At 59.4% G+C, this 115343-nt stretch carries 93 protein-coding genes, 1 tRNA gene and 1 pseudogene (1 of these 95 running past the window's edge); 54 read left to right on the plus strand and 41 right to left on the minus strand.

Annotated features, from left to right (window positions below; translation table 11 throughout):
• Positions 1 to 520: 520 nt before the first annotated feature.
• Together hutC and F3H58_RS18205 are read right to left on the minus strand one after the other, a co-directional pair.
• A complete protein-coding gene (gene hutC / locus F3H58_RS18200) occupies positions 521 to 1246 on the minus strand; it encodes a histidine utilization transcriptional repressor HutC (RefSeq protein ID WP_149743181.1) in 726 nt (241 codons plus the stop codon).
• A gap of 51 nt (positions 1247 to 1297) precedes the next feature.
• The gene (locus F3H58_RS18205) at positions 1298 to 2644 is read right to left on the minus strand and encodes a formimidoylglutamate deiminase (RefSeq protein WP_149743182.1); all 1347 of its coding nucleotides are present in this window, start codon (positions 2642 to 2644) and stop codon (positions 1298 to 1300) included.
• 114 nt (positions 2645 to 2758) lie between these two features.
• Between F3H58_RS18205 and hutI the strand changes: the two genes are divergently transcribed.
• The 5 genes from hutI (at position 2759) to F3H58_RS18230 (ending at position 8677) form a co-directional block, all read left to right on the plus strand.
• Entirely contained in the window at positions 2759 to 4018 is a 1260-nt protein-coding gene (gene hutI, locus F3H58_RS18210) for an imidazolonepropionase (protein ID WP_149743183.1), read from the plus strand.
• Positions 4015 to 5559, plus strand: coding sequence for a histidine ammonia-lyase (gene hutH, locus F3H58_RS18215; RefSeq protein WP_149743184.1), 1545 nt, complete (start codon positions 4015 to 4017; stop codon positions 5557 to 5559). The genes hutI and hutH overlap by 4 nt, the downstream gene beginning before the upstream one ends.
• Before the next feature lies 1 nt (position 5560).
• Positions 5561 to 6361, plus strand: a complete 801-nt coding sequence (gene hutG, locus F3H58_RS18220) for an N-formylglutamate deformylase (protein WP_149743185.1) — start codon at positions 5561 to 5563, stop codon at positions 6359 to 6361.
• An 11-nt stretch (positions 6362 to 6372) separates the two neighbouring features.
• Positions 6373 to 8046 carry a urocanate hydratase gene (gene hutU, locus F3H58_RS18225; RefSeq protein ID WP_020809629.1) on the plus strand — a complete coding sequence of 558 codons (1674 nt, stop codon included), beginning with the start codon at positions 6373 to 6375 and terminating at the stop codon, positions 8044 to 8046.
• 61 nt (positions 8047 to 8107) lie between these two features.
• Positions 8108 to 8677, plus strand: coding sequence for a HutD/Ves family protein (locus F3H58_RS18230; RefSeq protein ID WP_149743186.1), 570 nt, complete (start codon positions 8108 to 8110; stop codon positions 8675 to 8677).
• 58 nt (positions 8678 to 8735) lie between these two features.
• On the opposite strand, the gene F3H58_RS18235 is transcribed toward F3H58_RS18230, so the two are convergent.
• From F3H58_RS18235 to F3H58_RS18250, 4 genes are all read right to left on the minus strand, one after another.
• Entirely contained in the window at positions 8736 to 10214 is a 1479-nt protein-coding gene (locus F3H58_RS18235) for a M81 family metallopeptidase (protein ID WP_149743187.1), read from the minus strand.
• 70 nt (positions 10215 to 10284) lie between these two features.
• Positions 10285 to 11373, minus strand: a complete 1089-nt coding sequence (locus F3H58_RS18240; protein ID WP_149743324.1) for a D-TA family PLP-dependent enzyme — start codon at positions 11371 to 11373, stop codon at positions 10285 to 10287.
• A 31-nt stretch (positions 11374 to 11404) separates the two neighbouring features.
• Positions 11405 to 11800 carry a RidA family protein gene (locus tag F3H58_RS18245; protein ID WP_059758295.1) on the minus strand — a complete coding sequence of 132 codons (396 nt, stop codon included), beginning with the start codon at positions 11798 to 11800 and terminating at the stop codon, positions 11405 to 11407.
• Positions 11801 to 12179: 379 nt separating this feature from the next.
• Positions 12180 to 13565, minus strand: coding sequence for an FAD/NAD(P)-binding protein (locus tag F3H58_RS18250; protein ID WP_149743188.1), 1386 nt, complete (start codon positions 13563 to 13565; stop codon positions 12180 to 12182).
• 434 nt (positions 13566 to 13999) lie between these two features.
• Between F3H58_RS18250 and repA the strand changes: the two genes are divergently transcribed.
• The 6 genes from repA (at position 14000) to F3H58_RS18280 (ending at position 19960) form a co-directional block, all read left to right on the plus strand.
• Positions 14000 to 15214, plus strand: coding sequence for a plasmid partitioning protein RepA (gene repA / locus F3H58_RS18255; RefSeq protein ID WP_149743189.1), 1215 nt, complete (start codon positions 14000 to 14002; stop codon positions 15212 to 15214).
• Positions 15211 to 16224, plus strand: a complete 1014-nt coding sequence (repB, locus tag F3H58_RS18260) for a plasmid partitioning protein RepB (protein WP_142845590.1) — start codon at positions 15211 to 15213, stop codon at positions 16222 to 16224. The genes repA and repB overlap by 4 nt, the downstream gene beginning before the upstream one ends.
• Before the next feature lie 185 nt (positions 16225 to 16409).
• Positions 16410 to 17687 (plus strand): plasmid replication protein RepC, encoded by a 1278-nt coding sequence (repC, locus tag F3H58_RS18265; RefSeq protein ID WP_149743190.1) that lies wholly within the window; start codon positions 16410 to 16412, stop codon positions 17685 to 17687.
• A 461-nt stretch (positions 17688 to 18148) separates the two neighbouring features.
• Positions 18149 to 18361: a hypothetical protein gene (locus F3H58_RS18270; RefSeq protein ID WP_149743191.1), complete on the plus strand. Its 213-nt coding sequence runs from the start codon at positions 18149 to 18151 to the stop codon at positions 18359 to 18361.
• 68 nt (positions 18362 to 18429) lie between these two features.
• Positions 18430 to 18714, plus strand: a complete 285-nt coding sequence (locus F3H58_RS18275; RefSeq protein WP_149743192.1) for a hypothetical protein — start codon at positions 18430 to 18432, stop codon at positions 18712 to 18714.
• 46 nt (positions 18715 to 18760) lie between these two features.
• Positions 18761 to 19960: a low temperature requirement protein A gene (locus tag F3H58_RS18280; protein ID WP_149743193.1), complete on the plus strand. Its 1200-nt coding sequence runs from the start codon at positions 18761 to 18763 to the stop codon at positions 19958 to 19960.
• A gap of 7 nt (positions 19961 to 19967) precedes the next feature.
• On the opposite strand, the gene F3H58_RS18285 is transcribed toward F3H58_RS18280, so the two are convergent.
• Positions 19968 to 21437, minus strand: coding sequence for a glycosyl transferase family protein (locus F3H58_RS18285; RefSeq protein WP_149743194.1), 1470 nt, complete (start codon positions 21435 to 21437; stop codon positions 19968 to 19970).
• 147 nt (positions 21438 to 21584) lie between these two features.
• On the opposite strand from F3H58_RS18285, the gene F3H58_RS18290 reads away from it, so the two are divergent.
• On the plus strand, positions 21585 to 23693 hold the full coding sequence (locus tag F3H58_RS18290) for a TonB-dependent receptor plug domain-containing protein (protein WP_149743195.1): 2109 nt from the start codon (positions 21585 to 21587) through the stop codon (positions 23691 to 23693).
• A gap of 160 nt (positions 23694 to 23853) precedes the next feature.
• Complete coding sequence (soxR, locus tag F3H58_RS18295; protein ID WP_003519761.1) at positions 23854 to 24309, plus strand: redox-sensitive transcriptional activator SoxR; 456 nt, start codon at positions 23854 to 23856, stop codon at positions 24307 to 24309.
• A gap of 30 nt (positions 24310 to 24339) precedes the next feature.
• Here soxR and amyA read toward each other — a convergent pair whose 3' ends face one another.
• The 6 genes from amyA to F3H58_RS18325 form a co-directional block, all read right to left on the minus strand.
• Positions 24340 to 25827, minus strand: a complete 1488-nt coding sequence (gene amyA / locus F3H58_RS18300) for an alpha-amylase (protein WP_149743196.1) — start codon at positions 25825 to 25827, stop codon at positions 24340 to 24342.
• A 111-nt stretch (positions 25828 to 25938) separates the two neighbouring features.
• Positions 25939 to 27672 (minus strand): acetyl/propionyl/methylcrotonyl-CoA carboxylase subunit alpha, encoded by a 1734-nt coding sequence (locus tag F3H58_RS18305; protein WP_149743197.1) that lies wholly within the window; start codon positions 27670 to 27672, stop codon positions 25939 to 25941.
• Positions 27669 to 29285 carry a 5-oxoprolinase subunit B/C family protein gene (locus tag F3H58_RS18310; RefSeq protein WP_149743325.1) on the minus strand — a complete coding sequence of 539 codons (1617 nt, stop codon included), beginning with the start codon at positions 29283 to 29285 and terminating at the stop codon, positions 27669 to 27671. Before F3H58_RS18310 ends, F3H58_RS18305 begins: the two co-directional genes overlap by 4 nt.
• Positions 29286 to 29292: 7 nt before the next feature.
• Entirely contained in the window at positions 29293 to 30102 is an 810-nt protein-coding gene (locus tag F3H58_RS18315; protein WP_112766851.1) for a putative hydro-lyase, read from the minus strand.
• An 11-nt stretch (positions 30103 to 30113) separates the two neighbouring features.
• Positions 30114 to 30881: a LamB/YcsF family protein gene (locus tag F3H58_RS18320; protein WP_149743198.1), complete on the minus strand. Its 768-nt coding sequence runs from the start codon at positions 30879 to 30881 to the stop codon at positions 30114 to 30116.
• Positions 30882 to 30960: 79 nt separating this feature from the next.
• A complete protein-coding gene (locus F3H58_RS18325) occupies positions 30961 to 32202 on the minus strand; it encodes an NRAMP family divalent metal transporter (protein ID WP_149743199.1) in 1242 nt (413 codons plus the stop codon).
• Positions 32203 to 32468: 266 nt separating this feature from the next.
• On the opposite strand from F3H58_RS18325, the gene F3H58_RS18330 reads away from it, so the two are divergent.
• The 19 genes from F3H58_RS18330 (at position 32469) to glpK (ending at position 55911) form a co-directional block, all read left to right on the plus strand.
• Positions 32469 to 33134, plus strand: a complete 666-nt coding sequence (locus tag F3H58_RS18330) for a GntR family transcriptional regulator (RefSeq protein ID WP_065656665.1) — start codon at positions 32469 to 32471, stop codon at positions 33132 to 33134.
• Between the two features lie 101 nt (positions 33135 to 33235).
• On the plus strand, positions 33236 to 33823 hold the full coding sequence (locus F3H58_RS18335) for an ANTAR domain-containing response regulator (RefSeq protein ID WP_003519752.1): 588 nt from the start codon (positions 33236 to 33238) through the stop codon (positions 33821 to 33823).
• A gap of 34 nt (positions 33824 to 33857) precedes the next feature.
• Positions 33858 to 35144 (plus strand): CmpA/NrtA family ABC transporter substrate-binding protein, encoded by a 1287-nt coding sequence (locus F3H58_RS18340; RefSeq protein WP_149743200.1) that lies wholly within the window; start codon positions 33858 to 33860, stop codon positions 35142 to 35144.
• 380 nt (positions 35145 to 35524) lie between these two features.
• The gene (locus F3H58_RS18345) at positions 35525 to 36817 is read left to right on the plus strand and encodes a CmpA/NrtA family ABC transporter substrate-binding protein (RefSeq protein WP_149743201.1); all 1293 of its coding nucleotides are present in this window, start codon (positions 35525 to 35527) and stop codon (positions 36815 to 36817) included.
• A gap of 115 nt (positions 36818 to 36932) precedes the next feature.
• Positions 36933 to 37826 carry a nitrate ABC transporter permease gene (gene ntrB, locus F3H58_RS18350; protein WP_149743202.1) on the plus strand — a complete coding sequence of 298 codons (894 nt, stop codon included), beginning with the start codon at positions 36933 to 36935 and terminating at the stop codon, positions 37824 to 37826.
• A gap of 13 nt (positions 37827 to 37839) precedes the next feature.
• Positions 37840 to 38637, plus strand: coding sequence for an ABC transporter ATP-binding protein (locus F3H58_RS18355; protein WP_035263479.1), 798 nt, complete (start codon positions 37840 to 37842; stop codon positions 38635 to 38637).
• Between the two features lie 5 nt (positions 38638 to 38642).
• Positions 38643 to 41090, plus strand: coding sequence for a nitrite reductase large subunit NirB (gene nirB, locus F3H58_RS18360; protein ID WP_149743203.1), 2448 nt, complete (start codon positions 38643 to 38645; stop codon positions 41088 to 41090).
• 5 nt (positions 41091 to 41095) lie between these two features.
• Positions 41096 to 41431 (plus strand): nitrite reductase small subunit NirD, encoded by a 336-nt coding sequence (gene nirD, locus F3H58_RS18365; RefSeq protein WP_149743204.1) that lies wholly within the window; start codon positions 41096 to 41098, stop codon positions 41429 to 41431.
• Positions 41432 to 41639: 208 nt separating this feature from the next.
• A complete protein-coding gene (locus F3H58_RS18375; RefSeq protein ID WP_149743206.1) occupies positions 41640 to 44288 on the plus strand; it encodes a nitrate reductase in 2649 nt (882 codons plus the stop codon).
• Positions 44260 to 45720: a siroheme synthase CysG gene (gene cysG / locus F3H58_RS18380; RefSeq protein WP_188128980.1), complete on the plus strand. Its 1461-nt coding sequence runs from the start codon at positions 44260 to 44262 to the stop codon at positions 45718 to 45720. The genes F3H58_RS18375 and cysG overlap by 29 nt, the downstream gene beginning before the upstream one ends.
• A 140-nt stretch (positions 45721 to 45860) precedes the next feature.
• Entirely contained in the window at positions 45861 to 46634 is a 774-nt protein-coding gene (locus F3H58_RS18385) for a DeoR/GlpR family DNA-binding transcription regulator (RefSeq protein WP_020812079.1), read from the plus strand.
• 108 nt (positions 46635 to 46742) lie between these two features.
• A complete protein-coding gene (locus F3H58_RS18390) occupies positions 46743 to 48266 on the plus strand; it encodes a glycerol-3-phosphate dehydrogenase (protein ID WP_149743208.1) in 1524 nt (507 codons plus the stop codon).
• A gap of 36 nt (positions 48267 to 48302) precedes the next feature.
• Positions 48303 to 49373, plus strand: coding sequence for an ABC transporter ATP-binding protein (locus tag F3H58_RS18395; RefSeq protein ID WP_080819687.1), 1071 nt, complete (start codon positions 48303 to 48305; stop codon positions 49371 to 49373).
• Between the two features lie 12 nt (positions 49374 to 49385).
• Positions 49386 to 50456: an ABC transporter ATP-binding protein gene (locus F3H58_RS18400; RefSeq protein ID WP_059758107.1), complete on the plus strand. Its 1071-nt coding sequence runs from the start codon at positions 49386 to 49388 to the stop codon at positions 50454 to 50456.
• Between the two features lie 2 nt (positions 50457 to 50458).
• Positions 50459 to 51325 carry a carbohydrate ABC transporter permease gene (locus F3H58_RS18405; RefSeq protein WP_035225162.1) on the plus strand — a complete coding sequence of 289 codons (867 nt, stop codon included), beginning with the start codon at positions 50459 to 50461 and terminating at the stop codon, positions 51323 to 51325.
• A gap of 3 nt (positions 51326 to 51328) precedes the next feature.
• On the plus strand, positions 51329 to 52249 hold the full coding sequence (locus tag F3H58_RS18410) for a carbohydrate ABC transporter permease (protein WP_149743209.1): 921 nt from the start codon (positions 51329 to 51331) through the stop codon (positions 52247 to 52249).
• Between the two features lie 2 nt (positions 52250 to 52251).
• Positions 52252 to 52545: a DUF2160 domain-containing protein gene (locus F3H58_RS18415; protein ID WP_149743210.1), complete on the plus strand. Its 294-nt coding sequence runs from the start codon at positions 52252 to 52254 to the stop codon at positions 52543 to 52545.
• Positions 52546 to 52620: 75 nt separating this feature from the next.
• Positions 52621 to 54342 (plus strand): ABC transporter substrate-binding protein, encoded by a 1722-nt coding sequence (locus tag F3H58_RS18420; RefSeq protein WP_003519735.1) that lies wholly within the window; start codon positions 52621 to 52623, stop codon positions 54340 to 54342.
• Between the two features lie 69 nt (positions 54343 to 54411).
• A complete protein-coding gene (gene glpK, locus F3H58_RS18425; RefSeq protein ID WP_149743326.1) occupies positions 54412 to 55911 on the plus strand; it encodes a glycerol kinase GlpK in 1500 nt (499 codons plus the stop codon).
• A 5-nt stretch (positions 55912 to 55916) separates the two neighbouring features.
• On the opposite strand, the gene F3H58_RS18430 is transcribed toward glpK, so the two are convergent.
• Positions 55917 to 56777 carry a LysR family transcriptional regulator gene (locus tag F3H58_RS18430; protein ID WP_149743211.1) on the minus strand — a complete coding sequence of 287 codons (861 nt, stop codon included), beginning with the start codon at positions 56775 to 56777 and terminating at the stop codon, positions 55917 to 55919.
• Positions 56778 to 56875: 98 nt separating this feature from the next.
• Here F3H58_RS18430 and F3H58_RS18435 point away from each other — a divergent pair, with 98 nt between their 5' ends.
• Positions 56876 to 57895: a bile acid:sodium symporter family protein gene (locus F3H58_RS18435; RefSeq protein ID WP_149743212.1), complete on the plus strand. Its 1020-nt coding sequence runs from the start codon at positions 56876 to 56878 to the stop codon at positions 57893 to 57895.
• 67 nt (positions 57896 to 57962) lie between these two features.
• Here the strand turns inward: F3H58_RS18435 and hspL are convergent, their stop codons facing one another.
• Complete coding sequence (gene hspL, locus F3H58_RS18440; protein ID WP_149743213.1) at positions 57963 to 58445, minus strand: heat shock protein HspL; 483 nt, start codon at positions 58443 to 58445, stop codon at positions 57963 to 57965.
• A 379-nt stretch (positions 58446 to 58824) separates the two neighbouring features.
• Between hspL and F3H58_RS18445 the strand changes: the two genes are divergently transcribed.
• Positions 58825 to 59766: an alpha/beta fold hydrolase gene (locus F3H58_RS18445; RefSeq protein ID WP_149743214.1), complete on the plus strand. Its 942-nt coding sequence runs from the start codon at positions 58825 to 58827 to the stop codon at positions 59764 to 59766.
• Positions 59767 to 59787: 21 nt separating this feature from the next.
• Here the strand turns inward: F3H58_RS18445 and hisN are convergent, their stop codons facing one another.
• Positions 59788 to 60564: a histidinol-phosphatase gene (hisN, locus tag F3H58_RS18450; RefSeq protein WP_149743215.1), complete on the minus strand. Its 777-nt coding sequence runs from the start codon at positions 60562 to 60564 to the stop codon at positions 59788 to 59790.
• A 320-nt stretch (positions 60565 to 60884) separates the two neighbouring features.
• Positions 60885 to 61769 (minus strand): N-formylglutamate amidohydrolase, encoded by an 885-nt coding sequence (locus tag F3H58_RS18455; RefSeq protein WP_003519728.1) that lies wholly within the window; start codon positions 61767 to 61769, stop codon positions 60885 to 60887.
• Between the two features lie 182 nt (positions 61770 to 61951).
• On the opposite strand from F3H58_RS18455, the gene cpdR reads away from it, so the two are divergent.
• The 7 genes from cpdR to F3H58_RS18490 all read left to right on the plus strand — a co-directional run bounded on the left by cpdR (position 61952) and on the right by F3H58_RS18490 (position 68579).
• Positions 61952 to 62314 carry a cell cycle two-component system response regulator CpdR gene (gene cpdR, locus F3H58_RS18460; RefSeq protein ID WP_003497910.1) on the plus strand — a complete coding sequence of 121 codons (363 nt, stop codon included), beginning with the start codon at positions 61952 to 61954 and terminating at the stop codon, positions 62312 to 62314.
• Between the two features lie 81 nt (positions 62315 to 62395).
• A tRNA-Val gene (locus F3H58_RS18465) sits at positions 62396 to 62470 on the plus strand.
• Positions 62471 to 62800: 330 nt separating this feature from the next.
• On the plus strand, positions 62801 to 64396 hold the full coding sequence (locus F3H58_RS18470) for a peptide ABC transporter substrate-binding protein (protein WP_149743216.1): 1596 nt from the start codon (positions 62801 to 62803) through the stop codon (positions 64394 to 64396).
• A gap of 54 nt (positions 64397 to 64450) precedes the next feature.
• Positions 64451 to 65374, plus strand: coding sequence for an oligopeptide ABC transporter permease OppB (gene oppB, locus F3H58_RS18475; protein ID WP_149743217.1), 924 nt, complete (start codon positions 64451 to 64453; stop codon positions 65372 to 65374).
• Complete coding sequence (locus tag F3H58_RS18480; RefSeq protein ID WP_149743218.1) at positions 65367 to 66497, plus strand: ABC transporter permease; 1131 nt, start codon at positions 65367 to 65369, stop codon at positions 66495 to 66497. Before oppB ends, F3H58_RS18480 begins: the two co-directional genes overlap by 8 nt.
• 1 nt (position 66498) lies before the next feature.
• The gene (locus tag F3H58_RS18485) at positions 66499 to 68109 is read left to right on the plus strand and encodes an ABC transporter ATP-binding protein (protein ID WP_188128981.1); all 1611 of its coding nucleotides are present in this window, start codon (positions 66499 to 66501) and stop codon (positions 68107 to 68109) included.
• 194 nt (positions 68110 to 68303) lie between these two features.
• On the plus strand, positions 68304 to 68579 hold the full coding sequence (locus tag F3H58_RS18490; protein ID WP_286169768.1) for a LysR substrate-binding domain-containing protein: 276 nt from the start codon (positions 68304 to 68306) through the stop codon (positions 68577 to 68579).
• 119 nt (positions 68580 to 68698) lie between these two features.
• Here the strand turns inward: F3H58_RS18490 and F3H58_RS27275 are convergent, their stop codons facing one another.
• From F3H58_RS27275 to F3H58_RS18525, 7 genes are all read right to left on the minus strand, one after another.
• On the minus strand, positions 68699 to 70201 hold the full coding sequence (locus F3H58_RS27275; RefSeq protein WP_188128982.1) for a SecDF P1 head subdomain-containing protein: 1503 nt from the start codon (positions 70199 to 70201) through the stop codon (positions 68699 to 68701).
• A 168-nt stretch (positions 70202 to 70369) separates the two neighbouring features.
• The gene (locus F3H58_RS18500; protein WP_149743219.1) at positions 70370 to 71413 is read right to left on the minus strand and encodes an ABC transporter ATP-binding protein; all 1044 of its coding nucleotides are present in this window, start codon (positions 71411 to 71413) and stop codon (positions 70370 to 70372) included.
• Between the two features lie 15 nt (positions 71414 to 71428).
• Positions 71429 to 72271 carry a carbohydrate ABC transporter permease gene (locus tag F3H58_RS18505; RefSeq protein ID WP_149743220.1) on the minus strand — a complete coding sequence of 281 codons (843 nt, stop codon included), beginning with the start codon at positions 72269 to 72271 and terminating at the stop codon, positions 71429 to 71431.
• Positions 72261 to 73187: a carbohydrate ABC transporter permease gene (locus F3H58_RS18510; RefSeq protein ID WP_149743221.1), complete on the minus strand. Its 927-nt coding sequence runs from the start codon at positions 73185 to 73187 to the stop codon at positions 72261 to 72263. Before F3H58_RS18510 ends, F3H58_RS18505 begins: the two co-directional genes overlap by 11 nt.
• A 48-nt stretch (positions 73188 to 73235) precedes the next feature.
• The gene (locus F3H58_RS18515) at positions 73236 to 74495 is read right to left on the minus strand and encodes an ABC transporter substrate-binding protein (RefSeq protein ID WP_149743222.1); all 1260 of its coding nucleotides are present in this window, start codon (positions 74493 to 74495) and stop codon (positions 73236 to 73238) included.
• A 29-nt stretch (positions 74496 to 74524) separates the two neighbouring features.
• Positions 74525 to 76135, minus strand: a complete 1611-nt coding sequence (locus F3H58_RS18520; RefSeq protein WP_149743223.1) for an FAD-dependent oxidoreductase — start codon at positions 76133 to 76135, stop codon at positions 74525 to 74527.
• A 28-nt stretch (positions 76136 to 76163) separates the two neighbouring features.
• Positions 76164 to 77195: a LacI family DNA-binding transcriptional regulator gene (locus F3H58_RS18525; protein WP_149743224.1), complete on the minus strand. Its 1032-nt coding sequence runs from the start codon at positions 77193 to 77195 to the stop codon at positions 76164 to 76166.
• Between the two features lie 550 nt (positions 77196 to 77745).
• Between F3H58_RS18525 and F3H58_RS18530 the strand changes: the two genes are divergently transcribed.
• From F3H58_RS18530 to F3H58_RS18575, 10 genes and pseudogenes are all read left to right on the plus strand, one after another.
• The gene (locus F3H58_RS18530; protein WP_149743328.1) at positions 77746 to 77982 is read left to right on the plus strand and encodes an acyl carrier protein; all 237 of its coding nucleotides are present in this window, start codon (positions 77746 to 77748) and stop codon (positions 77980 to 77982) included.
• 286 nt (positions 77983 to 78268) lie between these two features.
• Positions 78269 to 79282: a substrate-binding domain-containing protein gene (locus F3H58_RS18535; RefSeq protein ID WP_149743225.1), complete on the plus strand. Its 1014-nt coding sequence runs from the start codon at positions 78269 to 78271 to the stop codon at positions 79280 to 79282.
• Between the two features lie 70 nt (positions 79283 to 79352).
• Positions 79353 to 80876 (plus strand): sugar ABC transporter ATP-binding protein, encoded by a 1524-nt coding sequence (locus F3H58_RS18540; protein WP_149743226.1) that lies wholly within the window; start codon positions 79353 to 79355, stop codon positions 80874 to 80876.
• Positions 80877 to 80888: 12 nt separating this feature from the next.
• Positions 80889 to 81890, plus strand: coding sequence for an ABC transporter permease (locus F3H58_RS18545; protein ID WP_149743227.1), 1002 nt, complete (start codon positions 80889 to 80891; stop codon positions 81888 to 81890).
• A 41-nt stretch (positions 81891 to 81931) separates the two neighbouring features.
• Positions 81932 to 82906: a sugar-binding transcriptional regulator gene (locus tag F3H58_RS18550; protein WP_059757988.1), complete on the plus strand. Its 975-nt coding sequence runs from the start codon at positions 81932 to 81934 to the stop codon at positions 82904 to 82906.
• Complete coding sequence (locus F3H58_RS18555; RefSeq protein WP_149743228.1) at positions 82903 to 83901, plus strand: aldo/keto reductase; 999 nt, start codon at positions 82903 to 82905, stop codon at positions 83899 to 83901. Before F3H58_RS18550 ends, F3H58_RS18555 begins: the two co-directional genes overlap by 4 nt.
• 120 nt (positions 83902 to 84021) lie before the next feature.
• Positions 84022 to 85746, plus strand: a complete 1725-nt coding sequence (locus F3H58_RS18560; RefSeq protein WP_149743229.1) for a glycerol-3-phosphate dehydrogenase/oxidase — start codon at positions 84022 to 84024, stop codon at positions 85744 to 85746.
• A gap of 2 nt (positions 85747 to 85748) precedes the next feature.
• Positions 85749 to 86591 carry a class I fructose-bisphosphate aldolase gene (locus F3H58_RS18565; RefSeq protein WP_149743329.1) on the plus strand — a complete coding sequence of 281 codons (843 nt, stop codon included), beginning with the start codon at positions 85749 to 85751 and terminating at the stop codon, positions 86589 to 86591.
• Positions 86584 to 88083, plus strand: a complete 1500-nt coding sequence (locus F3H58_RS18570; RefSeq protein WP_188128983.1) for an FGGY-family carbohydrate kinase — start codon at positions 86584 to 86586, stop codon at positions 88081 to 88083. The genes F3H58_RS18565 and F3H58_RS18570 overlap by 8 nt, the downstream gene beginning before the upstream one ends.
• 262 nt (positions 88084 to 88345) lie before the next feature.
• A pseudogene (locus F3H58_RS18575) lies at positions 88346 to 88708 on the plus strand (alcohol dehydrogenase catalytic domain-containing protein); the annotation flags it as partial.
• 143 nt (positions 88709 to 88851) lie between these two features.
• Here F3H58_RS18575 and F3H58_RS18580 read toward each other — a convergent pair.
• Entirely contained in the window at positions 88852 to 89793 is a 942-nt protein-coding gene (locus F3H58_RS18580) for a helix-turn-helix domain-containing GNAT family N-acetyltransferase (protein ID WP_149743230.1), read from the minus strand.
• Between the two features lie 234 nt (positions 89794 to 90027).
• Between F3H58_RS18580 and F3H58_RS18585 the strand changes: the two genes are divergently transcribed.
• Positions 90028 to 90372, plus strand: a complete 345-nt coding sequence (locus F3H58_RS18585; protein WP_149743231.1) for a hypothetical protein — start codon at positions 90028 to 90030, stop codon at positions 90370 to 90372.
• 40 nt (positions 90373 to 90412) lie between these two features.
• Here F3H58_RS18585 and F3H58_RS18590 read toward each other — a convergent pair whose 3' ends face one another.
• The 9 genes from F3H58_RS18590 to F3H58_RS18630 all read right to left on the minus strand — a co-directional run bounded on the left by F3H58_RS18590 (position 90413) and on the right by F3H58_RS18630 (position 101340).
• Complete coding sequence (locus F3H58_RS18590; RefSeq protein WP_149743232.1) at positions 90413 to 91558, minus strand: alpha-hydroxy acid oxidase; 1146 nt, start codon at positions 91556 to 91558, stop codon at positions 90413 to 90415.
• A 50-nt stretch (positions 91559 to 91608) separates the two neighbouring features.
• A complete protein-coding gene (locus F3H58_RS18595) occupies positions 91609 to 93276 on the minus strand; it encodes an acyltransferase (protein WP_149743233.1) in 1668 nt (555 codons plus the stop codon).
• A gap of 5 nt (positions 93277 to 93281) precedes the next feature.
• On the minus strand, positions 93282 to 95147 hold the full coding sequence (locus F3H58_RS18600; RefSeq protein WP_149743234.1) for a DUF2264 domain-containing protein: 1866 nt from the start codon (positions 95145 to 95147) through the stop codon (positions 93282 to 93284).
• A 70-nt stretch (positions 95148 to 95217) separates the two neighbouring features.
• Positions 95218 to 96498, minus strand: a complete 1281-nt coding sequence (locus F3H58_RS18605) for an ABC transporter substrate-binding protein (RefSeq protein ID WP_003519651.1) — start codon at positions 96496 to 96498, stop codon at positions 95218 to 95220.
• Positions 96499 to 96546: 48 nt separating this feature from the next.
• Entirely contained in the window at positions 96547 to 97251 is a 705-nt protein-coding gene (locus F3H58_RS18610) for a DUF624 domain-containing protein (RefSeq protein WP_149743235.1), read from the minus strand.
• A gap of 19 nt (positions 97252 to 97270) precedes the next feature.
• On the minus strand, positions 97271 to 98380 hold the full coding sequence (locus tag F3H58_RS18615; protein ID WP_149743237.1) for an ABC transporter ATP-binding protein: 1110 nt from the start codon (positions 98378 to 98380) through the stop codon (positions 97271 to 97273).
• Between the two features lie 13 nt (positions 98381 to 98393).
• Positions 98394 to 99566: a glycoside hydrolase family 88 protein gene (locus F3H58_RS18620; protein WP_149743238.1), complete on the minus strand. Its 1173-nt coding sequence runs from the start codon at positions 99564 to 99566 to the stop codon at positions 98394 to 98396.
• Positions 99567 to 99570: 4 nt separating this feature from the next.
• Positions 99571 to 100407: a carbohydrate ABC transporter permease gene (locus F3H58_RS18625; RefSeq protein ID WP_080854175.1), complete on the minus strand. Its 837-nt coding sequence runs from the start codon at positions 100405 to 100407 to the stop codon at positions 99571 to 99573.
• 3 nt (positions 100408 to 100410) lie between these two features.
• Positions 100411 to 101340: a carbohydrate ABC transporter permease gene (locus F3H58_RS18630; RefSeq protein ID WP_425292531.1), complete on the minus strand. Its 930-nt coding sequence runs from the start codon at positions 101338 to 101340 to the stop codon at positions 100411 to 100413.
• 247 nt (positions 101341 to 101587) lie between these two features.
• Here F3H58_RS18630 and F3H58_RS18635 point away from each other — a divergent pair, with 247 nt between their 5' ends.
• Both F3H58_RS18635 and F3H58_RS18640 read left to right on the plus strand, forming a co-directional pair.
• The gene (locus F3H58_RS18635) at positions 101588 to 103375 is read left to right on the plus strand and encodes a heparinase II/III domain-containing protein (RefSeq protein WP_149743239.1); all 1788 of its coding nucleotides are present in this window, start codon (positions 101588 to 101590) and stop codon (positions 103373 to 103375) included.
• Positions 103376 to 103385: 10 nt separating this feature from the next.
• Positions 103386 to 104183: a carbohydrate-binding protein gene (locus F3H58_RS18640; RefSeq protein ID WP_149743240.1), complete on the plus strand. Its 798-nt coding sequence runs from the start codon at positions 103386 to 103388 to the stop codon at positions 104181 to 104183.
• A gap of 55 nt (positions 104184 to 104238) precedes the next feature.
• Here the strand turns inward: F3H58_RS18640 and F3H58_RS18645 are convergent, their stop codons facing one another.
• The 7 genes from F3H58_RS18645 to F3H58_RS18675 form a co-directional block, all read right to left on the minus strand.
• Entirely contained in the window at positions 104239 to 104991 is a 753-nt protein-coding gene (locus F3H58_RS18645; RefSeq protein ID WP_149743242.1) for a FadR/GntR family transcriptional regulator, read from the minus strand.
• A gap of 136 nt (positions 104992 to 105127) precedes the next feature.
• Positions 105128 to 106138 (minus strand): 2-hydroxyacid dehydrogenase, encoded by a 1011-nt coding sequence (locus tag F3H58_RS18650; RefSeq protein ID WP_149743243.1) that lies wholly within the window; start codon positions 106136 to 106138, stop codon positions 105128 to 105130.
• A 60-nt stretch (positions 106139 to 106198) separates the two neighbouring features.
• A complete protein-coding gene (locus tag F3H58_RS18655) occupies positions 106199 to 107821 on the minus strand; it encodes an ABC-F family ATP-binding cassette domain-containing protein (protein ID WP_078052130.1) in 1623 nt (540 codons plus the stop codon).
• A 110-nt stretch (positions 107822 to 107931) separates the two neighbouring features.
• On the minus strand, positions 107932 to 109170 hold the full coding sequence (locus F3H58_RS18660; RefSeq protein ID WP_149743244.1) for a vWA domain-containing protein: 1239 nt from the start codon (positions 109168 to 109170) through the stop codon (positions 107932 to 107934).
• Positions 109171 to 109337: 167 nt separating this feature from the next.
• A complete protein-coding gene (locus F3H58_RS18665) occupies positions 109338 to 110216 on the minus strand; it encodes a transglutaminase family protein (RefSeq protein ID WP_059757870.1) in 879 nt (292 codons plus the stop codon).
• A gap of 4 nt (positions 110217 to 110220) precedes the next feature.
• Positions 110221 to 112626: a circularly permuted type 2 ATP-grasp protein gene (locus F3H58_RS18670; RefSeq protein ID WP_149743245.1), complete on the minus strand. Its 2406-nt coding sequence runs from the start codon at positions 112624 to 112626 to the stop codon at positions 110221 to 110223.
• Between the two features lies 1 nt (position 112627).
• Positions 112628 to 115343, minus strand: partial view of a transglutaminase family protein gene (locus F3H58_RS18675; RefSeq protein ID WP_149743246.1) — the 3' portion only. Its footprint extends 611 nt past the window's final position; the window shows 2716 of its 3327 coding nt (coding positions 612–3327); its start codon lies beyond the right edge, outside the window — the gene reads right to left on this strand; it ends in the stop codon at positions 112628 to 112630.

Genomic DNA, 115343 nt, shown 5'->3' on the forward strand with positions numbered 1-115343 from the left:
GAACTCACACCCATCATTCCGCGCATCACTGCGCTCATAATGAGGTGTATTCTCTTATCCAAACGTGACCGTCAAAGTCTATTCCTGAGATCCAAATTACCTTCAGACCCCGCAAGCTTCGCCGCCCACGTTTCTCTTTCTTCTCATATTCAATTGTCAAATAACAGACCGCCCAAAGCAGTCACAAAATCAATCGCCCCAAAGCCATAAGCCCCGAAACCCAACAAGCAATCCGCTCATCAACTTGATTTCTTCAGAACGAAAGTCGCCGTCGCCAGCAGCGCCGCCGCCCTCGTTCAGTGAGCGGACTTATAAATCTACCCAGCCAAACAAGTCAACACAGCAATATCAAAAAAAACAAGAAATGTGATATGTACCTGATTGTAAAAGGGAATTTGAAAATTATCGTATAAATTAACGACTTTTAACGGTTTTCCCGTCGGTGCCCGCCAAGCTTGATGGGACTTCCCCTATATAGGGTCTCCATATCGCAATAACAGGGGCGAAGGCCTTGCGGATGTCAGTCGGAAGACGGGCTGAAGCGGGCGACCAGCGCATGCGCATTGCCGGGATAGGTGAAGCGTACATAGGTGACAGCGCCCGAATTGCTCCAGGTACGGCGCTCCACGACAAGACACGCCTGCCTGTCGGAAACGCCGAGCAAGCGCGCGATCTCCTTCGACGGTGTTTCGGCGCTGATCCGGTGTTCGGCAGTGCTCCAGGGAACATGGCCGAGCAGCCAGGGGCCGGGTGCAATTTCGGTAAAGTCGGTTTCAGCCGCTTCCGGCACGGCCGTCAGATTGATGAGGCGCTGTTCGACACAGAATTCGCGCGCACCGGCGAAATGGATGCAGAGAATGTCGAGCAAGGGTGTCCCGACGGACACATCGAGCCGCTCACGATCCGCGCTTTTCGCGCTGCGCCTTTCGCGCTTCAGGATTTTGAAGCCATAGTCGAGGCCAAGGGATTCGACTTCGGCCCCGATATCGTGAATTTGGAGAACGGCGGACTGGATCTGCGGCTGGCGAACGAAACTGCCGGATTTCTTGCGGCGTTCGATCAAACCGGCCTTGGCCAGCTGGCCCATGACCTTGTTCACGGTCATGCGCGAACAGTGATATTGATCGGCAAGGTCGACCTCGAAAGGCAACCGGTGGCCCGGCGGCCATTCTCCCGAAACGATCCGGCTCTCGATCTCAGTGAGGATACGCTGGTGCAGGGTCTGCCCGGCTGATGCTTTCGTCACGTCCGCAATGCCTTTCCCCGCTGGCTTTTTCCTGTTTCCGCCGAGCCCATATCAGCTATCGAGAAGTTCAGCCATGACCTTGTTGAAACGATCGGATATTTCGCGGCGGTGGATATGCCGGCCGGCCTGCACGCGCTTTTTGCCGCGCACCCAAACAGAATCGACAGAAACGCCGCCCGCGAATATCCACTGATCGAGAATCTGGGATATCGGAAGATAAGGAACGGCCGAAACATCAAGAGAGACGAAATCGGCGCTTTTTCCGTTTTCCAGACCGTTTCGCGACACCAGAGCCCTGCCGCCGCCTTCGAGCGCCTGCCGGAAGAGTTTTTCGCCCGTGGAATGACCGGCATCGGCGATGACATTGCGTGCCCGATGCGAGAAGCGTTGCGAATATTCAAGCGTTCGCAATTCTTCCGGCACGGAAATCAGAATGTTGGAATCGGATCCGACGCCATAATGGCCGTTTTCAGCGAGAAACGCCGGAGCCGGGAAGATGCCGTCGCCGAGATTGGCTTCGGTGATCGGGCAGAGGCCGGCAACAGCACCGCTTTTTGCCATGCCTCGCGTTTCGGTTTCCGTCATATGTGTCGCATGGATAAGGCACCAACGGCCATCGACCGGCGCGTTTTCAAGCAGCCATTCCACCGGCCTCGCCCCGGAAAAGGCGAGCGAATCTTCCACTTCTTTCGTCTGTTCCGCCACATGAATATGGATCGGCCCGCCTTTTGCCAGCGGCTCGATGGCTGCCAGCTCGTCGCCGGCCACTGCACGCAGGCTGTGCGGCGCGATCCCGAGCGTGGCGCCCGGCAGCCTGTCCACCACGGCCTGCGCACCCTGCATCAGCTTTCCGTAACTGTCGAGCGAATGGATGAAACGCTTCTGCCCGTCGATTGGCGCCTGGCCGCCGAAACCGGAATGGGCATAAAAGACCGGCAGCAATGTGAGGCCAATGCCCGTCTGCGAGGCGGCCGCGCCGATACGTTCGGCCATTTCGGCGATATTGCCGTAATGCGAGCCATCCCTGTCATTATGCAGATAGTGAAATTCTCCAACCCGCCCGAAACCGGCCTCTAGCATTTCCATATAAAGCTGGGCGGCAACCGCCTCGACATGGTCAGGCGTCATGGAGAGTGCGAATTTATACATGACGGTGCGCCAGCTCCAGAAACTGTCATCGCCGGGACCACGGATTTCGGCAAGCCCGGCCATGGCGCGCTGAAAGGCGTGGCTGTGAAGATTGGGCATGGCCGGGACAATGACGGCATGGCGCTCATCCTGCGGCTGCGGGGAAACACCGGTTTCCACGGATAAAATAGCACCTTCGTCGCAGACGATGCGAACATCCTTCGCCCATCCATCCACCAGAAGCGCTGCGCCCGCGTGAATTGCCGTCATGCCACCCTCTCCTTTGGTTCTGTCCGGCAAGGCCATTTCAAACACGAAATTGCAACTTGCCAAGCCGATTATTATGTATATACATTTAACTCACAAAGGAAAGGCGAAAAGCAAATGCCAGGGAACAAATCTGCAAACGGAACGGCGACGGGGAACGCCACGGCTTTGTGGCGCAACGCCCGGCTGGCAACCTTTAATCCCGCCATGGAAGGCATCGGCGCCGTCGAAAACGCTGTCATTGCCGTGCGTAACGGCCGCATCGCCTTTGCCGGCCCTGAGAGCGATCTGCCCGCCGATCTGGCAACGGCCGATGAGACCAACGATTGCGGCGGCCGCTGGATCACCCCTGCCCTGATCGACTGCCACACCCATCTTGTCTTCGGCGGCAACCGCGCCATGGAATTCGAGATGCGGCTGAATGGGGCGACCTATGAAGAGATCGCCAAAGCGGGCGGCGGCATTGTTTCTTCGGTGCGCGACACGCGCGCGCTTTCGGAAGATGCTCTGGTGACGCAGGCTTTGCCGCGTCTCGACACGCTTCTTTCCGAAGGCGTTTCCACTGTCGAAATCAAATCCGGTTACGGTCTCGACATTGAAACCGAGCTGAAAATGCTGCGCGTCGCCCGCAGGCTCGAGACATTGCGGCCGGTGCGCATCGTCACCAGCTATCTCGCCGCACATGCGACACCTGCAGACTATAAGGGGCGCAACGCCGATTATATCGGCGATGTCGTTCTGCCTGGGCTGGAAAAAGCCCATGCGGAAGGGCTGGCGGATGCGGTTGACGGTTTTTGCGAAGGCATCGCCTTTTCCGTCGAGGAGATCGACCGGGTTTTCAAGGCTGCAAAACAATATGGTTTTCCGGTCAAACTTCATGCCGAGCAGCTTTCCAACCTTGGCGGTTCCGCGCTTGCGGCATCCTATAACGCCCTTTCGGCCGATCACCTCGAATATCTTGATGAGGCCGGTGCTAAGGCGCTGGCGAAAGCGGGAACCGTGGCCGTGCTTCTTCCCGGCGCTTTCTACGCGCTCAGGGAAAAACAATTGCCGCCGGTACAGGCCCTGCGCGATGCCGGAGCCGACATTGCGCTGGCAACGGACTGCAACCCCGGCACTTCGCCCCTCACCTCCCTGCTGCTGACCATGAATATGGGCGCAACGCTTTTCCGCATGACCGTGGAAGAGTGTCTGACGGCGACGACACGCAACGCGGCAAAGGCGCTCGGCCTGCTTACGGAAACCGGCACGCTGGAGGCCGGAAAATCCGCTGATTTCGCCATCTGGGATATCGAACGTCCGGCAGAACTCGTCTACCGCATCGGTTTCAATCCGCTCCACGCCCGCATTTTCAAGGGACAGAAGGTTTGCCCATGACCATGAAGACCATCACGCTTCACCCCGGCAATGTGACCTTAGCCGATCTCGCCGCGATATACTGGGAGAACGGCAGCGCCAAACTCGACCGCAGCTTTGATAAAGGCATTGAAAAGGCGGCGGCCCGCATCGCGGAGATCGCTGCCGGCAATGCGCCGGTCTATGGCATCAATACCGGTTTCGGCAAACTCGCTTCCATCAAGATCGATGCGGCCGATGTGGCGACGCTGCAGCGCAATCTCATCCTGTCGCATTGCTGCGGGGTCGGCGCGCCGCTTCCTGAAAATGTCGTGCGGCTGATCATGGCGCTGAAGCTGGTTTCGCTCGGTCGCGGCGCATCCGGCGTGCGGCTGCAACTTGTGCGGCTGATCGAAGCCATGCTGGAGAAGGGCGTCATCCCCGTCATTCCCGAAAAGGGTTCGGTTGGGGCTTCCGGCGATCTCGCGCCGCTTGCCCATATGGCGGCGGTGATGATGGGCGAAGGCGAAGCCATTTATGCGGGCACGCTTCTGCCGGCCGGCGAAGCGCTTGCGAAAGCCGGACTGACCCCGGTGGTGCTTGCCGCCAAGGAAGGGCTGGCGCTGATCAACGGCACGCAGACTTCGACGGCGCTGGCGCTCGCCGGTCTTTTCCGAGCCCATCGCGCGGCACAGGCGGCGCTGATTACCGGTGCGCTTTCCACAGATGCCGCCATGGGGTCTTCCGCGCCTTTCCATCCCGATATTCACAGCCTGCGGGGTCATAAGGGCCAGATCGACGCGGGAGCTGCGCTTCGTAATCTGCTGGAAGGTTCGGAAATCCGCGTCAGCCATATCGAGGGTGACGAGCGGGTGCAGGATCCCTATTGCATTCGTTGCCAGCCGCAGGTGGATGGCGCCTGCCTCGATCTTCTGCGGCAGGTGGCCCGCGCGCTGGAAATCGAAGCCAATGCCGTGACTGATAATCCGCTGGTGCTTTCAGACAATTCCGTCGTCTCCGGCGGTAATTTCCACGCCGAACCGGTGGCCTTTGCCGCCGACCAGACGGCGCTCGCCATTTGCGAGATCGGCGCGATCGCCCAGCGCCGTGTGGCGCTGCTGGTCGATCCGGCCCTCTCCTATGGTCTGCCGGCCTTTCTTTCCAAAAAGCCCGGGCTGAATTCCGGCCTGATGATCGCGGAAGTCACCTCCGCCGCGCTGATGAGCGAGAACAAGCAGATGGCGCATCCGGCCTCGGTGGATTCCACACCGACCTCCGCCAATCAGGAAGACCATGTCTCCATGGCCTGCCATGGCGCGCGCCGCCTGCTGCCGATGACGGACAATCTCTTCGCCATTCTCGGCATCGAGGCGCTTTCGGCCGTGCAGGGTGTGGAGCTGCGTGGGCCGTTGAAAACGAGCCCCGAACTGCAAAAGGTGATTGCGGCGTTGCGCGCGGCGGTCCCTTCGCTGGAGGAAGACCGCTATATGGCGCCGGACCTGAAGGCTGCGGCGGAGTTGATTGCCTCCGGCGCGCTGGTCGCGACGATTTCGGACGGCATTCTGCCAAAGCTGGAGGTTTGAGATGCGTGTCTTCGACGTCAAGGAAGGTTCATCGCCCATCATCCTCGGACTACCTCACACCGGCACGGATGTTCCTGCTGAGATTTGGGATAGTCTCAACGATAACGGCAAGATTCTCGCCGATACGGACTGGCATATCCATGAGCTCTATGCCGGCCTTCTCGAGAGCGCGACAACCGTAAGGGCGACCTTCCATCGTTATGTGATCGACGCCAACCGCGACCCGGCCGGGGTCAGCCTTTATCCGGGCCAGAACACAACCGGGCTTGTTCCGGAGACCGATTTCGACGGCGAGCCGATCTGGAATGAAGGACAGGAACCCGCAGCGGACGATATCGCCTATCGTCTGGAAAACTTCCACGCGCCCTATCACGCGGCCCTTGCGGCGGAAATCGAGCGGGTCAAATCCATCCACGGCATCGCCATTCTCTATGATTGCCATTCGATCCGTTCGCATATTCCCTTCCTATTCGAAGGCAAGCTGCCGCATTTCAACATCGGCACGGATATGGGCAAGACCTGCGATCCGGCCATCGAAAAGATCGCCGTCGAGGTGACCGCCGCAGCGGAGGGCTACGACAGCATTCTGAACGGTCGTTTCAAGGGCGGCTGGACGACGCGCCATTACGGAAAACCGCAGAGCGGCGTGCACGCCATTCAGATGGAGCTGGCGCAATCCACCCATCTTCAAAGCGAGACGCCGCCTTTTGCCTATGACACGGGCAAGGCCGAACGGCTTCGCTCCCATCTCAAAACCATTCTCACGCGCATGGAAAGATTTGCGCTCGACACGAAACGATAAGGGGAAAGCACATGAACAATCCACGCCACAATATTCGCGATGTCCGCTCGCCGCAGGGCACTGACCTCAATGCCAAAAGCTGGATGACGGAAGCGCCGCTGCGCATGCTGATGAACAATCTCGACCCTGACGTGGCCGAGCGCCCGCATGAGCTGGTGGTTTATGGCGGCATCGGCCGCGCCGCCCGCACCTGGGACGATTTCGACCGTATCGTCGCGACGCTGAAGGATTTGAACGAGGATGAAACCCTCATCGTGCAGTCCGGCAAGCCGGTCGGCGTGTTCCGCACCCATAAGGACGCGCCGCGCGTTCTGATCGCCAATTCCAACCTTGTGCCGCACTGGGCGAACTGGGATCATTTCAACGAACTGGATAAGAAGGGCCTTGCCATGTACGGCCAGATGACGGCCGGTTCGTGGATCTACATCGGTACGCAGGGCATCGTGCAGGGCACCTATGAGACCTTCGTCGAGGCGGGCCGCCAGCATTATGACGGCAACCTGAAGGGCAAGTGGATCCTGACCGGCGGTCTCGGCGGCATGGGCGGCGCACAGCCGCTCGCCGCCGTCATGGCCGGCGCCTGCTGCCTTGCCGTCGAATGCGATGAAACCCGCGTCGATTTCCGCCTGCGCACCCGTTATGTCGATGCGAAGGCGCATACGCTCGATGAGGCGCTGGCGCTGATCGACCAATGGACCAAGGCGGGCGAGGCGAAATCCGTCGGCCTGATCGGCAATGCGGCGGAAATCTTCCCCGAACTCGTCCGTCGCGGCGTTCGTCCCGATATCGTTACCGACCAGACCTCGGCGCACGATCCCGTCCATGGTTACCTTCCGGCCGGATGGACCGTTGCCGAATGGCGCGCCAAGCAGGAAAGCGACCCGAAAGCGGTTGCGGCTGCCGCCCGCGCCTCCATGAAAGTGCATGTGCAGGCCATGGTCGATTTCTGGAACGCCGGCGTTCCCACGCTCGATTACGGCAACAATATCCGCCAGGTCGCCAAGGATGAGGGGCTGGAAAACGCCTTCGCCTTTCCGGGCTTCGTGCCGGCCTATATCCGCCCGCTGTTTTGCCGCGGCATCGGCCCGTTCCGCTGGGCGGCCCTTTCCGGCGATCCGGAAGACATCTACAAGACCGACGCCAAGGTGAAGGAACTGCTGCCAGACAACAAGCACCTGCACAACTGGCTGGACATGGCGCGCGAGCGCATCGCATTTCAGGGCCTGCCGGCGCGTATTTGCTGGGTCGGCCTTGGCGACCGCCACCGTCTCGGCCTCGCATTCAACGAAATGGTCAGGAACGGTGAGCTGAAGGCGCCGATCGTCATCGGACGCGACCATCTGGATTCCGGCTCTGTCGCCTCGCCCAACCGCGAGACCGAGGCCATGAAGGATGGCTCGGACGCCGTTTCCGACTGGCCGCTCCTGAACGCGCTGCTCAACACCGCATCCGGCGCGACCTGGGTGTCGTTGCATCACGGCGGCGGCGTCGGCATGGGCTTCTCGCAGCATTCCGGCATGGTCATCTGCGCCGATGGCACCGACGATGCCGCTCGCCGGCTGGAGCGCGTGCTGTGGAATGACCCGGCAACCGGCGTCATGCGCCATGCCGATGCCGGTTATGACATCGCCGTGGAATGCGCAAAGGAACAGGGCCTGCGCCTGCCCGGCATTCTCGGCAATTGATCCTCTTTCGGCCGGAAAGAGAAACACCTTTCCGGCCGATCCCCCTCAAAAGTGGAAAACCATGACCCTGCTGCGCGCAAGCGACTACAAGCGAATGCCCTGGAAAAACGGCGGCGGCGAGACGGTGGAAATCGCCATCTTTCCACCGACGTCTTCCGTCGAGAATTTCGACTGGCGCATCAGCATGGCGACAGTGGCGAGCGACGGGCCGTTTTCGATCTTCCCCGGCATAGACCGCACCCTCTCCATTCTTGAGGGAAACGGCATGGCGCTGGCAATTGCGGCCGGCGATCCGCTGTTGCTGACAATGGAAAGCCCACCCCTGCCCTTTCCGGCCGATGTTCCCGTGAATGCGACCCTACCCGATGGCGCGATCACCGATCTGAACGTAATGACCCGCCGTTCGCGCTTTCGTCATGTCGTTAAAAGGCATTCCGGCCCATTTTCGGGAAAAGCCGCCGGAAACACGACGCTTGTGCTGGCGCTCGACCCGCTGACGATTTTAACCGGTGAAGGTAAGAAACGATTGGGGAAGCTGGATGGTCTGCTGATCGAAGGCGGTTTACCGTTCACCGTCGAAGGAGATCGAAGCGAAAGCGCGTTTTTCCTGATCGCCCTCGAGCGTCTCTGAAGCCTTCCGGAAAAGGCTTCACAAGTTCCGTCCGGATAATGCTCAAACCGCTGCCGCCTCAGTCCAGGCCCAGCGGATCGGCCACCCGTGGCCAAAGCTCCAGGCTCGCCTTGCGATAGGGCGTTTTCGCCGGATCGGTCGGATAAGATGTCGGGGCCGCGATATAAACGATCTCGGAGGCGACCGGCGCAAACCCCGCATGAAAATGGTTGGTGGACTTGACCAGTAGCACGTCTTTTTTCGCGAAATCGACGTCGAGATTGGAAAAGATATCCGGCTCATAAGTTTGCGTGCGGCTGGTGATGAGGATGATGTCGATCTGCGTGCCGAGCGGCCGGACAACAGCAGCACGGCCGAGCGTTACGCGGCTGTTGCGGAAACTCTGCCAGCCGGCCTCGGCCGTGCGCATCACCTTTATGCGGAAATCGAGCGGCTCGCCGCCTTCCGGGCTGGATTTGCCGCCGATGCGCAGATCGATCTCGGCCCCCTCGCCCGCCGCGTGACAGAAAGACACCGCAATCGGGTCCCAGATCGTCGCGACGGCGATATTGTCCATGCCGCGCTCCACCATGCGCCGCAGAATATGGGTGGCGTCACCGGCGACACCGCCGCCCGGATTGTCCCAGATATCCGATACGACGACCGGTCTGTCCGGATTGTTGCTGCGAATGGCAAGAACCTGGTCGAGACCCGATTCCGTATCCAGCATCGGCATGGCGGTCAGCTTGCGCATGGCATAAAGCTCATGGCCGAGCCTTTCGGCCAGCGCATCACCCTTTGCCCTGTCATTATCGGTCACGACAACGATGCGCGTTCCCATATCCGGCACATCGCCCGCCATGAAACCGTGAATGACGGAAATTGACAGGATTCCATCCTTGCCTTCCATCGCCTTCAGCCGGTCGACGTAAGAGCGCATCGGCTCGCGGCTGGTGGGATAAATGGTGATCATGCGGCAATCGAAAGTGGAGATGACCGGCTGGATCTCCCCCCGAAGCGTGCGCAGCGCCATTTCCACCACATGCTCGCCGCGCTCTTCGAAATCCGTATGCGGAAACTCCAGAAACGTCGCCATGATATCGAGATTTCTGACCCGAAGCGGCGTCAGATGGCTGTGCGGATCGAATTCCGCCGCAACCAGCACATCCGGTCCGACCAATGCGCGGACGCGCGACAGGAAATCCCCTTCCGGATCGTCATAACCCTGTGCCACCATGGCGCCGTGCAGACCGAGCACCACGGCATCGACCGGCATGGCGGCGCTGAGTTCGGCGAGAATCGTATCCCGCAGCGTTTCATAGGTCTGGCGCTGGATGAGGCCCGCCGGTTCCGCCCAACAGGAAGTTCCCTCTATTACCGTGAACCCTTCCGCCTGGCCGCGACGGCGCAAGATCGGCACTGGCGACGAGCAGAGCGTCGGCGTTTCTGGATGTTCCCCCGGCCCGGCATAAAAAGCCGCGCGAAAGGCGTCCATATCCGTCGGGACAGGTGAAAACGTGTTGGTTTCGGTGGCGAGTGACGCCGTGAAGATGCGCATGTCTCTAGATTCTCGTACCGCAATCTGCCCTTCGGCAGCTTCATTTCAGAATTTAATTAGCCGGGTAATTTTACCAGACTGTACCGCGGGCCGCGACCTGCTCAACCCGCGTTACAAAGCCGTTTCGATGGAAAACCATCCTGTCGAAAAGATTGCTGACAACGCAGGTGTGGTTCGGAACGACCTTGACCACATCGCCGATTTCAGGCCGGCCCGAGGCACAGCCGGATAGATCGACAACCGCATGTTCTTCCGAAAGCGAGATGATTTTCGCACCTTCATAGCCCTCGAGCAGCCCGTAATCGCTGAAACCCAGAAGATCCGAGGTCAGGGCCTTGGAGCCGCAATCCAGCACCGCCCGATCGGCTGTCGGTCGCGATACGACGGTGGCAAGAACATGCATGGCGAGATCGTCCGCCGTGCAATGTCCGGCGCGCAGCATGGCGCGATCATTATAGACATAGGTGCCGGCCCGATGTTCGGTGGCGGAAGGAACGAGATGGGCGGCGTAAAAATCCGGAGAACCGCCGCTGGATCGCACCGGGCAGTCCATGCCCTTTGCCGCCAGCAACGCCATGGTCTCGCGCAGGAAGTTTTCCACCGTCGCGGCTCCGCCCGGTGCCGGATAGGTCAAAATGCCCTTGAATGTGAGGCCCGGGGCTGCAGCGATCTTTTCCGCAAGCGCCCGTGCCGCTTCCGGCGTCTGCACACCGCAGCGCTTGCCGCCGGTGTCGCATTCGACCAGCACGGCAAGCGGCCTTGCGGCATCGAATGTATCGGCAAGGCCGGCAATCGTGACCGCGCTATCGGCAACCACGCTCAGCCGGCCGATGCGCGCATTCAGCGCCTTCAGCCGCGACAGCTTTGCTGCACCGAGAATATTATAGGTGATCAGAATGTCATCGAAACCGGCATCCGCAAAAACCTCCGCCTCACTGACTTTCTGGCAATTAATGCCGATGGCGCCGGCCTGAAGCTGCTGCTTTGCGACGGCGGGTATCTTGTGCGTCTTGATATGCGGCCGAAAGGCCTTGTCGTGATCATCCAGATAGGATTGCGCCTTGAGGATATTGGCGGCGAGCCTGTCCTCGTCGATGACAGGCATCGGCGTCGAAATCGCATTGAGGGGTGTGCCCGCATCAGGCCAGGGATAGGTCATCATTTACTCTCAAACATCGGCAAATTGGGCTTCAGGCCAGCGGCTTGTAGGCGATAACGTCCATTTCCACCTTGGCATCGACCATCAGCGGAGATTGCACGGTGGAGCGTGCCGGCGGATGATCGATGAAATATTTCTGGAAGACAGCGTTAAAGCTCGAAAAATCCCGGGCATCGTCCAGCCAGACATTGACCTTGACCACATCCGCAAGCGTACAATCGGCAAGCGCCAGAACATCCTTGATATTCGCAACCACCTGCTCGGTCTGCGCCACGATTCCGCCAGTCACGACCTCGCCATCGACGGTCGGCACCTGCCCGGAAACATAAACGAAATCGCCAGCCCGGACGGCCTTGGCAAATGGTCGCCGCTGTCCACCAGCCTGATTGTCCGCCGCCTCATATCGTATCAGTTTCGGCTTTTGCATAAGTCCTCGCAAATTATTTTCATAATTTCAGAAATTTTCGCGATTTGTAGCCGATTTCATGACACATTTCCATAAGCAATGTAAATTATTTAGCAATCGCGCACATTACGTGCAAAATCCGCTGCCACGCTTACCGCTGTTGATTATAGGAAAAAGTATTGCTCATGGTCCATATATGCCGTGATTCATGGGGGGCTGCAGACTTATCATGCGGCCCTCTGCGGCGCATTCGCCCTGCGTTACACTCGCCAAATTCGGTATCTACGGAATTTCCAACACATTCTTCAAAGAAAAAGTTTGCCGCGGCTAACCTCGGAGAAGAGGTTCTAAAAACGATAAAACAAAGATACGTCTCGCTTCGGCCGGCCCTTCAACCAACTCAACCCCGTGCGGAAAGCCGATCGCTCGCTGTCACTCTGTCCGTGATCTCGTGCGCGATCTTCTGCGCCTGCACACGAATATCCGGAACGGCGGTAATTTCCCAGAAGCGGCCCGCCGTCAGCGCACCGGCGGCGAAAAGACCGGGCCAGCTTCGTCCGTCAGTCCGAAGCAAACGGGACTGGCCGTCAACTTCTACACCGAGGCCGAAGGGATCGAGCAAAATAACGCCTTCACCGCGCATCGTTTCAAGAAGCCGCGAATGGCCGATGCCGGCCCGCTCCATTCCCGTGCAATTGACGACCCAATCGACCTGCAGCTCCTTCAATATCTGCGTATGCCTGCGGCGGTAACGCACGGCGATCCCCTCCTCTCCTTCTTCTATGGAGCGAAGGTAACCTGCATGAATTTCAAGAACACCATCTGAAAGCAACTTCCCGAAAGCGCGAGACACTTCCGGCGCGATACGGTGCCGATGGATGTTCCACCACGGCAAGGCATGCCGAAGGAACCGGCTGCGTTGCGCAGGTGTAAGACGTTGCCAAAGCGATTGAGTTTGCGGTCGCAAGCCATCCATGACGGTGCGCCATGGCGTCCCATCGCGCACCTGCTTGCGCAGAGCGTGCAGCAACCGGCTAATCTCCGTCGAGCCTTCAGGTAAATTCGGCCCCGCGGGCGGTGACGGTGGGCTGACATGCGGATGCGGCACCAGACCACGGCGGGACAGGACATGGATTGGCCCTTGATGTCCTTTTCCCCTCAGAGTCAAAACCTGATCGATCATCGTCAGGCCCGACCCCAGAATACAAATGCGATCTCCGGCTTTGATTTTGGACAACCATCCCGGCTGCCAGCAGTGGCCGATGATACGTTGCGGGCCCTCTTCTTCCCTTGCGACAGTTTGCACCGGCAAACTCGCCGCGCCGACACCCAGACATAGAACGACATTCTGCGCGCGCAGCTGCTCACCATTTTCCAGCGTAAAAGAAAATCCGCCTGTGCCATCCGGCCGACAGGCCGAAGCCTTGGCCCGAACGAAGTCCAGCCGGGCTCGTTGCTCCCTGCTTCTAAGCAAACCAGCCAGTCTGTCGCGAAGATAAAGACCGTAATCACCGCGCGAAGCGAACAGCAGGGGATTGTCCGCGATCCCGTTTTCCGCCAACCAGTCGACAAAGTCATCAGGCCTGTCAGGGAAAACACTCATTCGCCCGGCCGGCACATTCAGACGATGATAGGGCAGTTCCGTGCGATAGGCGGTGCCGCGCCCGAAATCCGAATCATCGCCGACGATAGCGATAGAGGCTTCCGCCGGCAGAGACGATAAAAGATGGGCGGCGGTACAGATGGCCGAAAAACCCGACCCGACGAGAGCGACATCATAGGACATTCATTCCTCCAACCTGCGACAGCTTGAAAAGCCAGACGACGGGTGTCGAACCCAACGATACTCTAGTCAACAAGTAGAGATTAAACAGATGCGAATGTCCACCCTTCACTTTCTACCGCCGGGATTATCGGAGCCATAGAAGATCAAACCCCAAAGTTAGCCGCGGCAAACTTCCGCACGGGACGGATATCTGGGGCGCCAAAAGACGCAACGACGCCCTTCATTATGATCGACAATGAGAAGTTAGCCGCGGCTAACCGTCAAACCGTCACAAAAAGCAAATGTGATTCTTCCACAATGCTTTAGCGGCACTTTCCAACCTGAGAAAAAAGCCTATTGCGCCAAAAAGAGAATCGGCGCTTATATCTCAGTTGCGGAAAAAACCGCCTTTTTCGAAAAAAACCGCTACTGCAATTTCGAGCGAAAGAAGACCGATGACACAGAGTGCCGATTTAAGACGTGCCGCAGGAGCACCCGACCTGACGAGTCTTATACAACAGCATTCGGCTGCGTTGTCAGCCCAATTGCAGGCTCATAATGCAAATACATTTTCACCGCACACCGAAAAGAGCATGCGCCATTTCTCGCCGGCGGAAACCGCACGGTTGATCGGCATCGGCGAAGCCTATCTTCGCCAGATCGCCGCCGAGCGTCCGGAGCTCGATGCGGCGCAGGCTTCCGGTCGTCGTTCCTATTCCGTCGAGGATATGGACGAGATCAGAAAATTCCTCGATCAGGGCGCGCGTAGCACACGCCGTTATCTGCCGCATCGTCGTGACGGCGAAGAGTTGCAGGTCATCGCGGTCATGAACTTCAAGGGCGGCTCGGGAAAAACCACGACATCTGCGCACCTAGCGCAATATCTGGCTTTGCGCGGTTACCGGGTGCTTGCCATCGATCTCGATCCGCAGGCCAGTCTGTCCGCTCTCTTCGGTCATCAGCCGGAGATTGATGTCGGTCCGAATGAAACGCTTTATGGCGCGATCCGTTACGACGAGGAACGCCGGCCGATCGCCGAGATCGTTCGTGGCACCTATATTCCCAATCTCCATATCGTTCCGGGCAATCTGGAGCTTATGGAATTCGAACACGACACGCCCCGCGCCCTGATGCGTCGCGCGCCGGGAGATACCTTGTTTTTTGCCCGCATCGGCCAGGCAATAGCGCAGGCGCAGAACTTCTATGACGTCGTGGTCATCGATTGCCCGCCGCAGCTTGGTTATCTGACACTTTCGGCGCTGACGGCCGCAACATCGGTTCTCGTCACCGTTCATCCGCAAATGCTCGATGTGATGTCGATGAACCAGTTCCTTGCCATGACCGGCGATCTTCTCGCTGAAATCGGCAGGGCGGGCGCGCGTTCCGACTACAACTGGATGCGTTACCTGATCACCCGTTTTGAACCGAGCGATGGGCCGCAAAACCAGATGGTCGCGTTCCTGCGCTCTATTTTCGGTGAAAACGTCCTCATCCACCCGATGCTGAAGAGCACGGCCGTCTCGGATGCCGGACTGACCAACCAGACACTTTTCGAAGTGGAAAGAACCCAGTTCACCCGGTCCACCTATGACCGCGCGCTGGAAGCCATGAACAACGTAAACGCTGAAATCGAAGGACTGATTAAAAAAGCGTGGGGTAGGGCAGCATGAGCAGAAAACAGATTTTCGCCAATCTCGGTACGCCGGGCGCCGACAGCAACGAGGCTGCCACCGAGCGGTCGCGTCCGCGTATCCGGCCCATCCTCGGTTCTCCGGAACTCGTGACGGATGTTCTGAATTCCCCGGTCGGCATGATCGGCCAGTCGCTCAACGAAGTATCGGAACGCGCCAAGCGCGCAGAAGAGATCGAAAAGCAGCTCGCGGAAGGTCTTACGATCGTTTCGCTCAACCCTGCCGATATCGATCCCTCTTTCATACCGGATCGCATGCCAGCCTCGGAAGAGGCGGATGCGGGTCTGGTAGAGGCCATTCGTGAACAGGGCCAGCAGGTTCCCATTCTGGTGCGCCCGCACCCCGAATTCCCGGGTCGTTATCAGGTCGCCTTCGGCCATCGTCGCCTGCGCGCCGTTTCCAGCCTCGGTATTCCGGTCAAGGCGGTCGTTCGTGATCTCAGCGACGAGCAGCTGGTGGTCGCCCAGGGACAGGAAAATAACGAGCGCCGCGACCTCACCTATATCGAAAAGGCACGTTTTGCCCAGAAACTGCAAATGCGGTTTCCTCGGGATACGATCATGGCCGCCATGTCGCTGCACAAGGGCGATCTCTCCAACATGCTTTCGGTTGTCGGCCGCATTCCCGAGGATCTGGTCGATCTGATTGGCCCGGCCCCGACTGTCGGCCGTCGTAACTGGATGGATCTTGCCGATCAGCTTTCCTCCTCGCAGGTCAAGGAAGCAGCCCGTGCCTATGTCAAGGACGCATCTGTTGCCGCCCTGCCATCGGAAGAACGTTTCAAGTCGCTTCTGGATTTTCTGAAGCCCAAGGCGCAGGCGAAAAAAACCGGCGTCTGGTCATCGCAAACCGGCGGTCGACTGGCAAAGGTGGTCGAAAGCGACCGCAAGCTGGATATCTCTATCGACAAGAACGAAGCCCCGGAATTTGCCGAGTTCGTTCTAGAACATCTTCAGACGCTGTTTGCCGAATACCGGTCCAAGCAGTGATTTTTAACTCGAACGACTAACAGGAGACGCATCACAAAAGAAAAAAGCCCCCGAACGTTGCCGCGCGGAAGCCTTTCTTTGATTTAAGCACCCGAAGAATCTCATTTCCGCGAATCATAGTCAAGAGTCTTGGCATCGAATTTTTCGGTGAGCGATTTTCTTTTGCCTTGTGAAAGGTGAAAGACATGGACAGCACATGTGTAACGACGCCCTTTGGGCGGCGAGCGATGTCGTTTGGCGTCCTCGCAACCCAGTTTGCCGCGCAGAAAAACAAGAAAATCGAAGCGGTCGATAAATGGAAACTCTATCGTTCGGTTTGCGAAGCCAGGCCATTGCTCGGCGTGACTGATCGCTCGCTCGCGGTTCTGAACGCGCTTTTGAGTTTTTATCCGAAAAACGAGCTTTCCAGCGAAGCCGGATTGGTCGTCTTCCCGTCAAATACGCAATTGTCACTCAGGGCCCATGGCATGGCTGAGCAGACATTGCGCCGGCATCTTTCGGCTCTTGTCGAGGCCGGTCTTATCATTCGCAAGGACAGCCCGAACGGAAAACGATACGCCCGCAAGCACAGGGGAGGGGAAATAAGCGAGGCCTACGGTTTTTCGCTGGCGCCGCTTCTTGCCCGCAAAGCGGAAATCGAGGGACTGGCCGAACGCATCGTCAGCGAGCGGCTCGATCTTCAGCGGCTTCGTGAAAATATCAGCCTTTGCCGCCGCGATATCCAGAAACTCTGCGAGATGATTGCCGCAAGCGGAGAAGTCGAAACCTTCGAAGGGTTTCAGACCCGCTATAATGGGATTGCCCGCTTTCTCGGCCGCAATTCCAAGCCTGCGGAGCTTCGGGAAATCGCCGGATTTTTGGCCTCTTTGCGCGCGGAAGTGACCAACTATCTGGAAAATATTGAAAAATCGGAAAAAACGGGCGGCAATGACTGCCAAAATGAGCGCCTCATAAAGAATTCAGAATCCGAATCCATATCTGAACGGCAAGATTTGCGCGAACCGGCAACCGTTGCACCTGCCAGCACGGCAAGCACCCAGCCGGCATATGTGGCACCCGTCAGTACAAAAGCTTCGCCGCAGTCAGCAAAGCCTGTTCTTCATAAGCAATTTTTTGTTCCTGATATTGTTTTGGTTTTGAAGGCTTGCCCGGATATCTCGCTCTATGCCCCAGGCGGAGCGGTTACCGGATGGCGCGATATCGAAGTGGCGACATCCGTCATCAAAACCATGTTCAACATCAGCCAGTCGGCGTATCAGGATGCGCTTGTCACATTCGGCCGACAGGGAACGGCAGCCATTCTCGCATGCCTTTTGCAGAAAGCGGACCAGATAAGCTCGCTCGGCGGATATCTGCGTAATCTGACCCGTAAGGCGCAGGAAGGCAGCTTCGATGTGCAGACAATGCTTCTGGCGCAGTTGCGAGGTCGTAAGGACACCATGGAGGCGAACATGCTTTCGTGAGTTCTCACGGGCCGCGGGAAATGGTCATCGCTTGCGGAAAAAGCAGACGGAAGTTACATTAACGCCGTTTCCGCAAGTAGAAAGAGATTCGCATGAGGCTGCTGTAGCAACAGTGTAGCCGGTGGATTTCTATGGTTAATGCAAGGTAATGAAAACTAAGTTCGATTTAGCTTTCGTTTGCGTTTTTCCATGATTGGTTTCAATCGCTTGAGTCGAGGGTGTTTTTCGTCGAAATGGCGACGAGAAGAGCGGAAAAGTGCAATCTGTATGCACGAAGCACCTGGCAAACCCGTGTTGGGTACTGAATGGAAGTCCATGCCCGAGCGCCACAAAACGGGGATAGGGCCCATCGGAAGTGACTGGACGGTGGGCTGACAAAGCTCCGCGCCGAGGGCGGCGAAGTTGAACTTTCTGCAAGGTCCTGCGTTTGGGCTCGATTGTTTGAACGGATGGCTGAGCTGATGAATTTTCCGGATGACATAGAACTGGCCGTCGCCCTCTACATGGCGGATAACGCTTTGCCCCGGGAAAGGGCTATCGAAAAGCTTCTGCGGGCGGAGCTCGAAAACACTGGCCATCTGCCCGGTGGTGAAGGGCGGCCACCGGAGATCGTCGGTGGGCAACCGAGCGCGGACTATGTTCAATATAGCTCCTACCTCGATGGGGATCGCTGACGAGCGGCGGAACCAAAGCGGGCGAGGGCTGTTTATGGCGCAACTAATTGTGCCAGGATATGCGTCCCATGTTTCCCAGATCATTTATTCTCTCAGCCGCACTCGCCGCGATGACGAGCCTGCCTGCAATTGCCCAGTCCCTCGAGGTCAGCACACTTGCGGTTTCCAGCGCCGACAGCATTCCACTTTCGCCAAAGGCTGCGACCCCGAACTACATTACCGACGTGTCTGGGAAGAAAGTCCGTCTGGTTGGGCCGCGCTTTTATCCCGACAGTGCGCGGGCGCTGGAGTTTCCCGGCCGAAGGTCGAACCCGCTTGCATCGGGCAGCGAAGAGGCTTTGTCGCAACGGTGAGGGGGCGTGGTGAGAAGATCGGTCGAAATCTTGCGGCGGAGGTGGAATGAGAACCGGGGGTGAGCTTCAACGACGCAAATCGGATGCGGAAAGCTGGATAAGGCAGGAGGGTCAGGACGCCGGCAAGGCCAGCTTCCCCGAATTGTTCTTCGATCTGGTCTTTGTTTTCGCGCTGATCCAGCTCTCCCACGCTCTGGCCAAGGATTTTGGGCCGACGGCCGCGCTTGAGGCTGGCATCCTGATATTGTCGCTCTGGTGGCTATGGATACACACCACCTGGATCACAAACCTGCTGAACACGGAAAAGGAGCCAGTCAGGATCCTGCTGTTCGTGCTGATGTTCGGCGGCGTTCTGCTGGCCATCGCGCTGCCGGAGGCTTTTGCGGAACAGGGCCTTGTCTTCGCCCTGATCTACAGCGTGATGCAGGTCGGTCGAAGCCTGTTCGCCCTCTATGCGTTCAGGGGTGAAGACCGGCAGTCTTTTCTGGTCTTCGTGCGCGTGACGATCTGGCTCGTGGTATCGAGCCTGTTCTGGCTGGCCGGTGGGCTCGTCGATCTGGCGGATCGCATTCTCCTGTGGGGCATTGCGCTTGCAATTGAATATGCCGGCCCCGCCTGCCGTTATGTCGTGCCGGGTGTAGCCTCGAGCGACGAGGACAGGCTGCATCTTTCCGGCGAGCATCTGGCGGAGCGATGTGCGCTCTTCGTCATCATCTGCCTTGGCGAAACGATCCTGACCACGGGACGCACGGCCACCGAATATATGAATTCGGGCCTGACATTCATCGTCTTCTGCTCCGCTTTCGTCAGTACCGTGGCGATGTGGTGGATTTATTTCCATCATGGGCAGGAAGAGGCGTCGAGAAAAGCCGAGAATGCCGAAGAAAAGGCGAAGATCGCCCATAATCTTTTTAACTACGGGCACTTGCCCATCGTGGCCGGTATCATCCTGACGGCGGTGGGTGAGGATTTTAGCCTCTCCCATGCGCGGGATGGCGCAACGATGCGCGAGGCGCTCGCCATTCTCGGCGGTCCGGTTCTGTTTCTGGCCGGCAATATCGGCGTCAAGATCGCCGTCGCCTATCAGCGACCGGTTTCGCATTTTGCCGGCGTGGCGGCGCTCTGCCTGCTTTTGCCGGTGCCGGGTATTCCGCTTTTCGTGCTGCAACTGGCAAGCACGGCAATTCTTCTGCTTGTGGCCCTTTGGGAATATTTGGCGCTGAAGAGGGCCGTCGCCAATGCCTGATCGCTGATCAGGCATTGACGAGATTGCGCGCCCTGTCGTTCCAGAGCCGAAGGCTGCGGGCATAGGCTTCCTCGAAGGGCAGAGCCATATCGTTGACCAGCATCAGCGCGATGGCTGCCGTCGAGATGATAATGGTTTCTGCCCTTTCGTCCCTTGCGGCACCCGTCCATACCGCCCGCCAATATTCGAAGGTTGTGAACATGGTCGGCATTTCGGCGGGCGGCGTTTCGCGTGCGGGAACGATGAATTCCACATCCCTGCCCTTTGAAAGACCGAAAATCCGGGTGCTGCGAAACGGCGTGAATTGCGCGAAATCCCGCGTATTGCCGAGAATGGCGAGGTTTTCCACCGAAAGCAGTCGCGCGGTGTCGCGATGAAGCTCCTGATAGGACGGGCGGGCGACGCCGATGATCGTGCTTCTGGCGCGAAGCGGATTGAGAAGATGCACGACCGTGTTGAGCGGCAGGCGCATCTCCAGAATGCCGTACAGGCCGAGCAGGCTTTGAAACTGCAGGGACAGACCACCGATCGGCAGGTAGGCGATGCGTTCCGAGGCTGTGGCTTTCGCCGCCTGCGAAAGCGAGTGGCAAAGGGGAATGCCGCAGGCCTGTGCTGCAAGTTCAAGCTTGCCGCCGTTTTCTCCCTGCCCCACATGCCCGTGCAGCAGGACGCTGTATCCCGCCATGGCGACAAGACGCGCGGAATGGAGGAACCACGGCGCATCTCGATGTTTCGGCGACATATAAGCGGGCCAGTCGAGATCCGCCGATGCGGGAGCTTGCTGGTCCCTTTCTATATGTCGCCACATGGCTTCAATGAAACCGGCAAGCTCCGCCGCGGTCACGCCGCGATAATTCATGGTTGCAAGCAGCGCGCCTATCTGTATCGGGTCGGCATCGCCATCGAGAATGATAGAGAGCGCGTCCATCGCTTCCATCTGGCTGAGCGGGCGGCTGTTGCCGATGCCCATCGCCGAGGTTGCGATATATTTGGCAAGCCTCTGCTGCGGATCGGCATTGTGGCCAATGCGCGCAAGACGGTCGGCGATGTTTTCCGGTGTCGGCTGACCTTCCAGAAGAACGCTGGGGCGAAGCGAAAGCGGCGGCGCCTTCATCAGCACGGGCCGCTCCCAGCCGCTTGCACTGGCATTGGCCGGGGCGGCGGGTTTTTCCTGCGAATAGTCGATAAGGTTCTCGGCCTCCGCCGCCAGCGAACGAATGCGCAGCCGCATGTTTTCGGCAAAGGGGGTGGGGCGCAGGCCCTGACCGGTGCGCAGAAAAAGCTGATCGCCATATCTTTCGCGCAGCTGCTGCAAGATGCGGCTCATGGAAGATGTCGGCAGTCCCATGCCCGCCGCCGCGCGGCTGACGCTGCCTTCCCGCAACAACGCATCGAAAGCGACAAGTAGTTTCAGCTGCCCAAGCCTGTCGGGCCTTGTCGTGGAAGCTGGTTCATCTTTTCTCTTGCCGGTTGTCATCTTGCGATTTTTTTACTCCGCCGCTTGTCCGGGGAGCCCTTTTTGCAATTTCTGGAATTTAGAACTGTTCGAAAACAAACGCGTTGCGCCCGCATTCCCTCCTAAATAAGTGGGGTTAAATTCTCAAGTTAAATGCGGGGGCATAACATGGAATTGAAGTACCGCGGCCGTGAAAAGTCCGCGACGGTAATAAAGGCCGGTCTTTCGGCAGCAATGGCGGGAACGGCCCTTAGCATTGCTCTGCCCGTTTTTGCGCAGCAGGCGTCTGAGGGGAACACGGTTCTTCAGCAGATCGTCGTCACCGCATCCGGTTTCGAGCAGAATGTGAAGGACGCTCCGGCCAGCATCACGGTTGTGACGCGGGAAGATCTGGAAAAGGGGTCCTATCGCGATCTGACCGATGCCCTGCGGGAAGTTCAGGGCGTATCCGTTACCGGCATTGCCAATGAAAAGGATATTTTCATTCGCGGTCTGCCCGGCGCTTACACGCTTGTTCTGGTTGACGGCAAGCGGCAGAGCACGCGCGATGCCCGCACCAACGGAAATTCCGGTTTCGAACAGAGTTTCGTGCCGCCGGTTTCGGCGATCGAGCGTATCGAAGTGGTGCGCGGGCCGATGTCCTCGCTTTATGGTTCGGATGCCATGGGCGGTGTCATCAACATCATCACCCGCAAGGTCGGCAATGTCTGGTCAGGTTCCGTCACCACCGAAGGCACGGTTCAGCAGCATTCCAAATTCGGCAATAGCGGCCAGGTCTCCTGGTACGCCAACGGACCGATCCTGAAGGACCAGCTCGGTCTGCAGCTCTGGGGCAGGGGCTTCACACGTGGCGAAGACCGTATTCTGAGCGGCACCACGGGCGCCAAGGAATATGATTTCAACGGTCGTCTGACGTTTACGCCGAACGAAGATCACGACATCTATCTCGAAGGAGGCAAGACGCGGCTGCGCCGCAGCGCCGAGCCTGGCGATACGCTGGCGGCAACCGACGCCAACGGCACCTACAATACCAATACGCGCGACCATTGGTCATTGTCGCATACCGGCCGCTGGGGGCCGACCACATCCGAATTTTCGTTCCAGCAGGAATGGGCGGAGCGCACCAACTTCACCAGAAATATCCGCACCGGCCGCGTGACAGAAAACCCGCGCTCGCCGGAAGTGCGCAACACCGTTCTCGACGGCAAGTTCACCACGCCGTTCGAATTGTTCGGCAACCACACGCTGGTCACGGGCGGACAATATTTCGAGGCGCGGCTGACCGACCAGAACCCGGGACGCCGCACCGGCCGCGACGAGACATTTTCGGCGACGCAATGGGCGCTCTTCCTTGAGGATGAATGGCGCATTGTCGATAATTTCGCACTGACGGGCGGACTTCGTCTCGATAATCACGAGAAATACGGCAATCATTTCAGCCCGCGCCTTTATGGCGTCTGGAGCGCGACCGAGGAACTGACCATCAAAGGCGGCATCTCTACGGGTTTCCGCGCCCCGGAAATCCGCCAGATCGCACCGGGTTATGCCTATACGACGGGTGGTGGCGGTTGCACCTATAGCCCGAGCGGCACCTGCGGCGTGATCATCGGCGATCCCAACCTCGAAGCGGAAAAGAGCACGAGCTATGAAGTAGCCGCGCTTTGGGACAATGGCGACGTCGCTCTCGGCGCCACCTATTTCTATACCGATTTCAAGGACAAGATTTCCAACGCGCTGGTGCTCAATCCGGATGGAACGCCTGCCCGCTGGAGCGAAGACCGCAACTATCGTCTCTGGTACAATTACAACATCGACGATGCGGTCATTCAGGGTGTGGAACTGACGGCGACATGGTATGCGACGCCGGACCTGACGCTGCGCGGCAACTATACCTATACGCATTCCGAACAGAAAACCGGCGAATATGAAGGCTTCCCGCTGGCGCGCACGCCGGAACATATGGCCAATCTGCGCGGCGACTGGGTGACCCCAATCGACGGTCTGGAAGCCTGGGCCTCGCTGAATTACCACGGATCGGAAATCAACGCCGGCCCGCGCATCGGCACCAACGGCACGCCTGTGACGATCAATGGCAAGGCGGGGCGTAAATATGAAGCCTACACCACGCTGGATATCGGCGCGAAATATGCGGTTGCCGAAAATGTCGACCTGAATGCCGCCATTTACAATGTCTTCGACAAGGATGTCGGCACCGACGATTTCAACACCGTCATGGAAGGCCGCCGTTTCTGGATCAGCATGACAGCGAAATTCTGATCCGTGGCCAACATTCACGAAATTTGGAGGCGCCTTTGGGCGCCTCTTTTTTTGGGCCATCGCCTATTGACCTCAACTATGGTTGAGGAATTATACCGGCTGCTCTTCACTATGTTTCCGCGTTTTCCGAGCGGAAATCGTTACGGAAGCAGGAGCCAGAATGGAAAATACCGTATTCAAGCACAGCCTGACGGTTGGGGAGGTTGCCCGCCGCAGCGGCATCGCCGTGTCCACCATCCATTTTTACGAGGCGAAGGGGCTGATCGAGGGCTGGCGAACCGCCGGTAACCAGCGTCGTTATCATCGCGCCGTCCTGCGGCGTATCGCCATCATCCGCATCGCGCAGCGGGCGGGTATACAGCTCAGCATCATCAGGGATGCGATGGCCGATCTGCCGCAGGATCGGGTGGCGACGACGGCCGATTGGCGCAGGTTTTCCCAATCCTGGCGGGAAATGCTGCAGCTTCGCATCAACAGCCTGATCATGCTGCGCGATCAGCTTACCGGCTGTATCGGTTGCGGGTGCCTTTCGCTGGATGATTGTCCGTTACGCAATCCGAACGATGTTCTGGCCGATGACGGCGCAGGTCCGCGCCGCCTCGTTTCTGCGGAATGAACGGGATTTCCGAACCGGAACGATTGGTCCTCACTCGGAATCGGCGGCAACCCAGACGCTGACGCTGCCGCCATTGGTGGGAAAAACGCCCTTGCCGCTCTCATCGAGGGTAATCCGTTCTTCACGGTGCCCGAGAAAGTCGCGCCAGACCGCCCCGGCGCGATCGGGACCGAGATCGATCTGCTTTTCCGCCGGCTCGCCATTCGACATCACCACCACGCAGCCCGGCGCATCGGCGGTGCCGTGGCGAATAAAGGCGATGCAGCTTGCATCGTCGAGAATATCCGTCTGGGCTCCGTTGGCGAAACGGCTGCGGGCTTCGATGAGTTTCGGCAGGCATTCAATGGCGGGCATATCGATTTTATACTCGTTGCCGTCATTGCCGGTGTCGGTGTAGCTCGTGCCGAACAGATCGGGATAAAAGACGCAGGGCACACCTTCTTCGCGCAGCAGGATGATCGCATAGGCAAGAGGTTTGAACCAGGGTTCCACCGGCGCTTCCAGCGATTGCAGCGGCTGCGTATCGTGATTGTCGACCAGCGTGACGGCATGGTCTGGAACGGCGGAGACAAGCGAACCATCGAAGATGCTGCGCATATCGAAATCGCCGCCCTGTTTCGAGGCGTCATGGAAGCTGTGATGAAGGGCGACATCGAAAAGCATCAGCTGCTTGTCGACGAGTTCGAGATAGCTTTTCAGCGCCTCGAGATCGGGGTGCCAATATTCCGCCACGACGAAAAGATCGGGATCGACCGTTTCGCGCATGTGGCCGACCCAGTCGCGGAAGAACCAGGCCGGAATATGTTTGGCGGCATCGAGGCGGAAGCCATCAACCTGCACCTGCTCGGAGAGCCAGCGGCCCCAATATTTTAGCTCTTCATAGACCGCCCGGTTTCTGAATTCGACATCGGCACCCATCAGATAATCGAAATTGCCGTTTTCCTGATCGACTTCCTCATTCCATTCCCCATCGCCATACTCATTGACGAGGCGGAAAATGCCGTCTTCGGTCGGTTCCTCGATGTGGTCGACACCGCTGAAGCACTTCAGGTCCCAGATGAATTTGGAATGTTTGCCGCTGCGGCCGGGAAAGGTGAAACGCGTATAGGCCAGCGCCTGAAAGTCTTCATCATCGATCTCGGTACGGTCTTCGGGATTGACGCGGCGAACCCGCACCTTCTCCTTCTCATCCGCACCCATCTTGTGATTGAGAACCACGTCATGAATGACGCGGATGCCGTTTTCCTTCAGCGTCCGGCCCGCATGTTCGAGGGCGTCGCGATCGCCATATTTGGTGGCGACGGTGCCCTTCTGGTCGAATTCACCGAGATCGAAGAGATCGTAGGTATCGTAACCCACCGAATAACCGCCTGCGGCACCCTTATAGGCCGGTGGCAGCCAGATATCGGTGATGCCCATTTTCGCAAGGCTTTCGGCCTTTTCGGCCACCTCGCTCCATAATTTCCCTCCGTCCGGATAATACCAATGGAAGAACTGAAGCAAGGTGCGTCCGGCCATATTTCCCTCACAGTCGTTAGCAGGTCGCGCCATAAACGGCCCGGCGGCGAAAGGGTTCCGCCGCCGGCCATACGCGATCTGCAATTGTGAGGCCGGTGGCCTGTCCGTATATTAGCCGGCTATGTCGAGAAGGGCTGCGCCCGCCTGCAGATAGTCGCCTTCCTTGACGATCAGGCGAACTTTGCCGGCCTTGGTGGCGACAATCTGCGTCTCCATCTTCATGGCCTCCATAACGGCCAGAAGATCGCCTTGCGAAACTGCATCACCGTCTTTTACCTTGAAGGACTGCAGCGTGCCGGAAACCGGGGCGGTGATTTCGCCTTCCTTTTCCTTGGTGGCGGCGGTGCCGGGAGCAGCCGCGCTGCCGCCGCTAACCGCACCGAGGCTGGAGAGCAGCAGGCTGGGCAGACCGACCGATACACGCTTGCCGTCGATTTCCAGAAAAGTGCGGGTGACGGAAGGGTCTTCGGCCGGTGCCGGGCGCTCCATGGCATCCGGCATGGCGGCGAAATCGGTCTCGATCCAGCGGGTGTGAACCTTGAAACCGTCGGTGCCGACGAAGTCTTCGGTCTCGATCGCGGCGCGATGGAAGGGCAGCACCGTGGCGATGCCTTCGATGCGGAACTCCTTCAGCGCGCGGCGCGCGCGGCGCAGGACCTGCTCGCGGTCGGCACCCGTGACGATCAGTTTCGCCATCAGCGAGTCGAATACGCCCGGCACGCTGGAGCCGCTGACGACGCCGCTATCCACGCGAATGCCGGGACCGGAAGGTGCGTTGAAAACCGAGATCGACCCGGGGGTCGGCAGGAAGCCCCGGCCGGGATCTTCGGCATTGATGCGGAATTCCATCGAATGGCCACGCGGTTCCGGCGTTTCGAGGACCCGCAGCTTTTGGCCTTCGGCGATGCGGAACTGTTCGATGACGAGATCGATACCGGTGGTTTCCTCGGTAACGGGATGTTCCACCTGCAGGCGCGTATTGACCTCGAGGAAAGAAATCGTGCCATCGACGCCGAGCAGGAATTCGACGGTGCCGGCGCCGGAATAACCAGCAGCGGCGCAGATAGCCTTGGCAGCGGCATGGATTTTCTGCCGCTGTTCGTCGGAGAGGAACGGGGCGGGAGCCTCTTCGATCAGCTTCTGGTTCCGGCGCTGCAGCGAGCAGTCGCGGGTGCCGAGGACGAGCACATTGCCATGCTTGTCGGCCAGAACCTGCGCCTCGATATGGCGCGGCCGGTCAAGGAAGCGCTCAAGGAAACATTCGCCGCGACCGAAGGCGGCCGTTGCCTCGCGCACGGCGGATTCGTAGAGATCGGCGATCTCTTCCATCTTCCACGCAACCTTCAGACCGCGACCGCCGCCGCCATGGGCCGCCTTGATGGCGACGGGCAGGCCGTGTTCTTCGGCGAAGGCCGTGACTTCGGCAGCGGAAGAAACCGGGCCGTCACTGCCGGCGACCAGAGGTGCGCCGACGCCGGTGGCAATGCGCCGTGCCTCTACCTTGTCGCCCAGTGCCTCGATGACATGCGGGTCGGGGCCGATCCAGATGAGGCCGGCATCGAGAACGGCACGCGCAAATTCGGCGCGTTCGGACAGGAAACCGTAACCGGGATGAATGGCATCCGCGCCGGCGCGTTTGGCAATCGCAATCAGCTTGGCGATATCGAGATAGGTCTCGGCCGGCCGCACGCCCTCCAGCGCATAGGCCTCATCCGCGAGCCGGACGAAGAGTGCATCCTGATCGGGATCGGCATAAACGGCGACCGATTGCAGGCCATAATCGCGACATGCGCGGATGATGCGGACCGCGATCTCGCCGCGATTGGCAATCAGCACTTTTTTCATCGCTCTTCTCCTCGGAATTCTATGTTCTTGGCCGCGATTTCGGCGAAGGGGCCAATCGGGCGGAATTTGATTTTGGCGTTGACGGGGATTTGTCCCGCAAGATCGAGATGGTATTCGGCGACAGCGCCGATAACGGGATAACCACCGGTTAGCGGATGGTCGGCAAGGAAGAGAACCGGCTGGCCGCTATGGGGAATCTGGATCGCTCCCGTCGCGGTGCCTTCGCTCGGCAATTCGGCGCTGTCCTTGCGCTCCACCGGCACGTCGCCGGCAAGGCGGATGCCCACCCGGTTCGATTGCGGCGTGACCTGCCAGAGCTGGCCGGTCAGCGTCTCGATGCCCTTCTGCGTGAACCAGTCGGTGCGCGGTCCGAGAACGACGTCCAGCGTGACGACCTCACCCATTGCCGGCGCTTCGAAGGCCGGAACCTCGTCGATCGATACGCTGGAAAGGCCGGTCTTTTCGCCCTTGAGCGAAAGGATGGCGCCTGCACCAACCGGCTCTGGGCCGACGACAGCCAGCGTATCCGTTGCGAAACTGCCGAGCACCGGCTCGACATCGAAGCCGCCGCGCACCGCAAGATAACAGCGCATGCCCTTTGGCGGGTGGCCGAAGGTGACCACATCACCGGGTTCGAGCGGCATCGGGCCATGGGTCTTTGCCGCAAAGCTGCGATCTGCCGTGGTGATGGTGACGGGGCAGGGGGCGCCTGCAATGCCGATGACGGCGCGGCTCGTGCTTTTAAAGGAAAATCCGCCGAGCGTCAGTTCGAGACAGGGCGTGTTGACGGGGTTGCCGACGATGCGGTTTGCGGCATTGAACGCGCCACGATCCAGCGCACCGGAGGCCGACACGCCCTGTCCGGTCTGGCCGAAGCGGCCGAGATCCTGGAAGATGGCGGGCATGGGGGCTGCGAGCACCTCGAAATGCGGGCCTGCTTTTACCCGGTCTTTCCCGGCGCTGCGCGGTGCTGAGACGGGGATGTCGACCGTTTTGCCGGCCTTGTCCATGTCGAAGAAACGCACGCGGTAACCTGGCTGAAAAAGCGCACCGGGATCGCGGTCTATATCCCACATCTTGACCGGCGTGGTGCCGATGATCTGCCAGCCGCCGGGGCTGTTTTGCGGGTAGACGCCGCTGAAGGCGCCGGCCAGCGCCACCGAACCTGCCGGAATGCGGGTGCGCGGGCTTTGCCGGCGTGGCACATGCAGCGCCGGATCGCCGCCGACCAGATAACCGAAGCCGGGAGCGAAACCGCAAAAGGCCACGGTGAATTCGCTTTCGGTGTGGCGGCGGATGACTTCTTCGATGCTCATGCCGGTCAGTTCGGCAACATCGGCAAGGTCCTCACCATTATAGTGGACGGGGATTTCCACGAGATTGTCCGAAGGCGCGATTTTTGCCGAGAGATCGCGGCTTGCCAGTCGCGCGGCCAGCGCTTCGGCACCGATCTTCTCAGGGCGAAAGCGGATCATCAGGGTGCGGGCAGCCGGCACCGTCTCTTCGATACCTTCGACCGGATCGCTCTGAAGTGAGGCGAAAAGCGCCAGCGTTTCATCGAGATCGGCGAGTTCGACAAGAATGGTGGTGAGGCTGACGGGGAGAAAACGCATCATGTCCTCACGCGTGATAGGCTGAATCGGGAATGTCGGTGATGAACATGTGCCCCGGCGCATGGGTGATCGCAAAGGGTACGCCCGACGCCATCACGGCGGCCTGGGGTGTGACGCCGCAGGCCCAGAACACCGGAACTTCGCCCGGCTCGATCCGCACCGCATCGCCGAAATCGGGCTTTGCAAGATCGGTAATGCCGATCTCTTCCGGTGCGCCGACATGCACGGGTGACCCGTGTACGGCCGGAAAACGTCCCGAAATGGTCGCAGCATCGGCCACGCGTGAGGCCGGGATCGGCCGCATGGAAACGACCATATTGCCCTTCAGCCGACCGGCCGGGCGGCAGGGTCGGTTGGTGAGATACATCGGCACATTGCTCTTGTCGGTCATATGGCGGATTTCGATGCCCGCTTCCACCATCGGCGTTTCGAAGGTGAAGCTGCAGCCGATCAGGAAGGCGACGAGATCATCGCGCTCCGCCCAGGCTGCGGTGGCGTCGGCCGTTTCCTCGACGAGCTTGCCGTCCCGCCAGATGCGGTAGAGCGGCAGGTCGGTTCTCAGATCAGCGCCGGGCGCGAGCAGCGTTGTCGGCGAACCGGGATCGGAGACATCCAGCACCGGGCAGGGTTTGGGATTGCGCTGCGCGTAAAGCAGGAAATCGAAGGCCCAGTCGCGCGGCAGCACGATCATGTTCGCCTGCGTGAAGCCGGGCGCAATGCCGGAAGTTGGGGCGACGAGGCCGCCGCGATAGGTCGCACGGGCCTTTCGTGCGGCGTCGGCGTCCGTGTGGTTGAGATAGGATGTCGGTATCGTCATCGGCTATCCTTTCAACGATTGGATGCGAAAGAGCGGATGTCGATACCATCAGCCTCGAAACGGCGGCGGATTTCCTGGGCGATGGCGACGGCACCGGGGCTGTCGCCGTGCACGCAGATGGATTGCGCCTCAATTTTTATGATGCTGCCATCGATGGCCTCCAGCGTGCCTTCGCGGGCAAGCTGCACCATGCGGTTGGCGATTCTGGCCGAGTCATGCAGCACGGCACCGGCTTCGCGGCGGGAGACGAGTTGGCCCTGAGGCGTATAGGCGCGATCCGCGAAAGCTTCTGCGACGACGGCAAGACCTGCCTTGCGGGCAAGATCGAGGATGGGCGCGTTCGCAAGACCCATCAGCACCAGCGAAGGATCGATGGCCTTGATGCCGTCGATCACGGCCTGCCCCTGTTTCGCATCATTGGCGATGCGGTTGTAAAGCGCGCCATGCGGTTTCACGTAACGCACCGTTGTGCCGGCAGCGGCGGCGACGCCTTTCAGTGCGCCGATCTGGTAGATGACATCGGCGATCAGTTCTTCCGAGGTCGCGTCCAGATCGCGGCGGCCGAAGCCGACGCGGTCCGGATAGGAGACATGGGCGCCAACGACCACGCCTTTTTCGGCGGCGGCCTTGACGGTGCGGTAGATACCGGCCGGATCGCCGGCATGAAATCCGCAGGCGATGTTGGCGCTGGAAACGATGGCGAGCATCGCCTCATCATCTCCCATGCGCCATGCGCCGTAACTTTCGCCAAGATCGCTGTTGAGATCGATAGCGGCCATGTTTGCCTCCCTTTAGAGCATTTCCAGCAAAAGTGCGTAGCGGTTTTGCGTCCGGAAAATGCGTACAAACACTAGTTTATTACAGGCCGAGCAGGCCGAAGATGGTGCCGGCGGACTTGTAGCCCATGTACCATGTCAGTGCGCAGGTCAGAACGCCAAGCACAAGCAGGATGCGCGGGTAACGATAGCCGCCCATCAGGTCTTCGCGTTTCCATGCGGCGAACAGGAAGATGCTGAGGCCGATGGGCAGGATGAGGCCGTTCAGGCCGCCGACGAAGACCAGCATGGCGGCGGGCGGCGTGGTGATCAGCAGGTAGCAGACGAGCGAGACGGCGATGAAAACGATCGTCGCCATGTTGCGGGCGCGTTCGGTCATGTCCTGCTTGAAGACGGGCAGGAATGAAACGGAAGTATAGGCCGCGCCGATGACGCTGGTGATGGCCGCTGCCCAGAAGATGATGCCGAAGAGCCGGAAGCCGAGATCGCCCGCGGCCGAACGGAAGGCCTGTGCGGCCGGATTGGCGGCCTGGCCCGACGTATCGATGATGACGCCGCTGGCGACGACGCCGAGAATGGCGAGGAACAGCACATAGCGCATGACGCCGGTGACGGCGATGCCGGTTAGCGCCGCGCGGTTGACGGCAGGCAGGTTTTCAATGCCGACCATGCCCCGGTCCAACAGCCGGTGCGCGCCGGAATAGGTGATGTAGCCGCCGACGGTGCCGCCGACGATGGTGGTGATGGTCGCGAAATTGATCGTATCCGGCATGAAGGTCTGGCGGAAGGCGTCACCCACCGGCGGTGCGGAAACGAAGGCCACATAAAGCGTCAGCACGATCATCAGGATGCCGGCGAAGATGATGAACCGGTCGACGGCAAGGCCCGCGCGTTTGGAAACGAAGATGGCGATGGAAAAGACCGCGCTGATGGCGCCGCCGATTTTCGGGTCCAGCCCGAAAATGGCATTCAGGCCAAGACCGGTGCCGCCAATATTGCCGATGTTGAAGAACAGGCCGCCGATAATGACTAGAATGGCCAGAAGATAACCGGAACCGGGAATGGCGGCATTGGCAATATCGGATGCGCGCATGCGCGTCAGTGTGACGATACGCCAGATGTTGAGCTGGACGACGAAGTCGATGAGGATGGAGGCGAGGATGCCGAAGGCGAAGGCGGCACCGAGCTGGGTGGTGAATGTCGCCGTCTGCGTGATGAAGCCGGGACCGATGGCGGATGTCGCCATCAGGAAGATCGCCCCCATCAGGGATGCGCGTTTTGACATTTTCATATCGGCAGTCGGGGTGAGCTTTTTCTGCTCCATGGATTTTCTCCGCTCCTGTCGCAATCCGCCCCTCGCGGATGCTTTATGCGGACGATCTTGTCCTGTTCTGCGAAATTGTCAACTTTGTTCAACAATATAAAGTTATCGTTCTTTCATTTTGTCCATTTGTTGGACGTAATGAGCAGGATTTAATCACGTTTTTTTCGTGCTTTGCTAATGCTTTGTGCTATGGGCAATCATGCCGTGTCCGAACATGCCTGTCACGGAATTCCCGATGCTGCATTGCTCTTAAGGAAAGGAGCGCCATGACCGAAACGATAGAGGGTCTGCCGCTTGCGGATCGATTGGCCAAGGGTATTCGCACCCTGCTGATCTCCGGCGAGTTGATGCCGGGACAGCGCCTATCAGAGGCAGCCTTCAGTGAACGTTTCGACGTCTCGCGCAATTCGCTGCGCGAAGCTTTCCGGTTGCTGACCAAGGACGGGCTTCTGCGCCACGAGGCAAATCGCGGCGTGTTCGTCGCCGTTCCCACCATGTCCTCGGTCATCGATATTTATCGGGTGCGACGCATGGTGGAATGCGGCGCGCTTCGCCAGGCCTGGCACAAGCATCCCGCAATCAAGACGATGCGGGCAGCGGTCGAGGACGCCAAGGTCAAGCGTGAAGATGCAGACTGGCTGGGTGTGGGCAGCGCCAACATGAAATTTCACGCCGCCGTTGTCGATCTTCTCGACAGCGCTCGCCTCAGCGATTTTTACGAGCGTATCGCCGCTGAACTCAGGCTTTGTTTCGGTTTGCTGAAAGATCCCGAACAGCTTCATTCCCCCTTCGTGGACATGAACAGCAAGATCCTGTCGCTGATGGAAGAGGGCAAGGCGCAAGAGGCCGGCGACGAGATGGAAATCTATCTCAATCTTTCCGAGCGGACGGTTCTGAAGGCGCTTGAACGCGCCGTCGAACACGCTTCCTGACATGACGGACGGCAGGGGAGAAAACGACCCTTGCCGCTCCAGCCATTTTTTGCATCCGCAGCCGATTGCCAAGTTTGCTGCGCTGCGTCATCAATGCTGACATGACGCTTCGCGACCTGACCATTCTCGTTATCGACGAAAACGCGATCCGCGCCTCCATCATCGAGGAGGGGCTGCGCGAGGCCGGTTATCATCGCGTCACCGTTATCCATGAGGTGAACGGGGTGGCGCGCACCATCGAGACGCTGCAGCCCGATGTCATCTTCATCGATCTCGAAAATCCCAATCGTGACATGATGGAGCATCTGTTCCAGCTTACCCGCACGGTCGGGCGGCCAATCGCCATGTTTGTCGATCGTTCCGATACCGCTTCCATCGAGGCGGCCGTCGAGGCGGGCGTTTCCGCCTATGTGGTGGACGGGCTGAAGAAGGAGCGTGTCAAACCCATTCTCGATATGGCGGTCAGCCGCTTCAATGCCTTCAGCCGTCTGCAGCGGGAACTTGCCGAAGCGAAATCGGCGCTTGAGGAACGCAAGGTCATCGAGCGTGCCAAGGGCATTCTGATGAAGATGCGCGGCCTTTCCGAAGAGGAGGCCTTTGCGCTTTTGCGGCAAACGGCGATGAACGAGAAGAAGAAGATTTCCGAGATCGCGCAAAGCGTGGTCACCGCGGCCGGTCTGTTGATGTGACGAACCGCCGGTCGGACAGTGTGGAGTGAATGATATGGCGGCACCGGAAAAAACGGCCGGATCAGACAGCGGAGTAACACAAGCACCGGCAATCGTCGGCAGCGACCGGCAGAAAATTCTGCGTGCCGGCTTTATTCCGCTTGTCGACGCATCCGTCCTGATTGCTGCGGCCGAATTCGGTTTCGCAGAACGCGAAGGCCTTTCGCTCGATCTCGTCAAGGATGTTTCCTGGGCGAATGTACGCGACCGGCTGGCGTTTCGGCAATTCGATATCGCCCACATGCTGTCGCCGATGCCCGTCGCCTCCATGCTCGGGCTCGGCTCCAATCCGTCGCCGACGATCACGCCCTTTTCACTCGGACGCGGCGGCAATGCGATCACGCTTTCGACCCGGCTGTTTGCACGGATGAAGGATGTGACCGGGCTTTCCGAAACGGCGGGAGCGCTCGAAAATGCCGAGGCGCTGAAGCGGGTGCTCGATGATATGCGCGCCCGCGGCGAACCGACGCCGACGCTCGGCATGACCTATCCGTTTTCATCGCATAATTACGAGTTTCGCTACTGGCTTGCCGCCGGCGGCATTCACCCGGATCACGATGTCAAGCTTGTGGTCGTGCCGCCGCCATTGACCTCGGATGCGCTTGCCGCAGGGGCCATTGACGGTTTCTGCGTCGGAGCGCCGTGGAACATCGTCGCCGCCGAGCGCGGTGTCGGCCGGATCGTTGCGGCCAAGCAGGATTTGTGGCCTTCCGCACCGGAAAAAGTCATCGGCATGCGGCCCGAATGGGCGGAAAACCAGCAGGAAACGGTCGGACGGCTGCTGACGGCGCTCGATGCCGCCGCGCGTTGGTGCGACCTTGCCGAAAATCACGATGATCTCAGCGCCGCCCTTGCCGATCCCCGTTATATCGGCGCACCGGAAGGTATCATCCGCCGTGTGCTTGCCGGTGAATTCAGCATCGACAGCCAGGGCAACCGCCGGGTGATCGACAATTATTTCATCTTCCACGGCGGTCACGCCAATTATCCGCGCCAGAGCCAGGCATTGTGGATCTACAGCCAGATGATCCGCTGGGGGCAGGCCGAGTTTTCACAGGCCGGTGTGGAGGCCGCCCTGTCTGCCTACCGGCCGGATATTTATCGGGCGGCGCTGGGCGACGCCAATGCACCTGACGATGCCGATATCCGCATCGAAGGGCAGCAAGAGCAGGACCGTTTCGTGGATGGCCTCGTATTCGATCCCGCCGACATTCCAGGTTACGTAAACGCCTTTTCCGTGCGCACCGCCGCACCGTTTTCTCCGACTTCAGGCGAGACGTAAGCGGCGTCATGCCTTGCGGGCTGCGCAAATTTCAAGCGCGGAATTCTTCTCTTTGCACAAATGGAAGACAGAAAATGCGCTGGTTAAAATTTAATCAGTAGATAGATTTATAAAAATACTCTTTTATTTTCAATAATATAATCTGGTTTTTATAAACTGGCACGCCTCTTGCTTCTTGTTTTTTGCACCGGTCAACGGCGATCGGGGCAAGCAAGGCGCGGCATAGGCGCTTTCACAAGACACAGACGTCGCAAGGTTTTGCTGCCCGGAACACCTCCCGTTCCGCAGGCGCAAACACCGAGCGGCGTTTTTTTATTTTCAGGTTTTTTCGCAAGCGAAAGCGTCACCCGCAGAGGTGGCCCAATAAGGGGAACATGCGAATGAAAAAGATATTCTCCGGCGATGTCAGCCGCCGCTCGATACTGAAGACGACAGCCACCGCCGCCCTTGTCAGCGCCGTGCGCGTGGCCTTTCCGTCCGGTGCTTTCGCAGCCACCGCTGAGCCCGAGGTGAAAGGCGCGAAAATCGGCTTTATCGCGCTCACCGATGCCGCCCCGCTCATCATTGCGGCGGAAAAGGGCCTGTTCGCCAAACACGGCATGCCGGATGTCGAGGTTCTGAAACAGGCCTCCTGGGGTGCGACGCGCGACAATCTCGTGCTCGGCGGTGCATCGAACGGCATCGATGGCGCACATATCCTGACGCCCATGCCCTATCTCATGCATACCGGCAAGGTGACCCAGAACAATGTGCCGGTGCCGATGACCATCCTCGCCCGCCTCAACCTCGACAGCCAGGGCATTTCCGTCGCCAAGGAATATGCCGAAACCGGCGTTCAGCTGGATGCCTCCAAGCTGAAGGCGGCTTTCGAGAAAAAGAAGGCCGAAGGCAAAGAAATCAAGGCCGCCATGACCTTCCCCGGCGGCACGCATGATCTCTGGATCCGCTACTGGCTGGCCGCCGGCGGCATCGACCCGGACAAGGACGTCTCAACCATCGTTGTTCCGCCGCCTCAGATGGTCGCCAATATGAAGGTCGGCAATATGGATGTCTTCTGTGTGGGTGAGCCCTGGAACGAGCAGCTCGTCAATCAGGGCATCGGTTTTACTGCCTGTACCACCGGCGAACTGTGGAAGGGCCATCCGGAAAAGGCGCTCGGCATGCGCGCCGACTGGGTGGAAAAGAACCCCAATGCCACCAAGGCGCTGCTGATGGCCGTGATGGAGGCGCAGCAATGGTGCGATGAAATGGCGAACAAGGAAGAAATGTCCACCATCCTCGGCAAACGCCAATGGTTCAACGTGCCGCCGAAGGATGTGCTTGGCCGCCTGAAGGGCAATATCAATTACGGCAACGGCCGCGTGCTGGAAAATACCGGCCTGCAGATGAAGTTCTGGCAGGACCATGCCTCCTATCCCTTCCGCAGCCACGACAGCTGGTTCATCGCAGAAAACATCCGCTGGGGCAAATTCGCACCCGATACGGATGTGAAAGCGCTGGTGGAAAAGGTGAACCGTGAGGATATCTGGCGCGCGGCGGCCAAGGATCTCGGCGTTGCCGATCTTCCCGCCTCCACCTCGCGCGGCAAGGAAACCTTCTTCGACGGCAAGGTCTTCGACCCGGAAAATCCGTCGGCCTATCTCGAAAGCCTGTCCATCAAGGCGGCCTCCTGAGGAGGAGACCCGGGGTATCGCCCCTCATCCGCCAGATGCGCTGCCCAACCGGCGCGACTGAAGACCGGATGAGGGGCGAGCCCCAGACCGCAACCGAAATCAAGAGGAAACGCCCATGTCCGCATTGGCCCGAAAATTCAACGAAGAGCCGCAGCAGCCGATAGCGCAGAAGGCAAACGTCGTGTCGCTTGCGCCGAAACAGTCGCCGCGGATCGATCTGCGCAAATGGGGTGCGGCCGCTGCCCGCAACATCGTGCCGCCATTTGTCGTTCTCGCCATTCTGCTGGGCGTCTGGCAATTGCTCTGTTCCGCCCCCGGCTCATCGCTGCCGCCGCCGAGCCAGGTTTTCGAGGAGAGCTACGATCTCATCGTATCGCCGTTCTTCCATAATGGTTCGCAGGATATCGGCCTTGGCTGGCGCGTGCTGGTCTCGCTGGAGCGTGTGGCTTACGGTTTCGGCCTTGCCGCCATTGCCGGTATCATTCTCGGCGCTGTCGTCGGCCAGTCGGTCTGGGCCATGCGCGGTCTCGATCCGATCTTCCAGGTGCTGCGCACCGTGCCGCCGCTTGCCTGGCTGCCGCTTTCGCTGGCCGCCTTTCAGGACAGCAATCCTTCGGCCATTTTCGTGATCTTCATCACGTCCATCTGGCCGGTCATCATCAATACCGCAGTCGGCGTGCGCAATATTCCGCAGGACTACCGCAACGTGGCGCAGGTGCTGCGACTCAACCAGCTGGAATTCTTCTTCAAGATCATGCTGCCTTCGGCGGCACCCTACATCTTCACCGGCCTGCGTATCGGTGTCGGCCTTTCGTGGCTCGCAATCGTCGCGGCGGAAATGCTGACCGGCGGCGTCGGCATCGGTTTCTTCATCTGGGATGCGTGGAACTCCTCGCGCTTGCCCGACATCATCGTGGCGCTCGTCTACATCGGCGTCGTCGGCTTTGTGCTCGACAAGCTGGCGGCGGCGCTCGGCAAGGTCATCACCCGCGGCGCTGCGGCAAATTAAGAGGGCGACGATCATGAATGCTTATCTGAAGCTCGATCACATCGACAAATATTTCGACAAAGGCGGTTCGCGCGCCGAGGTGCTGAAAGGCATCAATCTCACCATCGAAAAAGGCGAATTCGTCTCCGTCATCGGCCATTCCGGTTGCGGCAAATCCACCATGCTCAATCTCATCGCCGGACTGACGAAAGTGTCTGCCGGCGCGGTGCTTCTCGAAAACCGCGAGGTCAACGAGCCGGGTCCGGAGCGCGCCGTCGTGTTCCAGAACCACAGCCTGCTGCCTTGGCTTTCGGTTTATGAAAACGTCAATCTCGCTGTCGAGAAGGTCTTTCGCAATAGCAAGACCCGCGCCGAGCGGCATGACTGGGTCATGCGCAATCTCGATCTCGTGCAGATGGCCCATGCCAAGGACAAGAAGCCTTCGGAAATTTCCGGCGGCATGAAACAGCGCGTCGGCATTGCCCGCGCGCTCGCCATGGAGCCCAAGATCCTGTTGCTCGACGAGCCATTCGGTGCGCTGGACGCGCTGACCCGTGCCCATCTCCAGGACGCGGTGATGGAAATCCACGCCCGGCTTGGCAACACCATGGTCATGATCACTCATGATGTCGACGAGGCGGTGCTGCTTTCCGACCGTATCGTGATGATGACCAACGGTCCGGCAGCCCACATCGGCGAAGTGCTGGAGGTGCCGCTGGCACGCCCGCGCAACCGCATCGAGCTCGCATCCGACAAGACCTACCTCAAATGCCGCGAGGCCGTGCTGAAGTTCCTTTACGAACGTCACCGCTTCGTCGAAGCCGCGGAGTAACAATCATGACGCAAAAACTCGTCATCATCGGTAATGGCATGGCGCCGGGGCGCATGTTGGAAAACCTGTTCGAAACCGCTCCCGGCCTTTACGACGTCACCATTTTCAACGCCGAGCCGCGCGTCAATTACGACCGCATCATGCTCTCGCCGGTCCTCTCGGGCGAAAAGAGCTACGAGGACATCGTCATCCATGATGACGGCTGGTATGCGGCCAATAACGTCACCTTGCACAAGGGTGCCAAAGTGACGGGCATCGACCGGGACAAAAAGACCGTCACCAGCGAAAACGGCATCACGGTTTCCTACGACAGACTGGTGATCGCCACCGGTTCCCTGCCCTTCATCATCCCCGTCCCCGGCCATCAGCTTCCGGGCGTGCTCGCCTACCGCGATCTCGACGATGTGACGAAGATGCTGGCGATCGCCGAGGGCAAGGGCCGCGCCATCGTCATTGGCGCCGGTCTCCTCGGGCTGGAAGCCGCATATGGTCTCAAGCGCCAGGGCATGGATGTGACCGTCATCCACCTGATGCCGACGATCATGGAGCGCCAGCTCGATCCGGCAGCGGCCTATCTGTTGGAAAAGGCGCTCACCGAGCGCGGCATCGACATCATCACCAAGGCCAATACCAAATGCATTCTCGGTGAGGAAAAGGTCGAAGGCATCGAGCTGGAGGACGGCCGGATCATCAAGGGCGACATGGTCGTGATGGCGGTCGGCATTCGCCCGGCTTCCGGTCTTGCCAAGGACGCTGGTCTCGCCGTCAATCGCGGCATCGTCGTCGATGACGGCATGATGACCTCGGACGCTTCGATCTACGCGCTCGGCGAATGCGCCGAGCATCGCGGCATGTGCTACGGGCTGGTTGCACCGCTTTACGAATCGGCGCGGGTACTGGCCGACCGTCTCTGCGGCGGCTCGGCCGAATATCACGGCTCCGTCACCAACACGAAACTGAAGGTTACCGGCATCAACCTGTTTTCCGCCGGTGATTTCGCAGAAGGCGACGACCGCGAGGAAATCGTGCTGCGCGATGCCACCGCCGGTGTCTATAAGCGCCTGATCCTCAAGGAAAACCGCATCATCGGCGCGGTGCTTTACGGCGAGACGGCGGACGGCTCGTGGTTCTTCGATCTGATGAAGAAATCGACCGATATTTCCGCCATGCGGGAAACCCTGATCTTCGGCCAGGCCTATCAGGGAGGGTCGCCGCTGGACCCTATGGCGGCCGTTGCAGCCTTGCCGGATGATGCGGAAATCTGCGGCTGCAACGGCGTCTGCAAGGGCAAGATCACCTCGGCAATCACGTCCAAGGGGCTGACATCGCTCGACGATGTGCGCGCCCACACCAAGGCGTCCGCCTCCTGCGGCAATTGCACCGGCCTTGTCGAGCAGCTGATGACGATAACGCTCGGCGACGGCTACAACCCCGCTGCCGTGCAGCCCATGTGCAAATGTACCGATCTCGGCCATGACGATGTGCGCCTGCTTATCAAGGCCAAGGGCCTGAAGACCATTCCCGCCGTCATGCAGGAATTGGAATGGAAGACCTCCTGCGGCTGCGCCAAGTGCCGGCCGGCGCTCAATTATTATCTCGTCTGCGATTTTCCGGACGAATATGCCGATGATTACCAGTCGCGCTACATCAATGAGCGCGTTCACGCCAATATCCAGAAGGACGGCACCTATTCCGTCGTGCCGCGCATGTGGGGCGGCGTCACCTCCTCCTCCGAGCTTCGGGCGATTGCCGATGTGGTCGACAAGTTCGATATTCCGATGGTGAAGGTGACGGGCGGCCAGCGTATCGACCTTCTCGGCATCGAGAAGGAGGATCTGCCCGCCGTCTGGGCCGATCTCGGCAAGGCCGGCTTCATTTCCGGTCAGGCCTACGCCAAGGGCTTGCGCACGGTAAAAACCTGTGTCGGTCAGCAATGGTGCCGTTTCGGCACGCAGGATTCGACCGGGCTCGGCATCCGCATCGAAAAATTCATGTGGGGCTCGTGGACGCCCGCCAAGCTGAAGCTCGCCGTTTCCGGCTGTCCGCGCAACTGCGCGGAGGCCACCTGCAAGGATATCGGCGTCATCTGCGTCGATTCCGGTTTCGAGATCCATTTCGCCGGCGCCGCCGGTCTCGATATCAAGGGCACGGAAGTTCTGGGTCTTGTCAAAACCGAGGATGAGGCGCTGGAGCATATTGTGGCGCTGACGCAGATGTATCGCGAACAGGCCCGCTATCTCGAGCGCATCTACAAATGGGCCAAGCGGATCGGTTACGACGAAATCCGCCGCCAGATCATGGAGGATGCCGACAAGCGCAGGGCCTATTTCGATCGCTTCGTCTTCAGCCAGCAATTCGCGCAGGTCGATCCCTGGTCGGAGCGGGTGTCCGGCCGCGACAAGCATGAGTTCAGGCCCATGGCGGCAATCGGTTTCAGCGAGGCGGCGGAGTGAGGACGATGGACAGCAACTGGATCGATATTGGCGATATTTCCGACATCCCGCTGCGCGGCGCGCGTTGCGTGAAGACGCCGATGGGCAAGATCGCCGTGTTCCGCACGGCGGAAGATCAGGTCTTCGCCATCGAGGACCATTGCCCGCACAAGGGCGGGCCGCTGAGCCAGGGCATCGTGCATGGCGCTTCGGTGACGTGTCCTTTGCATAATTGGGTCATTTCGCTGGAAACCGGCAAGGCGCTGGGGGCGGATGAAGGGGAGGTACGGACGATTCCGGTGCGTAATCTGGATGGGCGGCTTTCTATTGCGCTTGAGACCCTGATGATCGCGGCGGAGTGACTTGCGATGGCGGCGAAGATACCCCCCTCTGTCCTGCCGGACATCTCTCCTTCAAGGGGGGAGAGCCGCACAAACTTCGCTCTATATTTTGCGTCACCGACCATAGAGATCAAGCGGAAAGCCCGCAGCTTGTCCATCTCCCCCCTTGTGGGGGAGATGTCCGGCAGGACAGAGGGGGGTAAACACCACGCACTGAGAGGGCAAAACCATGCCCGTTGAAACCAAAACCACCTGTCCCTATTGCGGCGTCGGCTGCGGCGTCATCGCCACCGTTGCCGATGACGGCGTCGTTTCCGTCAAAGGCGATCCGGACCACCCCGCCAATTTCGGTCGCCTGTGCTCTAAAGGTTCTGCTCTGGCTGAAACCATCGATCTCGACGGTCGCCTGCTCCACCCCGAAATCGCCGGCAGGCGGGCGTCATGGGACGAAGCGCTTGATCTCGTCGCTTCCCGGTTTTCTCAAGCCATCGCCGAACACGGCTCGGACTCCGTCGCCTTTTACGTCTCCGGCCAATTGCTGACAGAAGATTATTACCTCGCCAACAAGCTGATGAAGGGTTTCATCGGCTCGGCCAATATCGATACCAATTCAAGGCTGTGCATGTCGTCGTCCGTCGCCGGCCATCGCCGCGCCTTCGGGGCCGATACGGTGCCGGGCACCTATGAGGATATGGAGCTTGCCGATCTGGTGATCCTCACCGGTTCCAATCTCGCCTGGTGCCATCCAGTGCTTTACCAAAGGCTTGCGGCGGCAAAGGCCGCGCGGCCGGAAATGAAAGTCGTTGTCATCGATCCGCGCCGGACGATGAGCGCCGATATTGCCGATATGCACCTCGCCATCCGCCCGGATGGAGATGTGGCGCTGTTTACCGGCTTGCTGGCGCATCTTTCCGATAGTCCTGCAGTCGATCGCGGTTATGTGGAAAATCACACGGTCGGTTTTGATGCAGCGATGCAGGCAGCAACCGGACACAGCTTGCCGGAGATCGCCGAAGCCACCGGCCTGACAGTCGCCGAATTGATCTCCTTCTACGAATTGTTCGAACGCACGGAAAAAACCGTCACCTGCTATAGCCAGGGCGTCAACCAGTCACAAAGCGGCACCGACAAGGTCAACGCTATCATCAATTGCCACCTTGCCACCGGCCGCATCGGCAGGCCGGGCATGGGTCCCTTTTCGCTGACCGGCCAGCCGAACGCCATGGGTGGGCGTGAGGTCGGCGGGCTGGCCAACATGCTTGCCGCCCATATGGCTATCGAAAATGCCGAGGATCGCGACCGTGTGCGGCGCTTCTGGGCATCGCCCGCCATTGCGGAAAAACCCGGCCTGAAGGCGGTGGACATGTTCAGGGCCGTGGCTGACGGCCGCATCAAGGCGCTGTGGATCATGGCGACCAATCCGGTGGTTTCCATGCCGGATGCCGGCGCCGTCGAGGCGGCCATCAGGGCCTGTCCTTTCGTCGTGGTGTCCGATGTCATGGCGAGTACCGATACAGCCCGCCATGCCCATGTGCTTCTGCCATCGCTTGGCTGGGGTGAAAAGGACGGCACGGTCACCAATTCCGAGCGGCGCATTTCCCGCCAGCGCGGTTTTCTCGATGTGCCAGGCGAAGCGAAAGCCGACTGGTGGCAAATGGCGGAAGTGGGTCGGCGCATGGGTTTCGGCACGGCCTTCGCCTATGGCCAGCCGTCGGAGATTTTTGCCGAACATGCCGCTCTTTCCGGCTTTGAGAATGCCGGCAGTCGCGATTTCGATATCAGCGGCGTCGAGCGGAATTCCTATGATGCGATGCCGCCGTTTCAATGGCCGAAGGCCGGGCCGGGCGATGCCGTCGTTACCCGCTTTTTCGCGGATGGTCGGTTTTACCATGCCGATGGCAAGGCGCGGTTCATCGCTACTGCCCTGCCGGAGACCGGCAGGACATCGGCGGATTATCCGCTGACGCTGAATACCGGCCGTATCCGCGATCAATGGCACACCATGACCCGCACCGGCAAAAGTGCGCGCCTGGCCGCCCATATCGCGGAACCCTTCGCCGAGCTTCATCCGCGCGATGCGCAGGCGTTGGGAATCGAAAGCGCCGATCTGGTGGAACTGGAAAGCCCCCATGGCAAGGTTCTGCTGCGGGCGCTGGTGAGCGAAAGGCAGGCGCGCGGCTCGGTGTTTGCGCCGATGCACTGGAACGACCAGTTCGCCTCGCAGGCGCGCATTGATGTCGTGGTTGCCCCGGTGACGGATCCGCATTCCGGCCAGCCCGCCTCGAAAAACGTGGCAGTAAGGGCAAAACGCTTCGAAGCGAAGGCCTATGGTTTCGCCATCTCCCGTATCCGGCCGGATGCGCCGGATTGTGCTTACTGGGCCACGGCCAAAGCGGATGGCGGTTATCGTATGGAGCTTGCCTTTGCCGAGGAGCCGCAGGACTGGACACTCTGGGCGCGACAGGTCTTCGGCATTGAGGCCAGGGTGGAGCCGCTGGGTTATAGTGACCGGCAGACGGGCGACATGCGCCTCGCCTTCTTCGACGGCGATATCCTGCTGGCGGCGCTGTTCGTCGCCAGGCAGCCGGTGGCCGTCGCCCGCAACTGGGCGATCTCGCAATTGACCGAGCGTCATGAGGATCTGCGCATGCGTTTTGCGCTGGTCGCTGGTCGCCCCGGTGCCGGCCGCGCCGATCCGGGCGCCACCGTCTGCTCCTGCTTTAACGTCGGAGTGAACCAGATTACCGCGGCCATCCGCGAAGGCTGCCGCAGCGTCGAAGCCATAGGCAAGGCGTTGAATGCCGGAACCAATTGCGGCTCCTGCCGCGCCGAAATCAGGGGGATCATCGATGGATGCCTTAAAACCGCAGCGGAATGAACCGGCCCGCATGGAAAGATTAGCCAAGTTGCCGGTCTTCTGGGGGCTTGAGGGCAAGCGCGTCGTGCTGGCGGGCGGATCGGACGGGGCCGCCTGGAAGGCGGAACTGCTGCTGGCCTGCGGGGCGGAATTGCATCTTTATTGCGAGCAGAGCGAGCTTTCGGAAAGCGTTGCAGTGCTTGTCGCAAAAAGCCAGATGCTGACATGGCATGACCGTCCGTGGGGTCCGGATATCTTCGGCGGCGCGGAACTGGCGCTGGCGGATTGCGAGACCGATGCGGAAGCCGCGAGCTTCTACGATGCCGCGCGCGCGGCTGGCGTTCCCGTCAATGTCATCGACAAGCCGGAATTCTGCCAGTTCCAGTTCGGCTCCATCGTCAATCGCTCGCCGGTGGTGGTATCTATTTCCACCGATGGCGCAGCACCCATTCTGGCGCAGGCTATCCGCCGGCGCATCGAGACATTGCTACCGCTTTCGCTGAAGGATTGGGGCGCGCTTGCCCAGACAATCCGCGAGCGCGTCAATCTGCGGCTCGCTCCTGGTGCGTCGCGGCGCTCTTTCTGGGAAAAATTCGTCGATCGGGCTTTTACCGAAAGGCTGGATGAGGGCAGCGAGGAGCGGCTGCTTGCGGATATCGGAATGCAGGCTGCGCGGGCAGGATCGGGGCGCGGCCTTGTGACGCTTGTGGGCGCCGGACCGGGCGATGCCGAACTGCTGACACTGAAAGCGGTGCGCGCTTTGCAGGCGGCCGATGTCATCCTGTTCGACGATCTCGTCTCGGCGGAAGTGCTGGAACTGGCGCGGCGGGAGGCGAAACGCATGCTGGTCGGCAAGCGCGGCGGCCGGGAAAGCTGCAGGCAGGAATATATCAATGACATGATGATCCGCCTCGCCAAGGCCGGCAAACGGGTGGTGCGGTTGAAATCCGGCGATCCAATGATTTTCGGGCGCGCCGGCGAGGAAATCGCTGCGCTGGAGGCTGAAAATATCCCGGTCGAGATCGTGCCCGGCATCACTGCCGCAAGCGCCATGGCCTCGCGCCTGGGTGTGTCCCTGACCCATCGCGACCATGCCCAGTCGGTACGCTTCATCACCGGCCATTCCCGGCAGGGAAGGCTGCCGGAAAATATCGACTGGAAATCGCTGTCCGACCCTTCCGTAACCACGGTTTTTTACATGGGTGGGCGAACCGCAGCCGAGATCGAAGCTTCCCTGCTTGCCCATGGCATGCCTGCCTTGACGCCCGTTGTCATCATGATTTCCGTCAGTCGCTCAAACGAACAGCGCTGGTGCGGTTCGCTTACTCAACTGGCTGCGGCCGTTGAGAGGCTGGGTGTAAACGAACCGGTGCTAATCGGCATCGGCGATGCTTTTGGTGCCGCGTCCTCGGCGATGTCCCGTTCCAGCCCGCTCATTCAGAAAGTCGGCTAAATAATATCGTCAAATGGCGTCGTGGGGTTCACGACCTGTTTTCATCCCGCCACTATCGCTGCTGCAAAACCGTCCCTTGACATTGGTTTTTCGTTCGCTCTTCAATAAAACGAAAAAATTGAAAGAGGAGGGAGGGTGAAATGCTGCTCACACCGCGTCAGGATGAAATCGTTGCGCTGGCGAAAGCGAACGGGCGGGTGCTGGTCGACGAGCTGGCGGCGCGGTTCTCCGTCACTCCCCAGACGATTCGCAAGGATCTGAACGATCTCTGCGATACGCGGGTTTTGACCCGCATCCACGGCGGCGCGCTTTTTCCAAGCGGCAATGAAAACGTCAAATACGAGGCGCGTCGGGCGATCGCTTCTTCCGAAAAGCAGGCGATAGGCGCCGCCGCCGCCGCCCTCATCCCCAACAACTCGTCACTCTTCATCAATATCGGCACGACGACCGAAGCCGTGGGCGAAGCGCTGGCGGATCATCACGAGTTGATGGTCATTACCAACAACATCAATGTTGCCAACAGGTTGAGGGTTTTCCCCGGTATCGAGGTGGTGATTGCCGGCGGTGTCGTGCGCGGTTCCGATGGCGGTATCGTCGGCGAGGCGGCGGTGGATTTCATTCGCCAGTTCAAGGTGGATTTTGCGGTCATCGGCGTTTCGGCCATCGATGAGGATGGCGCTTTGCTGGATTTCGACTTTCGTGAGGTAAAGGTCGCGCAGGCAATCATCTCCAATGCGCGCCATGTCATTCTGGTGTCGGATTCGCTCAAATTCGAGCGCACGGCTCCGGTTCGTATCGGCCATCTTTCCCAGGTGCATACTTTCATCACCGATCATTGTCCGGTGGATTCGATCCGGTCCATCTGTGCCGATCATGACGTCCGGTTGATCGAAACCGAGATGGTCGAGTCCTGATCGGGACAGCCCATGAATTTCGTTTGACATTCGTTTTGTCTTCGAATTAGATGTCCGTGCTTTCAGTATATCGATGGGGAGAGCGTCGATGAAAGCGCGGGAGGATCCATGTCTGACGAGGCAATCCACGATATTTTCGTGATCGGCGGCGGTATCAATGGCTGCGGCATCGCGCGTGACGCCGTCGGCAGGGGCTATTCCGTCGCGCTTGCGGAAATGAACGATTTCGCCTCTGGCACCTCGTCCGCCGCTACCAAGCTTATCCATGGCGGTTTGCGTTATCTCGAACATTACGAGTTTCGTCTGGTGCGCGAAGCGCTGATGGAACGTGAGGTGCTGTGGGCCATGGCGCCGCACATCATCTGGCCCATGCGCTTCGTATTGCCGTTCCAGAAGGGTGGGGTGCGCCCGGCCTGGCTCGTGCGTCTCGGGCTATTTCTCTACGACCATCTTGGCGGCCGCAAGCTTCTGCCTGCGACCCGCTCGCTCGATCTGCGCCGCGATCCCGCCGGGAAACCTTTGAAACCGATTTTTGCCCGCGCCTTCGAATATTCGGATGGCTGGGTGGACGATGCCCGCCTGGTGGTGCTGAATGCCCGCGACGCCGCCAACCGCGGCGCGCTCATCCTCAACCGCACGCAGGTGGTTTCGGCCCGGCGCGAAGGCGCCTTCTGGCATGTCGAAACCAAAAATGCGGCCGGAGAGGCCAAAACCTACCGGGCGCGCATGCTGGTGAATGCCGCGGGTCCCTGGGTGGACAAGGTGCTGTCCTCGGCATTTGGCAAAAACAATGTCCATAATGTCCGCCTGGTGCAGGGCAGCCACATCATCGTGCGCAAGAAATTTTCCGATCCGCGTGCCTATTTTTTCCAGAATCCGGACGGGCGGATCATCTTCGCCATTCCCTATGAACAGGACTTTACGCTGATCGGCACGACGGATCGCGACTATACCGCCGACCCCCGGGCTGTTAAGATCAGCGACGAGGAGATCAGCTATCTTTGCAATGCGGCGAGCGAATATTTCGCTGAACCGGTGGAGCCGGCGGATATCGTCTGGACCTATTCCGGCGTGCGCCCGCTGTTCGATGACGGAGCATCGAAAGCGCAGGAAGCGACCCGCGATTATGTGCTGAAAACCGAAGGGCCGGAAGGCGAAGCGCCGCTTCTCAATATTTTCGGCGGCAAGCTCACCACCTATCGGCGGCTTGCCGAACATGCTCTTGAAAAAATCGGCGATGCGCTGGGTGAAAAGGGTGCGCCATGGACGGCGGGCTCGCATTTGCCAGGTGGAAATTTCGGCGCCGAGGCCTACACCGCGGAAGTTTCGGCGCTGCGGTCGCGTTACCCCTTTCTTGAAGAGCGTCATGCGGAGCGGCTTGTGCGCTGCTACGGAACGGATGCGGTAGTGCTGATCGGCAATGCCTCAGAGGCGGCAGCGCTGGGGCGGTATTTCGGCGGTACGCTCTACGAGGCTGAGGTTCGCTGGCTGATGGCGCGGGAATGGGCGCTGACAGCGGAGGATATTCTGTGGCGCCGCACCAAGCAGGGGCTCTTTTTTACCCCGGAAGAGGTGCGTGGGCTGGAGGATTATGTCGAAGACATTGCAGGTGGGCGCTTAAGGGCAATCTGACGATCCGGATAAAAGCGGAGGAGGCTTTGGATCACCATGCTTGAATTGCGAAACGTCTCGAAGATGGTTGGCGGTGAATATCATATTCACCCGACCGATCTGACGTTGCAGCGCGGAAGCCTGAACGTCCTGCTTGGACCGACACTTTCGGGCAAGACGACGCTGATGCGGCTGATGGCCGGGCTGGACAAGCCGAGCGCCGGCTCGATCTTTTTCAATGGCGAAGATGTGACGGGATGGCCGGTGCAGAAGCGCAACGTCGCCATGGTCTATCAGCAGTTCATCAACTATCCGGCGCTCAGCGTTTACGAAAACATCGCTTCGCCCATGCGCGTTGCCGGCAAGGACCAGGCGACCATCGACAGGGAAGTGAGGAAAGCCGCCGAGCTTCTGAAGCTGACGCCCTATCTAGACCGCACGCCGCTCAATCTTTCCGGCGGTCAGCAGCAGCGAACAGCACTCGCCCGCGCCATCGTCAAAAACGCCAATCTGGTGCTGCTCGATGAGCCGCTGGCCAATCTCGATTACAAGCTGCGCGAAGAGCTGCGCGAGGAACTGCCGCGCATTTTCGCCGAATCCGGGGCCATCTTCGTTTATGCCACCACCGAACCTTCCGAGGCGCTGCTTTTGGGCGGCAATACCGCGACGCTCAACGAGGGCAGGGTAACGCAGTTCAGCCGTACTATCGAGGTTTACCGGCGTCCCGTGGATATCGTCACGGCGGAAATTTTTGCCGACCCGCCGCTCAACACCATCGAGGTCGTCAAGACGGGCGGTGCATTCACCCGTGCCGACCAGGCGGTGATTGCGGTGCCGGCGCATCTTGCCGCCGTGCCGGATGGACCTTTGACCATTGCGTTCCAGCCGCATCATCTTTTCCCGCAGGCGAAGGGCGAGGCCCGCCAGTCGATCCGGGCGCGGACGCTGATTTCGGAAATCGCCGGATCGGAAAGCTTCGTGCATGTGGAATTTTCGGGCCGGCGCTGGGTCATGCTCGCGCATGGCATTCACGACATCGAGCCGGACAGGGACATAGAGCTGTTTCTCGATACAAAACACCTGATGGCCTTTGACGCGAATGGCCGCGCCATTGGCGAAGCGGCTTGAGGGAGATCGGTCATGGCACGCATCACGCTCGATCACATCCGACACGCCTATAACGCAAAGGCGCAGGCTGCCGGCGACTATGCGCTGAAGGAAGTCCATCATGAATGGGAGGACGGCGGCGCCTATGCGCTGCTCGGCCCTTCCGGCTGCGGCAAAACCACGCTGCTTAACATCATTTCCGGGCTGCTGCGCCCCTCCGAAGGCCGCATCGCCTTTGATGGAACCGACGTGACGGATTTCGCCACGGAAGACCGCAATATTGCGCAGGTATTCCAGTTCCCGGTCGTCTACGACACGATGACGGTCTATGACAATCTGGCCTTTCCGCTGCGCAACCGGCATGTGCCGGAGGCCGAGGTGGACCGTCGGGTGCGGGAAATCCTCGAAATGACCGATCTTTCCGGCATGGCCAAACGCCATGCGCGTGGTCTGACGGCGGATCAGAAACAGAAGATTTCGCTGGCGCGGGGGCTGGTGCGGTCCGATGTCAACGCCATCCTCTTCGACGAGCCGCTGACGGTGATCGACCCGCATATGAAATGGGTGCTGCGCTCGCAGCTGAAACGGCTCCACCGCCAGTCCGGTTTCACCATGGTTTATGTCACCCATGACCAAACCGAAGCGCTGACCTTCGCCGACAAGGTTGTGGTCATGTATGACGGGCAGATCGTCCAGATCGGCACGCCGGCTGAGCTTTTCGAACGGCCGGGACATACCTTCGTCGGTTATTTCATCGGCTCGCCCGGCATGAATGTGCTGCCCGCCAGTATCGACGGCGCGACCGCAATGGTCGGCGGGCTTGGTGTGCCGCTCGCCGGTGCGCCAAAGGTTGACGGAGCGCAACGCATCGAGATCGGCATCCGCCCGGAATTCGTCCGGCTGGAACGGGGCGGCATGCCCATCACTGTCGACAAGGTCGAGGATATCGGCCGGCAGAAGATCGTGCGCGCCCGGTTCGCCGGCCAGAAACTCGCGATCGTCGTTGCCGAAGACGAGGAAATCCCGGCGGAAGCGGGTGTTCGCTTCGATCCGGCCGCCATCGGCGTCTTCGCCGACTCGTGGCGTGTAAAGATGGGGGCCTGACCATGGAAAAGAGCTGGAACAACAAGGCATGGTTCATGGTGCTGCCGGTGCTGGTGCTGGTCGCCTTTTCCGCCGTCATTCCGCTGATGACCGTCGTAAATTATTCGGTGCAGGATACGTTCGGCAATAACCAGTTCTTCTGGGCTGGAACGCAATGGTTCGAGGAAATTCTGGCCTCGGACCGTTTCTGGGATGCGTTGGGGCGCAACCTGCTGTTCTCCGGCATTATCCTGGCAATTGAAATTCCGCTCGGCATCTTCATCGCGCTCAAGATGCCGAAATCCGGCATCGGCGTGCCGGTCTGCCTCGTCACCATGGCGCTGCCGCTGCTGGTGCCGTGGAATGTCGTGGGCACCATCTGGCAGGTTTTCGGCCGCAGCGATATCGGCCTGCTCGGTTATTACGCCAATCAGCTCGGGCTCGATTACAACTATGTCAACGATCCGCTCGATGCATGGATCACGGTTGTGATCATGGATGTCTGGCACTGGACGAGCCTTGTCGTGCTTTTGTGCTATGCCAGCCTCGTCTCCATTCCGGATGCCTATTATCAGGCGGCAAGGATCGATGGGGCATCGCGTTTCGCCGTATTCCGGTTCATCCAGCTGCCGAAGATGAAGCGCGTGCTGCTCATTGCCTTCCTGCTGCGCTTCATGGACAGTTTCATGATCTATACCGAGCCTTTCGTCGTCACCGGCGGCGGCCCGGGCAATTCCACCACCTTCCTGTCCATCGATCTCGTGAAGATGGCGCTCGGCCAGTTCGACCTCGGGCCGGCTGCGGCCATGTCGCTGATCTACTTCCTCATCATCCTGCTGCTGTCCTGGGTGTTCTACACCGTCATGACCAGCCACGACGCGGAGACTTGAGACATGAGCGCCTCGAATGTCACCACAAGCGTGGAGCGCAACGGCATCGGCAGTTCGCCGGTGAGAGCCTCTGCGACGGGACGATCTGGCCTTGCCGTCAATGCGCGGCGTCGCCACCATGGGCCGTCGCGTTTTTCCTGGCTGGTGCCGACGATCTATATCCTGCTGCTGCTGGTTCCGATCTACTGGCTCGTCAATATGAGCTTCAAGACGAACACGGAAATCGTCTCCTCCATGACGCTTTATCCGCATCAGCCGACGTTGCAGAACTACCGGACGATCTTCACGGATTCATCTTGGTATTCGGGCTATATCAATTCGATCATCTATGTCGTGATGAATATGGTGATCTCGGTTGCAGCGGCGCTGCCGGCGGCCTACGCTTTCTCGCGCTATCGTTTTCTGGGCGACAAGCACCTGTTCTTCTGGCTTTTGACCAACCGCATGGCGCCGCCCGCCGTTTTCGCGCTGCCGTTCTTCCAGCTTTATTCGGCCTTCGGGCTGATCGATACGCATATCGCCGTGGCGCTAGCGCATTGCCTGTTCAACGTGCCGCTGGCGGTGTGGATTCTCGAAGGCTTCATGTCCGGCGTGCCGAAGGAAATCGACGAGACCGCTTACATCGACGGCTATTCCTTCCCGAAATTCTTCGTGAAGATCTTCATGCCGCTCATCGCTTCCGGCATCGGTGTCGCCTGCTTCTTCAGCTTCATGTTCTCGTGGGTCGAGCTTCTGATCGCCCGCACGCTGACGACGACGGACGCCAAGCCGATTGCCGCGACCATGACGCGAACGGTCTCTGCCGCCGGCATGGACTGGGGCCTGCTTGCCGCCGCCGGCGTGCTGACACTGATCCCCGGCGCGCTGGTGATCTGGTTCGTGCGCAATTACATCGCCAAGGGCTTTGCGCTCGGGAGGGTTTGACCATGACGAAGATGCCCGATTTTACCTGGATGGCATGGACTTGGCAGACGGCGGCCTTTTTTGGCGCCATCGCGCTGCTGCTCGTCTGCATGTGGTTCTGGGAATATCTCTCGCCCGGCGGCAATCCCCGCTTCGGCCTCTTGCGCTTCGAAACCACGCGCGGTGACAGGCTGTTTATCTCGCTGCTCGGCAGCGCCTTCATTCATCTCGCATGGCTCGGGCTGGTCGGCCCGAACCTGTGGTGGGCTCTCGCTCTATCCTTGGTTTACGCCATCGGCGTTTTCCGTTTTGTCTAGAGCAGGAAAACGGTGCGGCGGAGGAAAACCGCACCCGCAGACTTCATGCAATCGCAAACCCCTGGGAGGACTGATATGCGACGGCATCTGATGACGACGACGGCGGCCATGCTGCTGGCAATGACGGGTTCCGCTTTCGCCGGAATGGAGGAAGCAAAGCAGTTTCTGGACAAGGAAATCGGCGATCTTTCGTCGCTTTCGCGTGGCGATCAGGAAAAGGAGCTGCAATGGTTTGTCGATGCCGCGAAACCCTTCGCGGGCATGGAAATCAAGGTCGTTTCCGAATCTCTGACGACCCATGAATATGAATCCAAGGTTCTGGCTCCGGCCTTCACCGCCATTACCGGCATCAAGGTCACGCACGACCTGATCCAGGAAGGTGACGTCGTCGAAAAAATCCAGACCCAGATGCAGACCGGCCAGAACCTTTATGACGGCTGGGTCAACGACAGCGACCTTATCGGTACGCATTGGCGCTACCAGCAGGTGCGCAACCTGACCGACTTCATGGCCAATGAAGGCAAGGACGTCACCAATCCCGGCCTCGACCTCAAGGACTTCATCGGCAGCGCCTTTACGACGGCACCAGATAAGAAGCTCTACCAGCTTCCCGATCAGCAATTCGCGAACCTCTACTGGTTCCGTTACGACTGGTTCAACAACGAAAAGAACAAGGCCGATTTCAAGGCCAAATATGGTTATGACCTCGGCGTGCCGGTCAACTGGTCGGCCTATGAGGATATTGCCGAATTCTTCACCGGCCGCGATGTCGACGGCAAGAAGGTCTTCGGCCATATGGATTACGGCAAGAAGGATCCGTCGCTCGGCTGGCGCTTCACCGATGCCTGGCTCTCCATGGCCGGCAACGGCGACAAGGGCCTGCCGAACGGTCTGCCGGTCGATGAATGGGGCATCAAGGTCAACGACAAGTCACAGCCGGTCGGCTCCTGCGTGGCGCGCGGCGGCGATACCAACGGTCCGGCTTCGGTCTATTCCATCGAGAAATACCTCGAATGGCTGAAGAAATATGCGCCGCCGGAAGCGCAGGGCATGACCTTCTCCGAATCCGGGCCGGTGCCGGCGCAGGGCAACATCGCCCAGCAGATCTTCTGGTACACGGCGTTTACCGCCGATATGGCCAAGCCCGGCCTGCCTGTCGTGAACGAGGACGGTTCGCCGAAATGGCGCGTCGCACCTTCTCCGCATGGCGTCTACTGGAAGGACGGCATGAAGCTCGGTTATCAGGACGTGGGTTCGTGGACGCTGATGAAATCCACCCCCGACGACCGTGCCAAGGCCGCCTGGCTCTACGCGCAGTTCGTGACCTCCAAGACCGTGGATGTGAAGAAGAGCCATGTGGGCCTGACCTTCATTCGCGACACCACCATCCACCACAAGAGCTTCACGGATCGGGCGTCCAAACTCGGCGGTCTCATCGAGTTCTATCGTTCTCCGGCCCGCGTGCAATGGTCGCCGACCGGCACCAACGTTCCGGATTATCCGAAGCTGGCGCAATTGTGGTGGCAGGCGATCGGCGATGCTTCGTCGGGTGCGAAAACCGCGCAGGCGGCGATGGACTCTCTCTGCGCCGAGCAGGAAAAGGTCATGAGCCGTCTGGAACGTGCCGGCGTGCAGGGCGATATCGGCCCGAAACTGGCGGAAGAGCACGATATCGAATACTGGAACAAGGATGCCGTTTCGAAGGGCAATCTGGCGCCGCAGCTGAAGATCGCCAACGAAAAGGAAAAGCCGGTCACCGTCAATTACGACGAACTGGTCAAAAGCTGGCAGAAGTAATGTCTGCGTAAAATCTGAAACCGGGGCGGCTTGCCGCCCCGGTCATTGCGTCTGAAAGGGAGTAGCATGATGGGCGGTTATATTCTGGCGATCGATCAGGGAACGACATCGACACGGTCGATGGTCTTTGATCGCGACATGCGGGTCATCGGTGTCGGACAGCGAGAATTTCCGCAACATTTTCCGGCCTCCGGCTGGGTCGAACATGATGCCGAGGATATCTGGAAAAGCGTGCTCGAAACCATCCGGCTGGCGCTTGCAGATGCCGGCATTGCCGCATCCGATATTGCGGCAATAGGCATCACCAACCAGCGCGAAACGACGGTGCTGTGGGACCGCAATACCGGCGAGGCCGTGCATCGGGCCGTGGTCTGGCAGGATCGGCGCGCCGCGCCCATCTGCGAGGATCTGAAACGCCGGGGACTTGAGCCACTGTTTTCGAAAAAGACCGGGCTGCTGCTCGACCCCTATTTTTCCGGCACGAAACTAAAATGGCTTCTGGACAGCGTCAGCGGCCTTCGTGAAAAAGCCGTGAAGGGCGACATCTGCTTCGGCACCGTTGACAGCTTTCTGATCTATCGCCTCACCGGCGGTCGTCGCCATGTGACCGACGCCACCAATGCCTCTCGAACGCTGATCTACAATATCGAGGAAAATGCATGGGACGATGAACTCCTGTCGATCCTCGATATCCCCCGCGCCATGCTGCCGGAAGTGCTGGATTGCGCCGCCGATTTCGGCGTGACGGATAAATCGCTTCTGGGCGCGGAAATTCCGATCCTTGGCGTCGCCGGCGACCAGCAGGCAGCGGTGATCGGCAATGCCTGCTTCGAGCCGGGCATGATGAAATCCACCTACGGCACGGGCTGCTTTGCATTGCTCAACACCGGCACGGATCGCGTCGCCTCCACCAACCGGCTGCTGACGACCATCGCTTACCGTCTTGACGGCGTCACCACCTATGCGCTGGAAGGCTCCATCTTCATTGCCGGTGCCGCCGTGCAATGGCTGCGCGATGAGCTCGGTTTCATCTCGGTCGCTTCCGAGGTCAGCGCGCTTGCGGAAAAGGCCGACGCCAATCAGCGTGTCTATCTGGTTCCAGCCTTCACCGGGCTTGGCGCACCCTATTGGGACGCGGAGGCGCGTGGCGCTATTTTCGGGCTGACGCGTGGCACCGGTCCGGCGGAATTCGCCCGCGCGGCGCTGGAAAGCGTCGCCTATCAGACGTTCGACCTGCTGGACGCGATGCGCAAGGACTGGGCGGGTGACAATGGCAAGACGGTGCTCCGGGTCGATGGTGGCATGGTCGCTTCCGATTGGACCATGCAACGGCTGGCGGATATTCTTGCGGCACCCGTCGACCGGCCGGTCTTCCTGGAAACGACCATTCTCGGAGCGGCCTGGCTTGCCGCCTCACGCGCCGGCATCTGGCCGGATCGCAAGGCCTTTGCTGAACATTGGCGGCGTGACCGCCGTTTCAGCCCCGCAATGGAAGAGGCTAAACGGAAAGACGCCATTGCCGGCTGGCGCGACAGCGTCGGCCGCTGCCTGTCGCGGCGGGAGAATTGAACAGGCTATACAAAACTGCCGGGTGCGATGCTCTTGCTGGAAACGAGATCGGAAAGCGCGCGCACCAGCTTAGCATCCGCACCCTTGCTCGGCTGAAGCACGAATTCCACGTCCTCCAGCGGCGGTAGCACGCCTGCGGCAATCTCCTTCAGGCCGGCCGGCGCCATGCTGCGCGGCTGCACCAAAATGCCCATGCCCGCTCTTGCGGCAGCGGTCAGCCCGCTCAGGCTGCCGCAGGTGCAGACGATCCGCCATGAGAGACCGGCCCGGTCCAATGCTTCCTGCGCCGCCTTTCTGGTAATGCTCGGCGGCGGAAAGGCGATCAGCGGCAGGGCATCCGGCTGGTTCAGCATGCGCTCCGGGTCTCGCGCCAGCCACACCAGCGGTTCGCGATAGAGAAAGTGTCCGAGCTTGTCGCCGAGACGGCGTTTGGCGAGCACCACATCCAGCTCGCCATTATCCTGCATCTGGTAAAGCACGCCGCTCAGCGAAACCGTCAGCTCCAGATCGACCAGCGGATAAAGCCGGATGAACTCCTCCAGAATGGCCGTCAGGCGGCTGGCGACGAAATCTTCCGAAACGCCAAGCCTCAACCGCCCGCGCAGACGGTTTTCGCTGAACAGCGATGACACCTTGCTGTCGATTTCCAGCATGTTGCGGGCATAACCCATCAGCGCCTCACCTTCGCCCGTCAGTTTCACCTGATGGGTGCTGCGGGCAATCAGCCGGCGGCCAAGTGCGGCCTCAAGCCTTTGAATATGCTGGCTGACAGTGGACTGGCCAATCCCCAGCCGTTCGGCCGCCAGCGTGAAGCTGCCGGTTTGCTGAAGCATCACGAAGCTCGCAAGATGTTGAAGGTTCAGCATTATCCTGAATCGCGATAACTGTTAATCTTTGCATCGGAATTCATGATGAGCGATAGTAGCGCGCGTTTCAAGCAAAACCGATGCCGGAAAGATCTCCCATGACCCGCTTCCTACCTGATCGCTTCACCATGATGCTGGTGGCCACCGTGATTTTGGCCTCCATTTTGCCGATCAGCGGTGAGCCGGCGGAGTATTTCGGGCTGGCGACAAAACTCGCGATCGCTTTGTTGTTCTTCCTCCACGGCGCGCGGCTTTCCCGGGATGTGGTGATTGCCGGTATCCTGCACTGGCGCCTGCATCTGGCGATCCTTCTCGTCACCTTCGGCCTGTTCCCGCTGCTCGGCGTGGCAATCGGCTTCATTCCCGAGAATATTCTGCCTGCGCCGCTTTATATGGGCGTGTTGTTCCTCTGCGTCCTGCCATCCACCGTGCAGTCCTCCATTGCCTTCACCTCCATGGCGGGCGGAAACGTGCCGGCTGCGATCTGTTCGGCCTCGGCTTCGAATATTTTCGGCATGTTCCTGACCCCGCTGCTGGTCGGCCTTCTGTTTACGGTGGGAGGCCATGGCGGTGGATTTTCGCTGGATGCGTTCCTGCAGATCTTCCTGCAGCTGCTTTTGCCCTTCATCGTCGGTCAGGTGCTGCAGCCGTGGATCGGCGACTGGATCAGGGCGCGCAAGAAACTGCTGGCTCCGGTCGATCGCGGCTCCATCCTGATGGTCGTCTATCTCGCTTTTTCCGATGCGGTCATCGAAGGCATCTGGCACACGTTTTCGCTCAGGGATATCGGTGTGGTCATCGTCATCAATATCCTGCTGCTGGCGCTTGTCCTGTGTGTGACGATGTTCGGCAGCCGTTTGCTGGGTTTCGACAAGGCCGATGAAATCACCATCACCTTCTGCGGCTCGAAAAAGAGCCTCGCCAGCGGCCTGCCCATGGCGGGCGCGATTTTCGCCGGCCAAAGCATTGGTGCAATCGTTCTGCCGATCATGCTTTTCCACCAGATCCAGCTGATGGTCTGCGCGGTGCTGGCCCAACGTTATGCCAGAAAGGCCCATGAAAAAGCGGCCATATCGGAAGCCGCTGCCGCAGAAGGTGCGGCAGTCTCCACCCGCTGAAGAGCGAATTTTCATCAAACAAAAACGGCCCCTTTTACGGGGCCGTTCGTTTGAGGTCCGGATCGGTTTAGTTGACCTGAGCCGGCGAAATCTGGGCTTCGATGGTCTTCGGGGCATCGGCGCTGTCGGACGAGATCGCAATGCGGCGCGGTTTCATGGCTTCCGGAATATTGCGGACGAGATCGATGTGGAGCAGGCCGTTCTTCAGGGAAGCGGTCTGGACCTCGACATGGTCGGCAAGCTGGAAGCGGCGTTCGAAAGCGCGGGTGGCAATGCCGCGATACAGGAACTCACCTTCGGATGACTTCTCATCTGCGGCCTTCTCTGCCTTCACCGTCAGCGTATTCGCACGGGATTCAATGCTGAGTTCAGTTTCATCGAAACCGGCAACGGCCATGGTGATGCGATAGGTGTTTTCGCCGGTCCGCTCGATATTGTAGGGCGGATAGGATTGGGCCTGTTCAGACTGTCCGAGGCCGTCAAGCATCGAAAAAAGACGGTCGAAGCCGACGGTGGAACGATAGAGGGGGGAAAAATCAACGTGACGCATGGTGTCCTCCTTAAGAAGCGACTGTTTGCGGTTAAGCCCGGCGTCCCGTTCTGGCAACGGCCGGACATGTGGCGCGGTCCCGTTCTGGCGACCGCATGAATGAGATGGGAATGGCCTGCCGCTGCGTCAAGGGGGGCGTGAAAAGGCGAAAGCAAGATGAACCATGGCTGAACGTCAGGTTCCGGCATCGTTCAGTTTGAGAGCCATAAACATCGGTCATCGGAGACATTCTCCGTGGACAGAAGCAATAACGTCCCTTCTTCTTCTGTCTTATTCGCCGGAACCGCGACTGCTTCAACCGACGGTTCCGGCAATTTTTTCTTTGACCTTCCCGCGCCGCCGACCTATCCCGAAAAGGCAGAAAAGCCGGAAAAGACCGATGATCGAAGCCACATTACGCGCCAGCGAAGACAACCCGGTTCCCGGCAACCATACCGTCGGTTATTTTACCGGCGATCGCGGCAAACAGCTTCGCTACGCGATCTTTCGCGCCAGCCGCCAGGTGGCCCGTGGAACCGTGGTTCTGCTGCACGGCAGGAACGAATGTATCGAGAAATATTTCGAAACGGTCGGCGATCTCACCGCCATGGGTTTCTGGGTTGCGACCTTCGATACGCGCGGGCAGGGCGGTTCCGAAAGATTGCTGAAAAAACCGGGTGCCGGGCATGTGCGGCGGTTCTCCGACTACCAGCGTGATATCAGCCTTTTTCTCGAACAGGTGGTGTTGCCGGATGCGCGGCTGCCCTTCTTCATGATCGCGCACTCCACCGGCGCGCTTGCAGCGCTTGCCGCCGCACCCGGCCTGTCGAACCGGATCGACCGTCTGGCGCTTTGTTCGCCTTTCATCGAGCTGGACAGCCAGCAATCCGTCCCCTCATCCGTCATTCGGGCGGTGGCGACGGCTCTAAGTCTCGTTGGCCTTGGGCGGGTGCAGCTCGGCAAGGATCAGCGCGAGCGGGACTTCGACGGCAATCCGCTCACCTCGGACCCCAGACGTTTTAAAAGAAATCTCTCGCTGCACAGGCAGTTTCCGGAACTTTTCATCGGCGCGCCGACGGCGCGCTGGGTCTATGAGGCGCTGAAGACCATGGGACGGGTGGTCCGTCAGGACCATCTGACGAATATCACCATTCCGACCCTTATTCTGGCGCCGATGCTGGATACCATCACGCCCTATAAGGCGCAGGAGGAACTCTCACGCAATTTCCGGGCAGCGCAGCTTCTTCCGATCACCGGTGCGCGCCACGAACTGCTGCATGAGCGTGACGTTTTCCGCAAACAGGCGCTGGCGGCCATCGACGCGTTTTTCGCGCCGGAATGATGGCCGCTTAAGCTGGCTGCCTCAGAGTTTTGAGAGAATGGCGAGCGCCTGTTCGTGCACCGCCTTTGAGCCGGCTGCGAGAATGCGGCCGCCATTTTCCGGACGCCCGCCATCCCAGGTCGTCATAATGCCGCCGGCCTGTTCGATGACAGGGATCAGCGCGCCGACATCATAGGGCTTCAGGCCGGATTCGATCACCAGATCGACGTGGCCGGCTGCAAGCAGGCAATAGGCGTAACAATCCACGCCGTATCGGAAAAGGCGAACCTGATCCTGCACTTTTTCGTACAGGGTCTTCTCCTCCGCGGTGAAGATGTGGGGGCTCGTGGTGAACAGTACGGCATCTGACAGCGAAGCACAGTCGCGCGTGCGGATTTTCCGCTCGCCATCCGGCCCGAAATACCAGGCTGTCTCGCCATCGGCGAAATAGCGCTCTTTCGTGAAAGGCTGGTCCATGATGCCCATGGAGGCGCGGCCGGCCGACTGGAAACCGATCAGCGTGCCCCAGACCGGCACGCCGGAAATGAAGGCACGGGTGCCATCGATCGGGTCGATGACCCAGATATGCTCGCGGTCGAGACCGATATTGCCGTGTTCTTCGCCCAGAATGCCGTGCTGCGGAAAACGGGCCTCGATCAGGGCGCGAATGGCTGTTTCTGCTGCCTGATCGCCTTCCGTCACCGGATCGTAGCCGCCATCCTCTTTGTTGGCGACGGCAATGCCCGTGCGGAAGCGGGGAAGCGTTTCAGCGCTGGCGGCATCGGCAAGTTTGAAGAAGAAATCCCGGTCGGGCAGCATGCGAAACCTCATTGCCTGAATATTGGGTCTGAATTCTATTGCGGCAATGCATAGACCGGAATCGCATCCGCCGTCCACTCATACGAATGAAGGCGCCGGTGTTTCCATATTTTCAGCACAAGCCTAAAAAATATGCATAAAATAAAATGATTGACAATTGTGCAATTACTGCGTAGCGTGATCCTACAGTCTTTGACTGTAAATACCCTCCTTGGGTGTTTCCTCCCTAGACTTGACCGCGCCAAGGCGCGGTTTTTTTTGTCCGGGGGGCTGCCAGACGATCCGGGATAAAAGATTGAAATAGCGGATGATTCGAGCTGCTATTCGGCAGCGAGCGACGTTTCTATCGCGTATTCGGAAACGAAGGCGCCGAGCTGGCGCATGAAGATTTCAAGCGACGCCTGAATCGCAGGAAAATCGGCTTTTTTCAAAAGCGTCTTTTCGTCCACGTAAAGCGCCCGGTTGACTTCGATCTGCAGCGCATGGAGAGAGCGGATGGGCCGGCCATAATGTTCGGTGATGAAGCCGCCGGCATAGGGTTTGTTGCAGACCGCGACGAAACCCAGTTCTTCAAGAAAATGCAGCGCGGCGCGGGAGACTTCCTGGGATGCGCTGGTGCCGTAGCGATCCCCGATGATTACATCCGGCCTGAGATTCGACCCGGCAACGCGGATATTGCCCGGCATGGAATGGCAGTCGATCAGCACCGCCATTCCGAAATTGGCGTGGGTGCGAGACAGCAGGCGGCGCAGGCAGGCATGATAGGGCTTGTAGATCGTCTCGATCCGCGAAAGCGCCTCGTCGACCGGCAGGCGGTGGGCATAGATATCCATATTCTCGGCGACGATGCGCGGCACCGTTCCCAGGCCACCTGCGACCCGCATGGAGCCGATATTGGCATAAGGCGGAAGCGTGCCTTCGAACATGCGGGGATCGAGCTCGTAGGGCTCGCGATTGACGTCCAGATAGGCGCGCGGAAAGTTCGCTTTGAGAAGCGGCGCGCCGATCTCCGGTGCCGCCGCGAACAGCTCGTCGACGAAATGATCTTCGGAGCGGCGAATCTCGTGCGAATCGAGCCTTGCTGATTCCAGGAAGGAGATGGGGTAGCAGCGGCCGCTATGGGGGGAATTATAGACGAATGGCAGGGTTTGAACGGCAGGTTCCGTTACTTCAAACAGCTCATATTCACCCGTTATCCAGTCCATTCAGGGTCATTTACCATGTCGCAAAACTATCAGGATGTTCATGTTGCCAGTTACGGCGCGGCAAGTCCATACTATCGCCCAATCAGCGCTATACCGATTCACGCGTTCACAGGATATTTACCGTGAAAATCCTATAATCGGGCTAGGGTATTCCAAACATTGAGTAGTTACGGTCACTTATGATGAATCAGAAAATTCTTCTCGCTGAAGACGACAACGATATGCGCCGCTTCCTCGTCAAGGCGCTGGAAAAAGCCGGTTACAAGGTTTCTTCCTTCGACAATGGCGCCAGCGCCTATGACCGGCTTCGCGAAGAGCCCTTTTCGCTTCTGCTGACCGATATCGTCATGCCCGAAATGGACGGCATCGAGCTTGCGCGGCGCGCGACCGAACTCGACCCGGACCTGAAAGTCATGTTCATTACCGGCTTTGCAGCCGTTGCGCTGAATGCCGATTCGAAGGCCCCGAAGGACGCCAAGGTGCTTTCCAAGCCGTTCCATCTGCGCGATCTGGTGGATGAGGTCAACAAACTCCTTGTGGCGTAAGGCCTCTCAAAAAACCTTCACAAAACCGAAAAAAAGCAGTTGACGCATGAACCGGTTTTGTGGTCTATCCGCCGCCACGGAGGGCGTGTAGCTCAGCGGGAGAGCACTACGTTGACATCGTAGGGGTCACAGGTTCAATCCCTGTCACGCCCACCATCCGAATTCTTAAGTATCAAGGCCTTGCGAGAGATCGCGAGGCCTTTTTACATAGTGGCCCCCAGCGAGTGACACTTGCGTCTGCCTTACTGTCTTCGATGCCACGCGGTTCGGAGATAAGGTTCGTATCGCGCAGGTCTTTCACGACAGAGCAACCCCCGGGATGCGATTTTCGCGCCTCGGGTATTCAGAACAGTTGTCCACAGTCCTGGCATTGAAAGAGCACCGACGAGGTCAAGGCTTCCCATCAACTCACAATTTATTGTTGTTGCGCTTCGGAGCAATATCGCCTTGTTTGTAGACTCAAAATCTTCACGGGGAGAGAAAACGATGTCGATAAAAACAACAACGCGCGCCACTCTGCTGGTCGGATCGCTTCTGATTGGCGCCAGTTCGGCACTTGCAGAAACAGTCCTGCACCGCGGCAATGCCGGCGAACCGCAGACGCTTGATCAGGCACAGACCTCGATCAACATCGAAGAATTTATCCTGAAAGACCTTTATGAAGGTCTGACCATTTACGATGCCGCCGGCAAGATCGTGCCCGGTACGGCGGAAAGCTGGACACTGTCTGAGGATGGTACCGTCTACACGTTCAAACTGCGTGCGGATGCGAAGTGGTCGGATGGCACGCCGGTAACGGCCGGAGATTTTGTGTTCTCCTACCAGCGCGTCGAAGATCCGAAGACTGCAGCAAAATATGCCAATATCCTTTATCCGATCAAAAACGCTGAAAAGATCAACAAGGGCGAAACGCCGGTTGACCAGCTTGGCGTCAAGGCGGTGGATGACAAGACCCTTGAGATCACACTCGAGCGCCCGACACCGTTCATCCTTGAGCTCCTCGCGCACCAGACGGCTCTGCCGATCTCGAAGGCGAGCTACGAAAAGAACGGCGCCAACTTTGTAAAGCCGGGCGTCATGGTCTCGAACGGTGCCTACAAGCTCGAAACGCATGTTCCCAATGACAGCTTGACGGTGGTCAAGAATACCAATTTCTGGGACGCCTCGAACACCAAGATCGACAAGGTCATCTTTTATCCGATCGACGACCAGGCCGCATCGGTTCGCCGTTTCGAAGCCAAGGAAATGGACCTCGCCTACAATTTTTCCGCGGACCAGATCGACCGGCTGCGCACCTCCTATGGCGAGCAGGTTCACGTTTCGCCGACGCTTGCGACCTACTACTACACCTTCGATACACGCGAGGCGCCGTATGATGACGTGCGTGTCCGCCAGGCGCTCTCCATGGCGGTAGACCGCGATTTCCTCGCCAAGGAAATCTATAGCGGCTCCCAGATTCCGGCCTACTCCATGGTTCCCCCGGGCATGGATTCCTACGGAGAGCCGGCAAAGGCCGATTTTGCCACACTATCGCAGCTTGATCGCGAAGACGAAGCCCTCAAGCTCATGAAGGAGGCAGGTTACGGTGAAGGCGGCAAGCCGCTTTCCATCGAAATCCGTTACAACACCAACCCAAACCATGAGCGCGTCGCGACGGCCATCGCGGACATGTGGAAGAACACCTTCGGCGCGAAGGTGTCACTGGTGAACCTCGATGTCGCCTCGCATTACGGGTACCTTCAGGAAGGCGGCAAGTTCAACGTGGCGCGTGCCGGCTGGGTTGCCGACTATGCGGATGCGGAAAACTTCCTCGCCCTTTCGGTATCCTCCAACAAGACCTTCAACTATTCCAAGTTCAACAATGCGGAATATGATGCGCTGATGCAGAAGTCCTATGACGAGAAGGACCCTGCGGCCCGTTCCAAGCTGCTGCATGAGGCGGAAACCATCCTCATGAAGGAACAGCCGGTTGCCCCGCTGCTGACGCAGGCCGATCTGTGGCTGGTTTCAAACCGCGTCAAGGGCTGGGTCGACAATGCTGCCAACGAACACCTCAGCCGCTTCCTGAGCGTTTCCGAATAAGCAGCGCTGGCACGGTGGCCGACACCACCGTGCCATGCCGGAGCCCGAAAAACCATGATCTCGTTTATTCTGCGCCGTTTGGCGAGCGCCGTGCCGACCCTGTTTATCGTCGTCACGATTTCGTTTTTCCTGATGCGTTTCGCACCGGGTGGTCCGTTCAATCTCGAACGCCCCCTGCCGCCGCAAACGATGGAAAACCTGATGAGAACCTATCATCTGGATGAGCCATTGTGGCGCCAGTATCTCATCTATCTCGGCAATGCCGTCACCGGCGATTTCGGTCCGAGCTATATCTACAAGGACAATACCGTCGCGCAGTTGATCGGCAAGGGCCTGCCCTATTCGCTGGAACTCGGCAGCTATGCTCTTCTGCTGGCGCTGGTGGGCGGCGTTCTCGCCGGCACCCTGGCCGCGCTCAGGCAGAATAGTGCCTTCGATTTTTCGATCATGTCCATTTCGACGGTTGGCGTTACCGTGCCGAACTTCGTTGTCGCACCGGTTCTCACGCTTGTCTTTGCCGTCATACTCGGGCTTCTGCCCGCCGGCAGCTGGGGCGACGGATCGCTGCGATATCTCATCCTTCCGATGATCGCGCTCGCTTTGCCGCAGCTTGCGGTTATCGCGCGCCTGACACGCGGCGCGATGATCGAGGCTCTGCGAATGGACCACATCCGCACCGCCAAGGCTTACGGTCTTCCGGCGCGCAACGTGGTGGTATTCCACGCCATGCGCGCGGCGATGCTTCCGGTCGTTTCCTATCTGGCTCCCTGCGCCGCAGCACTGCTGACGGGTTCAGCAGTCATCGAGACGATCTTCACTATTCCGGGTGTCGGCCGCTACTTCGTTCTTGGTGCGATCAATCGTGACTATACCTTGGTGATGGGAACCGTCGTTCTCGTCGCCATTTTTGTCATCCTGTTCAATCTCGTGGTCGATATTCTCTACGGCCTGCTGGATCCGAGGGTCAGACATGACTGATATCCCCGGCAATATTGCCCCTCAACCATCGGTGAAAAGCCGAAGCCTGTTTCAGCTGGCAGCCCTGCGTTTCAAACGAAACAAGGCCGCCATGGCAGGTTCCGTCATGCTGCTGCTGATCACGCTTTTCTCGTTCATCGGCCCGCATTTCCTCACGCACACTTACGATCAGGTGTTTTCGTCCTATGTCTCCGTCCCGCCGAGCCTTGAGCCACGCCCGGATGTGAACAACCTGCAAGACGTGATGGAGGGCGTTGCCAGCCGGGCGCGCGTCGAGCTGAAGGAATTCTCCGTCGAAGGGCAGACCTTCACGGCAACCGTCGCCTCCGGCAGCCCTATTGACCCGCGCACCACACGCTATTTCGACCGCGCCAACGAATTCGAAAATACGAAGGTCGTCGCCACCGAAGATGAGGGCCGAACGCTGAAGCTGGAAGGCGACGTCAACCGCGAATATTTCTTCTTCGGCACCGATTCCAACGGTCGCGACATGCTGGCGCGCGTGATGCTGGGTGGGCAAATCTCGATCGCCGTCGGCGTTCTGGCCAGCCTCGTTTCACTCGGGATCGGCGTACTTTACGGCGCAACTGCGGGGTATATCGGGGGGCGTGTCGACAATGTGATGATGCGTTTCGTCGAAATCCTCTATTCGCTGCCCTTTGTCTTCCTGGTTGTCGTTCTGGTGGTGTTTTTCGGCCGCAGTTTCATCCTGATCTTCCTGGTCATCGGTGCGGTGGAATGGCTGGACATGGCGCGTATCGTCCGCGGCCAGACGCTTGCCCTGAAACGGCGGGAATTTGTGGGCGCCGCACAGGCCTTGGGTTTGAGTGACTGGCAGATCATCCGCCGTCACATCATCCCGAATACGATCGGGCCCGTCGTCGTGTTCGTCACGGTCGTCGTACCGAAAGTCATTCTGCTGGAAAGCTTCCTCTCCTTCCTCGGTCTTGGCGTGCAGGCGCCGCTGACGAGCTGGGGTGCGCTGATTTCCGAAGGTGCCAACAATATTCAATCGGCCCCCTGGCTACTGATATTTCCGGCGATCTTCTTCGTGCTGACGCTGTTTTCGCTGAATTTCGTGGGTGACGGGTTGCGTGATGCACTCGATCCCAAGGATCGTTGACATGAATACGACATCTGAAACCATCCTCACCGTCCGTAATCTCAAGGTCGATTTCACGACGCCGGACGGCACGGTGAAAGCCGTCAAGGGCATCGATCTTGACGTCAAGCAGGGTGAAACGCTTGCCGTTGTCGGAGAATCCGGTTCCGGCAAAAGCCAGACCATGATGGCCATCATGGGGCTGCTAGCATCCAACGGCGTTATTGAAGGTTCGGCAAAATATCGCGGACGCGAGCTGATCGGTCTGCCGGTTGGCGAGCTGAACAATATCCGGGGTGCGAAAATCACCATGATTTTCCAGGAGCCGATGACCTCGCTCGATCCTCTCTACCGGATCGGCGCGCAAATCGCCGAACCTATCCTGCACCACAGGGGCGGCAGTAAAAAAGAGGCGCGCGCCCGCGTTCTCGAACTGCTGAAGCTCGTGGGAATTCCCGAGCCGGAGCGGCGCATAGACAGCTATCCCCACGAACTTTCCGGTGGCCAGCGCCAGCGCGTCATGATCGCCATGGCTCTCGCGAATGAACCGGATATTCTGATTGCGGATGAGCCGACCACTGCGCTGGACGTGACGATCCAGGCGCAAATCCTCGACCTCCTGAAGTCGTTGCAAAAACGCTTCGGCATGGCCATCGTCCTGATCACGCATGATCTTGGCGTGGTCCGCCATTTTGCCAATCGTGTGGCTGTCATGCGCCGTGGCGAGATCGTTGAGTCCGGTACGACGGAAGATATCTTCCATCGCCCGCAGGCGGATTACACCAGGATGCTTCTTGATGCCGAACCCAGCGGACACAAGCCGGCAATTAGTACAGAGGCGCCGGTCGTGCTCTCCGGCCAGGGCGTAACGATCGATTATACAATTCCTGGTGGCTTCTTGTCGAAGTCTCGCAGGTTTCGAGCCGTAGACGGCGTCAATGTCAACCTTCACCAGGGACAGACCATAGGCATCGTCGGTGAGTCCGGATCAGGCAAGTCCACGCTCGGTCGTGCGCTTCTGCGTCTAATTGTGGCAGATGGCCGTATTTTCTTCGATGGGAGGGAAATTACCGGACTTGATCGGAAGGCAATGCGGCCATTGCGGCGGCGTCTGCAGCTTGTGTTCCAGGACCCCTACGGCTCGCTTTCGCCAAGACAGACGGTCGGAGAGATCATCACGGAAGGCCTGTTTGTGCATGAGCAACGGCTGAGCAGAGCGGAACGGGACAAGCGGGCAATAGAAGCACTGAAAGAAGTCGGTCTCGATCCCGCCGCTCGCAACCGTTACCCTCACGAGTTTTCAGGCGGACAACGTCAGCGTATCGCAATCGCCCGCGCGATCATCCTCAAACCGGATGTCGTCATTCTCGACGAACCCACATCCGCACTGGACCGATCCGTTCAGGGACAAGTTATCGATCTGCTGCGTGATTTGCAGAAGACGCAGGGCCTTTCTTACATCTTCATCAGCCACGACCTTTCTGTCATCAAGGCGATTTCGGACTACGTCATCGTCATGAGAAACGGGAAGATTGTGGAGGAAGGGGAAACGGACGCCATATTCAACAGTCCGACGGTTGAATATACCGAAACACTCATCAAATCTGCTTTTTCAGTGGAGGCGGCACCATAGATTATCGCACGGCCGTGGCAGGCCTTCTCTGGCCCTGAACCACCTGAAAAAGAGCGGCAACAGATCGCACAAAGACAGAACTTCTTCCGACAAAGGAAATGCCGGTGCGAGGTTGAGGATCGAGATGGCCTTTGAGACATGCTTGCGGCGGACAAACGCCGCGCCTCTGCACAGCTTCCTATGCCGTTGCCGCAATGACGGCAGATCATCGACTGGCATCCCGCCGGGTCGTCAAGCCAAATGACCTTCTCGATGAACGAGTGCTCATTCCCGGCCGCAATTCTCCGCTAAGGCTAGGACTTGACCGCGCTTTCTCAATCGAAGATCACCAACCAATAAGCACGATGGAAACGTCAATGCTGAACTGCTGCCACTTTGCAGCGGCGGGCATGGGCGTGGCATCGTGGATCATACCAACCTGCGTTCTGCCGGTGCCGAAGTGGTGGCGATACCATTCGAACCGAAGATAGAAGTGTCCCACGACGCGCATCCGCCAAATGATGAGCGCCGCAGGAAAAGATACGGATCGTTCCCGGTTATTGCCTCGCTCGAGTCCTTTGCAGTGATCGCCATTTCCCTTTTTGCAGGATTATGGCGCCAACCGCACAATGATCTTGGCCTCCGAAGACGACAATTTCCGTTCGACGGCCAAAGCTTGCGCTGAATCAAGGCCACTGATGGTGACGCTGCCGCCCATAATCGGCTCTCTCACGACCGGTTCGAAGATGACGTCTCCGTCAACCAGCAACTGGGTCTTCTGCCCGAGAGCCGCGCGTGTGAAATCCTCGAAGGCCTTGGCGCTTTCCGGTGTCAACGCAATTTCCACCGCAGGTCCGGCAGTGGGATTGATTGAGGTTTTCACCTTTGCGACCTTGAGCGAAATCGGTAAAATGTCTCCGACGCTGTCGGCGGGGGTTTTGCCACCCTCATTCTGGTTGGGAGAGGAAGCGGTATCGGCGTCGGCCTTCGGTCGGTACTGGTCCAGATCGATCGAAGCCTGCGTATTGTTTTGAGGTAGCGGCTCAACGCGTTGACCAGACAGGGTCTCGGCAGTCCAGGCATGCGGCGTGGGTAGGACCGGTGGCTGATCCTCACGCCAGATATGCACGCCCACGGTGACCTTCATGCCGCCAACACTTGCGACCGTGTTTTCCAGCACTTCGATTGTCGAGCCGTCGCGTGTTGAATTCACATAGGTCACAGTCCGCGACTTGCCGGCGCTTCTGGCCTGCGCCAATTGCGCATCGGTCAGTTGTTTCGCCCGGTCTGCGAAGCTTGCGATCATGCCATCGATCGAAGATTGCTGGGATTGCAGCAGGGCAGCCGGATCGTAGGTGACCGTAGCGCTGAATGTGGCTGTTTGCCGGGCCTTGTCGGTGGCTTCGAGTTTCCAGACGGTGCTTGTCGGAACGAGCACCCCCTTCAGTTCTTCGCTTCCCGCAACCGTCCATTCCTGCCCGATATCTGTCGTGAAAGCTTCGGAGGACTGCCCGAGCGCAAGGATCATGCTTTCCGGCGCAAGCACGTTGATAACGACAAGAGGATTACCTTTAACGGTCTGGAGCATGCGGGAGGCCGTGTTATCCGTCGAGGACGTGGACAGGAGCCTTTCCATATTGGCAATGATCTGATCGGCGCCGACGAGCGCCGTCGGAGCACCGCTCGGATCCGCGTCGAATTCCAGCTCCTCGACACCATAAGCGGCGAGCGAATTGCGGAACATGGCGTTCATCGCATAGGAATCCGCAGCACCCGTCGCATCCGGGGGAATGTCCGCGGAAAGTCTCCATTTCACCCGCATCCCCTCGTCGTTCCGCGAAAGAACCGTTGCCGATTGACGGAAATCGCCACGCATGACAACGGAGGATGCTTCCGGCTTGTCGAACCAAAGCGACATATCGGTTTCGGTCGTTTTTTGAACCCGATAATGAAGCTCAGTGCCGACGGCAGGCGCATAAGGCGGCACGGTCACGCTCTCCGCCGCCTGTGCGGGGCCGACCGCTATCGTTGCAGGGAATGTCAGACCGGCAGCGAGAAAGAGGAGGCGAATCAGGCCGATATTGCGGCGCGTTGTGGTCGTGCGAATTTGCATGCCCTCCGGTTGCAGCTTTTCCAACACCTGACATGCCGATTTCGGACTGTCTATCCCAGGTTCAACGCCACACGGCTTCTGTGGGCAGTGATTTTTAATCATTGAATTCTGCCCTGCGCCGCGATTAGCGCGACGATTCCATCTTCACTCTTCCGGTTTTCATCGACGCTAGTTGAGGCGTTGACTGGTTCTGGCATCGAACAGGTGGATCGATGCCAAATCCGGCTGAACCTGGATGGTCGCGCCCGGCTGCGCTTGTACGCGCTCGCGGAAGACACCGATGACCTGGTGATCGCCGATCATCATCGTGACCTGCGTTTCCGACCCCATCGGCTCCACCAATAAAACGGTTGCGGTGAGGCCATGGTTGACCAGTTCGAAATGTTCCGGGCGGATGCCGTAGATCGCTTCGCCTGTGGCAGGGCCGGGCGGGAGGGGCAAAACAACGCCATCAGCCTCGAAGCCATCGGCGGTCAGTCGTCCCTTGATGAAATTCATCGCCGGGGAACCGATGAAGCCGGCGACGAAGGGATTGGCGGGCCGGTCATAAAGCTCGAGCGGCGCTCCGCATTGCTCGACCCGTCCGGCATTCATCACCACGATCTTGTCTGCCATGGTCATGGCTTCCACCTGGTCATGCGTGACATAAACGGTGGTGACCCCCAGACGCTGGTGCAACGCCTTGATTTCACCGCGCATCACCACGCGCAATTTGGCATCGAGATTGCTGAGCGGTTCGTCGAACAGAAAAACCTGAGGATTGCGGACGATTGCGCGGCCCATGGCGACACGCTGCCGTTGCCCGCCGGAAAGCTGGCGGGGGAACCGTTCGAGCAACGGCGTCAGCCCCAATATCTCCGCTGCCCAGCTCACCCGCTCGGCGATCTCGGCCTTGCTGCCGCCGCGATGTTCAAGCGAAAAAGCCATGTTTTTCGCTACGCTCATGTGCGGATAAAGCGCGTAGTTCTGGAAGACCATGGCGATGTCGCGGTCTTTCGGCTCGATCTCGTTGACGACACGGCTGCTGATCGAGATATCGCCGCTGGTAACGGTTTCAAGGCCTGCGATCATCCGCAGCAAAGTGGATTTGCCGCAGCCCGAAGGGCCAACGAGGACAACGAATTCGCCATCGGCAATATCGATATCGACGCCGTGGATGGTGGCGAATGCGCCATAGCTTTTCTTGACGGATCTAAGGGTAACGGGTGCCATGGGTCAGCCTTTCGATTAGCCTTTAAGCCCGGTATGGGCGAGGCCTTCGACGAATTGTTTCTGCGCAACGATGAAGATGATGAGTACGGGGATGGCGGTCATCGTTGCGGCGGCGAGCTGGATGTTCCACATCGGTCCGCCGTAGGCGTCGGTAAATTGTGTCAGTGCCTGCGGCAGGGTGAACTTGTCGGGGCTGGAGAGAAAGACGATGGGTTCGAGATAGAGGTTCCAGCTGCCGAGAAATGTGAAGATTGCAACGGCGGCCAGCGCCGGACGGGCAAGCGGTAGCGCGATGGTCCAGAATATCTTCAACCGGCCGAGGCCATCGACCCGTGCGGCTTCTTCCAGTTCCACGGGTAAGGAAATGAAGAACTGGCGCATGATGAAGGTGGCGAAGACCGCCGGCGCACCGAAGATCGGCACCAGGATCAGCGGCCAGTGCGTGTTGATCATGCCCCATTTGAGAAACATCCGGAACAGCGGAACCAGCGTCACTTCGGACGGGATCAGCAACCCCACCAGCACCACCATGAAGATGGCGTTGGCGAAGGGGAACCTGATGCGTGCGAAGGCATATCCGGCCGTCGACGCCACTGCCATGGTGCCGATGGTGACGATTGCGGCGATATAGGCGGAGTTCCAGTATTGCAGCGCGAAGGGCTGTATTCTGAAAACGTCGGAATAGGAGGAAAAATCGAAGGCGCGCGGCCAGATATCCGGCGGAAAGGCAAATATCTGGCTGACCGGTTTGACCGACGACGTCACCATCCACCAGGTCGGAAAAACGAATGGGACAAGCAGCACGCAGAGTATGAAATAGATAAGCGTCTGCGCGCGTGGGCTGAGTTCAGTTTTCATAGAATACGAACCTTCTGCGCAGGTGCCATTGGATGAAGGTGAGCGCGCCGACAATGACCAGCAGGATGATGGAGAGTGTCGAGCCATAACCGAAGAGGTAGAACTGGAAGGCCTGCTGATAGAGGTAATAAACGAGAACCGTCGTGGAAAAACCCGGTCCGCCCTGGGTGAGGATCATGATCTGCGCAAAGACCTGCAACGCGCCGACGATGGTGACGATGGAGGCGAGCAGGATCGTCGGGCTGATCATCGGCAGGGTGATGCGATAAAATTGCTTGAAGCGCGGCACACCGTCGACGCGCGCGGCTTCGAACAGTTCTCGCGGCACGCCCTGAAGTGCTGCAAGAAACAGGATCATGTTGAGACCGAGATTCTTGAGTGCCTGCACGACGATGACCGAGATCAGCGCGGTTGTTGGGTGGCGCAGCCAGTTGGGGCCCTCGACGCCGATCGTCTGCAGGAGGCCGTTGATGCCGCCATTGTTCTGCAGCAGGAAACTCCAGACGATTGTCCAGGCGACCAGCGACACCACCACAGGCGAAAAGAACAGCGTGCGGAACACGGTCATGAAGGCGAGCTTCTGGTTCAGGAGCAACGCAAGCCCCAGCGCCAGGCTCATATTGAGCAGGGCAAGCCCGGCGGAGAACACGGCGGTCACGGCCATCACCTCGCCAATGGCCGGATCGCCGAGCAGCTTCTGGTAATTGGCGACGCCGGTGAACCGGAACGATCCCGCCAGCACGTTCCACTCATGCAGTGAATACCAGAAGACCAGCACCAGCGGCACGAGCACGAAGACAACGATACCGATGAGTTGCGGCGCGATGAACAGATAACCGGTGGCGGCGTCACGCCGCGCCATGGTCCAGAAACCGCGCCGGGCCTCTGTTTGCGCTGTTTGGAGGGCAAGCGTCATGGCTCTTCTTCCTTCTGCCTTTCGCATCCACCGGATGACTGCGAAGCGTCAATTGGCCGCCAGCAATGGGTCAAGACGGCTGCAAAGCGCTTGCAGAACAGCCGCGACATCGGCATCGGGTCGCCAGAGACCGTCGAGGCCAGCGCGAACGGTCTGTTGCAGCCGGGCAAAATTGAGAACCTGCTGCGTTGATTGACCGGTGGCGACGCCGCGAATGACCACGGCCTCTATCTGCTCGCGCGACAGCAATGGGTTGGCGGCCGCAAGGACATCGGCGGTGAGCAGGCTCTTCCGTGCTGGCGGGAAAAACCGCGCGAGCTTGGCTACATTAGGCTTCGAGGAGAAAAACGCCAGGAATTCTGCTGCGAGCTTGGGATTTTTGCCGCTGGCCATGACGCCAATGCCTGCCCGACCTGTAACGGCATAGTCGCCGGCAGGCCCCGTGGGCAACGGCACGAGATCCCAGTCGAAGGCCTTGTCGCCTTTCGGCAGCAGCGATGCGCGGCTGATCTGGGTGGTCGTCATCGCCGCATCCCCGGCAAAGAAATCGGCCGAAACGCCAGGTCCCGGCATGGCCTTCTTCATGAAGATCGCATCGTGGATGAAGCGCATGGCCTCAACCATCTCCGGGCTGGCAAAAGCGCAGGACTTGGTGTCTTTCGACCAGGGATAGGCATTCCAGCCGGTGTAGATTTCGGCAAGATTTTCCCATGCCTTGTATTCAAAATCACGAATGATCAATCCCTCTTTGCCGGTGGCCGCCACTTTTGCGGCCGTCGCAATGGCATTGTCCCAGTTCCATTCGCCAGCGGCGATCATCTCGGCGGGCGTCTTTGCGCCTGCCGCCCGGATCATGTCGTTGTTGACAAAGACGCCGAAGGGCGATGTCGAGAACGGATAGAGATATTGTACCCCTTCATACGACCAGGCGGTGAGCGTTGCCGGGGGGAAGTCGCCCAGGTCGTAACCTTGCGTATTGGCAAAGGTTTCGGTGAGGGGATAAAGCGCCCCGGCCGCCATGAAGTCGGGCGCCGTCGTGTCGAACAGCCAGGCCAGATCGGGGGGATTGCCGCCGGCGATCTGGGTGGTCAGAGTGGTGGCATAGCCTTCGTAGGCAAGCGAATCGTAGGTGATCTTGACGCCGGGGTGGTTGGCCTCGAACTCATCGGCGATCTCGTTGAACAGGGCCAGATGAGCTTCGTTGGCGCTCCAGATGGCCATCCGCAATTCCTGCGACAAAGCCGGCGAAACCAGCCCGGATGTGACCAGAAAACCGGCCACTGCAATTTTCACTATACTCCTGCGCATGAATAATCCTCCCAGATTATACGTATTAGCTAGTAGCCGCGAATATCAGGCCAATGGCGCTCCACCCCTTGGCGTTCGATGTGGGTGTGAAACTCCGCCAGCCGCTTTTCATTGGCATGCACGCCATGCGGGGTCTCGCCCCTGTCGAGGCAATAGGCGGCCAGCATGCCGGCCACTTCGCCGATGTTCCACTCGACTGGATGCAGCCTGTAGCAGCCATTGGTGATATGCGTCGTGCCGATATTCTTGGAAGCGGCCAGCAGGTTCGTTTTATGGCGGGGAATAAGAGCACCCAGCGGAATTTCGAAAGGGCATGCGCCGACATCGATATAGTTATCGCCGCCTGTCGAGGGGTGAAGGTCGATGCGGTACATGCCGATACCGATACTGTCCGGGTAGTGCACCGCGCCGCGATCGCCGCGCACGGCAAGCGATAAATCCTGTTCCACCACCGTGGTCAGGGCACGAATTCGACGGCTTTCACGGATATAGGGCGCCATGGCCAGGCCATGCTCCGTGCCGGTAATGTCGCCGCGCAGGCGCAGGCCCGGAAAGCCCTGACCACCATCCGGGCGAGGCGCCTCGGTCTGCATCCAGTAGAACATGGAATAGGACAGGCTTGCCGCATCGGCCAGCCGCTCGGCATATTGTTCGGGCGTAACGTCGATGATCGGCGCCTCGAAATAATCGATCATCGGCCAGTTAACGAGGCAGATATCGCTGGCATAGGCGCCGGGTCGAAATGTATGGCGGGCGGCAATACGGCGGAATATCCAAAGGCTCATATCGCCGGCGCTGTGGCGCTGGTCGGCAACGTCGCGTGTTGCGTTGTCGTCCGGGTTGGGATCGAAGAACCGGCGGCTGCGCTCCAGTGTGCGCGGATTGGGCGAGTCCCAGCTCAACAGCGGGCCACCCCAAAATTCGGGGGCAACCTGACGCCAATGGTCATACCGGGCGGGTTTGTCGATGACATGATTGCCGTCAACCTGATCGATGGCGAAGCAGATAGAGACGGCTTGCTGATTGTCCGGTTGCGCCTCCGCCGGCGCGCTCGGCTCGCCGGTTTCGGATTGGGCTTCGAAACCCGTGACATAGTCAGTTGCGGTCAGCGGCAGCAGATCGCCCAATTCGGTCGCGTCGATGATATAGCGGGCCGAGCAGGAAACGAGATCGCCGGTATTGCAATGGCGTAGCGTCGCGGCCCGCACGGTGTCGCCGTCGACCTCCGCTGATATCGGCTCATATGGCTTGAGGATGGTCAGCCTGCCGCCGGCGGCGTAAGGCGCAAGCATTGCCTCCATCACCGCCAGCGAAACGCGTGGTTCGTGGCACAGGCGAGACACGTTGCCGTCTCCGGGGTTGAGCGTCAGATCGGCCCGGGCTGTGTCGGTGAGCGGATAATGATCGCGGTAATACTGCCGCACACCCGTGCGCAAGGCGCGATAGCTGGCCGTGATCCCGAACTGTTCGACCCAGCTGTGTTCGTCGGGCGGTACGGCCTGGCTGGTCAGCTGGCCGCCAATCCACTCGAATGCTTCGGTCAGGATAACGCTGCGACCGTTGCGCAGGGCCCCAAGCGCCGCGGCCACGCCGCCAAGCCCGCCGCCAACCACAAGAATATCTGCATTGTATTCTCTCACGTCAGGTTCTCTTTCCTTGAGTTGGGCTTTAAGTTGGGGAGGCGAGCGTTTCGCCCGCCACGATGTCGCAGCCCAGCAGTATCTGCCGTACGGGGCCGGGGGGGCTGGTAAGGGTTTCGACCAGCATGGAAGTCGCCTGCCTGCCCATCTCTTCGCGGGGGATGGCATAGGAGGTGAAGACGCGTTGCGACCGGAGCGTATGCGTGCGTGTGCCGCTGCCCAGCACCACGATGGAAAGATCGCCGGGGACGCTCACCCCCTGAGCGCGGGCCTGATTGTCGAAGACCACCGCTTCGGCCACTTCGGCAAAAAAAACAACGCTCGCTCCGCTGGCACGAACGGCGGCCAGTTGCTCGGCCGGATCGCCATTTTCGCTTTCGTGGGAATAGACCAGCTCCGCCGCGCCCTCGATTGCGGCGAGAAAACCACGCCAGCGGTCGCTGATGGATTCCGCCGGACCCGTCGCTCCGATAAAGGCGAAGCGGCGATGCCCGGCGGCAAGTGCCTCTCGGACAAGAGCATGCGTGGCTGTCACGTAATCCGCGCCAACATAACGCACCGGCCCGCCGGCATCGTCACGACGACCGACTGCAACATAGGGATAGTCGCCGGCAACCAGCTGGGCCAATTCATCGCGGTCGAACTGGCTGCCCAGAATGAGGCATCCGTCAGCCAGTCGAAGCCGACCTGTTTCTCCGAAGATGCGCTTGCGGCCGTTATCGTCGCGCGCCGCAGCCGTCATCAGCAGAAGGTCGTAGCTCAGCCTCTCCGCTTCCTCCTCTATTCCCATCAGGAAAGGCGTGTAGAAATCCGCCTGCGCGATCGGGAAAGCCGGCTGATAGGTGAAAACACCCAGAATCCGATTGGCGCCCTTGACCATGCTGCGCGCGATGGGGTCCGCCACATAACCCGTGTCCCGAATGGCCTTTAGCACACGCTCTCGCGTTTCAGGCGGGATACGGCCTTCCGCGGATTTCGCCTCGTTGAGCACGAGTGAAACCGTCGCCTGGCTGACCCCCGCGAAGATCGCAATGTCCCGTTGCGTCAAGCGCCTAACCATCGAAACCTCGTTTTCTGCTGGCTGCTAATTCGTATTAGCTGCTTATGCGTATAAACAGGGTTTGCGAGGGGATGTCAAGAGTTGAGGTACGCCGCGAGGATGTGTTGGTTCCGGCACGGAGCATGGGGCCGCTAAACTGGTTCCGGCACATACGATCCAGCGTCCGCGCGGCCCGTCACCACCAGACAGTCTTTCCCAGATATTTCGCTTAGGGCCAGATGAAACATGACTATCCATGTTACCGGAGTGCGCCTGCGAGCCCGATGCAATTCATGAAAGCCGAAAAAGTTCCGAGACAGAGACCGGCCTAAAAGCCGGTTGCGGGCAACAATAAATTGCAAAATCTTCATTGCAGGTCACTCCTTCCGAAGCTTAGATTTTATCGGGGGAGAAATGAGAGAGCAATGTCGAACCTGGGTAGCCTCATATCCCTTTTTGTCTTCGCGATAGGCATTTTCGCCTTCTATCGATGGATGTCGGATGACGTCGGCACGGAGAACAGGAAGTCGGAGTCGAGATGGTGAGTTTTTCGGTCCCGACAGACACCGCAGTGTCCGAGATAAGAAACCGGGTGACAAAAATCATCGGCGAGCAGCTCGGAATAGCTGATGATAAAATAGTCGATACAGCTGATTTTTCCGAAGATTTGAATGCCGATTCGCTTGAGGTCGTTCAGATCGTTATGGAGATCGAAGAGGAATTTGGCATCGAAATTCCCGATGCTGCCGCAGACAGTCTTTCCACTGTCGGTGATGCCATTCGCTTCATTCAGTTGGCGACGACCTAGTCGATCTGGAGAGGGCGCGTTTGATATGGAGATAATCAATCCATTCATGCACTTTCTTCCCGCCGTTGTCGGCGCCTATGTCCTCTACAAATTTTGTGTTCAAGCTCCCCTATCAGAAGCCCCCTTCACCATCCCGCAATATAGAGTTGAAATAAATTTCACATCCTAAAATAAAATTCAAACGGCATTGACGGCCGCTCGGTTTCCGGCTATTCCACTTCGTATGCAATAAATTACATCGAATAAAATTTATTGCGGACTAAGTCATTGTCCTTGGGAGGGGAATATGTTGGCTTTTCTGAAATCGACCGCTGCCGCGGGTGTTTTAGCCGTGGCGATTGCCGCTGGCGCCGGTTCGCAGGCCACCGCTGCGGGCAAATTTGCCTGCGAGCCGGGTGAGACCTATGTGATGAACGTCATGGTTTCCAGCCATCCGTATTGGGTGCCGGTCTTCGAGGGGTTCAAGCAGGCTGCCAAGGCGCTGGGCTGCGAAGCCGTCTTCACCGGTACGCCGGAATATGACATCACCAAGCAGATCGCGTCCTTCGAGCAGGAGTTGGTGAAGAAGCCGAAAGGCATCCTGCTTCATCCGATGCAGGCCGATCCCTTTATCGAGCCCATCAACAAGGCGATCACCTCAGGTGTTTCCGTGACGACCTTTGCGGCAGATTCTCCGAAGTCGAAGCGCACCGCCTATATTACCTCGGACAATGTTGCCGAGGCGAAATTCGCGGCTGACGAAATCGTCAAGAAGCTTGGCGAAAAAGGCGAATATGCCGTTCTGGAAAATCCCGGACAGAGCAATCATGATCTGCGCGTCACCGCCCTCATCGACTACATGGGGCGCACCTATCCGCAAATGAAGCTAGTTGGCCGTCAAGCGACCAATCAGGATGCGAATGTCGCCTATCAGGCTACTGCCGCTCTGCTACAGGCTAATCCCAATCTCGGCGCACTGTGGATCCCGGAGGCCGGTTCGGCTGAAGGCGCGACGACCGCAGTTCTCGAGGCAAAAAAGAAAGTCCTGATCCTGCATGCGGATATTACGCCGGCGACGCTGGAGCATATCAAGCAGGGCAATATCTATATGGCCATCAATCCCAATCAGGGTGTGCAGGGCTTCATGGGTTTCATGAACACGTTTCTGGGCGCCCATTCGGACCTTATCGACCCGTTCAACGACTATAAGGTCTCCGGCTTCAATCCGATGCAGGTTCCGTCGATGGATAATGGTTTCGCCGTCATCACCAAGGCGAACGCCGCCTCCTTCGATCTCAGCGAATATATGAAGGGGCGCTGACGCGTCTCGCCGGACCCGGCGGGGTTTGCGCCTCGCCGGCCATAGAGGGAAGCAGGTTCGGGAGGGCGTTATGGGTGAGGTCATCCTCAGCATGACGAATATTCACAAGGCGTTCGGGCCTGTGAAGGCGTTGCGCAGTGCCGCACTTGAATTGCGACGTGGCGAAATCCATGCGCTCGCTGGTGAAAACGGCGCCGGCAAATCGACGCTGATGCATATCATCGATGGCATTCTGCAGCCGGATGGCGGGGAAATCATGCTGGACGGCAAACCGGTCAAGATATCCTCGCCCAACGCGGCAAACCGGCTGGGAATCGGTTTCGTGCATCAGGAAATCGCGCTCTGCCCGGAGATTTCGGTCGCCGAGAACATGTTTATGTCGCAAACGGGCCAAAGCCGCTCCTGGTTCATGAACTATCGCGATCTCGAAAAGCGGGCGGCAATTGTGCTGCGGGAAATCGGTGATATCGATCCCGCCCGCCGGGCCGGTGACCTGTCGATTTCGCAACAGCAGATCGTCGAAATCGCCAAGGCGCTGACCCTCGATTGCCGTATCCTGATCCTCGACGAGCCGACGGCGGCTTTGACCGAAACCGAAGCGCAGACGCTTTTCAGGATCATGCACCGGCTGGCGGAACGAGGCATTGCCATCGTTTATATCTCGCATCGTATGGCGGAGATTTTCGAACATTGCGACCGCATCACCGTGATGCGCGACGGCTGCCATATCAGGACGGAGAATATTGCCGATATTTCCCCCGAGGAGGTCGTCAACAGCATGGTGGGACGGGTTCTCGACAAGCTCTACCCGCCAAAGCTTTCGGAGGATGAAAAATCGGATGACGTCATTCTCTCGGTTCGGGGCCTGAATGAAGGAAAGCGGGTTTTCGATGTCGATTTCGATCTGCGCCGCGGCGAAATCCTGGGGCTTGCCGGGCTGATCGGTGCGGGAAGAAGCGAGATCGCCCGGGCGGTCTGCCGGCTGGAGGGCAAGCCGAGAGGCGAGGTTACGCTGCGCGGCCGGCCATTAAGGCTCAAGGATTATCGTGACAGCATCCGCGAGGGGCTGGTCTATCTGTCCGAGGATCGCAAGGGGGATGGGCTTTTCCTCAATATGTCCATCGCCTCGAATGTCTCTGCGCTCGATATCGGCAGGGTATCGAACGGCATGGGTTTCATCGAGCGGCGTAAGGAAATGAAGCGCGCCGATGAGTTGGGACGCCGGCTGAAACTGCGGGCGAACAGCGTCGGTGACGCGGTATCGACCTTGAGCGGCGGTAACCAGCAGAAGGTGGCGCTGGCCAAGATGCTGTCGGTGGAACCCGAGGTCATCTTTCTGGATGAGCCAACCCGCGGGGTGGATGTGGGCGCCAAGGCCGAAATTCACCGTCAGATCCGGGAGCTGGCGCGTGAAGGGGTTGGCGTAGTTGTCATCTCCTCGGAGCTGCCGGAACTCATCGGTGTCAGCGATCGTGTGCTTGTCGTGCGCGAGGGGCGCATCACCGGCGAGGTCGAGGGGGACGACGACATGACGGAGGAAAAGATCATGCAGCTCGCATCGATCACTATCATGCAGAATGCGGCGGAAGCCTGAGGGAGCGGGAAAATGGCAACATCGGAAACACCTTCAAGCCTTGCCGAGGCGGCGGTTCGCCGCACGGCCTGGTGGGAGCCGGCGATCAAGGCGCGCGAAACCGGGCTGATCGTCATCATTCTCGCCCTTTTTACAGTGATGTCGTTCATATCGCCCTACTTCCTGACGGTGGACAATCTGCGGGCCATGGCCATGGTCTTCGCCATCGAAAGCATCGTCGTGGTGGGCATGACGATCCTGCTGATCTCGGGTGGTATCGATCTTTCCGTGGGGTCCGTTACAGCGCTTGCGATGGTGGCGGCCGGCTGGCTGTTCCTCAACGGTGTCGATCCCTGGGTCGCGGCAGGTCTTGCAATCTGCCTCACGACATTGGTCGGCATGGCAATGGGATTTCTGACCACCGTCGTCGGCCTGCATCATTTCATCGTTTCGCTCGGCGTCATGGTGATTGCGCGCGGTGTTTGCCTCCTGGCAACCGGCGGGCGGCCGCTGGGGCTCTATTCCCTGCCGCCGGAATTCAAGTTCATCGGCCAGGGCGCGCTTGGCGGCATTCCGCTGGTGCTCATCATCTTCCTGGTTGTGGTCGTTGTCTTCGACCTGCTGCTGCGGCGCACGACCGCCTTCCGCAAGGTGTTCTATACCGGCAGCAATCCCAAGGCAGCGGCCTATTCCGGTATCCGTGTCGGTCGGGTGGTGTTTGCCACAACCACGCTTTGTTCGATGTTGTGCGGTGTTGCAGGCGTTATTTATATGGCCCGTTTCGGCTCTGCCCAGCCCAGCTTCGGCGTCGGCATGGAACTCAACGTGATTGCGGCGGCGGTCATCGGCGGCGCGAGCCTTTCGGGCGGCTCGGGCACCATTCTCGGCGCGATCCTTGGGGCGATCCTTCTTTCGGTGGTTTCCAGTTCGCTTGCCTTGCTCAATGTGTCTGTCTACTGGCAGGACATCATCAGGGGCAGCATATTGCTCACTGCGGTCCTGTTCGACCACTATCTGGTCAGGCGCCGCCGTTGAGCGCCCTTCGCTCGCCCGAGGGTAACTGGAGAAAGACGACCATGCTGGATATCAAGGACGATTTCGATCAACAGAGGCAGATGTATTCGGTCCTGGTGCTGCATTTCATCGAGGGTGTGAAGCAGTCGGAAATCGCCGAGCGGCTCAATCTTTCCCATACCAAGGTGAACCGCATGATTGCGGCCGGCCGCAAGGCGGGCATGGTGAAGATCACCATCGCCAGCCCCTATCAGAGGCTGGTGGACCTCGAAAACGAGATTACCCGCCGTTTCGGCCTCAGACAGTCGGTGGTGACGCCGACGGTCTCCGATAATCCGGAAACCGCCTTGCAGATGGTAGGTCGGGTGGCCGCCAACCACTTGCTGGAGACCATTCGTGACGGCGATGTGATCGCGATTACCGGCGGCAAGGCGGTGAGTGCCGTTGTCGACAATCTGGAGGCGGAGCGTCGTTTCGATGTGCGGGTGGTGCCGCTGACCGGCGGCGTGCAGGGCAAGCATTATACCGATGTCAATCATCTCGCCACGCAACTGGCAGAAAAGCTTGGCGGCAGCGCATCGCTCGTTCATGCGCCGCTGTTTGCTGAGGATGAGGAACAGCGCGATCTGCTGATGAATGTCGCATCGATCCGTGAGGTCTTCGATCTGGCCCGGCAGGCGCAGGTGGCGCTGGTCGGCATCGGATCCGTGGAGGCTCCGGGCTCCGGCTACTACGATCTTCTGCCGGATGCGGCACGAGGCGGGCAGGCGCTGGTGGATGCGGGCATTGCCGGCGAGTTTCTTGCCCATCTCACCATGGCGGACGGGCAGCTGGCGCGCATCGATCTCAACTCGCGCGTGGTGGCGCTGGACCCCGGGCAGCTCGCCCGGTGCCCGAATATCATCGGTGTGGCGGCAGGCGCCATCAAGGCCGGACCCGTGGCGGCCACGCTTGCCGGCCGCTATCTGACGTCGCTCGTCGTGGACGAGGCGATAGCCGGCTATTTACTGGATCATGAAGGAGGGGAAACCGCGTGACGGACAATGCAATATTAACCCGGACGATTGGCAGAAGCGGCATTAACGCATCCGCCGTGGGGCTTGGCACCTGGGCCATAGGCGGCTGGATGTGGGGCGGCACCGACGAGCGGCAATCCATCGCCGCCATCCAGGCCTCCATCGATGCGGGTATTTCACTCATCGACACCGCACCGGCCTATGGCATGGGGCTTGCGGAAACCATCGTTGGCAAGGCAATTGCCGGCAAACGCGAGAAGGTGGTGCTGGTTACCAAATGCGGGCTGGTCTGGCATGTGAACGAGGGTGCCTATTTCTTCCATCAGGATGGCAAGCCCGTTCATCGTTATCTCGGTCCTGCCTCTATCCGTTTCGAGGTCGAAGAAAGTCTGAAACGGCTCGGAACCGATTATATCGATCACTACGTGACCCATTGGCAGGACGCCACGACGCCTATTGCCGAAACGGTCGGGGCTTTGGTGCGGCTGAAAGAGGAGGGGAAGATCCGCTCCATCGGCGCAAGCAACGTCTCGCCCGGCGATCTTGAGGCCTATATCGCCACCGGCGCGCTGGATGCCATTCAGGAAGAATATTCCATGGTGAAGCGCGATATCGAGACGACGCTGCTGCCGCTTTGCCGAAAGAATGATGTCTCGGTCCTCAGCTATTCATCGCTGGCGCTCGGTATTCTCTCGGGCAAGGTCGGGCCTGAACGGGTCTTTGCGGACGACGACCAGCGCCACGGCAACCCGCGCTTCAGCCAGGCGAACCGTCAAAAGATTGCGCGGTTGATGGGCGTGCTGGAACCGGTGGCGGTCGCCCACGGGGCTTCGGTCGCGCAGGTGGTGATCGCCTGGACGATTGCACAGCCGGGCATAACATTCTCGCTCTGCGGCGCGCGCGATCCGGCTCAGGCGGTCGAAAACGCCGCGGCTGCACGTCTTCGCCTCACGGAGAGTGAGCTGGCGCTCATCAGCGCCGGTGTCGCGGAGCATCTTGTGGGACTCGATACCTGATTATGTAGGCTGAGACGGGACTTCAGGCGAACAGCGCATCATTTTCGTCTCGTCTCTCATGTCGCTTTAAACGGTCAACAACATTGGGACGCTGGTCATCCGCCAGCGAACGGTATTTCTATGCCCAATTTTCGCGAGGACGCTCTGCGCCGCATCCGGCTCGATGGTGATTTCGATGCCGTCGTGATCGGCGGCGGCATCAACGGAATTGCCGCCTATCGCGATCTCGCCTTGCAGGGGCTGCGGGTACTGCTGGTGGAGCGTAACGATTTCTCCTCCGGTTGCAGCGCCGCACCCTCGCGCATGATCCATGGCGGCCTGCGTTATCTCGAAAACGGTGAATTCGGCCTCGTGGCAGAATCGTTGCGGGAGCGGGATGCGCTTCTGAGGCTCGCGCCGCATATGGTTCATCCGCTGCCGACCACGATCCCAATCTTTTCGACTTTCAGCGGCCTGTTCAACGCGGCGGCAACCTTTGCCGGTTCCGGCGGAAAACCCGCAAGCCGTGGCGCTCTCGCCATCAAGGCGGGTCTGATGCTCTATGATTTCGTCACCCGCAAAAACCGCATCCTGCCCCGTCACGCCTTTCGCGGTGCGTCCGGGACTTTGCAGCATTGGCCGGATCTGACGCCGGAGATCAGATATTCGGCCACCTATTACGATGCGTGGATAAGCCAGCCCGAACGGCTTGCACTGGAGCTTCTGATCGACACCCGTGCCGATGCGCCGCAAAGCATTGCGCTCAACTATGCGGAGCTTGTCCGTCTCGGCGACGAGTATCGTCTTCGGCTGGAGGGCATGGATGAAGCCCTGCCTATCCGCCCAAGGATCATTGTTAATGCGACCGGCGCCTGGATCGACGAGACGATTGGCACGCTGGCTGCACCCCCGGCGGCGGAGACAGCAAAACCGACCGTCTCCGGAACCAAGGGATCGCATCTGATTATCGCCAATGAGGCGCTTTTGAAGGCCCTGAACGGCCATATGATCTTCTTCGAGAATGACGATAATCGCGTCTGTATCCTCTTTCCCTATCTCAGCCGGGTTCTCGCAGGCTCGACCGATATCAAGGTGGATCGCCCCGAGCGGGTGCGCTGCGAGCCCGAGGAACGGGATTATATTCTGGATGCGATCCGGCAGGTCTTTCCGCAGATTGCCATTACCCATTCCGACATCGTTTTCAGTTTCAGCGGCATACGTCCGCTGCCGCGCAGCGATGCCGCCTTTACCGGAAGAATTTCCCGCAGCCATTTCATCCATCGCGTTGCGGGCGATCCGCCGCAGCTCTGCATGATCGGCGGCAAGTGGACCACTTTCAGGGCTTTTGGCGAGCAGGTGACCGACGAGGTTCTGGCTTTTCTTGGACGCCGGCGGCTGACCGGTACCATGGACCGCCCGATCGGCGGCGGCAGGAATTTTCCCACCGGCGCAGGCGGCCTGCCCGCCTTGCTGTCGGAGGAATTTTCGCTTGCTGGAGACCGGGCGGAGCATCTGGCTCTGGCTTACGGCTCCCGTGCCTTCGATCTGATGGGCTTTTGCCGGGGCCGTGCGGATGATGTGCGGCTTTCGGAAAAATCGCCGATCACGGCCGCGGAGGTGGTCTGGCTGATCCGCTTCGAACACGTGCGCCACCTGACCGATCTCGCCCTGCGGCGCACGACGCTCGCCATCACCGGCGTCATCGATGCCGAGCTGATCGACGCGATCCTCGCCGTTACGGCCCGCGAGCTTGGCTGGCCGGCCACCCAGGCGGCGGCGGAACGGCAGCGGCTTAGTCATGAGCTGGAGACTTTTTATGGGGTCACGCCGGCAATGCTTCAACACAGATGCAAGGAGAATGCATGATGATGCGGATTTCGAAAAAGGCGCGCATGAACCGGCTGTTCCGCAATGGCGGTTGCCTGGATGTGGCCATCGATCACGGGGTTTGCAACGAGCCGAGCTTCCTCGTTGGGCTGGAGGATATGGCGCAGACCGTGGACAGGCTGGTCGAGGCCGGTCCCGATGCCATACAGATGGCCTATGGGCAGGCGGATCTGCTGCAGCAGAGGCCGGAGCGCGACAAGCCGGCCCTCGTCATGCGTATCGACATGGGCAACCCTTACAATTCCACGCGCCACAGAACCATGTGGTCGCAGCTCCAGAACCATCACGATCCGATCATCGGTGCGCTGGAAATGGACGCCGCCTGTGTCGTCGTGAACCTGTTCATGCTGCCGGACGAGCCGGAGCTGTTTCGTCAATGCGTCGAAAACATCAGCCGCGTGCGGGCAGATTGCCATCGTTTCGGTATGCCGCTGATGATCGAGCCGCTAGTAATGCTGCCCAACGATGTCCGCGGCGGTTATCAGGTGGATGGCGACGCCGAAAAGATCGTCACGCTGGTGCGCCTTGCCTCGGAAATGGGAGCCGATATCATCAAGGCCGATCCGACCAGCGATCCGCGCGATTTTCACAAGGTGATCGAAGCCGCGCGGTGCCCGGTGCTGGTGCGGGGCGGGGGGCGTGAGGACTTGCGTAACGTGCTTGCGAAATCGGCGGCTCTGGTGGCCGAAGGTGCGAACGGGATGGTCTATGGCCGCAATATTTACCAGCACGACAATCCCAAGGCCGTCGTTGCGGCGTTGATGGCCATCATCCATCAGGGTGCGGGTGGCGAGGAAGCATGGGATATCTATAATCGTGGCTGATAAAAATCACATATTGGGTCTCGATGTCGGCAACACGGTCATCAAGGCCGTGCTGTTCGACACGGAAGGCCGGCAGGTGGCGCAACACGCCATCGACGGACAGTCGACATTCCCTGAGCCCGGCTATGTCGAGCGCGATCTCGAGGAATTGTGGCGGAACGGCTGCGAGGCGATCCGCCAGCTTCTGGTGAAATCGTCCGTCGATCCCCGCAGCATCCTGGCAGTGGGCTGTGCCGGCCACGGCAATGGCCTCTATCTTCTGGACAAGGACCGGCAGCCCCTGATCGGCATCCAGTCGCTCGACAGCCGTGCCGCCGATGTGGCGGCCGAGCTTGATCGGAAAAGCGGAACGCAATTGCAGGCCCGTTGCCTGCAGCGGCCATGGCCTGCGCAAACACCCAGCCTTCTCGCTTGGGTGAAGCGACATGCACCCGATCTCTATGCCCGGACCGGCACGGTCCTGTTCTGCAAGGATTTCGTCAATTTCCGCCTGACGGGGTGCCTTGCCAACGATATTTCCGATCTCAGCGGTGCGGGGCTGCTTGCCTTGCCGGAAGCGCGGCTCGACCGCGAGCTTCTGTCACTTTACGATCTTGAGGACGCGTTCGCGTTTTTCCCCCGTTGCGTGGAATCGGCTGACATCGTCGGCCATGTGACGGGCGAGGCTGCGGCGATGACGGGGCTGTCCGAAGGCACGCCCGTCATCGGCGGTTTCTTCGATGTGGTCTCCAGCGCCATGGGGTCGGGGGTCATCAATGCCGGGGAAGCTTCCATCATCGCCGGCACCTGGAGCATCAACCAGGTTTTCGCGGACAAGCCGGTCATCAGTCCCGATGTCTTCATGGTCACCACCTTCGGCCGTGACCGCTATGTCAATATCGAATCCAGCGCCACCTCCGCCGCCAACCTCGAATGGTACGTGCACCGTGTTCGCGGTGATCATGGCGACCACGCCTTCGAGCGCTGCAACGAATTGGTCGGCTCCGTCTCACCCCGCGCCGACGATCCGTTCTTCCATCCTTTCATTTTCGGCTCGCGACTGGGCGCGGAATTTCGCGGTGGCTTTTACGGCCTCGCGGGATGGCACGGCGAAGGCCATATGTTGCGGGCCCTGTTCGAAGGGGTGTGTTTCGAACATCGCCGCCATATCGGCGTCCTGCGCGAAGCGGGACTGCCCGTGGAAAGCGCCGTGATGTCTGGCGGCGGTTCCCGCAGCCAGCATTGGCCGCAGATCATGGCGGATGTTCTGGAAATTCCGCTACGTGTCGCGGAAGCCCGCGAGACGGGCGCACTCGGTGCGGCCATTGGCGCGGCCGTGGCGATTGGGCTTTATCCTGATTATGAGGAGGCGGTTGCGGCGATGACACGGGTTGCGAATGCTTACCGCCCCGATGCTGCGCAAGTCTCGCACTATGGGCGGCGCTATGGTCTCTATGCAGAATTGACCGCGCAGTTGCGTGGCTTCTGGAGCGCTTTGCGGTTACCGCAATAGTCTCCGGTTTCTGCAGGGCGCAATCGCGCGTCCGCATCGAGCAGAGCCCCTGCGCGGAGCAAAAGTATCTGTGCAGGGGTGAATATATCGCGCAATAGTTTGTATATAATTCAATATTACAACTTTATAAAGTATTGATGTTTTGATATGGCGCTTGAAAAATAGAATTGAAAGTAAATTTTAAACATAACTTCTTAAGCTCACCCTCCAGCCCGGTCGCCAACAGTTGCGCACGCACCCGTAACTCTCGCCACCGGTTGTCATCCACGCGGCGAAGGATCTGCGGATTGAGGAACGGGAGACCGAGCAGCCCGGTCCGGGACAGGTCGAGGTCGCCATCGAAGCGGGCGGCATCTGCGGCTCCGACCTGCATTATTACAACCATGGCGGCTTCGGCACCGTGCGCGTGCGGGAGCCAATGATCCTCGGCCATGAGGTCGCCGGCACCATCAAGGCTTTGGGAGAGGGTGTCTCCGGTCTCGCCGTTGGCGACCGCGTTGCCGTATCGCCGAGCCGTCCCTGCAACCATTGCGAATTCTGCCTGAAGGGTCAGCAGAACCAGTGCCTGAACATGCGCTTTTATGGCTCCGCCATGCCCATGCCGCATATTCAGGGCGCATTCCGCGGAGGCAGTTGCAGCATTCGAAGCCGCCGGTGACAGAAGCAGGTCGATGAAGGTTCAACTCGCCTTTTAACGGGTGCCGGTACCAGATTTCGAAACGGCCGCAGGACGATTCCGATTGCGGCCGTTTGTGCGCGGTTGAAAGATCATTCGGGCCGTGACCGGACAAAGCGCTGTTCCAGAACCTCGCTTCCCCACTGGCTGCCCGGATGTTCCTCGACGCATTTGAAGCCATGGGCTTCGTAAAGGTGCCGTGCGGCCAGGAGGCCGTTGAATGTCCAGAGATGGGTTTCGGCAAAGCCTTTTTCATCGACGAAGGCCAGTGCGGTTTCCAGCAGCCTGCGTCCGACACCGCCACCGCGCACCCCGTCATCAACGATGAACCAGCGCAGATGTGCAATATCCGCTCCGAGATCTTCGCCATCGATAGCGACGGAGCCGATGATCTCCTGTCCGCGCATTGCGACCCAGATCTCATTCTTCGGGCTTTCGAGCCGGTTGCAAAAAGCCGCGAGGCCTTCGGCCACGACGGATTCGAAACGCTGGCCGAAGCCGGATGTCCGGGCGTAATAAAGCGCATGCATCTGCGTGATCCTGGCAATGATGCCCGGCCTGTATCCCTCCAGGATCTCCATGGAGGGAGCAACGGTATCGGTCCTGTCTCCCAGCGCATCGGCGTAAAGACGAAGTCCCTGGAGGATCGTGTCGGCATCCGCCGATGTAAGCTGCGTGAGGGCGCCGGAGACCTGCCGGTTCGCGAAGCCGTGAATGGCGCTCACCTGTTCTTGTCCCTGACCCGTAAGACGCAGCCGCTTGATGCGGCTGTCCCCTCCATCCGTTTCTTCGCGGACATCGCCCGACAGGACGAGCTTGCGCAGCATGCGGCTGACACTCGATTTTTCAAGCCGCAGAAGTTTTCCCAGATCCCGCGCCGTGATGTCGGGGCATGCCTCGATCTCGATCAGGGCATGCACGGCGGAGGGCGGCAGATCGGTGCCGGCAAAGTCTCCCCCCATGAAGCCGAGTTCGCGGACGAGCCGGCGGGAGGTGGAACGGATGTCGTTTATGGGGAATGGCTGTTGGGGCACGTTCAATCCATTATGGTTGCATCATGCAACCATAATCATATTCCGCCTGACTTGCCAAGATTGCTCCCGACGTAAAAGGCTGGCTTTCTCAGCAAAAGCGGGCAATCTGCTCTTCCGGTCGCCGACAATGGCGGCTAAACCGATATGATCGGCAAGATGGATATTCGCTGAGATCGCGCGAGGGACTTTACCTGCGCGGTTTGCGGTAGTTGATTATCCGGCTATGGAGCAGACATGCCCGACACGCCCCGGTTTTTCCGTTACGCGGTTTTAGCGGCCATGTTTCCCGTGGCCGTCCTCGGCCTGGTGGCAACCCCAAACGAATATCGCGCCATCGGCGTCGAGGCCGTCGATTGCGATAGCCCCATATCCGTTCTGATTGCCGCGGTGCCGGCGCTTGCGGCCTATGCAATTATCGGCTGGATGTTTCTCTCCGGAGCCAAACGCCATCGCTCGCTGATTTCAGCCTGTTTTTGCGGGCTTGTTTGCCTGGCGCTCGTCTGGAACATCGGCATGGCGCTTCAGGAACAGCGACGAAACGCGGCTGAAACGGCATGCGGTTTCAGTAGTCGGTTGTGACCGCGCTTCACCCAAGTTCTTCCGCAGTCGTCCCGCTTGTTCAACGGAACCGAATGTTCCGGCGTGTGAGCTGATCGACGGAGGTGCAGCCCATCAGCTTCATGCCGCGCTCTATTTCGATACGCATCAGCTCAAGTGCCCGTTCGACGCCCGGTTGCCCCGCAGCAGCCAAGGGGAAAAGGTAATAGCGGCCGAGCCCCACCGCTTTTGCGCCGAGAGACAGTGCTTTCAGAACATGGGTGCCGCGCTGCACGCCGCCATCCATCATCACATCGATCTGGTCGCCGACCGCATCGACGATCTCGGCCAGCTGATCGAAGGCGCTGCGGGAGCCATCGAGTTGGCGGCCGCCGTGATTGGAAAGCACGATGCCGCTGCAGCCGATCTCCACGGCGCGTCTGGCGTCGTCCACCGACATGATGCCTTTAAGGCAGAACGGCCCGGCCCATTCACGCACCATCTGTGCCACGTCGTCCCAGTTCATCGAGGGGTCGAGCATGTCGGTGAAATAGCGGCTGATGGAAAGAGCGCCGCCGTCCATTTTAATGTGGTCGTCGAGCTGCGGCAGGCTGAAGCGCTCATGCGTCAGATAATTGATGCCCCAGGCCGGCTTGATGGCGAATTGCGCGATGCCGGAAAGATTGAGCTTGAACGGAATGGCAAAGCCGGTGCGCTTGTCGCGCTCGCGGTTGCCGCCGGTAATACTGTCCACCGTCAGCATCATCGTCTCGACACCGGCGCTCTTGGCGCGCGCCATCATATCGCGGTTGAGGCCGCGGTCCTTGTGGAAATAGAACTGATAGACCTGCGGGCCGCCGCTGATCCGCCGCGCTTCTTCAAGGCTCGTGGTGCCGAGCGAGGAGACACCGAACATTGTGCCGTATTTCCCCGCCGCTGCCGCAACCGCCCGTTCCCCCTGGTGGTGGAAGAGGCGTTGCAGCGCCGTCGGCGAACAATAGACCGGCATGGACAGCTTCTGCCCCATGAGGGTGACCGACATATCTACATCGGCCACGCCGCGCAGCACATCGGGAACGAGATCGCATTTTTCGAAGGCGGCCGTGTTTCGCCGATACGTCACCTCGTCATCGGCGGCGCCGTCTATATAATTGAAGATCGGTCCGGGCAGACGCTGCTTGGCCATGCGGCGAAAATCGTGGAAATTATAGCAGTCTTTGAGTTGCATCTTTTACTCGACCGGTCCGGTTTGAAAGCTTTCAAAAGAGTGTCGGAAACCTATACCGGAGATTTAGAGCGGGCAATCAGGCCACGGACGATTTCCGCAGGCTCGAAGCGATGGATGCCGCGAGGTCGGAACGGCAGAAGATGTTCCGCATCGAGAAGCTTCGCTGAAAGCCAGAGAACGGACATCCACATTTCCGTGCCCTGCAGCCCGGCCGGATGTCCCTCGGCGAAGGCAAATCCCCTGTTCCTTTGCCAGCGTCCCTCATTTCGGCGCAGAATTTCGCGGGCGATTTCCTTCGCCTCGTCCTGCCGGTGATCCGTCTGTTTCAGGCACAGAAGAAGCGGATGGATCGTATCGAGCAGGTTGCAGGCATTAAAATCCGCGCCATGGAAACCGCCATAGGCACGATAATTGGCGATAACGGAGTCTATTGCTGCTTCCGCATAGGGAAGGGGCAGGCCGAACTGTGCGTAAGAGCCGCGGGTAAGCCGGTAAAAGCCGTTGACCGGTTGCAGCAGGCCCTGTGCGGCAGTCGGCTCCCCCCAAAGCCCGGTGGTTTTATCCACATTCATCGCCAGCCAGCCGAAGAGAACGGTGAGGTTGTCGCCAGATGTGAAATAGCGCCTGTTTAAATAAAGCGCGGTGGCAATGGCGTCTATGGTGGCGCCGCAATGCCATGCCCGGCTTTGCCATGGCAATTCTTCCAGCAGGAGGATGAGTTCGTCGGCGCGCAGACGCTCCACGAAAGCGATCGGCTGTTTCGGCGCAGCACCGAAACATTCAAGCGCATATCCGACAGCCAGAATATTATAGAGGACGGCAGGGTCCTTCTCGGGAGGCGTCGAGGGGCGGTGGTGACGGTTAAGAAACAGCCCCGTTTCCTGATCCTGCAGGGCCTGAAGACTGGCGACGGTTTTTCCGGCATCGAAAGCGATCTTTTCCTGTCCGAAGGCTGCCGCAATCTCGATGGCATCGCACAGATGCCTGACGCTTTCGACCTCATGTCCGGATGCATCGGCGGAACGATAGATGCCATCCTCGCCATAGGAGCGGATGGCGGCAAGCCAGTCGTCGGCAATCTCCTTACCGAGTTCTTGCAGCAGGCCATCGGGTTCCGTCAGCGTCGGCGCGGCCGCTTTTTTTCCGCGATATCGCAGAACCCGGGCGGGAACGCCGCCTGCAATGGCCATGGCGGGAATGTCCTTCGCCACCACCGCGCCTGCGGCAATAATTGCGCCGCGCCCTATCTTCACGCCATCCAGCACAACCGCATTGGCGCCGATCCAGACGTCGTCGCCGATCTCTATCCCGAGCGAGGTCAGCGGTTGGCGATAGATCGGAGTTTCAATGTCGTCGAAGCCATGGTTGAAGCCGACGATGCTGACATGTGAGGCGATGCGCACACCATTGCCGATTGTGACCTTACCGGAAAGACAGGCATAGGGGTTGATCGAGACATTTTCGCCGAGTTCGATATCGCCGCGCACGATTGCGTAACCGGCGATCCACGACTGCGCACCCATCAACAGCCTGTCCGTATGCACCTCGGCCCTGGCGGCGATGTAGACGCCCTGACCAAAAACGGCGTTGGCAGAGCGCTCAAGGTCATGCAGCCGCGCCTCATGGTTGGGGTTGTCGATATCCTCCTGCTTCCGCTCCCAGGTCAGGATATTCAGCCGATCCAGTCTCTGGGAAACACCCGGTGTGTCGTCTGTCATTTCTGTCAGCCTGCGCGGTTTTCATCGAGAGCATAGGCGGGAATGCGCCGCCCCGCTCGGTTGAATATCTCTTCCAACCTCGGGAGATCGGGACTGTCGGGAAGGGCAGCCAGTGCGGCCTCTGCTTCTTTGCCGGCCGGCAGTGCCAAGGCCGCCGTCACCAGCTGCGTTTCGCCGGAGGCGATGGCGCCGCGCAATTGCGGAACAAGGGTTCTGGCGTGAATGAGGTTGGTATTGGCGATTGCCTGATGGCACACGCCTTCGCGCCTTATATCTCTCGAAAGATCGACGATGATGCTGGTGTCATTCTGTCCGTAACAGACGGCGCGGCCTTCAATCGCCTCGGTGCGGTCGCGGTTGAAATCGGCGCGTTCTATGGCGAATCCGCCTTCTGATGTTTGCAAGGGGCGTGGGGTGCGGATGCGGTGCAGCCTTATGTGCCACGGGTTTTGCGGCGCGAGCCAGGTCTCGATCTCGACATCCGCCCATGGTCGCCAGCGGGAATAGAGGCAATCCTCGGCGATCAACGCCTCTTCCATCGTCTCGCGGGTGCGGAAGTGCACGCCGTCGTCGGAAAGGCCGAGCATGCCATCGAAACTCGCGGCGGCGAAATGCCGGTCATCCGCCTCGATATTGAAGGCGTAACGGGTGGAATAGACGAATTTCGAATATTTTTCCTGCGCGCCGCGCATCCTGTCGTGCTGCTGCCCGGAGGACAGGACCACGATATTGCCCGGCGTATGAAAGGCCACCATGCCAGGCTCCGCCAAGGGAACCGGTTCGGCAAATTCCTGCGGTTCGGCCTCCTCCGCAGTCCAGAACGGGTGATCGGCGGGCAGCGCCAGCGGCAGGAAAAATTTGAGCGCCCAATAGGGCGAGCAGGGAGAATTGTAGCTCTCGCTCATCAGAAGGTTTGGATAGGCGTATCCGACCGACAGGACGCCGTCGCGGTCCGCGATTGGCCGCTTCGACCACCAGCGGATATGGCGCATGTAATAGCCCTTGATCTCCGGCCACGGCAACGCTTCCAGACCGGAAAAGGCAAGAGCGCCCCAGAAACCGCCCGCCGCAAAACGGTAGGTCTGGCTGCGCCCGAAGGCGAGCGACGCCCCGTCGGGCCCGAACCAGTGACGTATGTCACGCGCGAAAATGCGCGAGCGTTCGAGCAAGCGTGTTTTTCGCGTGTCGTCACCTTTCGCCAGCACCGTATAGATCAGGCCGTAAAAATGCATGGCGAAGGGAATATAATGGTCGACCCGGCGCACCGGCCCGTCGCGATACCAGCCGTTACCGATATCGAAAGCCTCGAGTTCATCGAGATAGGTTTGGGTTTTGGTCCGGTCGAATTCCACGCCGACCCGCTCAAGCCCGAGATCGATCAGAACGCGGAAGAATTTCCAATTATTGTCGACGAATTCCCGCTCGCGGGCGGCGAGAAGATAGGCGGCGACAGCCTGCCTGTCCGTTTCGGCAAGCGGCTCCCAGATATGTTCGGGAACCATGGCGAGCGCAAATCCTATCGCCGCCAGTTCGACCAGCCGCTGGTGCCGATCAGCCGTATCGCCCCAATATTCGGGGTGGGCGGGGTTGGCGCCATTGGCCAGTCCACGCCTGTAGAGATCCCAGTGGGGAAAGTCATAACCGCCGGCGGTAAGTGGAACGATGCCCCATAATGGCCGGGCAAAACCCTCCAGTTCCGCCGCAGGAAAATCGAAAATCGCCCCCGTTGCTCCAAGCCGGACGCGCGCGCCGCCCGGTGAAAAACAGGCAAGCAGGGGGTTGAAAAGATCGATCACCGCCTTTGCGAGATCGTCCCTGCCGAGAAGCGGATTGTGAAAGAGCGGATTGGCTGTGGCGGTCTCGTGAGGCACGGTTACGAATGTCCGGAATTCATGATCAAAGGAAAGGGCCGCAGGCTCATCGCCCGCGGCCCTGTGGCAATTATTTGATGGCCTTGACGCCGTCATTCATGTCCTTGATGCCGTCATCGATGGAGATATTGTCGGTCATCAGCGCGTCATGCACGCGGTTCAGAACGACTTCGATCTTGGCCGCATTCGGGTTGACCGCCATTTCCAGATAGGCCTTGCCCGCCTGCAGCGCGTCCTTGCTGTTCTGGTCCTGCGGGAAGCCCGGCAGCGCTGCGATCTTCTCGGCCACATCATCGGTTCTGAGCGCGGGGAAAGTGCCGGTGGAGGCGATGATCGCCGCACCTTCAGGTCCGGTGACGAAGTGGATGAAGTCCAGCGCCGCTTCCTTGTGGCCGGAATTGGCATTGACCGACAATCCGGCAATCTGCGCGGCCGTCGCGCCTGCCGCCACACCATCCGGATGGGGGAACTTCACGATGCCCCAGTTGACGCTTTTCGACTCGCCGGATTTCACCTTGGCGATCTGGGTGCCGACAAACCATGTGCCCATGGGCAGCATGCCGATCGTTCCGTTGAAGAACAGAGCGGAATAATGGGTGTTCGAGGTTTTCAGCGAGGCGTAGGACGGTATCGCGCCGCTTTTCTGCAGGGCAAGCGCACGCTCATACCAGGGTTTGAGGAATTCATAATTACCGTCCACCAGCGTGTGCTTGCCATCCTGAATACCGGGCAGCTGCACGGTCGAACGCCAGGTGTGCAGCAGCGCGCCATAGGTGCGGTTGGCGCCCATGCCGCCCTTCAGCTTGCCGGCGATCTCATCGAACTGCGCCCAGCTCATGTCATTGGTGGGGTAAGGCACGCCGGCCTTGTCGAAAATATCCTTGTTGTAATAGACCACCCAGAAATCCGAGCGGAACGGCAGGGCGTAAATCTTGCCGTCAATGGTCAGCTCCTCGATCAGGCCACCATAGGGTGCCGTCTCGATCTTCTGGTCCTTGATGAAGCCGCTGAGATCGGTGATGTTGCCGGCGCGCACCAGATTGGCGTAGCCGGGCACATCCTTGATGGTGACGACATCGATATCCTTGGAGCCACCCGTGAGCTGCGTGGATATCATCTGCGTATAATCCTGCGAGCCGAGGTCGACCACCTCGAACGTCACATTCGGATGCTTCTGCTTGTAGGCCTCCATCAAGGGCTTGAAATATGCGCCCTTGTCCAGGTCCCACAGCGCCCATTTCAGCGTAACGGGCGCATCGCCCGCAGCGAACGCCGTTCCTCCCATGCCCATGGCAATGCCGAGACCGGCGGTTGCGAGAGCGAATGCACGTCTGGTTGTCTTAAACTCCATAGCCCGTTTCTCCTTCCCTGACTGATGTCGTTTTGATTTTGGACTGCTTTAAGTGCCGCTCCCCGCCGGTTCGGGCATCCGCGCGCGTGTTTTTGCGGCGGCGTTTCTCGCTGCGAAACAGAGGGCGAACATGCCGAGCGAAAAATTGATGGTGGCCGGCATGAACACCGACACCGGATAAAAGAGGATATGTGCGAGCCAGAGCGCTGCGATGAAGCCGAGCGCCGCAAGCATCGGCAATGGCCTGGTGAGCGCCAGAAACGCCGCCTGCCGCAGGGTTTCCGAAAGCGGCAGGTCCCGCTTGGCCAGAACAACACTGGCATAGGCGCTGAGGAGGATGAGAAACAGCGTGACCGCCAGGCTGATCGCAAAAGGCAGGCTATAGACGAGCTGAAGCCGGGCGGCACCGGCATAGCTGACAGTCGCATAAGCACCGGCGCTCACCAGCAGCGCGCTTAAAACCACAAGCGCGGTGCCGCGCAGGGCGAATTTCCGCAAGGCTTCGAGAAAGTCGCGCAGCAGATAGGTATTCTCGTCATTTGCGAAGGAGACAGAGACACGGGCCATGGCCAGCATCGCCGCCGGCATCGTCACCACCGGCAGGCTGGCGATGATGAAGAGGAGGTTGAGCTTCACCATCTCCCACCATTCGCGCTTGATGATATCGAGGAAAAGGGCAAGGCCGGTCAGCGGCGGTGCGTTCTTGTCGATCCCGGCCCCTTCCTTTGTCCATAACCCTTCCAGCCATTGCATCGCGTTTCTCCCCGTCGCCTCAATAAAGGATCGATCGCTCGGTGGCGGGATCGAAAAGCTGCGCATTCGTCAGATCGGCCACCAGTTCGACGGGATCGCCGATCTTCGCCCTGAAACGCGGTGAGACGCGTGCGACGAGGTTTCTGCCACCGGAGACAAGGTTGAGATGCACTTCCGATCCCATTGGCTCCGCCAGTTCCACCGTCGCCCGGAAGGGTGCGACATTGGCGGCATCGATATCCGCGGGGGCGAATTCGTGGAAATTTTCCGGCCGGATGCCAAGAACGATGTCCTTTCCTTCGTGGGGGAGCAGGCGTGTGGTATCGATGCCCGCCGGCAGAGGCAGCGGATTGCCGTCGAACAGGGCGGTGAAGCGGTCGCCGTCGCGGCGCAGCGTGACTGGCAGCATGTTCATCTGCGGCGCGCCGATGAAACCCGCGACGAACATGTTGATCGGCCGGTCGTAAAGGTTTTGCGGTGTATCTACCTGCTGGATATGGCCGTCCTTCATCACCACGATGCGGTCCGCCATGGTCATGGCTTCCACCTGATCGTGGGTGACGTATATGAAGGTGGCGTCCAGCCGCTTGTGGAGCTTGGAGATTTCCGAACGCATGGTGCCGCGCAGCTTGGCGTCGAGATTGGAAAGCGGTTCATCGAGCAGGAAGACTTCCGGATTGCGCACCATGGCCCGGCCGAGCGCGACACGCTGGCGCTGGCCGCCGGAGAGCGCTTTCGGCTTGCGGTTCAAGAGATGGGTGATGTCGAGAATTTTCGCCGCATCCTTGACCTTGGTGTCGATGAGATCGCGCGGCGCCTTTCTGAGTTCCAGACCGAAGGCCATGTTCTTGTAGACCGTCATATGCGGGTAAAGCGCATAGTTCTGGAACACCATGGCGATGTCGCGATCCTTCGAGGGGACATCGTTCATAACGTCCTCGCCGATGCGCAACTCGCCACCGGAAATTTCCTCCAGCCCGGCGATCATCCTGAGCGTCGTGGATTTGCCGCATCCGGAAGGGCCGACCAGAATGATGAATTCCTTGTCGGCAATATCCAGATCGATATCGTGAACGACCTTGAGCGCACCAAAGGTCTTGTTCAGTTTTTTCAGGGAAATGCTTGCCATCTGTTCCTCGCGCTCACCAATAGGAAGACCAGTTGCGCGAAAGCCGGATCAGCGCTTCCAGATAATAATAATCGCCCCAGGAGACGCACTCATCGACGCCTTCGCCCCGGCAGGTATTATGGGGCGTCTTCTTGGAATAGGTGCCGTGCAGAAGCTGCCCGTTGGAGATCGCGGGATCGCGAACCGAATAGATATCGGCGAGGCTTTTCACCATGCGCCTTGCCAGATCGCGATATTCCGCTGCCTTCTCCGGTGTCTCCAGCTCCGCCATTTCCAGGAGACCGCAGGCGACGATGGCCGCTGCCGAGCTGTCGCGCGGTTCGCCATCGCCATCCGCAAAAATCAGATCCCAATAGGGTACGAGATCGTCGGGCAGGCGTTTGAGATAGAAGGCGAGAAGCCGCTCGAAGGTGTCGCGATAGGCGGGCAGGCGCTCATATCGATAAGAAATGGCCATGCCGGCAATGCCCCAGGCCTGTCCGCGGGCCCAGTAGCTCTCATCGCTATAACCCTGTTTTGTGACGCCGCGCACCGGCGCGCCGGTCTCCGGGTCCATGTAAAATGTATGATAGGTGGAATCGTCCGGCCGGACGGAATGGGCAAGCGTGGTGCGGGCATGGGCAAGCGCCACGGTGCGGTAGTCTTCCCGGCCCGTTTCACGGCTCGCCCAATAAAGCAGCGGCAGGTTCAAAAGGCAGTCGATAATGTAGCGATATTCGTTGGGATTATCCCTTCGGCCCCAGGCCTGGATGAATTGCCCGACCGGCTGGAACCGCTCCATCAACTGGTCCGCCGCCATCAGCGCGGCGCGTCTTCCATCCTCATCGCCCACCAGTTTCCATGCGGCGATGCAGGAGGGCGAGTAGAGAAAACCCATATCGTGATGATCGGTCTCGATGCGCTTTTCGATACGGTGCAGGAAACTCTGCACCTGTATTTGCGCCGCATGCTGAAAGGTCCTGTCGCCGGTATGTTCGAAGGCGAGCCATATCTGGCCGGGCCAGAAACCGGCGGTCCACTGGTCGTTGGCCACTGCGGGGTAAAAATTCTTCACGCTCGAATGGTTCTGCGCGGCATAGGTGAACTCAGGCAGATTGCGCCTGACCTGCGCGACGGCGGCCGTTAGCGCTACGTCGATTTCCGCTGCGGTGATCGGGGTTGGAAGGGACGTGGTCAAATCGAGCATGAAATCAACCCTTGAGGCCGGTGGAGGCGACGCCTTCGACGAAGAAGCGCTGCAACGCCAGGAAAACGACGAGAACCGGGATGAGCGCCACGACCGAGGCGGCCATGATCAATCCGTATTCCGCCGAATATTGCGAAATGAACATGCGCAGGCCGATCTGGATGGTCTTCAGCTCGGTCTTGGTGAGATAGATCATCGGACCCATGAAGTCGTTCCAGGTCGTGACGAAGGTGAAAATCGTCAAGGTGGAAAGCGCGGGTTTGGAAAGCGGCAGCATGATCTTCGCCCAGATCTGGTATTCGTTCATGCCGTCGATACGCGCCGCCTCACAGAGTTCGTTCGGGATCGACATGTAAAACTGCCGCATCAGAAAAACGCCGAAGGCGGTAAAAGCCTGCAGGAAAATCAGGGCGAGATGGGTGTTGTTGAGCCCGAATTCCCGCATCAACAGAAACTGCGGCACCATATAGACCTGCCAGGGCATGGCGATGGTGGCGATATAGCCGAGAAACAGCGTGTTCTTGTAGGGAAAATGCAGCTTGGCGAAGGCGTAGGCCGCAAAGCTTGAGGTCAGCAATTGCAGCAGTGTGACGATGATCGTCAGCTTCGACGTGTTGTAGATGAACAGCGCCAGCGGGATTTTCGTCCAGATTTCCACATAGTTCTCCCAGCGCGGCTGCGAGGGTATCCATTCGATCGGGAACGCGAAGACATCGCGGCTGAGCTTCAGCGACGCCGACAGCATCCATGCGAAGGGCAGAAGCATGACGATGGTGACGACGATCACCGTCAGATAGATGCCAATCGTGGCGGCGGGGATTTTGCGGCCCATGATGCGCATGGATCAATCCTCCCGCTGCCGTTTGAACTGGACGATGGTGACCAGGAGGACGAGGAAGAACAGGACGAGGGCGATCATGCTGGAATAGCCGAGATCCCAGGAGATGAAGGCCTCATTGTAGATGTGATAGACGAGAACCAGCGTTGAGGTGCCGGGACCGCCCTGTGTGATCATGTAGACCTGATCGAAAACCTTGAAGGACTGGATCGTCAGCATGACGGTCACGAAAAAGGTCGTTGGAGCAAGCTGTGGCAGGGTGACGTGGATGAATTTCTGCCAGGCATTGGCGCCATCCAGCCCCGCGGCTTCATAAAGCTCCGAATTGATGCCCTGTAGCCCGGCGAGATAGATGACCATGTAATAACCCATGCTCTTCCACACGCCGAAGAGAATGACCGTGACCATGGCCCAGTGCCGGTCCGCCGCCCATCCCGGCATGTCGGCGGGATCGAGGCCGAGCGTATAGAGCAGCATGTTGACCGGACCCATCTCCGGATTGAAAATCATGTTCCAGACGACGGCCACGGCGACCAGCGATGCGACATAGGGAAAGAACATGGCCGTGCGGAAGAAATTGCGGCCGAGGATTTTCTGGTTGAGCAGGATCGCAAGCCCGAGTGCGCAGGCGAGCGTGGCCGGCACCGACGCGACGGTGTAGATGACCGTGTTCCAGAAGGCCGCGATGAAGGCCCTGTCCTCGAAAAGCCGCCAGAAATTATCGAGACCGGCAAAACGCATGGCATTGGAGCCGTCCCAATGCATGAAGGCCAGCGCAAAGGCAAAGAGGATCGGTCCGAGCGTGAAAATCGCAAAGCCGAGAAAATTGGGCGCAATGAAGGAATAGGCGACGAGCGCATTTTCTATTCTGCGCCGCCGTTTAGAGACGATGCGGAGTTTTTTCCTGCGATACGGAGTCGCCTGCTTGTCGGACATGGTCGCGGTTGCGATTGCCACAGCATATCTCCCATTGCCGCCGTTTCACTGTTTCATCGGTGCCGGCTGCCTGCATTTTCCATTGCGGTCCGGGTCTTCGCCCTGCCGCCTCCCGCGCTCTGGATAACACAATATCGATATTGGTCAAACAACTTTGCATAAAGTCAGACAAATTTTCTGGTTTTTCAAAAATACGTATGATAGGAGGCCCATATCGGATTGCGGAACGCGCGGGAGGTTTGAGGGCGTGTTTGTCGAAATGATGCGGTTTCTGCCCGAACGGTTCGCCGATTTCGGCGCAGAACTGACGGCGCAGAAAATGCGGTCTTCAGCACCGGGCGCGGTTTCCCGTAGTCTCATCGAGGCGGCGGAGCAGACTCTTGACGAGCCCTGGTCCGTCATTCTGGCGGGCGACTACCGGAAATATAGCCGCACCGGCAATCGCGATCGTTTCGAGGCGCTTTATTTTTCCCGACGATTGAAGCTGAACGCGCTGGTTCTTGGAGAATGCGCCGAGGGGCAGGGCCGCTTTCTCGATGCCATCATCGATGGTCTTTGGCTGATATGCGAGGAGAGCGGCTGGCAATTGCCCGCCCATAATTCCCATATTCGCGGCGGCCCGCGATATCCGCTGCCCGATCCGCAAAACCCGGTGATCGACCTGTTCGCGGCCGAAACGGGCGTCAATCTCGCTTTGTGCCTGCATCTGCTGGCACCGGAACTGGAGAGGGCACATGCAAACCTCGTTTCCCGCGTCCGCGTCGAGATCGACCGGCGCATCATCACGCCTTATCTCACCCGGCATTTCTGGTGGATGGGGAATGGCGACGAGCGGATGAACAACTGGACGGCCTGGATTACCCAGAACGTCCTTCTCTCGACCCTGCTATTGCCCACCGACCAATCGACGAGGCGTTCGGTCGTGGAGAAGGCGCTCAAGAGTCTCGATGCGTTTCAGAAGGATTATGCGGAAGATGGCGCCTGCGAAGAGGGCGTTCTTTATTATGGCCATGCGGCACTTTGCCTGTTCGGGGCGATGAGCATTCTCGAAGCCTCTGCGCCCGGCTCCATGGCGCCGCTCTTTCATGCGCCGAAGCTGCGCAGCATGGCCGAATTCATTCTCAACATGCACGTGGCGGAAGACCGGTTCGTCAACTTCGCCGATGCGCCGGCGAAGGTCGAGACATCCGGCGTGCGGGAATATCTTTTCGGCAAGGCCGTTTCTTCGCCACCGCTCCAGGCTTTCGCTGCCGCCTGCTGGAACCGCTCACCGGACCGGCTGATGTGCAAGGAGTGGAACCTCTGGTATCGGGTCCAGGCAGTGCTTGCCATCCCGGAATTATCCGCGCTTATTCCAGCGGAACCGGCAAAGACCGATATCGCCCATCCCGGTATCGGTCTGGCGATTGCCCGCGACGGGGTTTTCGATCTTGCCGTGAAGGCGGGCAATAATGGCGAGAGCCACAACCACAACGATGTCGGCAGTTTCACGCTTTATAAGAACGGCCGGCCGTTCATCATCGATGTCGGGGTGGAAACCTACACCGCAAAAACCTTCTCGCCGCAGCGCTACGACATCTGGACGATGCAATCGGCCTTCCACAATCTGCCGACTTTCGGCGGCGTCATGCAGGCCGCCGGGGCAAAGTTTGCGGCGAGAGATCTTGTGACCGAATTTTCTGAAGATCAGGCGGAAGTCTCTTTCGATATAGCCGGGGCCTATCCCGCCGTGGCGCGTGTTGAGCACTATCGCCGCCGCGTCCGACTGCTGCGTGGCAGCCATGTGGAAGTCCTTGACGACTATCAGGGCGGGCAGGAGGCGGTTCTGTCGCTAATGGTCGCCGAGAAGCCCGCTGTCACGTCGGGTCGGCTGATCTTTGCGGGGCTGGGAGAGATAGCCTGCGAAGGGGCAGGAGAACCCGCCATCGAAGCCATAACAATCGACGATGCCCGCCTTCGCCAGTCCTGGCCGCCGGTGATCTATCGCATTCTCATCCCCATCGCAGCCCAGCGTCTGTGCCTGATGATCAGTTAAGGAAGTGCCGATGAAACTTACACTCAAGGTCGTCAATGCGGCGGGTGATGTTCTGGCGGAGGCCGGAGCGGAGGACGAAGCTTTGCTCGTCTATCGCGCGGAATATTGCGAGGGCGACAGGCTTGTCGTCGAGGTTTCGCAGCCCGGTCATATCTGGCTTGCGCTCGATGCCGGCATGCCGCCCACGCTGGTTTTCCTGCAAGGAAACGAATTCATCCTGCCCGTTCCCTCCGCGGCGAAACGCAAATCCTATCCGCCGCAGGCTTTCAGCGGTAACCTTCACCGGATCGCTGCGCGCCGCACACTTGCCGGTGAAATCGAAGTTCGCAGGAATCTGGCCCTCAACCCGTTTGACGATCATGAAAACACCTCGCTGTTTCCGCACGTTTATGCGAGCACGGAAACGCGCGGGGAGGCGGCCTTCGCAGCCCGCAATGTCATCGATGGTGAAAAGGCGAGCGCGGGCCACGGCTTTTGGCCCTATACAAGCTGGGGCATCAACCGCGATCCCGAAGCTTCGCTGACCCTCGTATTCGGCCGCGCAGTCCTCATCGACCAGCTGACTTTTTACCTGCGGGCGGACTTTCCCCATGATGCCTGGTGGGAAAAAGCGAGCGTCACTTTTTCCGACGGCGAAAGCGCGAGCTTTTCCCTGCAAAAAACCGGGGCTGCCCAGAGTTTCCCGGTCGCGCCGCGCCAGGTGGAATGGATCCGTCTGCATGATCTTAAAAAAGCCGACGACCCTTCGCCCTTTCCCGCGCTGACGCAAATCGAGGTCTGGGGGGCGGACCTGCGGGAAGCACCGTAGCGCCTGATCGCGGCTTACTGAGCACAAAGCGACGACCCAGTTTTACTGAAACCCTTTAGCTGTGCGCGATGCCGCGCATGTCGCGCATCATGTCGCGGTAGCGGTGCTGGCTGCCGCGCAGATGCGCTTGCATCGCCAGCTTCGCGGCCTGTTCGTTCCGGTCCGATATGGCGATGACGATGGCTTCATGTTCCTTGTGGATCAATCGTCGGTAAGCTGTCTGGTCGTTCTCGCCGGTTTCGGAAACCACGCGCGATTGTGGAATCACGGCCTGACCGTGCAGCTCGAGGAACTGTGTGAAAAGCGGATTGTTGGTGGCGGCAGCAATGGCCAGATGCAGCGCCAGATCCGCCTCGCGAATGGAGCGGTTCTCCTCGATACATTGCAAAAGCCGGGCGTGACAGTCGTAAATCGCCTCCTCCTGCGAAGGCGAACGGCGGAGGGCGGCGAGCCCTGCCGCTTCGATTTCGAGCGGCGTCCTGATTTCCAGCACCTCCAGATCGGAAGAGAGCCGGGCGCGGTCGATCCCGGGTGTGGGTGACGCGTCTTTTTCACGCTTCAGCACGAAAATGCCCGCCCCCTGACGCACCTCCACCAGCCCGTCGCAGCGTAGCGCCGTCACCGCCTCGCGCACCACGGTGCGGCTGACGCCATGGGTTTCCGTCATCTCGATTTCGCTGGGCAGGCGGTCGCCGGGTCCATATTGCCCGGAGGCAATCGCATTTCTGAGGCTGAGGCTAACTCTGCTGACCAGAGAACCGGAGGATTTGCTGCGCTGTTTTTGCTGTTCAGGCACGTCGGTCACCATGCATTGAAATCGAGGCAGGCGTGAAGCCTGTCAAATATGTATGATGAATTTCAGTGAAACTCAATGATCATACCAATTTTACCCGCCTTCATGCAGAGGACGTGCAGAATGGTATTAAAAAATCGTCCCGAAGACACTAGGCCGGGCCGGCACACTGCTCCGTGGAAACGGCATGTAGCGCGCTGCCGGTCCTGAAAAAGCTTTCGATATTGCCGATCGTGGTATTCGCGATGTTCCTGAGGGCATCCTGCGTGAAGAATCCCTGATGGCCGGTGACCAGAACATTCGGGAAGGTCAGCAATCGCGCGAAAACATCGTCGCGCAGCACGTCGTTGGAAAGATCCTCGAAAAAGAGATCGGCCTCTTCTTCATAGACATCGATGCCGAGACTGCCGATTGTGCCGTCTTTCAGACCCGCAATCGCCGCCTGCGTGTCGATGATGGCGCCGCGGCTGGTATTGACGAGCATCACGCCCTTTTTGAGCAGCGGCAGCGTCTCCCGGCGAATGAGGTGACGCGTCTCCGGTGTGAGCGGGCACATCAGCGCCAGAATGTCCGATGTCCGAAACAGTTCCTCGCGCGTGACGTAGACCATGCCCAGTGCTTCGCAATCCGGATTTGGCCGTACGTCATGGCCGACGAGACGGCAGCCGAAGCCGGCCGCAATGCGCGCGAAAATCGCCCCGATCTTACCCGTGCCGACAATGCCGACCGTCTTGCCGTGAAGATCAAAGCCGAGAAGACCGTCGAGGGCGAAGTTTCCTTCGCGGACACGGTTATAGGCACGATGAATCTTACGGTTGAGCGACAGGATGAGCGCCATGGTGTGTTCGGCGACCGCATAGGGTGAATAGGCCGGCACGCGCCCAACCGTCAGGCCGAGCTTTTCGGCCGCGGCGAGATCGACCTGATTGAAACCGGCGCAGCGCAGGGCGATGAGCCGAACACCCATTTCCGCCAGCTTTTCGAGTACTGGCCGCGACAGGTCGTCATTAACGAAGGCGCAGATCGCCGCCGCTCCCTCCGCCAGCGCCACTGTCTCGAGAGACAGGCGTGCTTCGCAATATTGCATCCGCATGCCAGCGTGGGCGGCAGCGTCAAGGAACTGCCTGTCATAGGGTTTGGCGCTGTAGACCACGATCCGCATCTGTTTCTCCAGTCTCCAAACGAAAGCTGCCGTTACAGTGCGACGCGTCCGGCAGGTGGCTTAGCTGCGAAGGCCCGGTGCTTCCTGTCCCGTGCTTTCGACATATTCGGTATAGCCGCCGCCATATTGGTGGATACCATCGGGCGTCAGTTCCAGCACCCGGTTGGAAAGCGCGGCGAGGAAATGGCGGTCGTGCGAAACGAACAGCATCGTGCCCTCATAATCCGACAGGGCCTTGATCAGCATTTCCTTGGTGTCGAGATCGAGATGGTTGGTCGGCTCGTCCAGCACGAGGAAGTTCGGCGGATCGAACAGCATGGCGGCCATGACGAGACGGGCCTTTTCACCGCCGGAAAGAACACGGCAGCGTTTTTCCACGTCGTCGCCGGAAAAGCCGAAACAGCCGGCAAGGGCGCGCAACGGCGCCTGCCCCGCCTTCGGAAAACGTTCCTCCAGCCATTCGAGAATGGTGCTGTCGCCATCCAGAACGTCCATGGCGTGCTGGGCGAAATAGCCGAGCTTGACGCTGGCGCCGAGCGTGACATTGCCGGAATCCGGTTCCGTCGTGCCGGTCACCAGCTTCAGCAGCGTCGATTTTCCAGCGCCGTTGACGCCCATGATGCACCAGCGTTCCTTGCGCCGCACCATGAAATCCAGCTCGCCATAGATCGTGCGGCTGCCATAGGCCTTATTCACCTTCTTCAGCGCCACGACATCCTCGCCTGAGCGAGGAGCGGGGGCAAATTCGAAAGCAACCGTCTGACGACGTTTGGGCGGCTCGACGCGGTCGATCTTCTCGAGTTTCTTCACGCGACTCTGAACCTGCGAGGCGTGCGAAGCGCGGGCCTTGAAGCGTTCGATGAACTTGATTTCCTTGGCGAGCATGGCCTGCTGGCGTTCGAACTGCGCCTGCTGCTGCTTTTCGTTCTGCGCGCGCTGCTGTTCGTAAAAACCGTAATCGCCGGAATAGGTGGTGAGATTGCCGGCATCGATTTCGATGATCTTGGTGACGATGCGGTTCATGAATTCGCGGTCGTGCGACGTCATCAGCAAAGCGCCGTCGTAGTTTTTCAGGAAATCCTCGAGCCAGATCAGGCTTTCGAGATCGAGATGGTTCGACGGTTCGTCGAGGAGCATCACGTCCGGGCGCATCAACAGGATACGCGCAAGCGCCACGCGCATCTTCCAGCCGCCGGAAAGCTTGGAAACATCGCCGTCCATCATCTCCTGGCTGAAGCTCAACCCGTCCAGCACTTCGCGCGCACGGCCTTCCAGCGCGTAGCCGTCCAGTTCCTCATAACGCGCCTGCACTTCGCCGTAACGTTCGATGATGGTGTCCATCTCGTCCATCCGGTCGGGATCCGACATGGCGGCTTCCAGTTCCCGAAGCTCCGCCGCCACTTCGCTGACGGGGCCTGCTCCTTCCATGACTTCCGCGACGGCCGAGCGGCCGGACATTTCACCGACATCCTGATCGAAATAACCGACCGTCATGCCCTTTTCGACGACGACCTGGCCCTCGTCGGGCTGCTCTTCGCCGGTGATCATCCGGAACAGCGTGGTCTTGCCGGCGCCGTTCGGGCCGACAAGGCCGATCTTCTCGCCGCGATTGAGCGCGGCGGAGGCCTCGATATAGAGAATACGGTGACTGTTCGACTTGCTGATGTTTTCGATGCGGATCATGACAGGGCCTGTGAATGGGAGCGGCCCTCCTATGCCACGGGCCGCCGCCGCTGTCACCTGCCGCACATGTCTTGTCAGCCATGCAGCCGACAAGACGCTCCAAAAACAGATCAGTTGGTGAGCGTGGCTATGCTGCCGGCAGCCTTGCGGGCGATTTCGCCAAAGGCAGTGACGATCTGCTCCATGTTTTCCGGCGCATAATAATTGTCGAGGCTGGATGCGCAATATTGCAACAGCGACTTGCCCTTGTCCGGCGCCATGAAGGCGACGCTGAAAATCTTGATTCCGTCTTTCTTGGCGGTCTCGCAGGTGGTGCGCACGGACTGGTCGATGCTGGAATTCCACGAGGCGCTGTTGCCCGTCATTTCACCGTCGGTCATGAGAACAATATAGCGCTCGAACGATTCACTGCCTTTGTCCTTGTGTGCTTTCGCTTCGTCAGTGTTGGCTTTTTTAAGGGCGTTATAGGCGGCGTTCAGGCTGCTGCGGGCATCCGTGCCGCCGGAGGGAAATTCCGGGATCTGTTTGTTGACATAGCTGGCGACACTGCCCGTACCCCAGCTGATGGGCTGAGCAGCATATGTCTCGTGCGTATAGACCGAGGCACCGGTGCGGACGAGCTCTGAACCGCCGTTGGCCGTGTAGGTCGGATCAGCCTTGTTCAATGTTGCGACGAGGAACCCGACGGCGGTTTTGAGAGACGTGGCCTTGTTGACATAGCAGGGACTGGATGTGGCCTTCGCTTCGCTGGTACCCCAATTGTCAGCCGTATAAACCGGGCACGATTTTTTCGCGGTATTGATGGTATCCGTCTTGAATGACATCGAACCGGAGCGATCAAGCGCCAGATACATGGAGATCGGTGCGCCCTTGTTGACGGTGCTCTTTGCGGTGCCCGTTACCGAAAGATCGAGTGTTTTTGCGCCAATGAACCCAAGCAGCGGATTGAGCTGTACGCGGTGGTTGATCGTGGTCTCGACGGTGTAGGTTTTGCCGCGGGCATTTTCCGTCTTCGTGATATTGGTCGGAGAATTCTGCTCCAGTTCCTTTTTCTCTTCCTCGGTCAGGTTCTTTTCCATCTGGGCCGCGATGAAGTTCTTGGCGATTTCCTTGATCTGCTCGTCCGTCAGGTCGCCCATTTTCAAACGGGCCTCGGTGGCCGCCGCAAGGGCTGCAGAATCCGCGGTATTCTGCATATCCGCTTTCACCTGCATCACATTCGCCAACTCCATGCCGGCGCCGGCAAAACCCAGCAACACCGGCAGCAGAATGGCCGTCATCATGCCGAAATTGCCGCTGGTATCGGCAAGAAAACGGCGCTTCGGTTTTTGATGTGCAGAGGCGGTCATGACGGGCTCACGGATTAGAATATTCGACTGAGCACAGAGAAGCCGCAAACGATGTAAAATCCGCTAACGTGATCGGTTCAATTTTACGCAGCGATCAAATTGGAGCAGTTTTCGAAGTATTTTCAAGAATTGTTGGCGCGATGGCCGCAATAATACACATCGTGTCATTATTGGACGGGGATGACGTCGACAGCCTGCTTTATCTGCTGGTTGCCATAGCTCTTCAAGACACCGATCACAGGAGCGACATCGGAATAATCCCGGCCGTAACCGACGACGATATGGTCGCTTCCGGCGACGATATCATTGGTGGGATCGAGTTCCAGATAACCGGCTGCTTCTCCGCACCAGACGCGAACCCAGGCATGCATTGCATCGGCGCCTTCAAGCCGTTCCTTGCCCGGTGGCGGAATGGTGCGCAGGAAACCGCTGACATAACCGGCGGGAATGCCGAGGCTGCGCAGCGCCATGATCATGATATGCGAAAAATCCTGGCACACGCCGCGCTTCAGCTTGAAGGCTTCCGATGGCGTCGTATCGACGGTCGTCGCCTCGCCGTCATAGGTAAAGTCCTTGTGTATGCGTTTGCACAGAGAGAGCGCGATTTCGCGAATGGTCATTCCGGGTTTCAGCAATTCCCGGGCATAGGCGGATATTGCCGCATCCATTCCGATCCTTGGGCTTGCGCCGATGAAGTGGTGCGGCGACTGGAAATCGAGCGACCAGACATCGGCCAGGTCCTGCGGCAGGCGGGAGAGTTCCGGAGAGAAATCCGCCGTCAGCGCCGGCGCCTCCACCATCACGCGGGCCTGCATGCGGATATCCAGCTTCTCATGCGGCGCGCGCAGATGCACGGAGGTGGCCGATTGATGAAAGAAATCCTCGAAGGTGGCACGTTCTTCCGGCACCGGCGAAACATCGATAGAGCCCGCGACAAGCCGCTGCCGGCCGGGGATGGAGAGCGGCAGGACACGGATGATGTGGCGCGCGCCGTGGGCCAGCGTGTCGTAGGTGTAACCCATATGCAGGGAAAGGTCGTAAAGCATAGGATTATCCGAGATAGGTCCGGGCGAGAACATCGGAGAGATGTTCCATGTCGGTTTCGAGCTGGCGATAGATCGCGCCGTTCATGTTTTCCGGCGTCATCACCGCAAGCCCGGAATGCAGACGCATCGCCTCGCGGTAGAAGGGCGACATCTGACCGTTCACGAAGGCGTTCGGAAGCTGTTCCACCTCGGTGCGGATCTCGTTCAGCTGGAACAGGATAGAGCGGGGATTGAGCGGGTCGAGCGCCAGAAGGTCGGTCACGGTCAGGCCGGCCGTATTGACGTTGTAGCGGCGGCGATGGGTCATGACACTGTCGCCGATTTCGAGCAGCATGTCATAGGAGCCATCAGGTGCGTCCGGGCCGGTCATATGGCCGAGAAGACGTGTCATATGCAGGCCGCGCTCCAGGTAGCGGCCGATCGACAGGAAACGCCAGCCGGTGAAGCGATACATGTTTTCGTGCACGAGACCGGCAAAGCCCGCCAGCTTGCGCAAGAGGATCGTCATGGCATGGGTAGCGTCGTCACCGGGGGCGACTTTCGCATGGAAACGGCGGGCGGTCTTGGCAAGGTCGTTCAGCGCCAGCCATCCGTCAGGGGAAAAGCGGTCGCGGATATTGCTGGCGGAATAAAGCGCGCTGTTGATGTTGTTCAGCAGGCTTTCCGGCACGGCATCGTTCATCTCCACATCGAGCGCTTCGAGATAGCGTGTCACATGCGCGAGCAGAGGCTGGCGCGGATCGGCGGATTCGGCATAACGCCCGTGCCAGGCGCGCAGGATGCGCAGGGCGCCTTCGGAGCGTTCGATGTAGCGGCCGAGCCAGAACAGATTGTCGGCTGCGCGGCTCGGCAGGCTGCCCGGCATATTGCGGGTAAAGCTTTCTTCCGCCGGCAAAAGCGTGGTGCGTTCCACCGGCTTGTCGCTGACGATCCATACATCCGCAGCGCTTCCGCCCGATTGCATGGCGATGGCGGAGACATCGTCGCCGCTGCCGATACGGGCAAAGCCGCCGGGCATGATCTGCCAGCCGTCCTGGGTGCGCGCGGCAAAAACGCGAAGGCTCATCGGGCGCGGGACGAGCTTGTTGTCGATATAGGCCGGGGTTGTCGAAAGCGTCACCACTTCCTGTCCGACCAGCCTGTGGCCGTCGGAGGCGAGCCAGTCGCTGATCGATTCCTTCGCCGTTTCGCGCAGCGACGAACCGAGCACGGACTGACCGTTATCGTCGAAGAAGGGAAGCCGGGAATAAGCCGGGCCGATGACCATGCCTTCGATATTGCCGGCGACATGGCGGCGTTCCGATTCCTGCCCGCACCACCAGGTGGCAATCGATGGCAGTTTCAGCTCCTCGCCCAGAATGTGGCGGCAGATACGCGGCATGAACGCGAGCAGCGCCCGCGTCTCGAGAATGCCGCTGCCGAGCGCATTGACGACGGTGAGCGCTTCATTGCGCAGCGCCTGCACCATGCCCGGGGTACCGATATGGGATTGCTGGTTCAGTTCCAGCGGGTCGGAATAAGAGGCGTCGAGACGCCGCCAGAGAACGCCGACCGGTTTCAGCCCCGCTACGGTTCTGACCATGACGCGGCCGTTGACGACGGTGAGGTCTTCTCCTTCCAGCAGCATGAAGCCGAGATAACGGGCGATATAGGCGTGTTCGAAATAGGTTTCGTTGGCGGGGCCGGGCGTCAGCACGGCGATCCGGTCGTCGGGGTGCTTTCTTTGCGCCTGCAGCGTGTCGCGGAAAGCGCCGAAGAACGAGGCCAGACGGTGCACATGGGTTTCGGCATAGATGTCCGAAAGTGCACGGGTGGTGGCCACCCGGTTTTCGAGCGCGAAACCCGCACCGGAAGGCGCCTGCGTCCGGTCGGCCAGCACCCACCAGTTGCCGTCAGGTCCGCGCCCGATCTCGAAGGAACAGAAATGCAGATAATGGCCGCTTGCCGGTTTCACGCCGACCATGGGCCGCAGATATTCCGGATTGGAGGCGATCAGGGCCGGGGGTACGAAACCTTCCTTGACCAGCCGGTTTTCGCCGTAAAAATCGGCGACCATGGCTTCCAGAAGATTCGCGCGCTGTTTCAGCCCCTCGGAAAGAACCGCCCACTCCGTGTCGTCGATCAGGACCGGAATATGGGAGATCGGCCAGTTTCTTTCGCTGCTGCCCTTGCCGTAATCACGGTAGAACACGCCGGCATCGCGCAGATAGCGGTCGGTGCGGGCAAAGCGCTCGTGCAATTCCCGTTCCGACATGCGCGACAGGGCGTCGAGCAGGGTCTTCCAGACCGGCCTGACCTTGCCGTTGGTATCGAGCATTTCGTCGGCAACGCCCGGCAAGGGGGAATATTCAAGCCCGCGCGGTTGCGCGCTCGTTTCCGTCTTGCGTTCCGTTGCCGGGGCTTTGGACAATTTACACTCCGTAAGGCCGACGCAGATCGAGCGTCAGCGGAAATTCTGGCGACACGGTTTCCGCTTGTAGCGGATATTGCCCTGCCGTATGCCCCCATGGTTCGAAACGGGCGAGGCGGCGTGCCTCGGCCTCATTGCCGTTGACGGGAAAGGTCTCGTAATTGCGCCCGCCCGGATGAGCAACATGGTAGATGCATCCGCCGATCGATCGCCTCGACCATGTATCATAAATGTCAAAGGTCAAGGGTGAATTGACGGGCAGAACGGGATGCAGGCCGGAAGCGGGCTGCCATGCCTTGAAGCGAACGCCGGCGACCGCGACACTGCGGTTTTCGGTTGGGGTCAGCGGAACGGCGCGGCCGTTGCAGGCAACCGCGTAACGGGCAGGGTTGGAGGTTTCCAGCCGCACCTGCAGGCGCTCGACGGAGCTGTCGACATAACGCACGGTTCCGCCGATGGCGCCCTGTTCGCCCATCACATGCCAGGGCTCCAGGGCCTGGCGCAATTCCAGCTTCGCACCCTCATATTCCACCTCGCCGAAGAAGGGGAAACGGAATTCCTGCTGGGCGGTGAACCATTCCGGCTTGAGGTCGAAACCGTTTTCCCTGAGGTCGGCCAGCACGTCGAGGAAATCCGCCCAGATATAATGCGGCAGCATGAAGCGGTCGGCGAGCGCCGTGCCCCAGCGCACGAATTTGCCGGCGGCCGGATTTTTCCAGAAGCGGGCGATGAGGGCGCGCACCAGCAATTGCTGGGCGAGCGACATGCGCGCGTTGGGCGGCATTTCGAAACCGCGGAATTCCACAAGGCCAAGGCGACCGGTGGGACCGTCAGGCGAAAACAGCTTGTCGATGCAGATTTCGGCGCGGTGGGTATTGCCCGTCACATCCGTCAGAAGATTGCGGAACAGCCGGTCGACCAGCCACGGCAGCGGCGGCACGCCTTCTCCGGGGGCAGGCACCTGCGCAAGCGCGATCTCCAGCTCGTAGAGACTGTCGTGGCGGGCTTCGTCGATACGCGGCGCCTGGCTCGTCGGGCCGATGAAGAGACCTGAGAAGAGATAGGAGAGCGAGGGGTGCCGCTGCCAGTGCAGAACGAGGCTTTTCAGAAGATCGGGCCGACGCAGGAACGGGCTGTCATTGGGGTTGGCGCCGCCCACGACCACATGGTTGCCGCCGCCGGTGCCAGTGTGTCGGCCGTCGATCATGAATTTGTCGGCGCCGAGACGCGACTGACGCGCTTCCTCATAAACAGCCGTGGTGATGTCGACGCAATCCTTCCAGCCCGCGGCGGGGTGGATGTTGACCTCGATGACGCCGGGATCGGGTGCGACGCGGATGACGTTGACGCGCTCGTCATGCGGCGGCGCATAACCCTCGATATGGACGGGCAAGCCAAGATCGGCGGCTGCCGCTTCCGCTGCTGCAATCAGTTCCAGATAGTCCTCGATGCGCTCGACCGGCGGCATGAAGACGCAAAGCCTTCCGTCACGCGGTTCCACTGACATGGCGGTGCGTACCGCGCCGCCGATTTCGCCGAGCGTCTGTTCGATGCGCTCCTGCCCTGCGGCCTCGCTGGCATGGAAGGAGGCTTCGGGCATGGCGCGGCCGGATGGCGTCAGGACGTCGGGAAGCGGACCGCGGGGGATCGAAGGATCGGCTTCATGAATATAGGGATAGGCGGATGGCGGCACATAGGGCAGGGTGCCGAGCGGCAGGCGGTAACCCACCGGGCTGTCGCCCGGAACTAGGAATATTTTACCGCGCCGCGTCTTCCATTTTTCACTGATCCAGCGTTTGCCGGCGGCGCGCGCATTCCACGCCTGAACGGGAAGAATATAACCGGTCGGCGTCGTCAGTCCCCGTTCGAAGACGCGGGCCATGCGGTTTCGCTCCTCCGGGTCTTTCAGCTTGGAATTGGACGGGTCGACATTGTCGGGAAGGCTGCCTTCCTTGATGATCCATTCGGCCGGATCCTCATAGGCCGGCAGCACCAGCTCCGGCTCGATGCCGAGATGGGAGGCTATACCGCCCAGCAGTTTTTGCGCATCTTCCGCCTTGACGCCTGTATTTGCGCCCTCCTCGGCGATCAGCGCCGGATTCTGCCAGATCGGCAGGCCGTCCTTGCGCCAATAGAGCGAAAAGGTCCAGCGTGGCAGGCTTTCGCCCGGATACCATTTTCCCTGCCCGTAATGTAGAAAGCCGCCCGGTGCGAAACGCTCACGCAGGCGGCGGATCAGGGCATCGGCCTTTTCACGCTTTGTCGGCCCGACCGCGCCGCTGTTCCATTCGTCGGATTCGAAATCGTCGATGGAAACGAAGGTCGGTTCGCCGCCCATGGTCAGCCGGACATCATGGCTGTTCAGAACGTCATCGACCTCTTGGCCGAGCGCGTTGAGTTCATCCCAGCTTTCATCGGAAAAGGGTTTGGTGATGCGCGGCGTTTCGGCAACCCGCCGGACCTGCATGTCGAAGGCGAATTCCGTATTGGCATGGCCGTAATAACCGCCGGAAATCGGCGCCGCATTGCGGTAATGCGGCGTTGCCGCCAGCGGAATATGGCTCTCGCCCGTCAGAAGTCCCGAAGTGGGGTCAAGGCCGATCCAGCCCGCGCCGGGCATATAGACTTCGGCCCAGGCATGCAGATCGGTAAAATCCACTTCGGTGCCGGATGGGCCATCCAGCGCTTTGAGATCGGGGGTGAGCTGAATGAGATAT

Source organism: Rhizobium sp. NFACC06-2, assembly GCF_900101425.1.
Classification (GTDB): Bacteria; Pseudomonadota; Alphaproteobacteria; order Rhizobiales; family Rhizobiaceae; genus Agrobacterium; species Agrobacterium leguminum.

What these genes read in the sequence shown, in the direction of transcription:
- F3H58_RS18630 (WP_425292531.1), bottom strand. Translation starts at nt 101,340, where the DNA reads ATGTCCGACAAGCAGGCGACTCCGTATCGCAGGAAAAAACTCCGCATC.
- F3H58_RS18455 (WP_003519728.1), bottom strand. Translation starts at nt 61,769, where the DNA reads ATGGACTGGATAACGGGTGAATATGAGCTGTTTGAAGTAACGGAACCT.
- F3H58_RS18340 (WP_149743200.1), top strand. Translation starts at nt 33,858, where the DNA reads ATGGCGGCACCGGAAAAAACGGCCGGATCAGACAGCGGAGTAACACAA.
- F3H58_RS18625 (WP_080854175.1), bottom strand. Translation starts at nt 100,407, where the DNA reads ATGCGCATCATGGGCCGCAAAATCCCCGCCGCCACGATTGGCATCTAT.
- F3H58_RS18620 (WP_149743238.1), bottom strand. Translation starts at nt 99,566, where the DNA reads ATGCTCGATTTGACCACGTCCCTTCCAACCCCGATCACCGCAGCGGAA.
- nirD (WP_149743204.1), top strand. Translation starts at nt 41,096, where the DNA reads ATGGACAGCAACTGGATCGATATTGGCGATATTTCCGACATCCCGCTG.
- amyA (WP_149743196.1), bottom strand. Translation starts at nt 25,827, where the DNA reads ATGGCCGGACGCACCTTGCTTCAGTTCTTCCATTGGTATTATCCGGAC.
- F3H58_RS18550 (WP_059757988.1), top strand. Translation starts at nt 81,932, where the DNA reads ATGCTGGATATCAAGGACGATTTCGATCAACAGAGGCAGATGTATTCG.
- hutU (WP_020809629.1), top strand. Translation starts at nt 6,373, where the DNA reads ATGAACAATCCACGCCACAATATTCGCGATGTCCGCTCGCCGCAGGGC.
- F3H58_RS18345 (WP_149743201.1), top strand. Translation starts at nt 35,525, where the DNA reads ATGAAAAAGATATTCTCCGGCGATGTCAGCCGCCGCTCGATACTGAAG.
- F3H58_RS18650 (WP_149743243.1), bottom strand. Translation starts at nt 106,138, where the DNA reads ATGCGGATCGTGGTCTACAGCGCCAAACCCTATGACAGGCAGTTCCTT.
- F3H58_RS18430 (WP_149743211.1), bottom strand. Translation starts at nt 56,777, where the DNA reads ATGCTGAACCTTCAACATCTTGCGAGCTTCGTGATGCTTCAGCAAACC.
- repC (WP_149743190.1), top strand. Translation starts at nt 16,410, where the DNA reads ATGGACAGCACATGTGTAACGACGCCCTTTGGGCGGCGAGCGATGTCG.
- cysG (WP_188128980.1), top strand. Translation starts at nt 44,260, where the DNA reads ATGGATGCCTTAAAACCGCAGCGGAATGAACCGGCCCGCATGGAAAGA.
- F3H58_RS18490 (WP_286169768.1), top strand. Translation starts at nt 68,304, where the DNA reads ATGACGGCAGATCATCGACTGGCATCCCGCCGGGTCGTCAAGCCAAAT.
- F3H58_RS18470 (WP_149743216.1), top strand. Translation starts at nt 62,801, where the DNA reads ATGTCGATAAAAACAACAACGCGCGCCACTCTGCTGGTCGGATCGCTT.
- F3H58_RS18645 (WP_149743242.1), bottom strand. Translation starts at nt 104,991, where the DNA reads ATGGTGACCGACGTGCCTGAACAGCAAAAACAGCGCAGCAAATCCTCC.
- F3H58_RS18205 (WP_149743182.1), bottom strand. Translation starts at nt 2,644, where the DNA reads ATGACGGCAATTCACGCGGGCGCAGCGCTTCTGGTGGATGGATGGGCG.
- F3H58_RS18245 (WP_059758295.1), bottom strand. Translation starts at nt 11,800, where the DNA reads ATGCAAAAGCCGAAACTGATACGATATGAGGCGGCGGACAATCAGGCT.
- F3H58_RS18275 (WP_149743192.1), top strand. Translation starts at nt 18,430, where the DNA reads ATGTTTCCCAGATCATTTATTCTCTCAGCCGCACTCGCCGCGATGACG.
- F3H58_RS18515 (WP_149743222.1), bottom strand. Translation starts at nt 74,495, where the DNA reads ATGCGCAGGAGTATAGTGAAAATTGCAGTGGCCGGTTTTCTGGTCACA.
- ntrB (WP_149743202.1), top strand. Translation starts at nt 36,933, where the DNA reads ATGTCCGCATTGGCCCGAAAATTCAACGAAGAGCCGCAGCAGCCGATA.
- F3H58_RS18595 (WP_149743233.1), bottom strand. Translation starts at nt 93,276, where the DNA reads ATGACAGACGACACACCGGGTGTTTCCCAGAGACTGGATCGGCTGAAT.
- F3H58_RS18525 (WP_149743224.1), bottom strand. Translation starts at nt 77,195, where the DNA reads ATGGTTAGGCGCTTGACGCAACGGGACATTGCGATCTTCGCGGGGGTC.
- F3H58_RS18420 (WP_003519735.1), top strand. Translation starts at nt 52,621, where the DNA reads ATGCGACGGCATCTGATGACGACGACGGCGGCCATGCTGCTGGCAATG.
- F3H58_RS18535 (WP_149743225.1), top strand. Translation starts at nt 78,269, where the DNA reads ATGTTGGCTTTTCTGAAATCGACCGCTGCCGCGGGTGTTTTAGCCGTG.
- F3H58_RS18605 (WP_003519651.1), bottom strand. Translation starts at nt 96,498, where the DNA reads ATGGAGTTTAAGACAACCAGACGTGCATTCGCTCTCGCAACCGCCGGT.
- F3H58_RS18585 (WP_149743231.1), top strand. Translation starts at nt 90,028, where the DNA reads ATGCCCGACACGCCCCGGTTTTTCCGTTACGCGGTTTTAGCGGCCATG.
- hutG (WP_149743185.1), top strand. Translation starts at nt 5,561, where the DNA reads ATGCGTGTCTTCGACGTCAAGGAAGGTTCATCGCCCATCATCCTCGGA.
- F3H58_RS18615 (WP_149743237.1), bottom strand. Translation starts at nt 98,380, where the DNA reads ATGGCAAGCATTTCCCTGAAAAAACTGAACAAGACCTTTGGTGCGCTC.
- F3H58_RS18320 (WP_149743198.1), bottom strand. Translation starts at nt 30,881, where the DNA reads ATGGCCGCTATCGATCTCAACAGCGATCTTGGCGAAAGTTACGGCGCA.
- F3H58_RS18665 (WP_059757870.1), bottom strand. Translation starts at nt 110,216, where the DNA reads ATGCTTTACGACCTTTCCCTGCATATGGGTTACACCTACGACACGCTG.
- F3H58_RS18445 (WP_149743214.1), top strand. Translation starts at nt 58,825, where the DNA reads ATGATCGAAGCCACATTACGCGCCAGCGAAGACAACCCGGTTCCCGGC.
- F3H58_RS18655 (WP_078052130.1), bottom strand. Translation starts at nt 107,821, where the DNA reads ATGATCCGCATCGAAAACATCAGCAAGTCGAACAGTCACCGTATTCTC.
- F3H58_RS18355 (WP_035263479.1), top strand. Translation starts at nt 37,840, where the DNA reads ATGAATGCTTATCTGAAGCTCGATCACATCGACAAATATTTCGACAAA.
- F3H58_RS27275 (WP_188128982.1), bottom strand. Translation starts at nt 70,201, where the DNA reads ATGCAAATTCGCACGACCACAACGCGCCGCAATATCGGCCTGATTCGC.
- F3H58_RS18505 (WP_149743220.1), bottom strand. Translation starts at nt 72,271, where the DNA reads ATGAAAACTGAACTCAGCCCACGCGCGCAGACGCTTATCTATTTCATA.
- F3H58_RS18410 (WP_149743209.1), top strand. Translation starts at nt 51,329, where the DNA reads ATGAGCGCCTCGAATGTCACCACAAGCGTGGAGCGCAACGGCATCGGC.
- F3H58_RS18375 (WP_149743206.1), top strand. Translation starts at nt 41,640, where the DNA reads ATGCCCGTTGAAACCAAAACCACCTGTCCCTATTGCGGCGTCGGCTGC.
- F3H58_RS18400 (WP_059758107.1), top strand. Translation starts at nt 49,386, where the DNA reads ATGGCACGCATCACGCTCGATCACATCCGACACGCCTATAACGCAAAG.
- cpdR (WP_003497910.1), top strand. Translation starts at nt 61,952, where the DNA reads ATGAATCAGAAAATTCTTCTCGCTGAAGACGACAACGATATGCGCCGC.
- F3H58_RS18480 (WP_149743218.1), top strand. Translation starts at nt 65,367, where the DNA reads ATGACTGATATCCCCGGCAATATTGCCCCTCAACCATCGGTGAAAAGC.
- F3H58_RS18270 (WP_149743191.1), top strand. Translation starts at nt 18,149, where the DNA reads ATGAATTTTCCGGATGACATAGAACTGGCCGTCGCCCTCTACATGGCG.
- soxR (WP_003519761.1), top strand. Translation starts at nt 23,854, where the DNA reads ATGGAAAATACCGTATTCAAGCACAGCCTGACGGTTGGGGAGGTTGCC.
- nirB (WP_149743203.1), top strand. Translation starts at nt 38,643, where the DNA reads ATGACGCAAAAACTCGTCATCATCGGTAATGGCATGGCGCCGGGGCGC.
- F3H58_RS18310 (WP_149743325.1), bottom strand. Translation starts at nt 29,285, where the DNA reads ATGCGTTTTCTCCCCGTCAGCCTCACCACCATTCTTGTCGAACTCGCC.
- F3H58_RS18610 (WP_149743235.1), bottom strand. Translation starts at nt 97,251, where the DNA reads ATGCAATGGCTGGAAGGGTTATGGACAAAGGAAGGGGCCGGGATCGAC.
- F3H58_RS18435 (WP_149743212.1), top strand. Translation starts at nt 56,876, where the DNA reads ATGACCCGCTTCCTACCTGATCGCTTCACCATGATGCTGGTGGCCACC.
- F3H58_RS18330 (WP_065656665.1), top strand. Translation starts at nt 32,469, where the DNA reads ATGACCGAAACGATAGAGGGTCTGCCGCTTGCGGATCGATTGGCCAAG.
- F3H58_RS18545 (WP_149743227.1), top strand. Translation starts at nt 80,889, where the DNA reads ATGGCAACATCGGAAACACCTTCAAGCCTTGCCGAGGCGGCGGTTCGC.
- F3H58_RS18290 (WP_149743195.1), top strand. Translation starts at nt 21,585, where the DNA reads ATGGAATTGAAGTACCGCGGCCGTGAAAAGTCCGCGACGGTAATAAAG.
- F3H58_RS18390 (WP_149743208.1), top strand. Translation starts at nt 46,743, where the DNA reads ATGTCTGACGAGGCAATCCACGATATTTTCGTGATCGGCGGCGGTATC.
- glpK (WP_149743326.1), top strand. Translation starts at nt 54,412, where the DNA reads ATGGGCGGTTATATTCTGGCGATCGATCAGGGAACGACATCGACACGG.
- hutH (WP_149743184.1), top strand. Translation starts at nt 4,015, where the DNA reads ATGACCATGAAGACCATCACGCTTCACCCCGGCAATGTGACCTTAGCC.
- F3H58_RS18405 (WP_035225162.1), top strand. Translation starts at nt 50,459, where the DNA reads ATGGAAAAGAGCTGGAACAACAAGGCATGGTTCATGGTGCTGCCGGTG.
- F3H58_RS18540 (WP_149743226.1), top strand. Translation starts at nt 79,353, where the DNA reads ATGGGTGAGGTCATCCTCAGCATGACGAATATTCACAAGGCGTTCGGG.
- F3H58_RS18640 (WP_149743240.1), top strand. Translation starts at nt 103,386, where the DNA reads ATGAAACTTACACTCAAGGTCGTCAATGCGGCGGGTGATGTTCTGGCG.
- F3H58_RS18230 (WP_149743186.1), top strand. Translation starts at nt 8,108, where the DNA reads ATGACCCTGCTGCGCGCAAGCGACTACAAGCGAATGCCCTGGAAAAAC.
- F3H58_RS18565 (WP_149743329.1), top strand. Translation starts at nt 85,749, where the DNA reads ATGCGGATTTCGAAAAAGGCGCGCATGAACCGGCTGTTCCGCAATGGC.
- F3H58_RS18315 (WP_112766851.1), bottom strand. Translation starts at nt 30,102, where the DNA reads ATGACGATACCGACATCCTATCTCAACCACACGGACGCCGACGCCGCA.
- F3H58_RS18250 (WP_149743188.1), bottom strand. Translation starts at nt 13,565, where the DNA reads ATGTCCTATGATGTCGCTCTCGTCGGGTCGGGTTTTTCGGCCATCTGT.
- F3H58_RS18305 (WP_149743197.1), bottom strand. Translation starts at nt 27,672, where the DNA reads ATGAAAAAAGTGCTGATTGCCAATCGCGGCGAGATCGCGGTCCGCATC.
- F3H58_RS18510 (WP_149743221.1), bottom strand. Translation starts at nt 73,187, where the DNA reads ATGACGCTTGCCCTCCAAACAGCGCAAACAGAGGCCCGGCGCGGTTTC.
- F3H58_RS18240 (WP_149743324.1), bottom strand. Translation starts at nt 11,373, where the DNA reads ATGACCTATCCCTGGCCTGATGCGGGCACACCCCTCAATGCGATTTCG.
- hutI (WP_149743183.1), top strand. Translation starts at nt 2,759, where the DNA reads ATGCCAGGGAACAAATCTGCAAACGGAACGGCGACGGGGAACGCCACG.
- F3H58_RS18335 (WP_003519752.1), top strand. Translation starts at nt 33,236, where the DNA reads ATGACGCTTCGCGACCTGACCATTCTCGTTATCGACGAAAACGCGATC.
- hspL (WP_149743213.1), bottom strand. Translation starts at nt 58,445, where the DNA reads ATGCGTCACGTTGATTTTTCCCCCCTCTATCGTTCCACCGTCGGCTTC.
- F3H58_RS18590 (WP_149743232.1), bottom strand. Translation starts at nt 91,558, where the DNA reads ATGCAACTCAAAGACTGCTATAATTTCCACGATTTTCGCCGCATGGCC.
- F3H58_RS18385 (WP_020812079.1), top strand. Translation starts at nt 45,861, where the DNA reads ATGCTGCTCACACCGCGTCAGGATGAAATCGTTGCGCTGGCGAAAGCG.
- F3H58_RS18415 (WP_149743210.1), top strand. Translation starts at nt 52,252, where the DNA reads ATGACGAAGATGCCCGATTTTACCTGGATGGCATGGACTTGGCAGACG.
- F3H58_RS18325 (WP_149743199.1), bottom strand. Translation starts at nt 32,202, where the DNA reads ATGGAGCAGAAAAAGCTCACCCCGACTGCCGATATGAAAATGTCAAAA.
- F3H58_RS18500 (WP_149743219.1), bottom strand. Translation starts at nt 71,413, where the DNA reads ATGGCACCCGTTACCCTTAGATCCGTCAAGAAAAGCTATGGCGCATTC.
- F3H58_RS18660 (WP_149743244.1), bottom strand. Translation starts at nt 109,170, where the DNA reads ATGACCGCCTCTGCACATCAAAAACCGAAGCGCCGTTTTCTTGCCGAT.
- oppB (WP_149743217.1), top strand. Translation starts at nt 64,451, where the DNA reads ATGATCTCGTTTATTCTGCGCCGTTTGGCGAGCGCCGTGCCGACCCTG.
- F3H58_RS18235 (WP_149743187.1), bottom strand. Translation starts at nt 10,214, where the DNA reads ATGCGCATCTTCACGGCGTCACTCGCCACCGAAACCAACACGTTTTCA.
- F3H58_RS18285 (WP_149743194.1), bottom strand. Translation starts at nt 21,437, where the DNA reads ATGACAACCGGCAAGAGAAAAGATGAACCAGCTTCCACGACAAGGCCC.
- hisN (WP_149743215.1), bottom strand. Translation starts at nt 60,564, where the DNA reads ATGCTGCCCGACCGGGATTTCTTCTTCAAACTTGCCGATGCCGCCAGC.
- F3H58_RS18485 (WP_188128981.1), top strand. Translation starts at nt 66,499, where the DNA reads ATGAATACGACATCTGAAACCATCCTCACCGTCCGTAATCTCAAGGTC.
- F3H58_RS18395 (WP_080819687.1), top strand. Translation starts at nt 48,303, where the DNA reads ATGCTTGAATTGCGAAACGTCTCGAAGATGGTTGGCGGTGAATATCAT.
- repB (WP_142845590.1), top strand. Translation starts at nt 15,211, where the DNA reads ATGAGCAGAAAACAGATTTTCGCCAATCTCGGTACGCCGGGCGCCGAC.
- repA (WP_149743189.1), top strand. Translation starts at nt 14,000, where the DNA reads ATGACACAGAGTGCCGATTTAAGACGTGCCGCAGGAGCACCCGACCTG.
- F3H58_RS18560 (WP_149743229.1), top strand. Translation starts at nt 84,022, where the DNA reads ATGCCCAATTTTCGCGAGGACGCTCTGCGCCGCATCCGGCTCGATGGT.
- F3H58_RS18280 (WP_149743193.1), top strand. Translation starts at nt 18,761, where the DNA reads ATGAGAACCGGGGGTGAGCTTCAACGACGCAAATCGGATGCGGAAAGC.